The 113086-nt window shown below is 69.8% G+C and carries 104 protein-coding genes; 47 read left to right on the top strand and 57 right to left on the bottom strand.

Annotated features, from left to right (window positions below):
* Positions 1-346 precede the first annotated feature (346 nt).
* The 7 genes from lpdA to MKK88_RS24030 form a co-directional block, all read right to left on the bottom strand.
* The gene (lpdA, locus tag MKK88_RS24060) at positions 347-1786 is read right to left on the bottom strand and encodes a dihydrolipoyl dehydrogenase (protein WP_244004228.1); all 1440 of its coding nucleotides are present in this window, start codon (positions 1784-1786) and stop codon (positions 347-349) included.
* 13 nt (positions 1787-1799) lie between these two features.
* A complete protein-coding gene (locus tag MKK88_RS24055) occupies positions 1800-3242 on the bottom strand; it encodes a pyruvate dehydrogenase complex dihydrolipoamide acetyltransferase (protein WP_244004226.1) in 1443 nt (480 codons plus the stop codon).
* A gap of 4 nt (positions 3243-3246) precedes the next feature.
* Positions 3247-3840, bottom strand: a complete 594-nt coding sequence (locus MKK88_RS24050; RefSeq protein WP_244004224.1) for a Uma2 family endonuclease — start codon at positions 3838-3840, stop codon at positions 3247-3249.
* A gap of 15 nt (positions 3841-3855) precedes the next feature.
* Positions 3856-4143, bottom strand: coding sequence for a DUF5076 domain-containing protein (locus MKK88_RS24045; protein WP_244004222.1), 288 nt, complete (start codon positions 4141-4143; stop codon positions 3856-3858).
* 60 nt (positions 4144-4203) lie between these two features.
* The gene (locus MKK88_RS24040) at positions 4204-5661 is read right to left on the bottom strand and encodes a pyruvate dehydrogenase complex E1 component subunit beta (protein ID WP_244004220.1); all 1458 of its coding nucleotides are present in this window, start codon (positions 5659-5661) and stop codon (positions 4204-4206) included.
* A gap of 54 nt (positions 5662-5715) precedes the next feature.
* Positions 5716-6789 carry a pyruvate dehydrogenase (acetyl-transferring) E1 component subunit alpha gene (gene pdhA, locus MKK88_RS24035; protein ID WP_244004218.1) on the bottom strand — a complete coding sequence of 358 codons (1074 nt, stop codon included), beginning with the start codon at positions 6787-6789 and terminating at the stop codon, positions 5716-5718.
* A gap of 136 nt (positions 6790-6925) precedes the next feature.
* On the bottom strand, positions 6926-7237 hold the full coding sequence (locus tag MKK88_RS24030; RefSeq protein ID WP_244004217.1) for an FtsB family cell division protein: 312 nt from the start codon (positions 7235-7237) through the stop codon (positions 6926-6928).
* A gap of 79 nt (positions 7238-7316) precedes the next feature.
* Here MKK88_RS24030 and MKK88_RS24025 point away from each other — a divergent pair, with 79 nt between their 5' ends.
* Positions 7317-8498, top strand: a complete 1182-nt coding sequence (locus MKK88_RS24025) for an adenylate/guanylate cyclase domain-containing protein (RefSeq protein WP_244004214.1) — start codon at positions 7317-7319, stop codon at positions 8496-8498.
* A 295-nt stretch (positions 8499-8793) separates the two neighbouring features.
* Here MKK88_RS24025 and eno read toward each other — a convergent pair whose 3' ends face one another.
* Positions 8794-10083 carry a phosphopyruvate hydratase gene (gene eno / locus MKK88_RS24020; protein WP_244004212.1) on the bottom strand — a complete coding sequence of 430 codons (1290 nt, stop codon included), beginning with the start codon at positions 10081-10083 and terminating at the stop codon, positions 8794-8796.
* Positions 10084-10267: 184 nt separating this feature from the next.
* Here eno and queF point away from each other — a divergent pair, with 184 nt between their 5' ends.
* Complete coding sequence (queF, locus tag MKK88_RS24015; protein WP_409566701.1) at positions 10268-10720, top strand: preQ(1) synthase; 453 nt, start codon at positions 10268-10270, stop codon at positions 10718-10720.
* Positions 10721-10808: 88 nt separating this feature from the next.
* Here the strand turns inward: queF and MKK88_RS24010 are convergent, their stop codons facing one another.
* Positions 10809-11327, bottom strand: a complete 519-nt coding sequence (locus MKK88_RS24010) for a hypothetical protein (RefSeq protein ID WP_244004210.1) — start codon at positions 11325-11327, stop codon at positions 10809-10811.
* A gap of 173 nt (positions 11328-11500) precedes the next feature.
* On the bottom strand, positions 11501-11839 hold the full coding sequence (locus tag MKK88_RS24005; protein WP_244004208.1) for a hypothetical protein: 339 nt from the start codon (positions 11837-11839) through the stop codon (positions 11501-11503).
* A gap of 286 nt (positions 11840-12125) precedes the next feature.
* Here MKK88_RS24005 and MKK88_RS24000 point away from each other — a divergent pair, with 286 nt between their 5' ends.
* Positions 12126-12794, top strand: a complete 669-nt coding sequence (locus MKK88_RS24000) for a class I SAM-dependent methyltransferase (protein WP_244004206.1) — start codon at positions 12126-12128, stop codon at positions 12792-12794.
* A gap of 143 nt (positions 12795-12937) precedes the next feature.
* Here MKK88_RS24000 and kdsA read toward each other — a convergent pair whose 3' ends face one another.
* Both kdsA and MKK88_RS23990 read right to left on the bottom strand, forming a co-directional pair.
* Positions 12938-13792 carry a 3-deoxy-8-phosphooctulonate synthase gene (gene kdsA, locus MKK88_RS23995; protein WP_244004204.1) on the bottom strand — a complete coding sequence of 285 codons (855 nt, stop codon included), beginning with the start codon at positions 13790-13792 and terminating at the stop codon, positions 12938-12940.
* 9 nt (positions 13793-13801) lie between these two features.
* On the bottom strand, positions 13802-14293 hold the full coding sequence (locus MKK88_RS23990; RefSeq protein ID WP_244004202.1) for a hypothetical protein: 492 nt from the start codon (positions 14291-14293) through the stop codon (positions 13802-13804).
* A 359-nt stretch (positions 14294-14652) separates the two neighbouring features.
* On the opposite strand from MKK88_RS23990, the gene MKK88_RS23985 reads away from it, so the two are divergent.
* Both MKK88_RS23985 and MKK88_RS23980 read left to right on the top strand, forming a co-directional pair.
* A complete protein-coding gene (locus MKK88_RS23985; RefSeq protein WP_244004200.1) occupies positions 14653-15396 on the top strand; it encodes an FkbM family methyltransferase in 744 nt (247 codons plus the stop codon).
* 91 nt (positions 15397-15487) lie between these two features.
* Entirely contained in the window at positions 15488-16501 is a 1014-nt protein-coding gene (locus tag MKK88_RS23980; protein ID WP_244004198.1) for an alpha/beta fold hydrolase, read from the top strand.
* Positions 16502-16793: 292 nt separating this feature from the next.
* Here MKK88_RS23980 and MKK88_RS23975 read toward each other — a convergent pair whose 3' ends face one another.
* Positions 16794-17702, bottom strand: a complete 909-nt coding sequence (locus MKK88_RS23975) for a neutral zinc metallopeptidase (protein ID WP_244004272.1) — start codon at positions 17700-17702, stop codon at positions 16794-16796.
* 145 nt (positions 17703-17847) lie between these two features.
* Positions 17848-18738 carry a uracil-DNA glycosylase family protein gene (locus tag MKK88_RS23970; protein WP_244004195.1) on the bottom strand — a complete coding sequence of 297 codons (891 nt, stop codon included), beginning with the start codon at positions 18736-18738 and terminating at the stop codon, positions 17848-17850.
* A 415-nt stretch (positions 18739-19153) separates the two neighbouring features.
* Here MKK88_RS23970 and MKK88_RS23965 point away from each other — a divergent pair, with 415 nt between their 5' ends.
* The 3 genes from MKK88_RS23965 (at position 19154) to MKK88_RS23955 (ending at position 24934) form a co-directional block, all read left to right on the top strand.
* A complete protein-coding gene (locus tag MKK88_RS23965) occupies positions 19154-20827 on the top strand; it encodes an electron transfer flavoprotein-ubiquinone oxidoreductase (protein WP_244004194.1) in 1674 nt (557 codons plus the stop codon).
* 212 nt (positions 20828-21039) lie between these two features.
* Positions 21040-22908, top strand: coding sequence for a tetratricopeptide repeat protein (locus tag MKK88_RS23960; RefSeq protein WP_244004192.1), 1869 nt, complete (start codon positions 21040-21042; stop codon positions 22906-22908).
* Between the two features lie 352 nt (positions 22909-23260).
* Positions 23261-24934 (top strand): formate--tetrahydrofolate ligase, encoded by a 1674-nt coding sequence (locus MKK88_RS23955; protein ID WP_244004190.1) that lies wholly within the window; start codon positions 23261-23263, stop codon positions 24932-24934.
* Positions 24935-24963: 29 nt separating this feature from the next.
* Here the strand turns inward: MKK88_RS23955 and MKK88_RS23950 are convergent, their stop codons facing one another.
* From MKK88_RS23950 to MKK88_RS23940, 3 genes are all read right to left on the bottom strand, one after another.
* Complete coding sequence (locus MKK88_RS23950; protein WP_244004188.1) at positions 24964-25395, bottom strand: type II toxin-antitoxin system VapC family toxin; 432 nt, start codon at positions 25393-25395, stop codon at positions 24964-24966.
* Positions 25395-25652, bottom strand: coding sequence for a type II toxin-antitoxin system Phd/YefM family antitoxin (locus MKK88_RS23945; RefSeq protein ID WP_244004186.1), 258 nt, complete (start codon positions 25650-25652; stop codon positions 25395-25397). The genes MKK88_RS23950 and MKK88_RS23945 overlap by 1 nt, the downstream gene beginning before the upstream one ends.
* A gap of 132 nt (positions 25653-25784) precedes the next feature.
* Complete coding sequence (locus MKK88_RS23940; protein WP_244004184.1) at positions 25785-27152, bottom strand: 8-oxoguanine deaminase; 1368 nt, start codon at positions 27150-27152, stop codon at positions 25785-25787.
* 158 nt (positions 27153-27310) lie between these two features.
* Between MKK88_RS23940 and MKK88_RS23935 the strand changes: the two genes are divergently transcribed.
* From MKK88_RS23935 to MKK88_RS23920, 4 genes are all read left to right on the top strand, one after another.
* On the top strand, positions 27311-27952 hold the full coding sequence (locus tag MKK88_RS23935; RefSeq protein WP_409566700.1) for a MarR family winged helix-turn-helix transcriptional regulator: 642 nt from the start codon (positions 27311-27313) through the stop codon (positions 27950-27952).
* On the top strand, positions 27949-28656 hold the full coding sequence (locus MKK88_RS23930) for a response regulator (protein WP_244004182.1): 708 nt from the start codon (positions 27949-27951) through the stop codon (positions 28654-28656). The genes MKK88_RS23935 and MKK88_RS23930 overlap by 4 nt, the downstream gene beginning before the upstream one ends.
* Before the next feature lie 280 nt (positions 28657-28936).
* Entirely contained in the window at positions 28937-30301 is a 1365-nt protein-coding gene (locus MKK88_RS23925; protein ID WP_313902344.1) for an MFS transporter, read from the top strand.
* Positions 30302-30329: 28 nt separating this feature from the next.
* Entirely contained in the window at positions 30330-31460 is a 1131-nt protein-coding gene (locus tag MKK88_RS23920) for an L-talarate/galactarate dehydratase (protein WP_244004180.1), read from the top strand.
* Positions 31461-31565: 105 nt separating this feature from the next.
* Here the strand turns inward: MKK88_RS23920 and MKK88_RS23915 are convergent, their stop codons facing one another.
* The 14 genes from MKK88_RS23915 to MKK88_RS23850 all read right to left on the bottom strand — a co-directional run bounded on the left by MKK88_RS23915 (position 31566) and on the right by MKK88_RS23850 (position 43223).
* Positions 31566-31802, bottom strand: coding sequence for a hypothetical protein (locus MKK88_RS23915; protein ID WP_244004178.1), 237 nt, complete (start codon positions 31800-31802; stop codon positions 31566-31568).
* A gap of 100 nt (positions 31803-31902) precedes the next feature.
* Positions 31903-32727 carry a 2-keto-4-pentenoate hydratase gene (locus tag MKK88_RS23910; RefSeq protein WP_244004176.1) on the bottom strand — a complete coding sequence of 275 codons (825 nt, stop codon included), beginning with the start codon at positions 32725-32727 and terminating at the stop codon, positions 31903-31905.
* Positions 32727-33674, bottom strand: coding sequence for a Brp/Blh family beta-carotene 15,15'-dioxygenase (locus MKK88_RS23905; protein ID WP_244004175.1), 948 nt, complete (start codon positions 33672-33674; stop codon positions 32727-32729). Before MKK88_RS23905 ends, MKK88_RS23910 begins: the two co-directional genes overlap by 1 nt.
* A gap of 49 nt (positions 33675-33723) precedes the next feature.
* A complete protein-coding gene (locus MKK88_RS23900; RefSeq protein ID WP_244004173.1) occupies positions 33724-34494 on the bottom strand; it encodes a bacteriorhodopsin in 771 nt (256 codons plus the stop codon).
* A 106-nt stretch (positions 34495-34600) separates the two neighbouring features.
* Entirely contained in the window at positions 34601-35479 is an 879-nt protein-coding gene (locus MKK88_RS23895) for a TIGR01459 family HAD-type hydrolase (RefSeq protein WP_244004171.1), read from the bottom strand.
* A gap of 130 nt (positions 35480-35609) precedes the next feature.
* Entirely contained in the window at positions 35610-36812 is a 1203-nt protein-coding gene (locus MKK88_RS23890; RefSeq protein ID WP_244004169.1) for a PHB depolymerase family esterase, read from the bottom strand.
* A 175-nt stretch (positions 36813-36987) separates the two neighbouring features.
* Complete coding sequence (gene dnaQ, locus MKK88_RS23885) at positions 36988-37710, bottom strand: DNA polymerase III subunit epsilon (protein ID WP_244004167.1); 723 nt, start codon at positions 37708-37710, stop codon at positions 36988-36990.
* Between the two features lie 72 nt (positions 37711-37782).
* On the bottom strand, positions 37783-37992 hold the full coding sequence (locus MKK88_RS23880) for a hypothetical protein (RefSeq protein WP_244004166.1): 210 nt from the start codon (positions 37990-37992) through the stop codon (positions 37783-37785).
* 69 nt (positions 37993-38061) lie between these two features.
* Positions 38062-38700 carry a dephospho-CoA kinase gene (coaE, locus tag MKK88_RS23875; protein ID WP_244004164.1) on the bottom strand — a complete coding sequence of 213 codons (639 nt, stop codon included), beginning with the start codon at positions 38698-38700 and terminating at the stop codon, positions 38062-38064.
* Positions 38697-39545 carry a shikimate dehydrogenase gene (locus MKK88_RS23870; protein WP_244004162.1) on the bottom strand — a complete coding sequence of 283 codons (849 nt, stop codon included), beginning with the start codon at positions 39543-39545 and terminating at the stop codon, positions 38697-38699. The genes coaE and MKK88_RS23870 overlap by 4 nt, the downstream gene beginning before the upstream one ends.
* On the bottom strand, positions 39542-40564 hold the full coding sequence (locus tag MKK88_RS23865; RefSeq protein WP_244004161.1) for a cation diffusion facilitator family transporter: 1023 nt from the start codon (positions 40562-40564) through the stop codon (positions 39542-39544). Before MKK88_RS23865 ends, MKK88_RS23870 begins: the two co-directional genes overlap by 4 nt.
* Before the next feature lie 12 nt (positions 40565-40576).
* Entirely contained in the window at positions 40577-41188 is a 612-nt protein-coding gene (locus MKK88_RS23860; protein WP_244004159.1) for a Maf family protein, read from the bottom strand.
* Between the two features lie 266 nt (positions 41189-41454).
* The gene (locus MKK88_RS23855; protein WP_244004157.1) at positions 41455-42327 is read right to left on the bottom strand and encodes an alpha/beta fold hydrolase; all 873 of its coding nucleotides are present in this window, start codon (positions 42325-42327) and stop codon (positions 41455-41457) included.
* Positions 42306-43223, bottom strand: coding sequence for a YihY/virulence factor BrkB family protein (locus tag MKK88_RS23850; protein ID WP_409566699.1), 918 nt, complete (start codon positions 43221-43223; stop codon positions 42306-42308). Before MKK88_RS23850 ends, MKK88_RS23855 begins: the two co-directional genes overlap by 22 nt.
* 163 nt (positions 43224-43386) lie before the next feature.
* On the opposite strand from MKK88_RS23850, the gene MKK88_RS23845 reads away from it, so the two are divergent.
* From MKK88_RS23845 to MKK88_RS23830, 4 genes are all read left to right on the top strand, one after another.
* Positions 43387-44277: a DMT family transporter gene (locus MKK88_RS23845; RefSeq protein WP_244004155.1), complete on the top strand. Its 891-nt coding sequence runs from the start codon at positions 43387-43389 to the stop codon at positions 44275-44277.
* Positions 44278-44508: 231 nt separating this feature from the next.
* Positions 44509-46059, top strand: coding sequence for an FAD-dependent oxidoreductase (locus MKK88_RS23840; protein ID WP_244004153.1), 1551 nt, complete (start codon positions 44509-44511; stop codon positions 46057-46059).
* 78 nt (positions 46060-46137) lie between these two features.
* Complete coding sequence (locus MKK88_RS23835; RefSeq protein ID WP_244004151.1) at positions 46138-46344, top strand: hypothetical protein; 207 nt, start codon at positions 46138-46140, stop codon at positions 46342-46344.
* Between the two features lie 202 nt (positions 46345-46546).
* A complete protein-coding gene (locus MKK88_RS23830) occupies positions 46547-48229 on the top strand; it encodes an acyl-CoA dehydrogenase family protein (protein ID WP_244004149.1) in 1683 nt (560 codons plus the stop codon).
* Positions 48230-48316: 87 nt separating this feature from the next.
* Here MKK88_RS23830 and MKK88_RS23825 read toward each other — a convergent pair whose 3' ends face one another.
* Positions 48317-48493: a hypothetical protein gene (locus MKK88_RS23825; protein ID WP_244004147.1), complete on the bottom strand. Its 177-nt coding sequence runs from the start codon at positions 48491-48493 to the stop codon at positions 48317-48319.
* Between the two features lie 196 nt (positions 48494-48689).
* Entirely contained in the window at positions 48690-49946 is a 1257-nt protein-coding gene (locus MKK88_RS23820) for a glycosyltransferase family 4 protein (RefSeq protein ID WP_244004145.1), read from the bottom strand.
* Between the two features lie 112 nt (positions 49947-50058).
* Between MKK88_RS23820 and MKK88_RS23815 the strand changes: the two genes are divergently transcribed.
* The 5 genes from MKK88_RS23815 (at position 50059) to MKK88_RS23795 (ending at position 56814) form a co-directional block, all read left to right on the top strand.
* Positions 50059-51306: a glycosyltransferase gene (locus tag MKK88_RS23815; RefSeq protein WP_244004143.1), complete on the top strand. Its 1248-nt coding sequence runs from the start codon at positions 50059-50061 to the stop codon at positions 51304-51306.
* A 339-nt stretch (positions 51307-51645) separates the two neighbouring features.
* Positions 51646-51999, top strand: coding sequence for a phasin (locus tag MKK88_RS23810; protein WP_244004142.1), 354 nt, complete (start codon positions 51646-51648; stop codon positions 51997-51999).
* A 268-nt stretch (positions 52000-52267) separates the two neighbouring features.
* Entirely contained in the window at positions 52268-52831 is a 564-nt protein-coding gene (locus MKK88_RS23805) for a hypothetical protein (RefSeq protein WP_244004140.1), read from the top strand.
* A 118-nt stretch (positions 52832-52949) separates the two neighbouring features.
* Positions 52950-54215, top strand: a complete 1266-nt coding sequence (locus MKK88_RS23800; protein WP_244004138.1) for an N-acetylmuramoyl-L-alanine amidase — start codon at positions 52950-52952, stop codon at positions 54213-54215.
* A gap of 169 nt (positions 54216-54384) precedes the next feature.
* On the top strand, positions 54385-56814 hold the full coding sequence (locus MKK88_RS23795; RefSeq protein ID WP_244004136.1) for a penicillin-binding protein 1A: 2430 nt from the start codon (positions 54385-54387) through the stop codon (positions 56812-56814).
* A gap of 362 nt (positions 56815-57176) precedes the next feature.
* Here the strand turns inward: MKK88_RS23795 and purQ are convergent, their stop codons facing one another.
* The 5 genes from purQ to MKK88_RS23770 all read right to left on the bottom strand — a co-directional run bounded on the left by purQ (position 57177) and on the right by MKK88_RS23770 (position 60586).
* Positions 57177-57857: a phosphoribosylformylglycinamidine synthase subunit PurQ gene (gene purQ, locus MKK88_RS23790; protein ID WP_244004135.1), complete on the bottom strand. Its 681-nt coding sequence runs from the start codon at positions 57855-57857 to the stop codon at positions 57177-57179.
* Positions 57857-58096, bottom strand: coding sequence for a phosphoribosylformylglycinamidine synthase subunit PurS (gene purS, locus MKK88_RS23785; RefSeq protein ID WP_244004133.1), 240 nt, complete (start codon positions 58094-58096; stop codon positions 57857-57859). The genes purQ and purS overlap by 1 nt, the downstream gene beginning before the upstream one ends.
* Positions 58097-58211: 115 nt before the next feature.
* Entirely contained in the window at positions 58212-58451 is a 240-nt protein-coding gene (locus MKK88_RS23780) for a hypothetical protein (RefSeq protein WP_244004131.1), read from the bottom strand.
* 99 nt (positions 58452-58550) lie between these two features.
* The gene (locus MKK88_RS23775) at positions 58551-59150 is read right to left on the bottom strand and encodes an ActR/PrrA/RegA family redox response regulator transcription factor (protein WP_279602498.1); all 600 of its coding nucleotides are present in this window, start codon (positions 59148-59150) and stop codon (positions 58551-58553) included.
* Between the two features lie 44 nt (positions 59151-59194).
* The gene (locus tag MKK88_RS23770) at positions 59195-60586 is read right to left on the bottom strand and encodes an ActS/PrrB/RegB family redox-sensitive histidine kinase (RefSeq protein ID WP_244004129.1); all 1392 of its coding nucleotides are present in this window, start codon (positions 60584-60586) and stop codon (positions 59195-59197) included.
* 274 nt (positions 60587-60860) lie between these two features.
* Between MKK88_RS23770 and MKK88_RS23765 the strand changes: the two genes are divergently transcribed.
* The 10 genes from MKK88_RS23765 to MKK88_RS23720 all read left to right on the top strand — a co-directional run bounded on the left by MKK88_RS23765 (position 60861) and on the right by MKK88_RS23720 (position 72886).
* Entirely contained in the window at positions 60861-62138 is a 1278-nt protein-coding gene (locus MKK88_RS23765) for a polyhydroxyalkanoate depolymerase (protein ID WP_279602497.1), read from the top strand.
* 726 nt (positions 62139-62864) lie between these two features.
* Positions 62865-64451 carry an ABC transporter substrate-binding protein gene (locus MKK88_RS23760; protein ID WP_244004127.1) on the top strand — a complete coding sequence of 529 codons (1587 nt, stop codon included), beginning with the start codon at positions 62865-62867 and terminating at the stop codon, positions 64449-64451.
* A 251-nt stretch (positions 64452-64702) separates the two neighbouring features.
* Positions 64703-65644, top strand: a complete 942-nt coding sequence (locus MKK88_RS23755; RefSeq protein WP_244004125.1) for an ABC transporter permease — start codon at positions 64703-64705, stop codon at positions 65642-65644.
* Positions 65641-66615 carry an ABC transporter permease gene (locus MKK88_RS23750; protein ID WP_409566698.1) on the top strand — a complete coding sequence of 325 codons (975 nt, stop codon included), beginning with the start codon at positions 65641-65643 and terminating at the stop codon, positions 66613-66615. The genes MKK88_RS23755 and MKK88_RS23750 overlap by 4 nt, the downstream gene beginning before the upstream one ends.
* A gap of 13 nt (positions 66616-66628) precedes the next feature.
* A complete protein-coding gene (locus MKK88_RS23745; RefSeq protein WP_244004123.1) occupies positions 66629-67639 on the top strand; it encodes an ABC transporter ATP-binding protein in 1011 nt (336 codons plus the stop codon).
* 163 nt (positions 67640-67802) lie between these two features.
* Positions 67803-68801 (top strand): ABC transporter ATP-binding protein, encoded by a 999-nt coding sequence (locus tag MKK88_RS23740; protein ID WP_244004121.1) that lies wholly within the window; start codon positions 67803-67805, stop codon positions 68799-68801.
* Between the two features lie 133 nt (positions 68802-68934).
* A complete protein-coding gene (locus MKK88_RS23735; RefSeq protein ID WP_244004119.1) occupies positions 68935-70074 on the top strand; it encodes an amidohydrolase/deacetylase family metallohydrolase in 1140 nt (379 codons plus the stop codon).
* Between the two features lie 156 nt (positions 70075-70230).
* The gene (locus MKK88_RS23730; RefSeq protein ID WP_244004117.1) at positions 70231-71001 is read left to right on the top strand and encodes an ABC transporter ATP-binding protein; all 771 of its coding nucleotides are present in this window, start codon (positions 70231-70233) and stop codon (positions 70999-71001) included.
* Positions 70994-71938, top strand: a complete 945-nt coding sequence (locus MKK88_RS23725; RefSeq protein ID WP_244004116.1) for an ABC transporter permease — start codon at positions 70994-70996, stop codon at positions 71936-71938. Before MKK88_RS23730 ends, MKK88_RS23725 begins: the two co-directional genes overlap by 8 nt.
* A gap of 498 nt (positions 71939-72436) precedes the next feature.
* Complete coding sequence (locus MKK88_RS23720) at positions 72437-72886, top strand: MucR family transcriptional regulator (RefSeq protein ID WP_244004114.1); 450 nt, start codon at positions 72437-72439, stop codon at positions 72884-72886.
* Here MKK88_RS23720 and MKK88_RS23715 read toward each other — a convergent pair.
* From MKK88_RS23715 to MKK88_RS23690, 6 genes are all read right to left on the bottom strand, one after another.
* On the bottom strand, positions 72859-73218 hold the full coding sequence (locus MKK88_RS23715; RefSeq protein ID WP_244004112.1) for a hypothetical protein: 360 nt from the start codon (positions 73216-73218) through the stop codon (positions 72859-72861). The two genes, MKK88_RS23720 and MKK88_RS23715, sit on opposite strands and share 28 nt — an antisense overlap.
* Positions 73219-73410: 192 nt before the next feature.
* Complete coding sequence (locus MKK88_RS23710) at positions 73411-75027, bottom strand: ABC transporter ATP-binding protein (protein ID WP_244004110.1); 1617 nt, start codon at positions 75025-75027, stop codon at positions 73411-73413.
* Positions 75028-75030: 3 nt separating this feature from the next.
* Entirely contained in the window at positions 75031-76452 is a 1422-nt protein-coding gene (locus MKK88_RS23705) for a M20 family metallopeptidase (RefSeq protein WP_244004108.1), read from the bottom strand.
* A gap of 46 nt (positions 76453-76498) precedes the next feature.
* Positions 76499-77434 (bottom strand): ABC transporter permease, encoded by a 936-nt coding sequence (locus tag MKK88_RS23700; protein ID WP_244004106.1) that lies wholly within the window; start codon positions 77432-77434, stop codon positions 76499-76501.
* A gap of 14 nt (positions 77435-77448) precedes the next feature.
* The gene (locus tag MKK88_RS23695; RefSeq protein WP_244004104.1) at positions 77449-78366 is read right to left on the bottom strand and encodes an ABC transporter permease; all 918 of its coding nucleotides are present in this window, start codon (positions 78364-78366) and stop codon (positions 77449-77451) included.
* A gap of 191 nt (positions 78367-78557) precedes the next feature.
* Positions 78558-80090, bottom strand: coding sequence for an ABC transporter substrate-binding protein (locus MKK88_RS23690; protein ID WP_244004102.1), 1533 nt, complete (start codon positions 80088-80090; stop codon positions 78558-78560).
* A gap of 170 nt (positions 80091-80260) precedes the next feature.
* Here MKK88_RS23690 and MKK88_RS23685 point away from each other — a divergent pair, with 170 nt between their 5' ends.
* Complete coding sequence (locus MKK88_RS23685) at positions 80261-81163, top strand: LysR family transcriptional regulator (RefSeq protein WP_244004100.1); 903 nt, start codon at positions 80261-80263, stop codon at positions 81161-81163.
* 7 nt (positions 81164-81170) lie between these two features.
* On the opposite strand, the gene MKK88_RS23680 is transcribed toward MKK88_RS23685, so the two are convergent.
* Positions 81171-81923, bottom strand: coding sequence for a CDP-diacylglycerol diphosphatase (locus tag MKK88_RS23680; protein WP_244004098.1), 753 nt, complete (start codon positions 81921-81923; stop codon positions 81171-81173).
* Positions 81924-82061: 138 nt separating this feature from the next.
* Between MKK88_RS23680 and MKK88_RS23675 the strand changes: the two genes are divergently transcribed.
* Positions 82062-83066, top strand: a complete 1005-nt coding sequence (locus MKK88_RS23675; RefSeq protein WP_244004097.1) for a DUF2891 domain-containing protein — start codon at positions 82062-82064, stop codon at positions 83064-83066.
* 464 nt (positions 83067-83530) lie between these two features.
* On the opposite strand, the gene MKK88_RS23670 is transcribed toward MKK88_RS23675, so the two are convergent.
* Positions 83531-86359: a PAS domain-containing protein gene (locus MKK88_RS23670; RefSeq protein WP_244004095.1), complete on the bottom strand. Its 2829-nt coding sequence runs from the start codon at positions 86357-86359 to the stop codon at positions 83531-83533.
* A 445-nt stretch (positions 86360-86804) separates the two neighbouring features.
* On the opposite strand from MKK88_RS23670, the gene MKK88_RS23665 reads away from it, so the two are divergent.
* Together MKK88_RS23665 and MKK88_RS23660 are read left to right on the top strand one after the other, a co-directional pair.
* Positions 86805-90101, top strand: a complete 3297-nt coding sequence (locus MKK88_RS23665; protein ID WP_244004093.1) for a DEAD/DEAH box helicase — start codon at positions 86805-86807, stop codon at positions 90099-90101.
* A 235-nt stretch (positions 90102-90336) separates the two neighbouring features.
* Entirely contained in the window at positions 90337-90771 is a 435-nt protein-coding gene (locus MKK88_RS23660) for a GlcG/HbpS family heme-binding protein (protein ID WP_244004091.1), read from the top strand.
* 7 nt (positions 90772-90778) lie between these two features.
* Here the strand turns inward: MKK88_RS23660 and MKK88_RS23655 are convergent, their stop codons facing one another.
* Positions 90779-91261: a PAS domain-containing protein gene (locus MKK88_RS23655; protein WP_244004089.1), complete on the bottom strand. Its 483-nt coding sequence runs from the start codon at positions 91259-91261 to the stop codon at positions 90779-90781.
* A 453-nt stretch (positions 91262-91714) separates the two neighbouring features.
* Between MKK88_RS23655 and MKK88_RS23650 the strand changes: the two genes are divergently transcribed.
* From MKK88_RS23650 to MKK88_RS23640, 3 genes are read left to right on the top strand one after another with little or no spacing between them, the layout of a single operon-like run.
* Positions 91715-92986, top strand: a complete 1272-nt coding sequence (locus MKK88_RS23650; RefSeq protein WP_244004087.1) for a Zn-dependent hydrolase — start codon at positions 91715-91717, stop codon at positions 92984-92986.
* A gap of 14 nt (positions 92987-93000) precedes the next feature.
* Positions 93001-93306 (top strand): hypothetical protein, encoded by a 306-nt coding sequence (locus MKK88_RS23645; protein WP_244004085.1) that lies wholly within the window; start codon positions 93001-93003, stop codon positions 93304-93306.
* A gap of 54 nt (positions 93307-93360) precedes the next feature.
* Complete coding sequence (locus MKK88_RS23640) at positions 93361-93891, top strand: SRPBCC domain-containing protein (RefSeq protein WP_244004083.1); 531 nt, start codon at positions 93361-93363, stop codon at positions 93889-93891.
* Positions 93892-93904: 13 nt separating this feature from the next.
* Here MKK88_RS23640 and MKK88_RS23635 read toward each other — a convergent pair whose 3' ends face one another.
* Positions 93905-94156 carry a hypothetical protein gene (locus tag MKK88_RS23635; protein ID WP_244004081.1) on the bottom strand — a complete coding sequence of 84 codons (252 nt, stop codon included), beginning with the start codon at positions 94154-94156 and terminating at the stop codon, positions 93905-93907.
* Positions 94157-94269: 113 nt separating this feature from the next.
* On the opposite strand from MKK88_RS23635, the gene MKK88_RS23630 reads away from it, so the two are divergent.
* The 4 genes from MKK88_RS23630 (at position 94270) to MKK88_RS23615 (ending at position 98298) form a co-directional block, all read left to right on the top strand.
* On the top strand, positions 94270-95013 hold the full coding sequence (locus MKK88_RS23630) for a spermidine synthase (protein WP_244004079.1): 744 nt from the start codon (positions 94270-94272) through the stop codon (positions 95011-95013).
* 64 nt (positions 95014-95077) lie between these two features.
* Positions 95078-95284 carry a hypothetical protein gene (locus MKK88_RS23625; RefSeq protein ID WP_244004078.1) on the top strand — a complete coding sequence of 69 codons (207 nt, stop codon included), beginning with the start codon at positions 95078-95080 and terminating at the stop codon, positions 95282-95284.
* A 90-nt stretch (positions 95285-95374) separates the two neighbouring features.
* On the top strand, positions 95375-97720 hold the full coding sequence (locus MKK88_RS23620) for an Orn/Lys/Arg decarboxylase N-terminal domain-containing protein (RefSeq protein WP_244004076.1): 2346 nt from the start codon (positions 95375-95377) through the stop codon (positions 97718-97720).
* Complete coding sequence (locus MKK88_RS23615; RefSeq protein WP_244004074.1) at positions 97720-98298, top strand: GNAT family N-acetyltransferase; 579 nt, start codon at positions 97720-97722, stop codon at positions 98296-98298. Before MKK88_RS23620 ends, MKK88_RS23615 begins: the two co-directional genes overlap by 1 nt.
* A 439-nt stretch (positions 98299-98737) precedes the next feature.
* Here the strand turns inward: MKK88_RS23615 and MKK88_RS23610 are convergent, their stop codons facing one another.
* Positions 98738-99346 carry a YceI family protein gene (locus MKK88_RS23610; RefSeq protein WP_244004072.1) on the bottom strand — a complete coding sequence of 203 codons (609 nt, stop codon included), beginning with the start codon at positions 99344-99346 and terminating at the stop codon, positions 98738-98740.
* A 100-nt stretch (positions 99347-99446) separates the two neighbouring features.
* Between MKK88_RS23610 and MKK88_RS23605 the strand changes: the two genes are divergently transcribed.
* Both MKK88_RS23605 and MKK88_RS23600 read left to right on the top strand, forming a co-directional pair.
* Positions 99447-100385 (top strand): LysR family transcriptional regulator, encoded by a 939-nt coding sequence (locus MKK88_RS23605; RefSeq protein WP_244004070.1) that lies wholly within the window; start codon positions 99447-99449, stop codon positions 100383-100385.
* 138 nt (positions 100386-100523) lie between these two features.
* A complete protein-coding gene (locus MKK88_RS23600; protein ID WP_244004068.1) occupies positions 100524-100937 on the top strand; it encodes a hypothetical protein in 414 nt (137 codons plus the stop codon).
* A 62-nt stretch (positions 100938-100999) separates the two neighbouring features.
* Here the strand turns inward: MKK88_RS23600 and MKK88_RS23595 are convergent, their stop codons facing one another.
* Both MKK88_RS23595 and MKK88_RS23590 read right to left on the bottom strand, forming a co-directional pair.
* Entirely contained in the window at positions 101000-101494 is a 495-nt protein-coding gene (locus MKK88_RS23595) for a hypothetical protein (RefSeq protein WP_244004066.1), read from the bottom strand.
* A gap of 311 nt (positions 101495-101805) precedes the next feature.
* Positions 101806-102786: a hydroxyacid dehydrogenase gene (locus MKK88_RS23590; RefSeq protein ID WP_244004065.1), complete on the bottom strand. Its 981-nt coding sequence runs from the start codon at positions 102784-102786 to the stop codon at positions 101806-101808.
* A 400-nt stretch (positions 102787-103186) separates the two neighbouring features.
* On the opposite strand from MKK88_RS23590, the gene MKK88_RS23585 reads away from it, so the two are divergent.
* Positions 103187-103954 carry a hypothetical protein gene (locus MKK88_RS23585; protein ID WP_244004063.1) on the top strand — a complete coding sequence of 256 codons (768 nt, stop codon included), beginning with the start codon at positions 103187-103189 and terminating at the stop codon, positions 103952-103954.
* Positions 103955-103963: 9 nt separating this feature from the next.
* On the opposite strand, the gene metB is transcribed toward MKK88_RS23585, so the two are convergent.
* Positions 103964-105124, bottom strand: a complete 1161-nt coding sequence (gene metB, locus MKK88_RS23580; RefSeq protein ID WP_244004061.1) for a cystathionine gamma-synthase — start codon at positions 105122-105124, stop codon at positions 103964-103966.
* Between the two features lie 74 nt (positions 105125-105198).
* Positions 105199-106185 carry a GlxA family transcriptional regulator gene (locus tag MKK88_RS23575; RefSeq protein ID WP_244004059.1) on the bottom strand — a complete coding sequence of 329 codons (987 nt, stop codon included), beginning with the start codon at positions 106183-106185 and terminating at the stop codon, positions 105199-105201.
* 132 nt (positions 106186-106317) lie between these two features.
* Between MKK88_RS23575 and MKK88_RS23570 the strand changes: the two genes are divergently transcribed.
* Positions 106318-107226, top strand: a complete 909-nt coding sequence (locus MKK88_RS23570; protein ID WP_244004057.1) for an alpha/beta fold hydrolase — start codon at positions 106318-106320, stop codon at positions 107224-107226.
* Positions 107227-107309: 83 nt separating this feature from the next.
* Positions 107310-107822 carry a DUF302 domain-containing protein gene (locus MKK88_RS23565; protein ID WP_279602496.1) on the top strand — a complete coding sequence of 171 codons (513 nt, stop codon included), beginning with the start codon at positions 107310-107312 and terminating at the stop codon, positions 107820-107822.
* Positions 107823-107859: 37 nt separating this feature from the next.
* On the opposite strand, the gene MKK88_RS23560 is transcribed toward MKK88_RS23565, so the two are convergent.
* From MKK88_RS23560 to MKK88_RS23545, 4 genes are all read right to left on the bottom strand, one after another.
* A complete protein-coding gene (locus MKK88_RS23560; protein ID WP_244004056.1) occupies positions 107860-108393 on the bottom strand; it encodes a cytochrome b in 534 nt (177 codons plus the stop codon).
* The gene (locus tag MKK88_RS23555) at positions 108390-109502 is read right to left on the bottom strand and encodes a catalase family peroxidase (protein WP_244004054.1); all 1113 of its coding nucleotides are present in this window, start codon (positions 109500-109502) and stop codon (positions 108390-108392) included. The genes MKK88_RS23560 and MKK88_RS23555 overlap by 4 nt, the downstream gene beginning before the upstream one ends.
* Before the next feature lie 94 nt (positions 109503-109596).
* Positions 109597-110469 (bottom strand): BLUF domain-containing protein, encoded by an 873-nt coding sequence (locus tag MKK88_RS23550; RefSeq protein WP_244004052.1) that lies wholly within the window; start codon positions 110467-110469, stop codon positions 109597-109599.
* A gap of 26 nt (positions 110470-110495) precedes the next feature.
* Complete coding sequence (locus tag MKK88_RS23545; RefSeq protein ID WP_244004050.1) at positions 110496-112148, bottom strand: putative bifunctional diguanylate cyclase/phosphodiesterase; 1653 nt, start codon at positions 112146-112148, stop codon at positions 110496-110498.
* Positions 112149-113086: the final 938 nt, after the last annotated feature.

Below are 113086 nucleotides of genomic sequence, written 5' to 3'. Positions count from 1 at the left end.
TGAAAATCGCCCACACCAGCCTAAATAGATCAGAATCTTCGGCTATGCTGAGATAGTTTGCAAATCTTCTCTTGTGTAGACCTATCGACGCTTGACCCATCTAGTAGTTGCCTTGATGTGAGGCGTTTTAAGACGTGCACCCAAAGCAGATAAATTCAAGAATTGCCATCAAGATGTGCCCCAAATTAAGGCCGAGAAACATTGGTGGTGTGCTGGCCGCTTCCCACCAGTAAAGCGTAATTTTACGCAATCAAATCAGGGGCAAATTCTTACGCCGAATAAATTTGAAGTTTTGGGATCCCAATCAGCAAAACTTCCACAGTTGAGATCCCAAATTATGTTTTTATCAAGTATGGATCACCTTTCCATACGCATCCAGCACGCTCTCGTGCATCATCTCGCTGAGCGTCGGGTGCGGAAACACCGTGTGCATCAGCTCCTCCTCGGTGCTCTCCAGGTTCATCGCCACCACGTAGCCCTGGATCAGCTCGGTCACCTCGGCGCCGACCATGTGGGCGCCGAGCAGCTGGCCGGTCTTGGCGTCGAACACGGTCTTGATCAGCCCGTCCGGCTCGCCGAGCGCGATCGCCTTGCCGTTGCCCGCGAAGGGGAAGCGGCCGACCTTCACGGCAAAGCCCTGCTCCTTGGCCTTGGCCTCGGTCAGCCCGACGCTGGCGATCTGCGGCTGGCAATAGGTGCAGCCCGGGATCTTGGCCTTGTCCATCGGGTGGGTGTGCAGGCCCTTGATGGTCTCGATGCAGAGGACGCCCTCGTGCTCGGCCTTGTGGGCGAGCATCGGCGGGCCGGCGACGTCGCCGATCGCGTAGAGGCCGGGCACGTTGGTGCGGCCGAGCCCGTCCGTCACCACGATCCCGCGGTCGATCGTCACGCCGAGCTTTTCGAGGCCGATATTCTCGATGTTGCCGACCACGCCCACCGCCGAGATCAGCTTCTCGGCGGTGATCTGCTGGGTCTTGCCGTCGCCGCCCTCGATGGTCGCCGTGACGGAGTTGGCGCCCTTCTCGACCTTGGTCACCTTGGCGCCGGTGAGGATCTTGATCCCCTGCTTCTCGAAGCGCTTGCGGGCGAGGCCGGCGATCTCGGCATCCTCCACGGGCAGGATCTGCGGCAGCAGCTCCACCACGGTCACCTCGGCGCCCATGGTCCGGTAGAACGAGGCGAACTCGATGCCGATGGCGCCCGAGCCCATCACCAGCAGGCTCTTGGGCATCGTCTCGGGCACCATGGCCTCGTAGTAGGTCCAGATCAGCTTCTTGTCGGGCTCGATCCCGGGGATCGCCCGGGGCCGGGCACCGGTCGCCACGATGATGTGCTTGGCCTGGTAGGTGCCGGCGCCCTTGGCGCCCTTCGGCGGCTCGGCGCGCTTGGATTCCTTCACGGTGACCTGGCCGGGCTGGTTACCCTTGGCCACGCTGTCGACCGCGGCCTCGCCCCAGATCACGTCGACCTTGTTCTTCTTGAGCAGCATGCCGACGCCGCCGTTCAGCCGCCCCGAGACGCCGCGGGAGCGCTTCACGATGGCGGCGGTGTCGAACCCGACCTTCTCGGCGGTCAGCCCGTAATCGCCGGCGTGCTGGAAGTAATGGTAGATCTCGGCCGAGCGGAGCAGCGCCTTGGTGGGGATGCAGCCCCAGTTCAAGCAGATGCCGCCGAGATGCTCGCGGTCGACCACGGCGGTCTTGAACCCGAGCTGCGCCGCGCGGATCGCCGTGACGTAGCCGCCGGGCCCGGCGCCGATGATGAGGACGTCGTAGGTGTCGGACATCGTGTGCTCCGCCTCAGACCAGCATGCCCATCGGGTTCTCGATCAGCCCCTTGAAGGCCGAGACCAGCTCCGCGCCGAGCGCCCCGTCGAGCACCCGGTGGTCGCACGACAGGGTGCAGGTCATCACCTGGACCACGGCTGGCGCCCCGTCCTTCACGACCACGCGCTTCTCGCCCGCGCCCACCGCCAGGATGCTCGATTGCGGCGGGTTGATCACCGCGGTGAAGTGCTTGATCCCGAACATGCCGAGATTCGACACCGAGGTGACGCCGCCCTGGTACTCCTCGGGCTTCAGCTTCTTGGCGCGGGCGCGCGCCGCAAAGTCCTTCATCTCGTTGGAGATGGTCGAGAGCGTCTTCTCGTTCGCCCGGCGGATCACCGGGGTGAACAGCCCGCCGTCGATCGCCACCGCGACGCCGACCTCCGCGTTCTTGAAGCGCAGGATCCGGTCCTCGGCCCAGACCGCGTTGGCGGCCGGCACGCGGGTCAGGGCGAGGCCCATCGCCTTGATGACGAAGTCGTTCACCGAGAGCTTGAAGGCGGGCTTGCCGTCCTTGTCCTTGCCGGCGGAGCCGTTCAGCGTCTCGCGCAGCTTCATCAGCGCGTCGAGCTCGCAATCCACCGTCAGGTAGAAGTGCGGGGCGACCTGCATCGCCTCGGTGAGGCGCTTGGCGATGGTCTTGCGCATGCCGTCGAGGGGCACTTCCTCGTAGGCATCCTTGGCGAAGAAGCCCTTGACCTGATCGGTCGTGAGTCCGGCCGGCGCGCCGCCGCCCGCGGGGGCGGCCTTCGGAGCCGGGGCCGCCTTCGGCGCCTCGGCGGCGGCCTGCGGAGCGGCGGCGGGGGCCTTGGTGGCGCCGGAGGCCTTCGCGGCCTGGACGTCGCGGGCGATGATGCGACCATGCGGGCCGCTGCCCTGGACGGCGCCGAGTTCCACGCCCTCCTGCTTGGCGATCCGCCGGGCGAGCGGCGAGGCGAAGACCCGCCCGCCCGAACCGGCCTGGGCGCCGGCCTGCGGGGCACCGCTCGGCTGCGCACCCTCCGGCGCGGCGTTGATCCGCTCGTACGACATGTGGCCGCCGCCGGGCGTGGTGTTCTGGTCGGCCGCCGAGGCGTCAGCCTTGGGCTCGGACTTGGCTTCGGACTTGGGTTCGGCCGCGCCGTTGGAGGCCGCCTTCGGCGCGCCGCCGGCCTGGACGCTCGACGGGTCCTCGCCCTCGGCGGCGATGATGGCGATCAGGTCGTTGACCGGCACGTCCGCGGTGCCCTCGGGCACGAGGATCTTGGCGAGCACGCCCTCGTCGATCGCCTCCACCTCCATGGTGGCCTTGTCGGTCTCGATCTCGGCCAGCACGTCGCCGGACTTGATCGCGTCCCCCTCCTTCTTCAGCCACTTGGCGAGGTTGCCCTTCTCCATGGTGGGCGAGAGCGCGGGCATCAGCACGTTGATCGGCATGGCATCAGGTCTCGGGCTGGGCCGGGGCGGCCGGATCGTCGAAGGGAAAGAGGTCGTCGAAGGGGAACGGAACGGCGTCGAAGGGCGGCAGGGCCACGGTCTCGCCGCGCTGGATCGTGGCGGGGAGCACCCAGCGCCCGTCCGCGAGGGCGAAGCCTTCCAGCACGCCCGCGGCCGGGTCCAGTAGCCAGAGGTGACCGACGCCGGACGTGCCGTAGATGCTGCGTTTGCGGCCTCGGTCGAGGCGGATGGTGGACGGCGAGAGGATCTCGCAGATCCAGTCCGGAGGAGTCTCGATGTACGCGTCCTCGGGTTCGGCCGGCATCCGCTCGCGGCGCCAGCCGGCGAGATCGGGAACGACCACCTGGGATCCCAGATGAAGTTCCGGCTCGATGATAAACACCCATCCACCAGGGCCGCCACGGCCACGCGCGAACGGCCGATCCAGCTCTCCCGAAAGGCGAGCCGCGGCGATGCCGTGCCGGGGCCTCGGCCGCGGATGCGTCTCCAGCACCCCGTCGATGATCTCGGCGACGAGATGCTCGGGGACCGCTTCCAGATCCGCGTAGGTCGCCTGCCGGACAGCCGCCTCAGCCATGGTCGGGTGCCATCGCTAGTTGAGGCCGCCGGGGTCGAGCCCCTCGGCCTCCCAACCGGCGCGGATGCGCTCCAGGGCCTCCTCCTCCGACATATCGGTCTCCAGCGCATAGGCGCGGGCCGCCTGCCGGGCGAGGTCGATCAGGAGCCGGCCCCAGGTTGCCGGGTCGTCGAAGGAGCGGCGCAGCGCGACGCTCACCGCACCGTCGACCACGGCCGCGCGCAGCACCTCGATGCCGCCCTGTTCCAGGGCGTCGGGCGGGATGGCGAGTTCGGCGAAGTCGCTGTTGGAATCCTGGCTCATGGCGCGCCGGCTGTTCCTCGATCCTGGCCGGGGCGGGCGACAGCGTCGCCCGCGCGCCCGTTACTTGTAGCAGACGCTCTTGGCGGCCTCGACGACCTCCGCAACGTTCGGCAGCGCCAGCTTCTCCAGATTGGCCGCGTAGGGCATCGGCACGTCCTTGCCGGTGATCCGCAGGACCGGGGCATCGAGGTAATCGAAGGCGTCGGCCATCAGGCGGGCCACGATCTCAGCGCCGATGCCGGATTGCGGGAAGCCCTCCTCCACGGTGATGCAGCGGCCGGTCTTCTTGACCGACTTGACCACCGTCTCGGAATCCATCGGGCGGATCGTGCGCAGGTCGATGACCTCCGCCTCGATCCCCTGCTCGGCCAGCACCTGTGCGGCCTTCAGCGCGTAGGTCATGCCGATCGAGAAGGACACGATGGTCACGTCCGTGCCGGGGCGGTGGATCCGCGCCTTGCCGATCGGCAGCACGAAATCGTCGAGCTGCGGCACCGGGAAGGACTGGCCGTAGAGGATCTCGTTCTCGAGGAAGATCACCGGGTTCGGATCGCGGATCGCGGCCTTGAGCAGCCCCTTGGCGTCGGACGCCGTGTAGGGCGCGATCACCTTCAGGCCCGGCACGTTGGAGTACCACGCGGAATAGTCGTGGCTGTGCTGGGCGCCCACCCGGGCGGCCGCGCCGTTGGGGCCCCGGAACACGATCGGGCAGCCGAGCTGGCCGCCGGACATGTACAGCGTCTTGGCCGCCGAGTTGATGATGTGGTCGATCGCCTGCATGGCGAAGTTGAAGGTCATGAACTCGATGATCGGCTTCAGGCCGGCGAGCGCCGCGCCGACGCCGATGCCCGCGAAACCATGCTCGGTGATCGGGGTGTCGACCACCCGCTTGGCGCCGAATTCCTGCAGCAGGTTCTGGGTGATCTTGTAGGCGCCCTGGTACTCGGCGACCTCCTCGCCCATGACGAACACGTCGCCGTCGCGGCGCATCTCCTCCGCCATGGCGTCGCGCAGGGCCTCGCGCACCGTGGTGGTGACCATCGGCGTGCCGGTCGGGAACTCTTCCATCACCGGCTCGTCGGCCTTGTTGGTGATGATTGCCGGCGCCGCCGGGGCCTTCGGGGCATCGTCGCCGGTCTTGGCGGCGGGGGCGGCCTTGTCGGCCATGCCCTCGGCCTGCATGTCGGGCGTGGGCGCCGGATGGCCGCCCGCGCCGTTGGGCTTGGAAGCATCGGACTTGGCGCCGCCGCCGGACTGGACACTCGCCGGGTCCTCGCCCTCGGCGGCGATGACGGCGATCGGCGTGTTGACCGCAACACCCTCGGTGCCCTCGGCGATCAGGATCTTGGCGAGGACGCCCTCGTCGATCGCCTCCACCTCCATGGTGGCCTTGTCGGTCTCGATCTCGGCCAGCACGTCGCCGGACTTGATCGGATCGCCCTCCTTCTTCAGCCACTTGGCGAGCTTGCCCTCCTCCATGGTGGGCGAGAGGGCGGGCATCAGGATGTCGGTCGCCATGCTCAGCTCTGCGGTCGTCTTTTCGATAGGGGCGGCCAGGGTTTCAGGATCGCGCTAGGCGTGCGCATCCAACAAGATATCGGTCCAGAGCTCGGACGGATCGGGCTCGGGATCGTTGGTCGCGAACTCGGCCGAGGCGTTGACGATCTCGCGGACCTTGGCATCCGTCGCCTTCAACTCGGTCTCCGGCACGCCGTGCAATTCGAGCAGGCGCTTGCGCACCATCTCGATCGGGTCGTGCTCGTCGCGCATCTTCGAGACCTCGTCCTTGGTCCGGTACTTGGCCGGATCGGACATGGAGTGGCCGCGATAGCGGTAGGTCTGCATCTCCAGGATGTACGGCCCCTGGCCGGTGCGGGCGTGCTCGATCGCCCGGGTGGCGGCCTCGCGCACGGTGCGCACGTCCATGCCGTCGACCTGCTCGCCCGGGATACCGAAGGAGAGGCCGCGCTTCGAGAAGTCGGTCTGCGCCGAGGCCCGGGCCACCGAGGTGCCCATGGCGTAGCGGTTGTTCTCGATCACGTAGACGACCGGCAGCTTCCAGAGGGCCGCCATGTTGAAGCTCTCGTAGACCTGGCCCTGGTTGGCGGCGCCATCGCCCATATAGGTCAGGCTGACCTTGCCGTTCTCCCGGTAATGATCGGCGAAGGCGAGGCCGGTGCCCAGCGAGACCTGCGCGCCGACGATGCCATGGCCGCCGAAGAACTGCTTCTCGCGGCTGAACATGTGCATCGAGCCGCCCTTGCCGCGGCTGTAGCCGCCGCGGCGGCCGGTCAGCTCGGCCATCACGCCCTTCGGGTCCATACCGCAGGCCAGCATGTGGCCGTGGTCGCGGTAGCCGGTGATGACCTGGTCGCCCTCGACCGAGGCCATCTGCATGCCGATCACCACGGCCTCCTGGCCGATATAGAGGTGGCAGAAGCCGCCGATCAGGCCCATGCCGTAGAGCTGGCCGGCCTTCTCCTCGAAGCGCCGGATCAGCAGCATCTCGTGATAGGCGTGGAGGTCTTCGTCCCGCGAGAATTGCGGCATGTTGGGCGCCGGCTTGTGCGCCTCGGCGACCTGGGGGCTTCCGGCCTGCGAAGCCGAGGACGCAGCGTCCTTGGCGGGCTCCTTGGCGGCATCCATCGGCGCACTCCCCATGATTCCACGCGACTTCGGGGGGTGTAGGACAGCGCCAGTTGGAAAGCGAGGGTTGCCGCTCTGACAGGAGGCCGCTGTTGTCAGAAGGCTTTCGGGATTGCGGCGCGGGGCGCCACCGCGATCACGGCGTGATGATGACCACGTCGTTGGCGTGGACGCGCCCGAGCACGATCCGCGCGCGCTCCTCCAGCAGATCGCGGTCGATCTGGTCGCTCTTGAGCAGGGCGACGCGGTGCTCCCAGGTCGCCCGCTCGGCCTTCACGGCGTTCAGCTCCTGGGTGAGCTGATAGGCGCGGATCTTCAGCGCCTTCTTGGCCTCGAGGCCCCGATTGCCGCTCTCGGCCTGCCAGACGAAATAGCCGACGACGAGCGCCGACAGGGTCCAGAGACCGAGCGGCAACACGACCATTCTGACGCGGCGGCGGACAACCATGGGGCGACCGTCGCGCGGAAAGGTTAAGGGTTCTTTGCGATCGTGCGGCGGCCGGGGCAGACAGGGGCGAGCCTGAGGGATGGACCTGACACGACTGAGCCGCTGGATCGCCGGGCACGCCACCGCCACCGACGACCACGACACGCTGCTGACCGGCTTCTGCGAGGCGCTGGCCGGCGCCGGCATCCCCGTCTGGCGGGTCAGCGTCATGGCCCCGGCCCTCGACCCGACGCTGCGCGGCGTCAGCCTGAACTGGCACGCGGGCGAGGGGATTTCCTTCGTCGCCAATGCCCACGGCGCCGACGAGGAGAGCGACTGGCTCCTGAGCCCGGTCTACGCGCTGGTGGAGAAGGGCGAGAGCTTCGGGCGCTGGCGCCTCGACGCGCCCGGGCTGGACGCGGATTTTCCGGTCCTGCGAGCCCTCGGGGCCCAGGGCGGCGTCGACTACGTCCTGCACATCGTCGAGTTCGCCCCCGGTACCGCGCTGCGGGGCATCGCGGTCTCGTTCTGCACCCGGGACGGGGCCGGCTTCACCGCGGCGCACCTGGCCGCCATCGCCGACATCCTCCCGTTCCTGACCCTCGCCCTCGCCAAGATGAGCCTGGCCCACACGTTCCGCGAGGTGTCGGCGACCTATCTGGGCCGCTCCACCGCCGAGCGGATCCTCGACGGTCAGATCCGGCGGGGCGAGGGGCGGGCCGTACCGGCGGCGATCCTGCTGACGGATCTGCGCGGCTTCACGGCCCTGGCCGACCGGGTGGATCCGGCCGACATGGTCACGTGGCTCAACGAGCATTTCGACGCCCTCGGCGATCCGGTGGCGCGGCACGGCGGCGAGATCCTGAAGTTCTTAGGGGACGGGTTCCTGGCGATCTTCCCGGTGCCGGAGGCCGGCCCCCTGCCCTGCCCGGTCTGTGGGGCCGCCCTGGACGCCGCGACCGAAGGGCTCGCCGCCAACGCCGCGCTCAACGACCGCCGCCGCGCGGCCGGGCTGCCGGAACTCGTGGCCGAATGCGTCGTGCATTTCGGGACGGTGATCTACGGCAATGTCGGGACCGAGCGGCGCCTCGACTTTACGATCATCGGCCGGGCGGTCAACGAGGCCAGCCGGATCGAGAGCCAGTGCGCGACGCTGGGCCACGATCTCCTGGTGTCGGACTCGTTTGCGGAGCGCTGCGCGCGTCCGCTGGAGCCGGTCGGGACGATCGAGCTGCGCGGCCTGTCGCGGCCGATGCGGGTCTGGACCGTGCCGAGGGCCTGAAAGCCCGCCTTCCCACCCGGCACCGAGCGGATGGCGGCTGGCACCGCCTTTGTCCCGGGGGCCTGCAGCGTGAGCGGAATGCGTCCCGGAACCCAGCACGGAACAGCGTGAAGCGTCCTTCCGGTCCAACTTGTGCCGCTGGCGCGGCTTGTTCTCGTGCCGGCTCCCGGATCAGGCTCCGCTGCCGCTTCACCTGTTCAGGGACAAGGGCGCGGATCGTCTTCGTTACGCTCGCGGTACCTGCGCCCTTGGAACCATAGGCCCGCCTCGCCCAGGCGAGGCGGGCGGCGCGTCCTCAGCGCCGGGCGAGCTGCTTGAGCGCGGCCGGGCCGGCATAGAGCGCCTGGGGCCCAAGGCCCTCCTCGATGCGGATCAGCTGGTTGTACTTGGCCAGTCTGTCCGAGCGGGCCAGCGAGCCGGTCTTGATCTGCCCGCAATTGGTGGCGACCGCCAGATCCGCGATGGTCGAATCCTCGGTCTCGCCCGAGCGGTGCGACATCACCGCGGTGTAGCCGGCGCGCTGGGCCATATCGACCGCCGCGAGCGTCTCGGTGAGCGAGCCGATCTGGTTGACCTTGATCAGGATCGAGTTGGCCGTGCCCTCGCCGATGCCCCGGGACAGGCGCTCGACATTGGTGACGAACAGGTCGTCGCCCACCAACTGGCAGCGGTCGCCGACCCGCTCGGTCAGCAGCTTCCAGCCGGCCCAATCGTCCTCCGACATGCCGTCCTCGATCGAGACGATCGGGTAGGCATCGACGAGCTGGGCGAGGTAATCGACCTGCGCCTCGATGGTGCGGGTCGTGCCCTCCCCCTCATAGGCGTAGCCGCCGTCCTTGAAGAACTCGGTGGCGGCGCAGTCGAGGGCGAGCGCGATGTCCTGGCCGGGCTTGAAGCCGGCGGCGCTGATCGCGTCCATCACGAAATCGAGGGCCGCCTCGGCCGAGGGCAGGTTCGGGGCGAAGCCGCCCTCGTCGCCGACATTGGTGTTGTGGCCGGCCTTCTTCAGCTTGCCCTTGAGGGTGTGGAACACCTCGGAGCCCATGCGCACGGCCTCGGCGAGCGAATCGGCGCCCACCGGCATGATCATGAATTCCTGGAAGTCGATCGGGTTGTCGGCATGGGCGCCGCCGTTGATGATGTTCATCATCGGCACCGGCAGCACCCGGCCCTGCACGCCGCCGACGTAGCGGTAGAGCGGCAGGCCCGAAGCCTCGGCCGCGGCCTTGGCCACCGCCAGCGACACGCCGAGGATCGCGTTGGCGCCGAGCCGCGCCTTGTTGGGCGTGCCGTCGAGCTCGATCATCGCCTCGTCGACCGCGACCTGATCCTCGGCCTCCATGCCGCCGATCGCGTCGAGGATCTCGGTCTGCGCCGCTTCGACCGCCTTGAGCACGCCCTTGCCGAGGAAGCGGTTCGTGTCGCCGTCGCGCAGCTCCACCGCCTCGTGGGCGCCCGTGGAGGCACCCGAGGGGACCGCGGCGCGGCCGAAGGAGCCGTCCTCCAGGATCACGTCCACCTCGACCGTGGGATTGCCACGGCTGTCGAGGATCTCGCGGGCGCTGATATTGGTGATCGCGGTCATGGAACGTCCTCTCGCGGGGGCCGCGGGTCGGCGACCGCACTCAAATCAGGGGTGCGGCGCATCGCGGCGGCTTATCCGTCAAGCCGCGTCCGGCGGCAAGCGCCGGAGCCACCTTGCGTCCTCCGGAAAAATCGCCGCGGACCGGATGGATGCGCCCGGCGGCGGCGCGCTTTATATGCGGGCTATGACGACCTCCAGCGATCTGCAGCTCGGCCAGCCGACGCCTGTCCCGTCCTCCCCCGAGGAGGCGCGCCTCGACCGGGTGCCGAACCCGCACCCGGATACGGACTACGTAGCCCGGTTCACCGCGCCCGAATTCACCTCGATCTGTCCGGTGACCGGGCAGCCCGACTTCGCCATCCTGGTGATCGACTACGTACCGGGCGACTGGCTCGTGGAGTCGAAGTCGCTGAAGCTCTACCTCGGTTCGTTCCGCAACCACGGCGCGTTCCATGAGGATTGCACGGTGGCGATCGGCAAGCGGCTGCGGGACCTGCTGGCGCCGCGCTATCTGCGCATCGGCGGATACTGGTATCCGCGCGGCGGCATCCCGATCGACGTGTTCTGGCAGACGGGTGAGCTGCCGAAGAACGCGTGGTTGCCCGATCCCGGCGTGCCGCCCTATCGCGGCCGGTGACGATCCGGGCTTCGAGCCGCGGGGTCGCCCGGCGACCGGTTCAGCGCCCGCATGACCTCGTCGATCGCGATGATCCCGGGCCGACGCATCAGTCGGTCTGACGCAGGCTGCGCGTCGTGCGGGCCAGAAGGCTTTCCTGCGCGGGAATCGGCCCCTGATGGATTGCCGCGACAGTGCCGAGCATCCGTTCGAGGTCGGCCCGCTCGGAAGCGGTGAGCTTTTCGCGCAGCAACGGCGCCAGATGGCCGAGGGCCGTGTCGGCATCCGCGACCTGATGGGCGGCGTGGCGGATATAGACCAGTCGCGTCGCCAGATCGTCGCCCGGTGGCACGATCGCGCGCAACTCGGCCTCGATCGCCACCTCCTGCTCGGGGGTCGGTATGCCGCGCGCGAGGGCGACAAGGTACATCAGGACGCCGGCGGCATCGATGGGGTTTCGAATCGAACGCACCGGTGCGGCCCGAAAAGCCGCCTCGTTCCTCGCACGAAGCTTGGCATTGCGCCGATCGGTCAGGGCACGGTCGATCTGTGCCATGCCGTCGCCGTACTTGAACCAGTAGACCAGCCCGGACAGGATCGCGCCGACAATGACAGCGATGATCGGCACCTTCCGCCCCCCGACAGTCGATGGCTCGGGGACAGGATGTCGCACTGCATTGCGGAAGGCAATCGCGAAATAGGAATTCAAGTACAGGTTGCGGGTCCTTAGATCCTCGCAAGAGGCACGAAAAAGGGCGACCGGCCTGCGCCGGTCGCCCCGATCCGTTCGGATCTTAGATATTAGTAGCCGTAGCCGTAGTAGCCGTAGCCCGGGTTGGCATAGCCGTAGCCGCCGTAAACCGGGGCGTAGCCGTAGCCGTAGGACGGGGCGTAGCCGTAGCCGTTGCCGTAGTAGCTATCGCGCGCCGCGCCGGCGGCGATGGCGCCCGCCGCGAGGCCGGCAATGCCGAGGCCGATGGCGGCGCCGGTGCCGATGCCGCGACGACCGCGGTAGTAGCCGTGGCCATAGCCGCCGTAGCCGCCATGGTAGCCGTAGGGACGGGCCTCGGCGCTGGACGTGGCGGCAACGCTGCCGAGGGCCAGGGCGGCGGCGGTGGCGATGATACCGATCTTGCGCATGATGTTCCTTCTCGATCCTCGATCGAACCTGCCCAATAACGTAGTCACCCCGGGACAGTTCCAAGTTCTCACAGGTCTTGGCGTGCGGATCCGCACGCCGTCGGTTTTATGAATCGCGGTTCATCATGCGCGACGCGCCAGGCTGCGTGCGCAGCGTGACCGTTGCCAGCGTCGGCCGATCTGAAACCTTGCGAAGATTTTCCGGATCGGGGCGTCCGTTCCTCGCGCGCTGCGGTCGCCTCCCCGAGGGGCCGCCCCTATGTTCACGGCCGTGGAGGATTGCCGAATGGATGCCCTGACCCTGATCCGCGAGACCTTCGCGCCCCTGTCCGGCAAGCGGATCCTCGATATCGGATGCGGCCCCGGAACCCTTTCCAAGCGGCTGAGCGAGGACGGTGCGGCGGTGACCGGGATCGATCCGGGTGCCGCGGCCCTCGAACAGGCCCGGGCCGCGGTGCCGGGGGCGCGGTTCGAGAATGCCTCGGGCGAGGCCCTGCCCTTCCCCGATGCCAGCTTCGAGGGGGCCGTCCTGCTCAACGCCCTGCATCACGTGCCCGACCCCGCGGCCGCCCTGGTCGAGGCGGCCCGCGTGCTGGTCCCCGGCGGATGCCTCGTCGTGGTGGAGCCCCTCGCGTCGGGCAGCTTCTTCGAGGCCCTGCAACCCATCGAGGACGAGACCGCGGTGCGCGCGGCCGCACAGGATGCGATCGCGGCCGCCCTCGCCCGTGGCACGCTCGCCTGCCGCCGCGATGTCACGGTCGAGCGGCGCGAGAGCTTCGCTGATCTCGCTGCGTTCCTGAAGCGGGTCTGCACCGTGGATCCCGCCCGCGCGGCGGCGATCGAGGCCCGCCGCCCCGTCGTGGAGGCCGCCTTCGAGACGGCGGCGGAGCGCGAGGCCGACGGCCGCTACGGCCTTGTCCAGCCCCTGCGGATCCACGTGCTGGAGCCGGCCTGATCGGGGTTTCGAAAGGGCGAGCCCTTTCGCGGGGCCAGGGCGGAGCCCTGGTGCCGGACGTTGTCCGGTGTCGGGCTACGCCCGAGACCGTCAGGGCTTCGCCCTGACAACCCACCAAAGGGCCTGCCCTCTGGAAACCCCGTTTACGCGGCGCGGGCCTTGGCCAGCCTGTCGAAGGCCATCAGCTCGTCGAGAAGCGCCGGCATGTGCTTCAGCGCCACCATATTGGGACCGTCGGAGGGGGCCCGGTCGGGATCGGGATGGGTCTCGATGAACACGCCCGCCACCCCGACCGCCACGGCGGCCCGGGCCAGCACGGCGACGAATTCCCGCTGCCCGCCGGAGCTTGCGCCCTGGCCGCCCGGCTGCTGCACGGAATGGGTCGCATCGAACACCACCGGCGCGCCACCCGTCACCTGCGCCATGATCGGCAGGCTGCGCATGTCCGAGACGAGCGTGTTGTAGCCGAAGGAGGCGCCCCGCTCGGTGACGATGACGTTGGGGTTGCCGGCCTGCGTCACCTTGGCGGCGACGTGCTTCATGTCCCAGGGCGCCAGGAACTGGCCCTTCTTGATGTTGACCGCCCGCCCCGTCGCGGCGGCGGCCAGGAGCAGGTCGGTCTGGCGGCACAGGAAGGCCGGGATCTGGAGCACGTCCACGGCCTCGGCGGCCCGGGCGCATTGCTCGGCGGCGTGCACGTCGGTCAGCACCGGCAGGCCCAGGGACTCGCGGATCTCCGCGAAGACCGGCAGCGCCTCGTCCAGGCCGACCCCGCGCGCCGCGCTGCCCGAGGTGCGGTTGGCCTTGTCGAACGAGGTCTTGAACACGAGGCCGATCCCGGCGCGCGCCGTCATTTCCTTCAGCGCGGCCGCGATCTCGAGGGCATGGTTGCGCCCCTCCAGCTGGCATGGGCCGGCGATCAGCGCGAGCGGCAGGTGGTTGGCGAAGCGGGCGGCACCGACTTGGACGATCGGACCGGGGATCTCGGGATTCGACATGGGCGCGGTCTAGCCCGCACGGCGGATCCGCGAAAGCCCGGCGCGGGGCGCGACCCGACAGACCGTGAGATCCTCGCTCAGGGCATCGGTCCGCGGTCCGGTCTCGCACAGCATCACGGTACGACCGGTGCCCCCGCGGCGCGGGGCGTTCGCGAGGAGGCTCGCCTGATGCAGGTTGAGCGCCAGCACCTCGGCGGCGGCGGCATCCGCTCCGGCGAGCGCCCGCGCCGCGCGGCCGATCAGGGTGAAATAGGCCCGGGATGGTTCCCGGTCCCGGGAGGCCACAGTGATCCGGGCCGGCTTCCGGCAATCGAGGCTCATCCGCTCCGCGTCCTCCGCGCGGAACACCGCGTAGGGCCCGGCCCGGCCGGCGAGCGACGCGCCGGTGGATCGGATCACCTGGGCGGCGAGCGCGTCGCAGGCATCCGCGGCGTGGGCCGAAGCTGTGCTGAGGCCGGCGAGAAGAGCAAACGTTAAGATCGTTTTCGTGGCCGATGTCATTGACTCGTTCCAAATCGTTTGCAAAGGATCATCGTAGGCTTGGCCGTAAGACGAACGAATTACCGCACAGTTTTCCGAAAATGTACCGATGATTGCTTTCAATTTTGGCCAGAATACCGAGAGAAATTCAGATTTTTGTCGATGAAGTTTGGTTTTTACGAGTTCTGTCGGCGTAAATATTTCTCATCCGCTGCCGTTGATCCGCGGTTCGTCCGGGTCGAGGGCGGGCGGGATGGGCAGAATGCCACGCGGATCGATGAGTGTCGGCCGAAAAGGTTCCGTGCGCGCTGATCGCAAGGACGGGTGTGTAGAGGAGTTGGATCGTGGAAAATGAGCTTGGAATCGTCTTCAGATCGGTCTTGAGCGTCCGGGACACGCTTGAAGGATCGATCGCGGAGATCAAGAGCCTCGTCGGTCCGGGCCAGGAGGCTTACGCCGAATCGATCGACTTCCTCACCTTCGCGGCCCGGCGCGCGGCCCTCTCAACGGCGCCGCTCCTGCAGGACCTCTGGGTTCTGTTCGAGCTCGGGGAGGAGCGGAACGGTTACTTCGTCGAGTTCGGTGCCGCGGATGGCCGGGGCGCCAGCACCACCCAGCTGCTCGAGACGCTCTACGGCTGGCAGGGCGCCATCGCGGAGCCGGCACGCAGCCGGCACGAGGCGCTGCGCGGCAGCCGGACGTGCTATGTCACGAACAAGTTCATCTATACCGACGATGGCCTGAAGATCCTGTTCAACGACACGGCGAGTTCCGAGGATCCGGCGGCGGGGGCTGCCGTGGGCGTGCGCCGGGGCGGAAAGCGGTACGAGGTCGAGACCATCACGCTGCGCAGCTTCCTGCAGGCCGCGCAGGCGCCGCGCACGATCGACTACATGAGCATCAATGCCGAGGACGATACGCTCGACATCCTGGAGCGCTTCGATTTCTCGCAACACGATGTGACGCTGCTCAGCGTCGCCAACGCCGATCCGCAGCAGAGCGCGACCCTTGCCGAGCTCATGGCGCGGACCGGGTACGAGCGCCGGTTCGAACCGTTCTCGCTGTCCGACGTCTGGTACGCCAAGCGCGAGAGGGCCGTGGTGGCGCGGCCGGAAGCGGCCTAAGGCCCGCCCGGAGCGTAGACAGCACGCACCGGATGCCCGATCTGTGCCGGCGGCGCGGCGCCTCACGCCGCTGGCACACAGGCTCCGGCCCATGCTCCGATCCATCCTCGCTGGCGTGCTCCTCAGCGCGGTCACCCTCGCCCCGGCGGTGGCGGCGGACCGGGTCGCCACCCCGGCCTACGGCCCGGAACTGGAGGGGTTCGCCTATCCGTTCCCGGTGCAGCGCTTCACGTTTCCCTCGCAGCGTCAGGCGCTCCAGATGGCCTATCTGGACGTGCCGGCCGAGGCGCCGAACGGCCGCACCGTCGTGCTGCTCCACGGGAAGAACTTCTGCGCCGCCACCTGGGAGAGCCAGATCCGCGCGCTGAATGCGGCCGGTTACCGGGTGATCGCACCCGATCAGATCGGCTTCTGCAAGTCGAGCAAGCCAGCGGCCTACCAGTTCACCTTCCGGCAGCTCGCCGAGAACACGCACGCGCTGCTGGCGCAGCTCGGGGTGGAGCACCCGATCCTGGTCGGCCATTCGACCGGCGGCATGCTGGCCGCGCATTACGCCCTGCTCTACCCGAAGGATGTGGACCAGCTCGTGCTGGTCAATCCGGTCGGCCTCGAGGATTGGAGCGCCAAGGGCCTGCCGCCGATCTCCCTGGCGCAATGGTATCAGCGCGAGCTGAAGGTCTCGGCGGAGTCGATCCGCGCCTACGAGACGGCGACCTACTATGCCGGCCGCTGGGAGGCGCGCTACGAGCCCTGGGTGACGATGCTGGCCGGGCTGAACAACGGCCCCGGCAAGGAGGCGGTCGCCTGGGATTCGGCGCTCGTCTACGACATGATCGTCACCGAGCCGGTGGTCTACCGCTTCCCCCAGATCGCGGTGCCGACGCTGCTGATGATCGGCCAGAAGGACAACACGGCGATCGGCAAGGATCTCGCCCCGCCGGAGGTGCGGGCGAGCCTCGGACACTATCCTGAGCTGGGGAAGGCGGCCGCGCAGGCGATTCCGGGGGCACGGCTCGTGGAGTTCCCCGAGCTCGGCCACGCGCCGCAGATGTCCGATCCGGAGGGGTTCAACAAGGCGCTGATCGAGGGGATCGCGGCTCGCTGATCCTGGATGGCCCCGCCCCCGAGGCGGGTCTGATGTGCACACCGGGGCAGCGCAGCGACGCGGACTGCAGAACTCGACATGCTCCCTCTCCCGTGCGGGAGAGGGTTGGGGTGAGGGTCGAGACGGTTCAGGATCGAGCACACCGCCGGAGCGCCGACAGGCCGCGCCTTATCCGGAGCGTTCTCATCCCTCACCCGGCTTTCTGCGAGAGCAGACCTCTCCCGCACGGGAGAGGGGATCCGCGCTCGATCCTGGACGGGCTGCGCTTGCAAAAACCGCTTTTCAAGCGGCCTCAGTTCCCCGCCGTCCGGAACGTGTCGCACGCCTTGGTCTGGCCGCTCTTGTAGCCGGCCGTGAACCAGCGCTGGCGCTGGGCCGAGGAGCCGTGGGTGAAGGAATCCGGCACCACGTAGCCCTGCGAGCGCCGCTGCAGCGCGTCGTCGCCGATCTGGGCGGCGGCGTTCAGGGCCTCGTCGATGTCGCCCTGATCCAGCTCGGCATACTTGTCGTTGGAGTTCTTGGCCCAGACGCCGGCGAGGCAATCGGCCATCAGCTCGATGCGCACCGACAGGGCGTTCGCTTCGGTCTTGCTCGAGGCCTGCTGCTGGCGGGCCTGGACCTTGCCGAGGATGCCGAGCACGTCCTGGACGTGGTGGCCGACCTCATGGGCGATCACGTAGGCGTAGGCGAAATCACCCTTCACGCCGAACTTCGAGGCCATCTCCTTGAAGAAGCCGGTATCCAGATAAACTTTCTTGTCGAGCGGGCAGTAGAACGGGCCCATCGCGGCCTGGGCCGAGCCGCAGCCCGAGCGGGTCCCGCCGGTATAGAGCACCAGGGTCGTCGGGGTGTACTGCTTGCCGGTCTGCTGCGGCAGGATCTGGCTCCACACGTCCTCGGTGTTGCCCAGGATCTTCGACGCGAACCGGCCGCTGTCGTCGGTGGGCGCTTGGCGGCGCTTCGCCTGCGTCTGCGGATCGGCGGGCTGTTCCTGCTGGCTGTGACCGCCGCCGATCCGCTCGGCGCCGCCGATCAGGATCGCCGGGTTGATCCCCGTGAAGTAGCTGATGATCAGCAGCACCACGATGGTGCCGATGCCGAGCCCGCCGGCGCCGCCGCCGGGAAAGCCCATGCCGCCACCGCCGCCTTCGCCCCGGCGATCCTCGACATTGTCGGAGCTGCGTAGATCTTCCCAGCGCATGGTGGGTCCCGCCATCGATGCTGCTGCGCCGGCCGCCGCGGGCGGGACGCAAGGTGTCGTGCGTCGTCCTGTCCGGACGGCGGCGAACCGCCGGCGGGAACGAAGCTCTAATGGCGGGAGGGGAGAGCCGGTTCCGCTTACGCGGTCAAGCTTTCCCGTCGATGAGGGCGCGCAGGGCGCGGAAATCGCGCCACGCTAGGCGCTTCTGCACCGGCTGGCGCAGCAGGAAGGCCGGGTGCAGCGTCGCGAGCAGCTTCACCTCGCGATTCGGCAGCTTGTACGGAAACAGCCGGCCGCGGGTCCGCAGGATGCCGTCCTTGGAGCCGGTCAGCGTCTGGGTCGCGGGGGCGCCGAGGCAGACGATGATGTCGGGATCGACCAGCTCGATCTGCCGCTCCACGAAGGGCCGGCACACCGCCACCTCCTGGGGGGTCGGGTTGCGGTTGCCGGGCGGCCGCCAGGGCACGATGTTGCCGATATAGGCGCTCGTCCGGTCGAGCCCGATCGCCTTCATCATCTTGTCGAGGAGCTGGCCCGAGCGGCCCATGAACGGCTTGCCAATCCGGTCCTCATCGGCGCCCGGCGCCTCGCCGAGAAACATCACCCGGGCCTCCGGATTGCCGTCGGCGAAGACGAGGTTTTTTGCCGTGAAGCGCAGCGGGCAGGCGTCGAAATCGGCGAGGATGCGCTCCAGCTCATCGAGACTCTTGGCCTGCCGGGCGCGGGCGCGGGCGTCGGAGGCCGCCTCGTCGGGTTGGGCGCTGGCGGCGCGGCCGAAGGTCCGGGGCGCAGCGGAGGACGAGGCTGGGGGCGGAGCCGAGCCTGGGGGGGGCACGAGGGTGTTGGCAACCGGAGTGGCGGACGATTCCGCGATCCGGGGGGGCGCCCGGCGCGGCGCGCGCAGGGTGGGCGCCGGCGTGTCGGCCTCGCTGAAACGGTCGTGGGGGTGCTCGTCGAGGGCCGCGTCGGCACCGGCCTCCACGTGGAAGTCGAGATAGGCGATCAGGTCGGCTTGCGCGTCGGAGGGACTCGGCATGTGATCTGTCATGTGGGATCGCCGGGGCCTGTGGACAACGCGCGGAATCGCTTCGGGTAGCAAGGACTTGCGTGACCGAATAGCGCGGTCTTCACGACCCGGGATACAGCGATCATCGTCCCACCCGCGCCCTCATCCTGAGGTGCCGGAGCACAGCGGAGGCCTCGAAGGAGGACTCCAGGGATCGCAGTGCCTTCCGGAGGGCTCCTTCGAGGCCCGCTGGCGCGGGCACCTCAGGATGAGGGCGCGGGTGGGATCTTCCGAACACCGCGTCACGTGGTTCGCACCCTGCGGCAACGGGAACTTTGCCTTGAGCTTGAGCGTCGGCACCTTGCCTTTCTAGCTTGGAATCGCTTGAGACGGCATCACGAGGGTTGCCGCGACGACCCTGAGACAAGAACACGGAGAGGCGAGGATGGCGCTGCCCGAACGCGAGAGCATGGATTTCGACGTGGTCGTGGTGGGCGCAGGCCCCGCCGGCCTCGCCACCGCGATCCGCCTGAAGCAGCGCGCCGCCGAGATCGGCGAGGACATCTCCGTCGTCGTCGTCGAGAAGGGCTCGGAGGTCGGCGCCCACATCCTGTCGGGGGCGGTGATCGACCCGATCGGCCTGGATCGCCTGCTGCCCGAGTGGCGCCAGGATCCGGAGCGTCCGCTGAAGACCGAGGTTCAGCGCGACGAGTTCATGATGCTCACCAAGAACAGCGGCATCACCCTGCCGAACGTGTTCTTCCCCAAGCTCATGTCGAACCACGGCAATTTCGTCGGCTCGCTGTCCAACACCTGCAAGTATCTCGGCGCCCAGGCCGAGGCGCTCGGCGTCGAGATCTATCCGGGCTTCCCGGCCTCCGAGGTGCTGTTCGACGCGAACGGCGCGGTGGCGGGCATCGCCACGGGCGATCTCGGCATCGGCAAGTCGGGCGAGCCGCGGGACGACTACACCCGCGGCATGGAATTGCGCGGCAAGTACACGGTGTTCGGCGAGGGCGCCCGGGGCAACCTCACCAAGGGGCTGATCCAGCGGTTCGAACTCAACCGGCACAGCGACCACTTCAAGTATGGGCTCGGCGTGAAGGAGCTCTGGCAGCTCGCCCCCGGCAAGTTCGAGCCCGGCCTCGTGCAGCACACGATGGGCTGGCCGCTCCCCAATAAGGCCGGCGGCGGCTCCTGGCTCTACCATTTCGACGACCACCTGCTCTCGGTCGGCTTCGTCACGCACCTGAATTACGAGAACCCGACCCTGTCGCCGTTCGAGGAGTTCCAGCGGTTCAAGACCCACCCGATGATCGCCGAGACCTTCGAGGGGGCCAAGCGCATCGGCTACGGGGCGCGGGCCATCATGGAGGGCGGCTGGCAATCCGTGCCCAAGCTGGTCTTCCCGGGCGGGTGCCTCGTCGGCTGCTCGGCGGGGTTCGTGAACGTGCCGCGGATCAAGGGCTCGCACAACGCGATCCTGTCCGGCATGCAGGCGGCCGACGCCATCGCGGACGCCCTGAAGGCGGGCCGCGCGGGCGACGAACTCACCGCCTACGAGGCCGGCTGGCGCGAGAGCCCGATCGGGCAGGACTTGAAGGCGGTGCGCAACGTCAAGCCGCTCTGGTCCAAGTACGGCACTCTGGTGGGCGTGGGGCTCGGCGGGATCGACATGTGGGCGACGAGCATCCTCGGCGCCTCGCCGTTCGGGACGCTCGGTCACGGCAAGCCGGACCATGCCTGCCTCAAGCCGCTCGCCGAGGTGACGCCGATCGTCTACCCGAAGCCCGACGGCAAGCTGACCTTCGACCGGCTGTCCTCGGTCTACATGTCGAACACCAACCACGAGGAGGACCAGCCGCCCCACCTCAAGGTGCGGGACATGGAGCTGCAGAAACGCTCCGAGCACGACGTCTACGGTGGACCCTCGGGCCGCTACTGCCCGGCCGGCGTCTACGAGTGGGTCGAGGATGCCTCCGCCAGCGACGGGGTCCGCTACCAGATCAACGCGCAGAACTGCGTCCACTGCAAGACGTGTGACATCAAGGATCCGAACCAGAACATCGACTGGGTGACCCCGGAGGGGCCGGGCGGGCCGAACTATCCGAATATGTGAGGGGGCCCTCGGCTGAGGAGCCGAGGCACCCGTCTTCGCTGCGCTCGCGATGACGGGAAGGCAGACGCTGCGCTCCGCCGCCCCCGCGCCATCCTTTCGCCTTGCGGGGCTGGCGGGATGGGTTCAGTGTCCCCGGCGCTTTTCCGGGGATAACCCGCCATTCTCGCGCCCGGCCCCTTGGCTGGCCGGCGCCCAGGAGCCGCGATCGGTTCATGATGACATCCCGCGCCCGCCGGAGCGTCTCGGCGCTCGCCCTGCTGCTCGCCGCCGGTCTGCCGCAGACCGTGCTGGCCGCGCAGCCGAAGGAATCGACCCCGGTGCTCGACTACGAGCCCGCGGATTCGCTGGAGGGCAATTTCCTCTCCGCCTACATCGCGGGTGCGGCCCGGGACACGGCGGCGGCCGCCACCTTCTACCGGGAGGCCGTGAAGGCCGACCCGCGCAACGCCGAACTCGTCGAGCGCGCCTTCATCTCGCTCCTGGCCGACGGCGCCCTGCCGGACGCGTTCCGCACCGCCGAGAAGCTGATCGCCCGCGATCCGACCAACGGGCTCGCCAACCTCTCCCTCGGGGTGCGTCAGATCAAGGCCGGCCAATGGGCTGCCGCCCGCCAGAACTTTTCGCGGAGCGGCCGCGGCGCGGCGACGGATCTGACCGCCACGCTGCTGACCGCCTGGTCGTATGCCGGCGCCGGTGACGGCAAGAAGGCGCTGGAGACCGTCAACAAGCTCCGCGGCGAGCGCTACTACAACACCTTCCGCGACTACCATGCCGGCCTGATCGCCTCGGTGACCGGCGACAACGCCGAGGCGGAGCGGCGCCTCAAGGCGGCCTATGACGCCGACCACAACACCCTGCGCATCGTCGATGCCTACGCGCGCCTGGAGGCCAGCCTCGGCCGCACCGACCTCGCCATCCAGGCCTATTCGGATTTCGACCAGCTCTCGCCCCGCCACCCGCTGGTGCGCGACGCCCTCGACAAGCTGAAGGAGGGCAAGCCCCTCACGCGGCTGATCGCCAACGCCCAGGAGGGTGCCGCCGAGGTGCTGTACGGGCTGGGCTCGGCCGGCTCCACGCAGGGCGACGAGTTGCCCGCCGTGATCTACCTGCGGCTCGCCCTCTACCTCGCCCCCGACCATGCGCTGGCCCGGCTGACGCTGGCCGACACGCTCGACCGGATGAAGCAGCCGGAGCGCGCCAACGAGGCCTACGCGCAGATCCCGGCCAATTCCCCGCTCAAGCTCAACGCCGACATCCAAGTCGGCCTGAACCTGGAGCAGATGGGCAAGGGCGACGAGGCGCTGGAGCACCTCGACGCCACCATGAAGGCGCATCCCGACGACATCGACGTGATCACCGCCCTCGGCAACGTCCAGCGCGCCCGCAAGAAATACGAGGAGGCGGCGGCCACCTACACCCGTGCCATCGACCTGATCGGCAACCGGCCGCAGGCCAATTACTGGACGACCTATTACTTCCGCGGCACCGCCTACGAGCGCGCCAAGCAATGGCCGAAGGCCGAGGCCGACCTGAAGAAGGCGCTGGCCCTGGTGCCGGCCAGCCAGCCGGCCGCCAAGGCGCAGGTGATGAACTACCTCGGCTATTCCTGGGTCGACCAGAACACCAACATCGACGAGGCGTTCAAGCTGCTGCAGCAGGCGGTCGATGCCAGCCCGCGCGACGGCATGATCGTCGACAGCCTCGGCTGGGCCTATTACCGGCTCGGCCGCTGGGACGACGCGGTGCGCGAGCTGGAGAAGGCCGTCGAGCTGAAGCCCGGCGACCCGACCATCAACGACCACCTGGGCGACGCCTACTGGCGCGCGGGCCGGCGTCTGGAGGGCAAGTTCCAGTGGCAGCACGCCAAGGACCTGAACCCCGAGCCGGACGACCTCGCGCAGATCAACGCGAAGCTGAAGGACGGCCTACCCGAGATCGAGAAGCCGACCGCCACCGCCGAGACGGTGCCGGCCCCGGTGGCCGCCCCGCACAACGCCGAGAACCCGGAACTCCCGAAGGGCGCGCCGCAGCCCCACGAGGCGCCGGGCGCCGCCGACAAGGCCAAGAAATCGGGGGGGTGAGCCGAGCTGATCCCATCCAAACCCTCATCCTGAGGTGCCCGCGTCAGCGGGCCTCGAAGGCGCCCTCCAGGGATCACAGTGCCGGCTGGAGGGCTCCTTCGAGGCCTCCAGCCGGCATCTCAGGATGAGGGCGTGGGAAGGAAAGCCATCCCGGTGGCGCTCTCCATGCCCACTCCAGCCTGCGGACCAAAAAACTTGTTTTGTCCGCCACCTCATAAAAATCGACGCGCATTTCCCATTCGTTTGACGCACAGTGCGCAGCCGTTCGCGGGCGGCCGCCCGCACGGGTGGACATCCGCACGGCAACAGCCGGCGGCGGGCTCCGGGCCCGTGATTCAGGGAGGGAACGCCCATGCCGTCAGATATCGAGATCGCCCGCGCCGCGACCCTGAAGCCGATCGCCCAGGTCGCCGAGACGCTCGGCATCCCGGATGACGCGCTCCACCATTACGGCAAGCACATCGCCAAGATCGACCACGGCTACATCGCCGGGCTGGAGAGCCGGACGCCCGGCAAGCTCGTGCTGGTCACCGCGATCTCCCCGACGCCCGCGGGCGAGGGCAAGACCACTACGACGGTGGGCCTCGGCGACGCCCTGAACCGAATCGGTGAGAAGACCATGATCTGCCTGCGCGAGCCCTCGCTCGGGCCGTGCTTCGGCATGAAGGGCGGCGCGGCCGGCGGCGGCAAGGCGCAGGTCGTGCCGATGGAGCAGATCAACCTGCACTTCACCGGCGACTTCCACGCCATCACGGCGGCCCACAGCCTCGCGGCCGCGCTGATCGATAACCACGTCTACTGGGCGAACGAGCTCAACATCGACGTCCGCCGCATCCACTGGCGCCGGGTGGTCGACATGAACGACCGGGCGCTCCGCCAGATCACCCAGTCGCTCGGCGGCGTCGCCAACGGGTTTCCGCGCGAGGACGGGTTCGACATCACGGTGGCCTCCGAGGTGATGGCGGTGTTCTGCCTCGCCAAGGACCTCGCCGACCTGGAGGAGCGCCTCGGCCGGATCGTCATCGCCGAGACCCGCGACCGCAAGCTGGTCACCCTCAAGGACGTGAAGGCGACCGGCGCCATGACGGTGCTGCTCAAGGACGCCCTGCAGCCGAACCTCGTGCAGACGCTCGAGGGCAACCCGGCGCTGATCCATGGCGGCCCCTTCGCCAACATCGCCCATGGCTGCAACTCGGTGATCGCCACCCGGGCCGGCCTGCGGCTCGCCGACTACACGGTGACGGAAGCCGGCTTCGGCGCCGACCTCGGCGCGGAAAAATTCCTGGACATCAAGTGTCGGCAGGCGGGCCTGACACCCTCGGCGGTCGTGGTGGTGGCGACCATCCGCGCCCTCAAGATGCATGGCGGCGTCGACAAGAAGAACCTCGGCAGTGAGAACATCGACGCCCTGGAGAAGGGCTTTGCCAACCTCGCCCGGCACGTCACCAACCTGCGCGGCTTCGGCCTGCCGGTGGTGGTCGGCGTCAACCACTTCTACGCCGACACCGACGCCGAGCACGCCAAGCTCAAGGCGCTGTGCCGCGAGCGCCTCGACGTTGAGGCGATCACCTGCCGCCACTGGGCCGAGGGCGGCGCCGGCGCCGAGGAGCTGGCCCGCGCGGTGGTGAAGCTCAGCCAGGCCGAGCCGGCGCCGATCCGCCACGCCTACGAGACCGAGAGCCGCCTCACCGACAAGATCCGGGCGATCGCCACCAAGCTGTACGGCGCCGCCGACATCCAGATCGAGACCAAGGCCGCCGGCAAGCTCGCCACCTTCGAGAAGGACGGCTACGGCCACCTGCCGATCTGCATGGCCAAGACCCAGTACTCGTTCTCCACCGACCCGACCCTGATGGGCGCGCCAGAGGGGCATATCGTGGGCGTGCGTGATGTCCGGCTCTCGGCCGGCGCAGGCTTCGTGGTGGCGATCTGCGGGGAGATCATGACCATGCCGGGCCTGCCCCGGGTGCCCGCCGCCGACACCATCCGGCTGGACGCCAACGGGCAGATCGACGGGCTGTTCTGAGAGGCGCGCGCGGCCTTGCCAAGGTTGGCTCAAGGCCGCGCGGAACGCTCCCAAGGGTTCAGCAGGGACACACCGGTCGTCGCGAAGTCGGCGACGTTGCGGGTTACCACCGTCATGCCTCGGACGAGCGCCGTAGCGGCCATCAAACCATCGCGGTAGGGTCGGGGATCCGGAACATGCAGGCGTGCGCTGCGACGGGCGACGGCTGCGTCGACGGGCAGGAGGCGATCGGAGAAGGTCGGCAGGACATGATCCTCCAGCCACGCGCGCAGGAGCGCGGCTTGAGCCGTATCCCTCCGTTCGACCTGCAGGATCCCGATCTCCAATTCCTGGATGACGATCACCGAGAGGAAAAGATCGCTCGCCGGTGTCGTGCTCGCCCAGGCCGTGACCCGTGGATCAGCCCTGCCGGTCCGCGCCTTGCGCAGCTCCGAAACGACGTTGGTGTCGAGCAGGAACATCAGGAGAAGTCGGCCGCCCTGGGAAGATCGTCGGAACGCGGAAACTCGATCTCGACATCCTCGATACCGGCCGGCCACCCTAAAGCTTCGATGATACTGGGCTGCTGTCCTGTCAGTCGCTGGTACTCGGCAATGCTGAGTAGGACATGGGCCGGCTTGCCGCGATCGGTGATGAAGACGGGTCCATCGGCCGCTGCTTTCTTGGCGCGACCCGTATCCTGATTGAATTCTCGGCTCGTGAGAGTGGTGACCGCCATGCTCAAGGCTCAGATAAGATCGAACAGCTTTTGTAGAAACGTTACTACAAACTTCCGGTCCGAGCAACCGCGACCGTCCGCAGGGCTCTGCCCTGCACCCGCAAAAGATCGAAGACCTTTTGAAACCAGGACTTAGGCGCCCCCGAACAGCGCCACCGCCAGCCGGGAATGGTCCTCGCGCAGGCGACCGACATCGACCCCCACCGGCTGCCCGTCGATCACCCGCCAGCGCCCCGCCACCATCACCCGGTCGGCCCGGTGGGCGCCGCACAGGACCAGGGCCGCCAGCGGATCGTGGGCGCCGGAGAAGCGTAAGTCGTCCAGGGTGAACAGCGCAAGATCCGCCTCCCGCCCCGGCTCGATCTTCCCAATGTCCGAGCGGCCCAGGCACGCCGCAGACCCCTCGCTCGCCCAGCGGAGCGCGTCGAGATGCGTCACCGCCTCCGCGCCATAGGTGAGCCGGCTCAACATCACCGCGTGGCGCACGCCCTCCATCAGGTTCGAGCTGTCGTTCGAGGCCGAGCCATCGACCCCGAGACCCACGGGGGACCCCGCCACCTCCAGCTCGCAGGTGCGGCAGCGGCCCGACGCCAGGGTCATGTTGGAGGTCGGGCAATGGCACACGCCGACCCCCGCCTTGCCGAGCCGCGCGACCTCGGCATCGTTGAAATGGATGCCGTGAGCGAGCCAGACCCGGTCGTTCAGCCAGCCGACCTCCTCCAGATATTCCACCGGCCGGCACTGGAACATCGACTGGCAGTAATCATCCTCGTCGAGCGTCTCGCCGAGATGGGTGTGCAGGCGGGCTCCGTGCCGGGCGGCCAGATCCGCACTCTCGCGCATCAGGCGCTTGGTCACCGCGAAGGGCGAGCAGGGGGCGAGCCCGATCTGCACCATCGCGCCGGGGGCGGGGTCGTGGAACAGGTTCAGCACCCGCTCGGAATCGGCCAGGATCGTGTCGTCGTCCTGGGTCAGCGCCTGGGGCGGCAGGCCGCCCTCCCGGTCGGACAGGCTCATCGAGCCGCGGGTCACGAAGGCGCGGATGCCGAGCGCCCGGGCCTCGTCCACCTGGACGTCGACCGAATCCTCCAGCCCCTTCGGGAACAGGTAGTGGTGGTCCCCCACCGTGGTGCAGCCGGAGAGCAGCAGCTCGGTATAGGCGACCCGTGTGGCGAGCCGGAACGCCTCCGGGGTGATCCGCCCCCAGACCGTGTAGAGCGCCTTCAGCCAGGGGAAGAGCGGCTTGTTGATCGCGATCGGATGGGCGCGGGTCAGCGTCTGGAAGGCGTGGTGGTGGGTGTTGATCAGCCCCGGGATCACCACGTGGCGCGACGCGTCGAAGGTCTCGTCCACCGGGCCGGTGGGCCGGGCGCCCGCCGCCACGTGCTCGACGATCCGGGTGCCCTCCACCACGATTCCGCCCCCGGCGCCCGCGGCCAGGATGGCGAGCGGGTTGCGGATCCACAGGCGGCTTGGTGCCGGTCCAGCTGCTTGCGCCATGCGTCCGACCGCTCCCGTTGCCCCGACGCCCCTGCGTAGCGGAGCGGACGGAGGGCCGGCAACCGTCCCGTCGGCGAGACCGCCAGGGTTGACGCAGTCGGGCCGCCTTGAGAAACGTCACGGGGACTGACCTATCACCCGTTGGGAGCGGCCGCGCCGTGACACGGACAGCCCCGCGCCAGGACACCTTCGCGGAGACGTTCGCGGCGAACCCCGTCCCGGACGCCGCGACGGCCGCCCTCGGCAGCGACGACCTGATCGAGCTCCTGTTCTTCGCCTATCGCGACTTCGTGGGCGACCCGGACCGGATCCTGGCGGCCTACGGCTTCGGCCGGGCGCATCACCGGGTGCTGCATTTCGTCGACCGCTATCCGGGCCTGACCATCGCCGAACTCCTCGACATCCTGCGGATCACCAAGCAAAGTCTCAACCGGGTGCTCAAGGACCTGATCGGGCAAGGCTACGTGGCGCAGAAGCCGGGCTCGAGCGACCGGCGCCAGCGCCTCCTGTACTGCACGGCCTCGGGCGCGGAGCTGGCATCGGACCTGACCCGCGTCCAGGCGCGCCGCCTCGCCCGCGCGCTGGCCGCGCCGGATTCCCGAGGCTCGCCGGAGGACTTTCTGATGGCGATGATCGAGCCCGAGGACCGGCCGGCAGTCCAGCGCCTGATGGCGCGGCGCGGGGCCCGCGCGCGCTCCGCCGAAGGGGATGCCGGTTCGGCGCAAGAGGGCGCGGCACAACAAGGACTGAGAGCCGTTCGCGATGTGATCGGGAACGGCTCCAGCGGGGGCGGCGCATGAGCCATCCCCCCCGGGCCGACCTGCCCGACGAGGCCCCGCACGTCCTCGTGGTGGACGACGACCGCCGCCTGCGCGAATTGCTCGCCCGCTACCTGACCGACCAGGGATTCCGGGTCACCGCAGCGGCGAGCGCCGCCGAGGCCCGGGCCCGGGCGCAGAGCGTGGTGTTCGACGCCATGGTGCTCGACGTGATGATGCCGGGCGAGAACGGCTTCGATTACGCCCGCAGCGTGCGCGAGACCTCCCGGGTGCCGATCCTGATGCTCACCGCCCGCTCCAACCCGAACGACCGGGTGATGGGCCTGGAGATCGGGGCCGACGACTACCTGCCCAAACCCTTCGAGCCCCGGGAGCTGACGCTCCGGCTCACCAACATCATCAAGCGCGGCGTGCGCCCCCGCGAGGCGGCGCCCGAGACGGTGACCTTCGGGCCCTTCGCGTTCCGGATCGACCGGGGCGAGCTGCGCCGGGATGACGAGCTGATCCGCATCACCGAGCGCGAGCGCGAGATCCTGACCATCCTGGCGCTGGCCGGCGGCGCCAACGTGGAGCGCGAGCAGCTTGCGGGTCCCGGGGGCGCGGCGGCGGAGCGCACGGTCGACGTGCAGATCAACCGCCTGCGCCGCAAGACCGAGGTCGATTCCGCCAACCCGGTCTTCCTGCAGACGGTGCGCGGGGTGGGCTACCGGCTCGCCGTGGATTGAGGCTTCGGAGTCTGAGCCAGATCAGCTTCGCCTTGGTCATGTCCGGGACGGGTGGAAAACGGACTGGCCGCTCTCGGCGTGCATCCGCAAATATCGGCCGTTCGACAGCAACTGGAAACCACGCGTCTGCGGACTGCTCCCAGCATTGATGCCGATGGCGCATCGATCGATCCAGGAATGATCTTGGACACGGAAATGGCTCTGTTCCACGGTCCGCGCTGAACGAAGGCTGCCGTTGCTCCGTGAGCAGCGAGACGGGCCTCGATATCGGAGGATCGCCGTGGCTCAGGCAGGGCAAGTGCTGAAGAAGACCCATGTCAGATACGTCATTCTGGCCCTGATCTTCCTCGCAACGACCTTCAACTACGTCGATCGGGCGACCCTGTCGGTCGCCGCCTCGTCGATGCGGACGGAATTCGGCTTCGACGCGATCACGATGGGCCTCGCCTTCTCGGCCTTCGGCTGGGCCTACACGGCGATGCAGATCCCGGGCGGCTGGGTGCTCGACAAGTACGGCGCCCGCCTCGTCTACGGCATCGGCCTGATCCTGTGGTCGGCCTTCACGATGATGCAGGGCCTCGTCCACGCCGTCTCGTTCACCTTCCTGGCGCTGTTCGCCCTGCGCTTCCTCATGGGCATCGCGGAATCGCCGGCCTTTCCGGCCAACAGCCGCCTGACCGTGATGTGGTTCCCCACCCAGGAACGCGCCTTCGCGACCGCGATCTTCCAGTCGGCTCAGTATTTCGCGCTGGCCGTCTTCACGCCGATCATGACGTGGATCCTGCACGCCCATAGCTGGCAGGCGATCTTCTACGGGGCCGGCGGCGTCGGCATCGTGCTGGGTGTCGTGTGGCTGCTCTACGTCCACGAGCCGCGCCACCATCAGGGCGTGAACCAGGGCGAGCTTGACTACATCGAGGCCGGCGGTGGCCTGCCCAACATGGGCGACACGCGCGACCGCATCCGCTGGTCCGAGGTCAAGGCTCTCGTCAGCAACCGCATGATGATCGGCATCTATATCGGCCAATTCTGCCTCACCACGATCACGTGGTTCTTTCTGACGTGGTTCCCGACCTACCTGCTCGAAGCGCGGGGCATGTCGATCCTCAAGGTCGGCCTTGTGGCGGCGATCCCGGCGATCTGCGGCTTCCTCGGCGGGTTGGCCGGTGGCCTGTGGTCGGACTGGATGCTCCGGCGCGGCTTCAGCCTGACGGCGGCGCGCAAGCTGCCGATCATCGTGGGGCTGCTGTTCTCCTCGACGATCGTGCTCGCCAACTACGTCCCGTCCGACGTGTTCGTGATCGTGGTGATGAGCGTCGCCTTCTTCGCCAAGGGCATCGGCAACCTCGGCTGGTGCATCGTCGGTGACGTGTCGCCTAAGCAGATCATGGGCGTCAGCGGCGGCATCTTCAATCTGTGCGGCAACCTCGCCAGCATCGTCACGCCGCTCGCCATCGGCATCATCGTCAAGGAGATGGGCTCCTTCGACCTCGCCCTCGTCTACATCGGCGTGGTCGCGCTGATCGGCGCCCTCTCCTACCTCGTCATCGTGGGGCCGCTGAACCGCCTGGACATCCGCAGCGATGAGGGCGCTCCGGATGCCGGGACCGCCCTGCCGCGCGGCATCGGCACTGCCCGGGCCTGAACGCCCCATCCCGCTTTTGGAGGACATCATGGCTCAGGACACCGTCACCGGCATCCGCCTGCGCTCGGTCTATCTGCCGCTCAAGACGCCGATCAGCGACGCCAAGGTGCTGACCGGCCGCCAGAAGCCGATGACCGAGATCGCGATCCTGTTCTGCGAGGTCGAGACCGGGGACGGCCATCGGGGACTGGGGATCAGCTATTCCAAGCGGGCCGGCGGGCCGGGGCAGTTCGCCCATGCCCGGGAGATCGCCCCGGCGCTTCTGGGCGAGGATCCGAGCGACATCGCCAAGGCCTGGGACAAGCTCGCCTGGGCGGGCGCCTCGGTCGGGCGCAGCGGCCTTGCCGTCCAGGCGATCGGCGCCTTCGATGTGGCCCTGTGGGACCTGAAGGCGCGGCGGGCGGGTCTCTCGCTCGCCAAGCTTCTCGGGGCGCAGCGCGACAGCGTGCGCTGCTACAACACCTCCGGCGGCTTCCTGCACACCCCCCTGGAGGAGCTCCTGGTCAACACCGACCGCTCCCGCGAAAGAGGCATCGGTGGCATCAAGCTGAAGGTGGGGCAGCCGGATTGGGCGCTCGACATCGAGCGGGTCTCCCGCGTCCGGGAGCACCTGGGCGAGGCCTTCCCCCTGATGGTCGATGCCAACCAGCAATGGGATCGTCCGACCGCCATGCGGATGGGCCGGATCTTCGAGCGGTTCAACCTGATCTGGATCGAGGAGCCGCTGGATTGCTACGACGCCGCCGGCCATGCGGCCCTGGCCGCTGCCCTCGACACGCCGATCGCCACCGGCGAGATGCTGACGAGCGTGTCAGAGCATTGGGACTTCATCCGACAGAACGGCGCGGACTTCCTGATGCCGGATGCCCCGCGCGTGGGTGGCATCACGCCGTTCCTGAAGGTGGCGACGCTCGCCGAGTTCGCTGGCATGACGATCGCCCCGCACTTCTCGATGGAACTGCACATCCACCTCGCCGCCGCCATGCAGCGGGAGCCCTGGGTGGAGCATTTCGAGTGGCTGGAGCCTCTGTTCAACGAGCGCCTGGAGTTGACGGACGGGCGGATGCGCGTGCCGACCCGCCCCGGCCTCGGCATCAGCCTCAGCGAGCAGGCCCTCGCCTGGACGCGCGACACAGCCGGCTTCGGCAGCCTCGGCTGATCGCTCGGAAGGACCGATGTCCTTGAACGACCGAGTTGGGCCCGACGCTGCCGCCGCATGCTCAACCCGATTGGGTTCGGCCTGAGGGGATAGGGGCGGGACGAATCACACCGCGCGCGGCTCGTCGGGTTTCAGCTTGAGCGTCTTGGCGATCCGGGTGGACAGGCCGCCCACCAGGGCGACGGCGTCCCGCGGCTCCGCCAAGCCGCGCACCGCGTCCAGGGCCTCCTCGGCACTGGGTTTCATCACCGCATAGACCACGGGGCGCGCTGCCTTGCGGCCGCGCTCCGGCGTCACGGCGACGAGGAAGGCCGTGTAGCGTCTCCGTGGGCGACCAGGCATGCGCTTGGATGTGGCATGTCGGCTAAGCATCGCCAAGGCCTGAATCCCGGAGCCGTCGCAAGGTGGTTGCGAGACCCGACGATAAGCCCCGTCGCGCACCTCAGATCAAGGCGAGATCGAGATCGGGGAGCGGCAATCCGTGGATCCGGGTCTGCCAGCGCTGACCGGGGGCCACCGGCAGCGCGTCGGTCAGGGTGCCGGTGGTGATGATCTCGCCGGCGGCCATGGACGGCGACAGCGGATCGTTAGCCAGCACATCAACAAGATGGACGAGGGCGGCGAGGGGCCCCCCACCCAGGACGTTCCGGCCGCCGCCCCGGTCTGCGGGCGTTCCATCCCGCAGGAGATCGATCGAGAAGGTTTCGAGCCGCTCGATCCAGCTCCGCCGCTCCGCCACGGTGATCGGCACCCGCTGGCCGACCACCAGCAGCCCGTGCAGCCCGAAGGCCGCGACCGTGTCGGGGGCGGCGAAGCGCCAGCCGGGATAGAGGGATTGGACGATCTCGAAGCCCAAGGCCGCCCAGGCGACGCATCCGATCAGGTCCGCTTCATCCATGCCGGGTTCCGGGGCACGGGCCAGCCCGAACACGATCTCCGGCTCGATGCGCGGCTCGACGAAGGCGGCGAGCGCCACGGGCCCGGCCAGGGCGGCGCGGTCGCGCAGGGTCGTGTCGTAGACGTGGCCCCAGATCGGCGCCCGGACGCCGTACCGGTCCCAGAGGGTCGTGTTGGTGAAGCCGATCTTGCGGCCGACCACCCGCTCGCCCCGGGCGGCGCGCAGGCGCCGGACCTCCTCGGCCACCCGGTAGGCGGCCGGCAGGTCGAGGGCCGGATCCCAGCCGGTCAGCGGCGCGATCGGGCGGCGATGCTCGTGGGCGGCGAGGATCGTCCGGGCATGGGCGGCGGCCGGGACGGGGTCGGTCATTAAGGTGCGCCTCCCGAAACCGGCCTTGCCTGCGGGGTGATCGTGCGTTTGTCCAGCCCGGATGGCCAGCGGGCCGCGACGTGATCCAGCAGGATGTGAGGCACGGTCAGGGCGGACAGCATGCGGAGTGTCACGGTCAGGAGGTTCGCCGCCGTATCCGGTGCGCCGGAGGCATAGAGCGGCCACAGCCCGGCGCCGAGCCCGAGGGTCAGCCCGAAGATCGGCAGCGAGGCGCGGACCGCCCGCGGTACCGTGTCGATCCCAGGTGCCCGTACGGAATCGCGCACCAGCGCCAGCATGTGGCGGGGGGCATGAAGGCCGACGAAGTACAGCGTGAAGGCCGTGAGCGGCGGCAGTGCCAGGAAGGCCGCCGCCAGGACGGCCATCTCGGCCATCACCGCCGGACGCGGCCGGCCGATCAGGAGCCAAGCCGCCGCCAGGGCAAGCCACAGCCAAGCGGCGGCCGACCACCAGCCGGGGAGTTCCGGCATCGGCACGCGGGCAACGACCGCGAAGAGCCCCGCCGTCTGCTCCGGGTGCAGCAGCGCCGGCAGGGCGACCGGAAGGCCCCCGCGCACGAGCGCCTCGAACGGCCTGCCGGGTCCGGCATCCTCCGTGCCGAAATGCAGGACCGAGATGGCCAGGAACGCCGCCAGGGTGGCCATCGGTACGACCTGCCAAGCCAGCAGCACCGAACCCGCCAGCCCGAGATACGGGAGGGCGAAAACCGGGAACCACACCCGCCCGAAGCGGGGCCGCAGCAGGGGCGCCGCCACCGCGCCGTCCAGGGCCCCATGGGGGACCCCGAGAACGATCACCGCCACCAGAGCCACCAACCAGGAGGCGTCACGGGGCAGCATCGCGGAGGCGGCCAGACCGAGCACGACCAGCGTGCCGGCGCCCTGCAGCAGGCGGGTCCCCGATAAGGGGATCCGGTGGCGGCGCACGCCCGCCGCGTTCCCGGGGAGGGAGACGGAGGACGGGCCCGCCATCCGGTCAGGCTGCCCGGCGCAGCGGCGGGGCGGCGACAGGCCCCTCCTTCAGGTCGCGATCGACGGCGCGCGTCGTCTCCAGGGTCGCCATGATGCCGTAGACGACCTTGGCGGTCAGATCGAGGAGCGCGATCACCGCCAGGGCGACGGTCGGCGACAGGAAGCCGAGGCCGTCCTGACCCAGGAGCAGCACGATGGGGTAACCGCACCAGACGCCTGAGAGGAACACGGCATTGCGCAGGAAGGCCTTGCGCACGTCCGCCCGCTCGCTGGCGTTCTCCTCGCGCAGCTGCACGAAGATCCCGTAGAACACCGCCAGGAAGGCGCCGCACGAGATGGCAAACCACGTCCACTTCACCGCGGCGACGTCGGACAGGCCGAAGGCGAAGGCGGTCACGATCATGATCAGGTCGGAGCCGATCAGCCCCCAGACCACGGCCGGCCGGCGCAGGCCGGAATGCATCGCGGTGCGGGCCAGGCCGACGAGCAGCAGGGGCGTGGTGAACGTCCAGTCGATGTAGCGGGCGAAGTAGAACTGGCGCGCGGCCTCGGCCGCATCGGGGCCGGCGGGCAGGACGAGGCTTCCCTGCCCGGTCGCCATGGCGAAGTACGAGCAGGCCGCGATGATCGGCACGATCCCGTGGATGATGCCGTCGGCCTCTTCGGCTTGTGTCCGCCGCTTCGCCAGGACCAGGATCGCGGCGGCTCCCGCCGCCATGCCTGCAAAGCCCAGCCACAACCAGAATTGGGGCGTCATCGAAATCCCGTTGTCCATGGATGAAATGTCTGCCCGCGAACGTTGCAGCACCTCTCCAATGGGACGGGGACGGGATTGTTTCGGAGGATCGGTGTCGCAGCAGGCTGCCGCGCGACGTACCGTCCTACCAGCGCAGCCGCTCGATCACCGCATCGGGATGCACCGCCTGCTGGCCGAGCCAGTCCGCGATGTCGCCCAGCCGGTGGTGCTCGGCCGTGACGCCGAGTTCCTCCGTGTGGATGCCCCGGGCGACCAGCAGGCTCGCGATGCCGAACCCCCGCGCCCCCGCGATGTCGGTGCGGATCGCGTCGCCGATCGCCAGGACCCGGGCCGGATCCACGGGGGCACCGGTCAGGTCGCCGCCTTTGGTGAGCGCCGCCTCGTAGACCGGCCGGTGCGGCTTGCCGGCATAGACGACATCGCCGCCGAGCTCGGCATAGGCCGCCGCCAGCAGGCCCGCGCAGGGGATCAGCCGGTTGCCGCTCTCCACCACGAGGTCGGGATTGGCGCAGATCATGGTCAGCCCGCGGGCGGCGAGCCGCGTCAGCTCCGGCCGGTAATCCTCCGCAGTCTCGCTGCGATCATCGAACAGGCCGGTGCAGACCACGAGATCGGCCTCATCCTCCGGCACGAGGCTGAGATCGAGACCCTGGAAGATGCCGAGGTCCCGCTCCGGCCCGATATGGCGGATCCGGGCGCCGGGCCGCGCCGCGATCAAGCCGCGGGTGAGGTCACCCGAGGTGAGGATCGCGTCGTAGGCCTCCCGCGGCACCCCGAACCGGTCGAGGATCCGCCCCACGCCGTCCCCGGGCCGGGGGGCGTTCGAGACCAGGACAACACGGCGCGGCCGGTCCCCGGCCAAGCCACGGAAGCGGATCAGCGCCTCGCCGGCCGGCCCATGGGCCTTCTGGCCGTCGTGCAGCACGCCCCAGACATCGCAGAGGATCAGGTCGTACCGGTCGGCGATGGCGCCGAGGCCGTTCAGGGTCGGAATGGTGGTCATCGCAAGTCCTGGTTTCAAAAGGTCCGGGACCTTTTGCGGGTGCAGGGCAGGGCCCTGCGTTCGGCGACCGGGCTACACATCAGGGCTCCGCCCCGATACCCCGCCAAAGGGCTCGCCCTTTGGAAACCCGTTACCGGCGCTTCGGCCCCAGGCGGTGCTCGGCGAAGAAGTCGAGCATGGCCCGGGAGGCGTCGGGGCCGTCGCGGTCCGTGTAGCTGCCCTCGGGGTGGCCGCCCGACCACGCATGGCCGGCGCCGCGCACCCGCCAATCCTCCACCACCACCCGGTCGGACGAATCCCGGTAGCGGGTGCGGGTGAAGGGATGGCCGCGGCCCTCCAGGGTCTCGGACCGGGCGGTCAGCCCCGCCACGTTGGCCTGCGCCAGCACCTGATCGGCGTTGCGCACGCTCACCGTCCCGTCATCCTCGCCGTGGAAGATGATGGTGGGTACGCGGGTGGCCGTGGCGGGCGCGCCGAACGGCGTCGGTGCGGCGAGGCCCGGCGCCCCGACCTGCATGGCCATCAGGGCCGAGCCGAGGTCGCGGGCGCAGCCGGCCGCGAGGCCCGAATGCACGCCCACGGCGGCGTAGAGGTCCGGATAGGCCCGGGCGATGGTGAGGGCGGCCGCGCCCCCTGCCGACAGGCCCGCGATATAGATCCGGGCCGGGTCGATCGGGTGTTCGGCCACGATCGCGCGGGTGAGGCCCGTGATGATCGCCGGCTCGCCCGAGCCGCGGGCCTGGTCGCGGGGATCGTACCAGTTCCAGCAGCGCTGGGCATGGGCCTGCCGGCTCTGCGCCGGGTAGGCCACGAACACGCCCGCGCGCTCCGCCAGGGTGTTCATGCCGGTGCCGGCGGCGAAATCGTCCGGGTTCTGCGTGCAGCCGTGCAGCATCACGACGAGCGGTGCCCGGGCGTCCGGACGGCTCGGGATGAACAGCTTGTAGTCGCGGCCGCCGGCGGCCTCCGTGTGGCTCAGGGCCACGAAGCGGCCGCCTGGAGGAACGGAAGAGTCGGCGGGCGGCGCGGGCTGGCGCAGGGGTTTACCCAGGCCCTTCAGCACCGGCGCGAGGCCGCGTACGACCTGACCGACCACCTCGCGCACCCGCGGAGCGGACTCGGCCGTGTCTCGCACCGTCCCGGACTGCGCTTCAGGGGCGGCCGCGTCGCTCTGGGCCTGCGGGGCATTGCCGAAGCTCCGCTGGATCAGCGCCGTGGCCTCGTTGAGGCGGCCGAGGCCGGTCAGGCGCGTCGCCTCGATCATGTCGGCCCAGGGCGAGGTGTTGGACCCGTGGGTCGGTTCCCCGTCACGGCTGCCGAGAGTGTCGGTCATGCGTGCGCGCCTCGCTGTCTCAGCATTCCTGTCACGGCTGGGACCTACGCGCCGAAGCCACCGCATGGACCATCCTCACCATCCGACCGATGGTACGCCGAGCTTGGATTGTGCGTTGCAATAAACCTCGCTGTGCCGCGTCGCAACATCCGGCGACGCGGGTCTGCCGGGCGCCTCAGGCGGGCTCGTCGGTGCCGATATAATCGGACCAGATCGCAGCAGCGCCGAGGCTGGCCCGGAAGGCGTCGTGGCGGGCCCGTTCGTCCTCGGTCAGGCGGCTGCGGTACGGGTGCGGCGCTGCGGCGGCCACTGGACGGGCGCCCGATCCCGCGGCGGGGGCGGCGACCGCCACGTCCATGAGTCCGAGGCTGGTCTGCTTGCCGCCGAGCAGCTCGACATAGACCTCGGCCAGGATCTGGGCGTCGAGCAGCGCCCCGTGCTTGGTGCGCTTCGTGTTGTCGATGCCGTAGCGGGAACAGAGGGCGTCGAGGTTGTTGGCCGCCCCCGGGTGCTTGCGCCGGGCCATCGGCAGGGTGTCGACCACGTCCTCCAGCCGGATCGGCGGCGGGGCGCGGTCGCCGAGCCGGGCATATTCCATGTTGAGGAAGCCGACGTCGAAGGGCGCGTTGTGGATGACGAGGCGTCCGTCACCCAGGAAGTCCAGCAGCTCGCCGACGATCTCGGCGAAGAGCGGCTTGTCGGCCAGGAACGCGTCCGACAGGCCGTGGACGTTGAACGCCCCCTCGGAGACCGCCCGCTGCGGGTTGCAGTAGCGGTGGAAGGTCTGGCCGGTGGGGATGTGGTTGAGGAGTTCGACGGCGCCGATCTCGATCAGCCGGTCGCCGCCCTTGGCCTCCGTGCCGGTGGTCTCGGTGTCGAGGACGATCTCGCGCAGCATGGGTCTCGCGGCTCGCAGACAAGGGGCAGAGCCTTAGTCTGATAGGCACTCACAGTTAAGCTCCGGTGCCCCTTACCGTGAAGTGTTGCGGTAGACGCAGACGCGGCCCTGATCCTCGTAGCCGGCCGGGCAGGCGATGACGCAGGCGCCGGCCGCGAATTTTTTTGGCGGCGGGCAGGAGGCGGCGTACTGGGCCCGAGCCGGTACAACTGCGAAAAAGGTCGTCACCGCCAGGGCACAGGTGAAGCCGGTTCGACGGATCCCATTGAGACGCCACGTCATCGAATCCACCCTGCGATTGGTCCGCTCTCCCGAAAATCACAACCGCAGATATTCAACCGCGTGGGTGCGTCATCCGTTCGCCGGGTGTGGCGGCGCACGACCTTGCGTCAGCCGGGCGACAATCCGCGTCACCTCGGCCTCGGCCGCGGGAAACCCCCGGCTCGTATCGATGATGAAATCCGCCCGCGCCCGCTTCTCGGCATCGGGCATCTGCTTGGCCAGGATCGCCGCGAAGGCGGCCTCATCCATGCCGGGGCGGGCCAACACCCGGGCGCGCTGGACCTCCGGCGGGGCGCTCACCACCGCGACCGCGTCGCAGCGGGCCTCGCCACCGGTCTCGTAGAGGAGGGGAATGTCCAGGACGACGAGCGGCGCTGTCCGGTGCCGGGCCAGGAAATACGTGCTGGCTGCCCGGACCAGGGGATGCACGATCGCCTCCAGGGCGGCCATCCGGTCGGGCGCATCGAGTACCGCCGCGCGCAGGCGCGTCCGGTCGACGCCGCCTTCCGCGTCGAGCACGCCCGGAAAGGCTTTTCCGATCGCCGCCGCGGCCGCACCGCCGGGCCCATACAGGGCATGGACGGCGGCATCCGCGTCGTGGACCGGGATGCCGCTTTTGGCGAACATCGCGGCCGTGGCCGATTTGCCCATGCCGATCGAGCCGGTGAGCCCGAGCACGATCGGTCCGGACCCGGCCTTCGGCCTCATCGCGCGAGATCCGCCACGATCCGGTCGCGCAACGCGGGGGTGACGGTCGGGCGGGGCCCGAACCAGGCCTCGAAGCCCGGTACCGCCTGATGCAGGAGCATGCCGAGCCCGTCCACGGCGTCGAGCCGCCGGCGGCGCGCCGCCGCGAGAAGATCGGTTTCGAGGGGCGCGTACACGATGTCGGCGACCGCGGCCCCCGACGGCAGGGGCGCGAGGTCGAGGGCGAGGGGCGGCTGGCCCTTCATGCCGAGCGCGGTGGTGTTGACGACGAGCCCGGCCTCGGCGAGCGCCGCCGGCAGGTCGCCCCAGGCGAGGGCGTCGGCGATGCCGGGGGCCAGCGCCGCCACCGCCTCGGCCCGGGCCAGGGTGCGGTTGGCGACCCGGATGCGCCGCATGCCCCGCTCGGCCAGCCCGACCACGATCGCCCGCGCCGCGCCGCCCGCGCCCAGCACCACGGCCGTGCCGTTGCCGCGCGCCGGCCAGTCCGCCCCCAGGCTGTGATCGAGATGGGCGCAGAAGCCCGGCGCGTCGGTGTTGTCGCCGCGGATCCGCCCGTCGGGCCCGACCACCAGGGTGTTCACCGCGCCGATCTTTTGCGCCCGCGGCGTCAGGGTATCGGCGAGCGCGCAGGCCGCCTCCTTGTGAGGAATCGTGACGTTGCCGCCCCGGAAGCCCGAATCCGGCAGCGCCCGGATGAAGTCCGGAAACGCCTCCGGGGTCACGTCGAGGCGCTCATAGGAGCCGTCAATCCCGTGCTCGGCCAGCCAGTGGCCATGGATCAGCGGCGAGCGCGAATGGGCGATCGGGTGGCCGACCACGAAGGCGCGGGGGGCTCCGGTGGTCACGCCGCGCAATCCTCCGCCAGCCGGCAGGCCGGGCCGCCGGCCTCCTCGATCTGCATCGTCGCGTGGACGATGCCGAAGCGCGCGCGCAGGCCCTCGGCGGTCTCGGCCAGGAAGCCGTTGCCGGTCACGCGATGGGCCTGATGGCCCTCCGCCATCACGAGATGGACCGTCAGGGCGACGCTGGTGGTGCTCATCGGCCAGATGTGCAGATCGTGGATGTCGGCGACCCCGGGCCGCTCGCGCAGGAAGCCGGTCACCGCCTCGGGGGAGATCTCCGACGGCACGGCGTCGAGCGACATCGCCACGCTGTCGCGCAGCAGCCCCCAGGTCGCCCAGACCACGAGGCCTGCGACGACCAAGCTGACGGCCGGGTCGAGCCAGACGAGGCCGGTGAGCTGGATCACGAGGCCGGCGATCACGACCCCGGCCGAGACCGCGGCATCGGCCGCCATGTGCAGGAAGGCGCCGCGGATGTTGATGTCGCCCTTGGCGCCGCTGGCGAACAGCCACGCGGTGACGCCGTTCACCAGGATCCCGATGGCGGCCACCACCATCACGGTGATCCCCGCCACGGGCTCGGGATGGACCAGCCGGACCAAAGCCTCCCAGATCACCGCCCCCATGGCGATCAGCAGGAACACGGCGTTGAACAGGGCGGCCAGGATCGAGGAGCCGCGATAGCCGTAGGTGAAGCGCGCCGTGGCCTGTCGGCGCACGAGGATCGCGGCGACCCAGGCCGCCACGAGCCCCAGAACATCCGACAGGTTGTGACCGGCATCGGCCACAAGCGACATCGAGTTGCCGAGATAGCCGTAGATCGCCTCCACCACCACGAAGACGGTGTTGAGCGCGATGCCGATCGCGAAGGCGGGCCCGAAATTCTTGGGCGCATGGACGTGGCCGCCATGCGAATGGCCCCCATGCGAATGGCCACCGTGGGAATGCCCGCCGTGGGAATGCCCGCCGTGGGAATGGGCCGCGTGATCGTGGCCGCCGTGTGAATGGTCGTGTCCCGCCACGGCGGTACTCCCTCAAAAAGCCAGAAGCCCTGCGACCCGCAGCCGCGCGAGGAGCGGCAGAAGCGGCAGGCCCAGCACGGTGCTGTGATCGCCCGCGACCGATTCGAACAGGTGGATGCCCGGCCCTTCGAGCTGGTAGCCGCCGACGCTCGCCCGCACACGATCCTCGCCGGCGCAGTCCACATAGGCCGCGATCGCCCGGTCATCGAGGGGGCGCAGGGTTAGCCGGGCGGTCTCCACGAAGGCGTCCTCGACCGCACCGGCCAGGACGACGGCGGAATGGAGGGCGTGGCTGCGGCCGGAGAGGCGTGCGAGCTGCGCCCGGGCCGCCGCGGCATCGGCGGGCTTGTGAAACACCGTGCCGTCGCAGGCGAGCACCTGATCGGCGCCGATGACGAGGCGTCCGGGGAAACGGGCCGCCACGGATTCGGCCTTGGCGCGGGCGAGCGTCAGGGCGAGATCGGGCGGCGACAGGCCGGCGCTCTGCGCCTCCAGGGCGCGCTCGTCGACATCGGGCGAAGCGGTCTCGACCGGCAGGGCCGCGCTCTCAAGCAGGAGGCGCCGGGTCGGGCTGGTCGAGGCGAGGAGGAGCGGGTGCGGACCGGTCCAGGGGGTGCGCGTCATCGCGCCAGTGTCACGGAACCGGTGACGGGCGCAAGCCGGCCAGCGCTGCGACAGCCCCGCCGCCGGGATGGACCGGCCGGCGGGGCTGTCGCGGCGCCGATACGCAACGTGGCGCCTGACAATGACTTTGGCAGGCGCCGGTTAGGGGAAGGTCAACGGCCTCATCGTGCGGCCGCCTCGTTTCGTGCCGTGACGGGACAGGACTCCGCAGTTCCCCCGCCCCGCGGGGCTGTCCGGGTTCCGCGGAGCGGGGAGGGAATACCGCCTCACACCCACCCGATCCCCTTGAAAAACCCCGCGATCGTCTCGGCGGCGCGGTCCGGATCCTCCCGATGCGGGAAGTGCCCCACCCCTGGGAACGGCGCGAGGTCGAGATCCGAAAAGGTCTCGCCCAGGCGGTCGGTCCAGGCATAGGGGAAGATCGGGTCGTGCTCGGCCCAGCGCACGCAGGTCGGAACCGTAATCGGCGGCAAAGGCGGGGCCTCGCCCTTCATCATCGCCACCCGCCCGGCATGGGCGGCCCGGTAATGTGCGAAGCCGCCCGCGAGGTTGCCGGGCTTCCTGTAGGCGTCCACGAAGGCGTCGAGCACGTCGTCGAACGCATCCTTGCGGTGCGACCAGTGCCGCAGGAAATGGCCGATATAGGCGGCGCAGCTCTCGCGGCTCGCGCCCACGAGCTGCACCGCCAGGTCCATCTGGTTGAAGGACTGGTACCAGATCTCGGTGAGCCGGTCCGGCGCCCCGAGGCGGGGGCCGATCCCCGGATAGACGAAATCGAACAGGACCAGGCCGGCGCAAAGCTCCGGATGCGCCCGGGCGAGGGCCTGGATCACCGCCCCGCCGACATCGTGGCCGACGATGCCGGCCCGCGCGATCCCGAGCGCATCGAGGAGTGCCGCCATGTCGGCGGCATGATCGGCGGCCCCGAAGGGACCGGATGGCTTGTTGCTGTCGCCGAAACCGCGCAGGTCCGGGGCGATCAGGGTGTGACGGTCCGCGAGCCGGGTCATCACGGGTTCCCAGGTCAGCCAGAATTCCGGCCAGCCGTGGAGCAGCAGCAGCGGCGCCCCGGTGCCGCAGCGCGCGACGTGCAGATCCGCGCCGTTCGCGCGGATCCTCAGGTGCTCGACTCCGTCCATTTGCCCTCCATCTCGGCCCGGCGCGCCAGCATCTTGGCCTGCAGGCGGCTGCGGCGGGCGGCGATCACCGTACCGTTGATCTCGCCGCCGAACAGGAACATGGCGGCGAGCCAGTAGAGGAACACCAGGAACACCATCGCGGTGGCCAAGCCCCCGTAGGTCGACGCGTAGGCGTTCGAGAACCGGTCGAGATAGAAGCCGAAGCCGAGGCCCGCGAAGAACCAGAGCACCAGCGTCACCCCGATCCCCGGCAGCACCGACAGGATCGAGCGCCGCCCGGCCGCGACGAACTTGTGGGCGATGACCAGGATCACGGCGAGCAGCAGCGCGGTGACGGCGATCCGCCCGATCGCCACGGTGAGGCTCAGGGGCTCCAGCCCCGGCGCCACCAGGACGAGGGCGCGCCAGATCAGCGGCCCCAGCACCACGAGCAGCGCGAAGGCCAGCATCGCGAAGGCGCCGCAGATCACGTAGCCGATCGATTCGAGCCGGGTCAGCCACCAGGGCCGGCTCTCGCGCAGGCCATAGGCCCGGTTCAGCCCCACCCGCAGGCTCTCGACCCCCGAGGACGAGAAGTAGAGGGCGAAGAGGGCGCCCAGCGTCAGCACGCCGCTGCGCTGCTCGGTGAGCACCCGGTGGACCTCGCCGACGATCGGCTTGGCGATCTCCCGCGGCCACGCGTCGAAGATCAGCACCCCCGCCTCGTCGGCGAGCGACTGGGTGCCGAACAGGCCGGCCAAGGCCGCCAGCAAGATCAGGAACGGGAACAGCGACGTCAGGGTCGAGAGCGCGATGTGGCTCGCGATCGCCCAGCCGTCATGGGAGACGAAGCGCTGCGCCGCCACACCCATGACCTGCAATCCGTTGCGGAGCGGTTTCACGATCCTCTGTCTCATCATCCCGTGGCGGCCGGCCGATGAACGGCGCTTGGGCCGGCCCGTCAACGCGGGTGACGCGATCCGGTCCCGAACACGAGCCGGTGACGCACGGGCGCCACGCCCCTGGCATGCGCCGCATCGCCGTTGCGACTCGCGCGCCGGATGCGCCTTAGATACGGCCATGCTGACACCCTCACGACCCCCGACGCGCGCGGCTAGCGCCCTCCCGGCCCTGTTCGTGCCGATCTGGGCGACGGGCTTCATCTCCGCGCGCGCGGTGGTGCCGCACGCGGACCCGCTGGGCTTCACGGCCATCCGCTTCACGGCGGTTACCCTGGTGCTGGCGGGGATCGCCCTGGTGTCCCGCGTGCGCTGGCCGGCCGACCGGGCGGGCTGGCGCGATCCCGTCATCGCGGGCTTCCTGATGCAGGGCGTCTACCTGTCGAGCACCTTCTGGGCGGTGAGCCACGGGCTGCCGGCCGGGATCGCGGCCCTCGTGGGCAGCCTCCAGCCGCTGCTGACCGCGCTGCTGGCACAGCCCCTCCTCGGCGAGCGCGTCAGCCTCCGGCGGGCGCTCGGCATCCTGATGGGCTTCGTCGGTGCGGGGCTCGTGCTGGCCCCGAAGCTCGGCGCCGCCGATCCGTCCGGGATCCCGCCGCTCGCGCTGGCGGTGAGCTTCCTGGCGGTCCTGTCGCTGACGCTCGGCACCCTCTGGCAGAAGCGCACCGGCGGCCGGGTCGATCTGCTCGCCGGGGCGACGCTCCAGTTCGTGGGCGGCATGGCCTGCGCGATCCCCCTGGCGCTCGCCTTCGGCAGCGCGCGGTTCGAGCCGGTGGCGCCGGTCTGGCTCGGGCTCGCCTGGGCGGTCCTGATCAACTCGGTGGCCGGCATCCTGCTGCTGCTGGCGCTGATCCGGCGCGGCGCGGTGGCGGGGGTGGCGGCCCTGTTCTTCCTCGTCCCGCCGGTGGCGGCCGTGCTCGGCTACCTGCTGTTCGGCGAGGTGCTGACGCCGCTCCAGGGCGCCGGGATGGGGCTGGCCGCCCTCGGGGTCGCGGTGGCGAGCCGGGGCTGAAAGGCCTGGGCCCGGATTCCCCGAGGGCGAGCCCTTGGGCGGGGTCTCGAGGGGGAGCCCTGAGATGATCTCCAGGGCTCCGCCCTGGACCCGCGCCTGGACCCGCGAAAGGGCTCGCCCTTTCGAAACCCTGACCTGGGCCTGCGACCGCAGGGCCCGGAAACCCTTCGCCGCCTCGCGGTTTGATGCGCACGGGCCGGGTGGCCCGGGCCGGCACCGAGCGCGACACGCATGGATCAGGACAAGCCCCGCGAGATCCGCTTCGCCCTCGACGCGATTCCCCTGGGCGGCAAAGCCGAGGGCAAGGCGGGCGACGCCGCGGTCCTGTTCGTGCGCGATGCGGACGGCGTGCGCGCCTTCCAGGCCAAGTGCCCGCATCTCGGGGCACCCCTCGCCAAGGGTGAGATCTGCGGCGGCCGGCTCTACTGCCCATGGCACAAGGCGGCCTTCGCCCTGTCCGACGGCAGCCTGGAGGAGCCCCCGGCGCTGGAGGCGCTGACCCGCTATCCCGTCCGGATCGAGGGCGGCGAGGCGGTCGCGACGCTCACCCCCGAACCGGCCCCGGCCAAGCGCGCCGAAGCGCCGGTCGACCATGTCCTGATCGTCGGCACCGGCGCGGCCGCCGTCGCCTGCGTGACCACCCTGCGCCGCGAGGGCTTCTCCCGCCGGATCACGATGGTCGGCCGCGAGGCGTATCCGCCCTATGACCGGACCAAGCTGTCCAAGCAGTTCCTGGCGAAGCCCACGCCCGCGGAAAAGACCTTGCTGGAGCCGGATTTTGCCGCCGTCCACCAGGTCGAGCGGATCGAGGCCGAGGCGACCCGGGTCGATCCGGCCGCCCGCAGCGTCACCCTGGCGGACGGGCGCACGCTCACCGGCGATGCCCTGCTGATCGCCACCGGCAGCCGCGCCGTGGTGCCGGACTTCGAAGGTAAAGACCTCGACGGCGTGATGTCGCTCCGCAGCCTCGACGACGCCGTACGGCTCAGCGAGGCCGCCGAGCACGCCAAGCGGGTGGTGGTGATCGGGGCCGGCTTCATCGGCCTGGAGGCGGCGGCCTTCCTGACCAAGCGCGGCCTGTCGGTGACGGTGCTGTCCCGGGAGGAGATCCCCCTCGCCAAGCGGTTCGGCGAGGCCGTGGGAAAGGCGTTGAAGCAGTACCATTCCGGCAACGGCGTCACCTTCGTGACGGGCAACGTCGCCCGGATCGTCGGCGACGGCCATGTTGCCGCGGTCGAGACCGAGGGTGGCGAAAACCTGCCGGCCGATCTCGTCCTGATCGGCGCCGGGGCTGCACCGGAGACGGGGATCGTCGATGGAGTCGAGCCCGACGACAACGGCGGGATCCCGGTCGGCGCGGACCTCACGCTCGCCGATCGGGTCTGGATCGCGGGCGACATTGCGGCCTTCCCGGAGCATGGCAGCGGGGTCACCGCCCGGATCGAGCATTGGCGCCTCGCCCAGCAGCACGGCACCCACGCGGCCCGGGCGATCCTGGGCGGGCAGGGCGCCTTCTCCGGCGCGCCGTTCTTCTGGAGCAACCAGGGCGACAGGCGCCTCGACTACGGCGGCTACGCGCCGGATTTCGAGCGGATCATCCTGCAGGGCGATCCGGCGGCCCTCGATTTCATCGCCTACTACGTCCGGGAGGGCCGGGCGGTCGCGGCCTGCAGCATCGGCCGCAACACGCCCTTCACGGCGTTCCTGCACCTGCTGGGTGAAGGCCGGGTGCCGGACCCGGCGGCGATCGAAGGCGGTGCCGATTTGGCCGCGCTGGTGTGATGGAACCTGCGCTCACACCCGCGCCTTTCGCTTGACGCCGCCCGCCGTCCGAGAAGCCGGGCCGAGCCGGGAGGCCCCATGAATCAGATCCTCGTCGTCGCCCTCATCTGCGCTGCCTCGGTCCAGGCCCCGGACTGCTCGCGCGACACCGCCATGGATGTGGTCACGGGCCCGGCCCACACGCTTCAGGAATGCCTGATCCAGGGCCCGGTGCTCGCGGCCAATTCCGGCTTCCGGGGCGAGGATGGCGCCTACGTCAAGACGCGCTGCGAGCAGAAGCGCTGAGTCGCCGCGCACAGGCAGGCACTCGAAGCACCCCGCACGGCGATCGCAAGTCGAACGGCTTCCCGCAGGCCCGATCAAACTTTCGCCAATTCGCCCGGTCTTCAACTTCAGTTCAAGACCGGCCAAACGAAATCTGCTTCGGCTTGCGACCCGAACAGGTTAAAAGGCATGATCCAATAAGACGCCACGCGAGCTAAAAACCATGTCCGCATCCCCCGCCATCCAGACCGAGCCGCAGGACCTCGTGTCCCTGACCAAGAGCGCCGGCGAGAGCGCCAAGGCGCTGGCCGCCGAGGCCACCCGCCGGGTCCGCACGCGGATCCTCGGGACGGATGGGCGGATCGATGCCGCCAAGCTCGAAAGCCAGCAGCATGCCGCCCACGGTCTCGCGTGGCTCGCCACCTACGCGGAGGCGGTTCGCGAACTCGGCGGCTATGCCGAGCGCCTCCAGGCCGAGGGCCGGTTCGGGGAGACCGAGTCGCTCCTCGTACGGATCGGCGCGGGCGAGTACCTGGATCAGCTCTTCTCCGGCATCCCGATGAGCCAGGGCGAGATGGTCCGCCCCATCGGGTCACTGGGCCTCTCCGCCAAGGAAGTGGCACAATACCGCACCGACGCGGTCGAGACCCTGATCGCCGAGGGCAACACGTCGGAGAACCGCGCCGCCCTGGTCGCCCAGATGCGCGACGGCAGCGGCGCGGCGACCGTCGGCGCCTCGGGCCTCGACGAGGATATGGAGGCGATCCGCTCCGAGATGCGCCGCTTCGGCAAGGCCGAGGTGGTCGATCAGGCCCATGAGTGGCACCTGAAGAACGCCTACATCCCAATGGAGATCGTCACCAAGATGGCCGAGCTCGGCGTCTTCGGGCTGACGATCCCCGAGGAATACGGCGGCATGGGCCTGCCCAAGACCGCCATGTGCGTGGTCTCGGAGGAATTGTCCCGGGCCTATATCGGCGTCGGCTCCCTCGGCACCCGCTCGGAGATCGCCGCGGAGCTGATCCTGTGCGGCGGCACCGAGGAGCAGAAGCAGCGCTTCCTGCCGAAGATCGCCTCGGGCGACATTCTGCCGACCGCCGTCTTCACCGAGCCGAATACGGGCTCGGATCTGGCCAGCCTGCGCACCAAGGCCGTCAAGGACGGCGACACCTGGAAGATCAGCGGCAACAAGACCTGGATCACCCATCCGGTCCGCGCCGACATCATGACGGTGCTGGTCCGGACCAAGCCCGAGGAGAAGGGCTACAAGGGCCTCTCCATGCTGATCGCCGAGAAGCCGCGCGGGACGGATGAGGAGCCGTTCCCGGTCCAGGGCCTGTCGGGCGGCGAGATCGAGGTGCTCGGCTACCGGGGCATGAAGGAATACGAGCTGGCCTTCGAGGGTTTCGAGGTCCCGGCTGCGAACCTGCTCGGCGAGGTCGAGGGCAAGGGCTTCGCCCAGCTCATGCAGACCTTCGAATCGGCCCGCATCCAGACGGCCGCACGCGCCATCGGCGTCGCCCAGTCGGCCCTCGATGTCGGCCTGCGCTACGCCGAGGAGCGGGTGCAGTTCGGCAAGCCGCTGATCAGCTTCCCGCGGGTCGCCGACAAGCTCGCCATGATGGCGGTGGAGATCAACATCGCCCGCCAGCTCACCTACTTCTCGGCCCGCGAGAAGGACGAGGGCAAGCGCTGCGACCTCGAGGCCGGGATGGCCAAGCTCCTCGGCGCCCGCGTCGCCTGGGCGGCGGCCGACAACGCCCTGCAGATCCACGGCGGCAACGGCTTCGCGCTGGAATACAAGGTCAGCCGGATCCTGTGCGATGCCCGCATCCTGTCGATCTTCGAAGGCGCGGCCGAGATCCAGGCCCAGGTGATCGCCCGCCGGCTGCTCGAAGCCGCGTGAGGGACCGGGCGGCTCGGCCGCCCGGTATCGTCGGGGCTCCGCCCCGACACCCTGCCAAAGGGCCACAGGCCCTTTGGAAACCCGAACCTACTTGGTGATCTTCACCGAGACCGGGTCGCTGGACGGAAAAGTCTCCTCCAGGGCGTCGTCCAGGCGCTCGTCCAGCTTCTCCTGCTTGTTGTCGGGATGCGTGTTGTCGCCCGGCTTGGCGCTGCCCTGCTGGAAGCCCGGCTTGGTCTCGTTCTGCTTCGGGTCGTCGGCCATGTCGTTCGCTCGTCGGTGACGGAGGCACGCAAGGTGCTGGTGCGCATCAACGCGGCCGGCGGCGGGTGTTTCCGATTTTTCCGGTGTGCGATCGATCCGCCCGACGGTCAGAGTGTCTGATTGAAGCGGCCACACCGTCATCACGCCGCTGCGCTCGCAGAGACGGCGGCGCCATACCCCCCAACCACGCGTGGCGTCAGGCCGTCGCGACCGCCGGGGCGGTGACCGGCCCGCGGGCATCGGCGCCGCGCATCACGGTCTCGTAGACGCGTGCCAGACGATCGAGATGGGCGTCGAGGGTGAGCGGCGCCGCCCAGTAGCGTTCATAGGCGGCCCGGCTCATCCGGGTGGCGAGACCGTCATCGGCCAAGCTGCGCAGGTGCGCGGCCAGCGCCTCCGGATCGCCCGAGCGGAACCAGAACCCGGTCTCGCCGTCGACCACCGCCTCCCGGCCCGCGCAGACATCGCTGACGATCACCGGCGCGCCGCAGGCCAGCGCCTCGTAGACGGTGAGCGGCTGGCCCTCGTACCAGACGCTCGGGAAGACCAGCGCCCGGGCCTGCCGCATCAGGGCCTGCACGCCCGCGGCATCGCGCCAGCCCAGCATGACGGCCTCCGGATAGCGCGCAGCGAGCTCGGCCCGCTGGGGGCCATCGCCGACGAACACGGCCCGCGCGCCTGCGAGCCGCGCCGCCTCGGCGAAGATCGGCGCGCCCTTCTCGGTCGAGATTCGCCCGACGAACAGGAAATCGCCCGGGGGCCCGTCGCGCAGTGGCGCCTGCGCCACCGCGATCGGGTTGTCGACCCGGTGGAACACGGTGCCCGCGGGCAGCAGCGGCCGCACGACCCCCTCCTGGAGGTTGCTGATCGTGATGACGTGGGAAAACAGCTCCGGCAGCCGGGCCACCTGCGCGAGGCCGACGTGGCGGACCATCCGGGCGACCTTGCGCGGATAGCTGCGCGCGTCGCAATTGGCCACGATGCAGGAGGCCGACATCGGCGTGCGGTGGCAGATCTGATGCTCCGGGTAGGCGTAGAAGCCGCCGGTCGGGCAGACCAGGAAAAACTCGTGCATCGTGTAGAGGCAGGGGAGTCCTGAAGCCCGCAACGCCGTGCCGATCGAGGGCGACAGTGCCTTGGCGAAGGCGTGGACATGGACCACGGTGTCGCGCGGGTTGCAGGCGGCGAGTTCCCGGGCGAGCGCGCGGCTCGCCGCGCCGTTCCAGATCGCCTGCGCGGCAAACGCCAGCTTGCTGCGCGCCGTGGCGATATCGTCCTGCTCCAGGCACACGACGCGGATGCCGGCCGGTTCGAGCCGCGGATCCACCGGACCGACGGCGGCGAACAGGCTGACCCGGACCCCGCGGGCGGCGAGCCCCAGGGCGGATTCGATCGCCACCTTGGCCTGACCGCCGTTGATCGAGGCGTGGTCTGCAACGAGGACGACGTGCACGGGCGTGTTTCCGAGGCTCTGGACCGGAACAAAGATCTGTAAACGCCTGCGGTTGATCCCCCGTAAACCGGTCTTCGGCATCATCCCGGCAGCAGAGACCGGGGCCTTTTCCATGCACGTCGTGATCCTGGCCGAGTTCGCGTCCGCCAGTGGCGGCGCCGAGAAGGTCGCGCTGGAATCGGCCCGGGGGCTCGCGGAGGCGGGTGTCTCGGTCACCTACCTCCAGGCGATCCCGGGCGAGGCCGATCCGCTGCTCGCCCACGACAACATCCGGCGGGTCGTGCTCGGCCTGCCCGACATCTGGTCGCTCGGCGGCGTGAAGGCGGCGGCGGCCGGGATCTGGCACAGCGCGGCGGCGCGCAGCCTCGCGTCGGCGCTTGCCGCGCTGCCGGCGCGGCCCCACTGCATCCACCTGCATCAATGGACCCGCGCCCTGTCGCCGGCCATCTTCCCGGTCCTGTCCGGCGCGGGCGTGCCCCTCGTGGTCACCCTGCACGACTACGCCCTGGCCTGCCCGAACGGGGTCTATTACCGCTTCGACCGGGCGGAGCCCTGCGGGCTGACACCCCTGTCGGCCGCCTGCATCACGGCGCCCTGCGACGCGCGCAGCCGCGCCCACAAGCTGGTGCGCGTCGCCCGCACCGTGGCCCTGCGGCAGGCGATGCGGGGGCAGCCGCTCCACGTGGTCCATGTCTGCGACGCCAGCCGGCGGCGGTTCAGGGCCCACCTCGGCGACGCCGTCACCCACCACCGGATCGACAATCCGATCCGGATCGCCGAGGGGCCGGCGGCCGTCCCCGAGCGCGGCGACGCCATCGCCTATGTCGGGCGCCTGACCCGGGAGAAGGGGGCCGACCTCGTGGCCGAGTCCGCCCGGGCGGCCGGCCTGCCCGCCCTGTTCATCGGCGCCGGTCCCCTGGAGGCGGAGCTGCGCGCCCGGGACGGCGTCGAGGTGATCGGCTGGCAGAGCCCCGCTGCGGTCTGGGAGATCTTGCGCAGCCGCGCCCGGGCGCTCGCCGCACCGTCGCGCTGGTACGAGACCGGGCCGCTCACCGTCTACGAGGCGCTGGCGGCCGGGATTCCAGTGGTCGCCTCAGACCGGTCCGGGGCCGCCGAGAAGGTTCGGGACGGCCGGACCGGCTTCGTGGTCGCCCCGGAGCCCAAAGCCCTGGCGGCGGCGTTCTCGGCCCTGCGGGACGATGCCTGCGCCCGGACCCTCGGTGCGCAGGCCCGCATCGCCGCCCGCGCCGCCCCGATGACGCTGTCGACCCATGCGGCTGCGCTCCGGACCCTCTATGGCGGGCTCATGGCGGATCGCTCTGGTGCGCTGCAACATTTAGGCGAATCCGTCACGCCGTGAAGCCTTCGATGCGGTTGCAGCCAGGCGCTCGGATCAAGACTTCATAATTCGTTAGCGCGCGACTGGACACGGGGATGATTTCTTGTCAATCGGTCCACCGCCCGAATCATCCATCGCTATTGGCTTTGCGTACGGCAAAGCTCGGCGGCGGTCTGGTATCGAGATACGGCCCCGGTCCGATAACTTGCCGAGATCCTGGATCCGGCATTTTATTGATCCTCCGCGGTGTCGCGGCGGCCCCCGAATATGCACTTGACTTCTTGTTGCAGTGCAATATCTAGGGCGCGTCACGGCGGACGCAGCCGGCGTCCCGCTCCAAGGATCATTCTGGAGACACAGATGCAGACTCCGAATTTCGAGATGCCGACCGAGATGCGCGATTTCGCCGAGAAGAGCGTCGATCAGGCCCGCAACGCCGTCGGCACCCTGATGGCCAACGCCGTCAAGGCCACCGAGCAGGCTCAGTCTTCGGGCCAGACCTTCCAGTCGACCTTCAGCGCGGTGATCGCGAAGGGGTTCGACCACGCCCAGGCCAACGCCAACGCGACCTTCGACTTCGCGCAGAAGCTCGTGCGCACCAAGGACCTGCGCGAGGCCTTCGAGCTGCAGTCCGAGTTCGTCCGCAGCCAGTTCGCCGCCTTCCAGGCCCAGGCCAAGGATTACGGCGCCCTCGCGCAGAACGCCGCCCGCTGAGGGCCGGCTGCCCCCGGTCCGCAAGGATCGGGGTGTCCCAATGATTCGGGCGGCCCCTCGGACCGGCCGGATCCCACGATTCGACGCCCGAGCGTCGCAGGTCCGAGGCCGGCAGGCCGGGGGCGGGCCGACCAACGCTCAAGCGGGTCGGCTGAAGCGGACAGGAGGAGATCGCGCGATGGGAAAGCCGCGTCGGCCGAGAACGGGCCGTCCCGACTGGCAGCCGAAGCCGCCGCTGGACACAAAGACCCCCGCTCCCCCCGAATCCTTGTCCGAGATCCTGGCCGACGAATCGGATGTGTCGGTCGCAGCCCTGTCGCGCGCCGCGTTCGCGGAGGCCGACGAGCCGGTTCTGGCATCAGCCCCGGATGCAGATTCCATCGTCCCGGCCGAGCCTGAAGCCGATATCGCTGACCGCATTGCCCACGCCGTGAGCCCCCCCGCGGCGGATCGCGACGCAGAGGCCCCTCAGGACATCCATGACGAACCGCCTGTGGCCGACCCCGCGGATCCGGAGACGGAACTCCGTGCGGTCTCCACGCCGGACCTCGTCCCCGCCGGGGTGCTGAGCGCCGCCGAGCCCTCGGCGCCGAACCGGATCATGTTCGCGCCCGACCGCGTCGACATGATCGAGATCGGCTCGACCATCGCCCGTTACATGCAGGACGAGGGTGCGGCTGCCCTGGCGCATTTCCGGGCCCTGTCCGATGTCCGCACGCCGGCCGATCTGATCCGCCTGAACGTCAACGAGGCCCGGCGTGCCGCCGACGCCTCCCTGACCTGCTGGGTCACGGTGATGGGCAAGGCGAGCCGCGCCGTCGCGTTCCGCTGAGGCCGGTTTCCGGCCCCGCCGCAGCGTCGACTTTCGGACCGGGGCGGTTGCGGCAACCGCCCGTTAACCCTATCGGTCCCATGCCGTGACGGAGGGCACGGGAAACCCAACCGCACCGATGCCGAGCTGCGCGCGCCTGATCCGTTCCGTCTGCCTCTGCCTCTGCCTCGCCCTGGCGCTCCTGCCGGCGCTGGCGGGTCCGACCGCTTCTGCGCAGACCGGCGACAAGCCCGCCATCGCCATCGGGGCCGACCTCGCGAGCCAGGGCGGCACGACGCGCCTCACCCTGACGCTGTCCCGGGCGGTCGAGGCCCGCGGCTTCGTGATGGAGCGGCCCGACCGGGCGGTGATCGACCTGCCGGAGGTCAACTTTCAGCTCGAATCGGGCACCGGCAGCCGTCGGGACGGCCTCGTGCAATCCTTCCGCTACGGCCTGTTCGCCCCCGGCCGCTCCCGCATCGTGATCGACCTCGCAAACCCCGCCACGGTGGGCAGGATCGAGACGACGACCGGGGCCAAGGACGGCGCCGTGCTGCTCACGATCCCGCTCCAGCGCGCTGACCGCGAGGCGTTCCGCAGGGCCGCCGCCGCGGCCGATCCCGCCCCCGCTCAGGCGCGGCCCGCCGCGCCCGAGCCCGCCGACCAGCGCCCGCTGATCATGGTCGATGCCGGCCATGGCGGCACCGATCCGGGCGCCATCGCGGTGGGCGGGGTGTTCGAGAAGGACATCGTGTTCGGCTTCGCCCAGGCGCTGGTCGAGAAGCTGGAGGCGGGGGGCCGCTACCGGGTCCGGATGACCCGCGATCGGGACGTGTTCGTGCCCTTGGCCGAGCGTGTCCACCTCGCCCGGGAGGCCAAGGCCGACCTGTTCGTGTCGATCCACGCGGATTCGATCTCGGCCGCCCCGCAGGTGCGCGGCGCCACGATCTACACCAATTCCGAGAAGGCGACCGACCTCGAATCCGCCAAGCTTGCCGAGCGCGAGAACCGGGCCGATGCCGCCGCGGGCCTCGACGCCGCCGAGGCGCCGCCGGACATCGCCGACATCCTGCAGGAACTGACCCTGCGGGAGACCCGGGGCTTCTCCTCGGGCTTCGCCCGGACCCTGATGGGCCAGCTCAGCCCCGTGATGGAGATGAGCACCAAGCCCCACCGCGAGGCCCGCTTCGTGGTGCTGCGCTCCCCCGACGTGCCGAGCGTGCTGGTGGAACTCGGCTACCTGTCGAGCAAGCGCGACCTGGAGATGCTGCAATCGCCGGAGTGGCGGGCGGGCGTCACCGGCTCCATGGCCAAGGCGATCGATCTGTTCTTCACCAATCGCGCCAGCCTGGGACGACCCACGATGACGCGTCGCTCGGCCGCCGTCGCCCCAGTTTTACCATAGAGTAAGTGTGGATACGGGCCGTCCGAACGCCCGCTCGCAGCCGTCACAACCGGCATTCCGAGGGGGCCTCACGGGATCATCCGGGGGCCGGCCGCATCGTGCGCGGCGGCCATGCACCGGGTGAGCCGATTCCGGCATGCGGCCGGGCCAGCGACGAGCGGAACACCGGATGCGTCTGATCCTTCGTTTCTTCGGGATCCTGTTCAGCGCCGGCGCGGTGGTCTTCGTGCTCGCCGCCGGGGCCGGTGCTTACTTCTACTGGAAGTACAGCCAGGACCTGCCCGACCACGCGGCGCTCGCCAATTACGAGCCGCCGGTGATGACCCGCATCCATGCGGCCGACGGTTCGATGCTCGCGGAATATGCCCGCGAGCGCCGGCTCTACCTGCCGATCCAGGCGATGCCGAAGATCGTGGTCGCCGCCTTCCTGTCGGCGGAGGACAAGAATTTCTACAAGCACGGCGGCATCGACCCTGAGGGGATCGTCCGCGCTATCTTGACGAACGCCAAGAGCGGCAAGAAGCAGGGCGCCTCGACCATCACCCAGCAGGTCGCCAAGAACTTCCTGCTGTCCTCCGAGCAGACCTATGACCGCAAGATCAAGGAGGCGCTGCTGGCGCTCCGGATCGAGGCGGCCTACTCGAAGGACAAGATCCTCGAACTATACCTCAACGAGATTTTTTTGGGGACGATCGTCCCTGGGCGCAACCTGCATGGCGTTGCAGCTGCGGCGCTCGATTACTTCGGAAAATCGGTCCACGAGCTGACCATCAACGAGGCAGCCTACCTCGCCGCCCTGCCGAAGGGGCCGAACAACTACCACCCCTACCGCAAGACCCAGGCGGCCCTCGACCGCCGCAACGAGATCATCCGCCTGATGGCGGAGAACGGCTACATCACCAAGGACGAGGCCGACGCCGCCAAGAAGATGCCGCTCGGCGTCAACCCGCGCGTCGCCTTCCCGAACGCCGCCAACGCCAATTACTTCACCGAGGAGGTCCGCCGCGAGATCTCCGAGCGCTACGGCGAGAAGAAGCTCTACGAGGGCGGCCTCTCGGTGCGCGCCACCCTCGACCCGAAGATGCAGGCCTGGGCCCGCAAGGCGCTGGTCGACGGCCTCGTGCGCTACGACCAGGCCCATGGCTGGCGCGGGCCGGTCAGCAAGGTCGACCTGACCGGCCGCGACTGGGGCATGGCGGCGGCCGAGGTTCCGGCGCTCGGCGACGTGGCGCCCTGGCGACTCGCCGTGGTGCTGGGCAATGGCGGCGGCGGCGTGCAGGTCGGCCTCCAGCCCAAGCGCGAGGCCTCCGGCCAAGTGGGCAAGGACCGCGAGACCGGCGTGATCACCCCCGAGGGGATGCGCTGGGCCGGCCGTGCGAACCTCCAGCCCGGCGACATGGTGTATGTCGAGGCGATCGAGGGCGGGAAGGGCCAGTTCCGCCTGCGCCAGAAGCCCGAGGTCTCCGGCGCCATCGTGGCCATGGACCCGAATACCGGCCGCGTCCACGCGATGGTCGGCGGCTTCTCGTACGACGAATCCGAGTTCAACCGCGCCACCCAGGCGATGCGCCAGCCCGGCTCCTCGTTCAAGCCGATCGTCTACTCGGCGGCCCTCGACAACGGCTACACCCCCGCCTCGATCGTGCAGGATTCGCCGATCACCATCGAGGCCGGCCCCGGCCAGGAGGCTTGGTCGCCGTCGAACTACGACGGCAAGTCGGGCGGCCCGCACACCCTGCGCTACGGGATCGAGCACTCGAAGAACCTGATGACGGTCCGGCTTGCCAAGGATGTCGGCATGCCGCTCATCGCCGAGTATGCCCGCCGCTTCGGCGTCTACGACGACATGCTGCCGGTGCTGCCGATGTCGCTCGGCGCGGGCGAGACCACGGTGATGCGCATGGTCACCGCCTACTCGATGCTGGCCAATGGCGGCCGGCGCATCCGGCCGACCCTGATCGACCGGATCCAGGACCGCACCGGCGAGACGATCTACCGGCACGACAACCGCAAATGCATCGGCTGCGATGCCGAGAAGTGGTCGGGCCAGGACGAGCCGAAGCTGGTGGACGATTCCGAGCAGGTGCTCGACCCGCTGACCGCCTACCAGATGGTCTCGATCATGGAGGGCGTGGTCCAGCGCGGCACCGCAACCCTGCTGAAGCAGATCGGCAAGCCGCTCGCCGGCAAGACCGGCACCACCAACGACGCCAAGGACGCGTGGTTCGTGGGCTTCTCGCCGGATCTGGCGGTCGGCATCTACATGGGCTTCGACAAGCCGCGTTCCCTCGGCGACCGGGCCACCGGCGGCGGACTGGCGGCGCCGATCGCGCTCGAGTTCCTGAAGACCGCCCTCAAGGACAAGCCGCCGACCCCGTTCCGCGTGCCCCCGGGGATCAAGCTGATCCGCATCAACCTCGCCAGCGGCACCCGCGCCGGTTCGAGCGAGGGGGCGGGGACGATCCTGGAGGCGTTCAAGCCCGGCACCGCGCCGCCGGATTCCTACGTCGCCCCGTCCGGCGGCAGCCAAGCACCGGCCCCCGCGGCGGCTGTGGCGCCGGATCCGGACCGGGCCGCTCAGGCGGGTGGGTTGTACTGAAGGCGGGGCCGGAAGCCGCCGCGTTTCACGCCCGCCCCTGCGGGCTTGTTGGTCCACACGTTTCCTCCAAGAACGGACACGAAGGTCGCCGCGTCTCTCCCCCCCTGCGGGGAGGCAGGGATGCGGCGATCCTGTTCTGTGAACACCGTCGCCCTTAGAGGGGACGGGAAATCAGCGCGGGCGCCGCGCATCCCCGATGTCCGAACAGAAAAAAGCCGCCCCGGATGGAGCGGCTTCGAGGAGTCTTCAGGGAGGCATCAAACAGAGCGGACGAGAAGGTCCAACTCCACATCCAGATCTCTGGATGCCTCTTTATGAATCAGGAACCTTAACGGACGGTAAATACCAGTCTTCGCGATAGTTCAGGCCGCCAGACTGTCGAACAGCCCGCGCCCGTCGGTCCCACCGACCAGGTCCTCGACGAAGTTTTCCGGGTGCGGCATCATGCCGAGCACGTTCCGCTTTTCGGAGAAGACGCCGGCGATCGCGTTGAGCGAGCCGTTGCGGTTGGCCTCCACGGTGATGGACCCGTCCGCGTCGCAGTAGCGGAAGGCGACCCGGCCCTCGCCTTCGATCCGCGCCAGGGTCTCGGGATCGGCGAAGTAATTGCCTTCGCCATGGGCCACGCAGACGTCGATGACCTGACCCGCCCGGTAGGCGCTGGTGAAGCGGGTATCGGTGCGCTCGACCCGGAGCGTCTGCCGGTGGCAGATGAAGCGCCGGTTCACGTTGCGCATCAGCACGCCCGGCAGGAGCCCCGATTCGCACAGGATCTGGAAGCCGTTGCAGATGCCGAGGACGAGGCCGCCCCGGGCTGCATGGGCGCGCACCGCATCCATGGCGGCGGCGCGTCCGGCGATCGCCCCGCAGCGCAGGTAGTCGCCGTACGAGAAGCCACCCGGCAGGACGGCCAGGTCGGTGCCGGTCGGCAGGTCGTGGTCCGCATGCCAGACGAGGCTCACCTGCGCGCCGGACCGGCGCAGGGCCCGGACGACATCGCTCTCGCGGTTCGAACCGGGGAAGATGATGACCGCGGCGTGCATCAGAGGATTTCGATCGCGTAGTTCTCGACCACCGTGTTGGCCAGGAGCTTCTCGCAGGCCGTGCGCAGCGTCGCCTCGGCGGCGGCGGCATCCGGGGCCGCGACTTCGATGTCGAACACCTTCCCCTGTCGCACGCCCTCGACGTCCCGAATTGCCAGCGACTTGAGCGCGGCCTCGATCGCCTTGCCCTGCGGGTCCAGCACGCCGTTTTTCAGGGTGACGATGATACGGGCTTTCATGGATCTTCGGATCTCGCACGTCGCCGGGCCGAGGGCATAACCTGCGGCAACGTTTCACAGGATGCCGCGGATCTCTAGTAGCAGGAAGGCTGCCGGCCTGTCGAACGTTGGCCGCCTACCGGCGGGACGGGACGGCACCCACGCGCAGCGGCTCGATGCTGGTCGCCCGGCGCCAGAGCTGCAGCATGATCCAGGCAGCGAACAGGCTGAACACGCCCATCAGGACATGCCCGACCCGATCCCCGAGATCGAACAGGCCGGCCAGCGCCCAGCCGGCCGCAATGGCCACGGCGAACACCTCGGTGCCGACGAGGACCATCATGCTCACGATGGTGATGGCGTTGCGCCCGTTCACGCGATCGACCCCTGAAAACGAATTCGGGTCCCGGACGAAACCGTCCGGGACCCGCGCAGCTAGCCCGGCAGGGCCGCGGATGCAACCGAGGCGCGCCTGTTACCGCGGTGCGCGCTTGGCCAGGATCCGCTGCAGCGTCCGCCGGTGCATGTTGAGGCGCCGGGCCGTCTCGCTGACATTGCGGCCGCACAGCTCGTAGACGCGTTGGATGTGCTCCCAACGCACCCGGTCCGCGGACATCGGGTTCTCGGGCGGATCAGCCCGCTCACCGGGCTGCGCCATCAGGGTGCCGTGGATCTCATCGGCATCGGCGGGCTTGGCGAGGTAGTCGAAGGCGCCGAGCTTCACCGCGGTCACCGCGGTCGCGATGTTGCCGTAACCGGTCAGGATCACGCCGCGCGCCTCGGGCCGGCGCTCCTTCAGGCGGGCGATCACGTCGAGGCCGTTGCCGTCGCCGAGGCGCATGTCGATCACCGCGAAGGCCGGAGCCCGCGCCTCGACGGCCGAGACGCCGTCCGCCACACTGTCGGCCACCTGCACGTGGTAGCCGCGGCTTTCCATGGCGCGGGCGAGCCGGGTCTGGAAGGGCTTGTCGTCATCCACGATCAGCAGGCTGCGGTCGGAGAAGGCCGCCAGCGGATCGGCGTCGCTGATCACAGCAGCGTCGGTCGCCGCCGCGGTCCCGGGCTGCGTGAGCATCGGGCATTCCTTTCAGGTTTTCGTCGTGGGTTCTTGGTCTGTCCTTATATAGGAACGACATCGCGCGGTGGCAGGGGGGGCTGGATATTGAGTTCCGGCGAATGGCGCGGGACTGCCCCGCGCTCGAAGATGTGGCGGGCCCAGGACACCCGCACCACCGCCCCGTGGGCCTCCGGACTGGGCATGTTCATCAGGACGAGCTGAGCGCCGGAGCGCTCGATCAGGGTTTTCGCGATGAACAGGCCGAGGCCGAGCCCGGCCCCCACGGTCCCGCCCGATTGTGGCCGGTCCTGGCTGCGGGTGGTTACGTAGGGCTCACCGGCGCGCAGCAGAACCTCGCTGGAGAAGCCCGGACCATCGTCGCGGATCTCGATCCAGACCCGCTCCTGGCTCCAGCGCCCCTCCACGGAGACCCGCGCCTCCGCGAAGTCCGCCGCGTTGTCGAGGATGTTGGCAAGTCCGAACATCACCCCCGGGTTGCGGCGGCAGGCCGGCTCCGGCCCGTCGCCGAGGCTCGTGACGTCGAGGGCGGTGCCGAGCGCCCGCTGCGGGGCCACCAACTCCTCGATGAGGTGGCTGAACGTCACCGTCTCCAGGAAGCCGGCGCCGGCGCCATCGCCGTCGAGGGAGGTGAGCTTGCCCAGGATGCCGCGGCAGCGGTCGACCTGCTCGCGCAGGAGGTTGAGGTCCTCTGCTACGGCAGGGGAGGCCGTGGGCCCGAGCTGGCGGATCAGCTCCTTGGTGACCACCATGATGGTGCCGAGGGGCGTGCCCAATTCGTGGGCCGCCGCCGCCGCAAGCCCATCGAGCTGCGACAGGTGCTGCTCCCGGGCGAGCACGAGTTCGGTCGCCGCGAGAGCCTGGGCGAGGAGCCGGGTCTCCTCGGCGACCCGCCACGCATAGACCCCCGTGAAGGCGGTGCCGAGCAGGATCGCGGTCCAGACCCCCGAGACGTACAGGAACGGCAATTCGATCCGCCCATCGGCGAACCAGGGCAGCGGCCGGTGGACGAGGGCCAGCAGGGTCGCGAGCCCCACCGCCAGGAGGCCGAGCGCCAGCGTCCGCTCCGGCGGCAGCGCTGTCGCGGAGATCAGCACGGGGGCGAGGAACAGCAGCGAGAACGGATTCTGCAGCCCGCCCGTCAGGAACAGGAGGGCGGCGAGCTGCACGATGTCGAAGGCCAGCAGCAGGGCCGCGGAATCGTCGCTCAGCCGGTAGCTCGCCGGGAAGCGGATGCGCAGCGCCAGGTTCAGCCAGGACGAGGTGGCGATCACCAGGAAGCACCAGCCGAAGGGCAGCGGCAGGCCGAGGCCGAACTGTGCCCCCACCACGGCGGCGCTCTGGCCCGTGATGGCGAGCCAGCGGAGGCGGACGAAGGTGTCGAGCCGCAGGTGCCGCGCGTCGCGGACGAGGCCGTTGAGTTCGGTATCGGGCATGCGCTGCTTCGGTGGGGCGTCGGACGGACTGGGCCGGTACGAAAGTTTCGCCACGGCCGGCGGCGTTCAAGTCCGGCGATGTCGCGGATGCGGAAAGCCGACAAGCCATCCGGGCCGAATCGTCACAGGCGCCAGCGTCACAGGGAAAGCCTGCCCATTTGGGGATGTTCCAATATCGTTCAGGGTGGAACATTATCCTGCCGATTCCGGTCGGGGGCGTTTGGTGCCGGTTGGCATGAGACGCCGGTGGCCGGCGGAAGACCGTGAGGTAACGATGCTGCTGGCCTATTCGCTATACGAGGGCGCCCGTGCCCTGATGACGCCGGCCCGGGTTGCCGCCGACCTCACGCGCTACGGACTCCAGATCCCCGGCAATCCCCTGGCCTATGGGCCCTACGCGCGGGCTGTCAGCGCCGGCTGCGAGATGTTCGAGCGGGTCACCCGGCAATACGGCAAGCCGGCCTTCGGCTTCACCGAGACGCTGGTCGACGGCCAAGCGGTGCCGGTCAGCGAGCGGGTGGTGTGGGAGCGGCCGTTCTGCCGCCTGATCGCCTTCGACCGCGCCTTCGCGACGCCCCCCGCCGAGGCCCAGCCGAAGCTGCTGATCGTGGCGCCGATGTCGGGCCATTACGCGACGCTGCTGCGCGGCACCGTGGAGGCGATGCTGCCGAACCACCGGGTGTTCATCACCGACTGGACCGACGCCCGGATGGTGCCGCTGCTTGCCGGGCGCTTCGACCTCGACGACTATATCGACTATCTGCAGGAGATCTTCGCCTTCCTCGGGCCGGACCTGCACGTCATGGCGGTGTGCCAGCCGGCGGTGCCGGTGATCGCCGCGGTGGCGCTGATGGAGGCTGCCGACGAGCCGGCCGTGCCGAGCTCCATGACGCTGATGGGCGGCCCGATTGACACGCGCCGCTCGCCCACCGCGGTGAACTGCCTTGCGCAGGAGCGCGGCCAGACATGGTTCGAGCAGAACACGATCAGCCTCGTGCCGCCGATCTATCCGGGGGCGTGGCGCCGGGTCTATCCGGGCTTCCTGCAGCTCTCGGGCTTCATGGCGATGAACCTCGACCGGCACGTCACGGCTCATACCGACATGTTCGAGCATCTGGTGAAGGGCGACGGCGAACCGGCCGAGAAGCACCGGGAATTCTACGACGAGTACCTCGCGGTGATGGATCTCACCGCCGAGTACTACCTGCAGACGGTGCAAACCGTGTTCGTGAACCATGCCCTGCCGAAGGGGGAGATGCAGCACCGGGGCGTTCTGGTCGATCTCGGGGCGATCCGCCGGTGCGCGATCCTCGCGGTCGAAGGCGAGAACGACGACATCTCGGGCGTCGGCCAGACCAAGGCGGCGCTCGACCTGACGCCGAACTTGGCCGACGCGCGCAAGGCCTATCACCTTCAGGCGAGCGTCGGGCATTACGGGGTGTTCAACGGCTCACGCTACCGCACGGTGATCGCGCCGCGCATCGCCGCCTTCATCCGCGCCCTGCAGGCGGTCCCGGCCGCACGGGGCGGGCATCTGCGGCAGGTGGGCTGAGGCGGGCGGGTCCACGGACCGTCGAGGGATCTGACCGCGGCCGCGCATCCACTTCCCAGCAAAGCCACCGGATTCAGGCATCGTGTGCGGTGCCAGGGTTGTAGAACGGAACGCGGGCCCCCTCTCCCGATCGGGAGAGGGGGCCCGTTGCGCTCTGCCGCGAGCCGCGGTGTTCGACCCGGAGGTGTGACTATCCGAGCTCCGCTGGGGGCAGGGAGGGCGCATGCCCCAGGTCTGAAGCTTTCCGATTCCGTCCCGCACGGGCGTGCGGACCGTCCCCGCTCCCCGAGACGGGCGTGCGCGGGGAAAGGTACCCAGACCCTCCGAGGTGTTTGGTGCCCGCTCCGGCATCGCGAGCGCAGCGAAGCGACCCAGGGCAGCGCCCTTGGTCGACGTGGCGTGTCCCGGGAGTGCTTCGCGACGCTCGCAACGACGGCCTTGCGCTGATCCGGCCGCACCGCCGTCCCCTCGGTCGCCTTGAATACATAACGCAATGACAGGGCAGCTGGCGCGGGGTTTGCGAGACCGCCCCCGTGACCGCGATGACCGCAACGCCTGCCTGCGCCCAGACCCGATCCGCCCCTGATCCGGCGGCCGCACGGTTGTGCGTCCCATCCCGGTTGTCACGGCGGGCCATTGCGCCCCTGCCTAAGAATTGTTCAAACTCGCCCGCAAGGTGTGGGCCGGCGACGCGTGCCTGAGATCCGCACCGTCAGGGAGATCACGATGGACCGCAGGACCTTCCTCAAGGGCTCGGCCGCGCTCGGGCTGGCCGCGCCGCAGGTCGCGATGCCCGCGGTCGCTCAGGGGGCAAAAGTCCTCCGCTTCGTCCCCCAGGCGAACCTCGCCAATTTCGATCCGATCTGGGGGACCCAGTATGTGGTGCGCAACGCCGGCACCCTCGTGTGGGACATGCTGTACGGCGTCGACGCGCAGCTGAAGCCGCAGCGCCAGATGGTCGAGTCCGAGGAGGTCTCGGGCGACAAGCTGACCTGGACCTTCCGGCTGCGCCCCGGCCTCACGTGGCATGACGGCGAGCCGGTCCTGTCGAAGGACGTGGTGGCGAGCCTGACCCGCTGGATGGCCCGGGACCCGATCGGCCTCATGATCCGCGGCGTCCAGGACGAGCTGTCGGCGACCGACGACCGGACCTTCCGCTGGCGCCTCAAGAAGCCGTTCCCGAAGCTGCTCTACGCCCTCGGCAAGACCAACGCCCCGATGGCGCTGATCATGCCGGAGCGGATCGCCAAGACCGACCCGTACACGCAGATCACCGAATATGTCGGCTCCGGGCCGATGAAGTTCGTCCCCAACGAGTGGGTGCCGGGCGCCCGGGCGGTGTTCGAGAAATTCGCCGGCTACAAGCCCCGCGAGGAGCCGAATTCCTGGCTGGCCGGGGGCAAGCGCATCCTCGTCGACCGGGTCGAGTGGGTGATCATGCCGGACGCCGCGACCGCCTCGGCGGCCCTGCAGAACGGTGAGGTCGACTGGTGGGAGAACCCGATCTCCGACCTCGTGCCGCTCCTGCGCAAGAACAGCAACCTCAACGTCGATATCGCCGACCCGCTGGGCAATGTCGGGTCGTTCCGGATGAACCACCTGTACCCGCCCTTCGACAACCCGAAGATCCGCCAGGCCGTCCTGACCGCGATGAGCCAGGAGGATTACATGCGGGCGATCGTCGGCGACGACGACAGCCTCTGGAAGACGCTGCCGGGCTTCTTCACCCCGGGCACGGCCCTCTACAGCGAGGCCGGCGGGGGCCAGGTCGGCAAGGGCGACATCAAGCTCGGTCAGAAGCTTCTCAAGGAGGCCGGCTACAAGGGCGAGCCCGTCATCTGCGTCGTGGCCCAGGACCAGTCGATCACCAAGGCGCAGGGGGACATCACCGCCGACCTCCTGAAGCAGATGGGCTTCAACGTCGATTTCGTCGCCACCGACTGGGGCACCACCGGCACCCGCCGGGCCTCCAAGGCGCCCCCCGCCCAGGGCGGCTGGAACATGTTCCACACGTGGCACGCGGGCGCCGATTGCATCAACCCGGCGGGCTACCCGGCGGTGCGTGCCAACGGCGACAAGGCGTGGTTCGGCTGGCCCAACATCCCGCCCGTTGAAGCGGCGATCTCGGAGTGGTTCGACGCCGCCGACCCGACCTCCGAGAAGGCCGCCATAGACAAGGTCAACGCGGCCGCCTGCGAGGGCGTGGTCTACGTCCCGACCGGATTCTTCCTCGGCTACCAGGCGTGGCGGAAGAACGTCTCGGGCATCGTGAAGGGGCCGATCCCCTTCACCTGGGGCGTGTCGAAGGCGTGATGGAGCGGGTGGCGATCATGCCGGTGACAGCCGCGCGCCTTCCCTCCCCCCTCTGCGGGGGAGGGTACCCTGCGCAGCAGGGGGGGAGAGGGGAACCCGGGTTCAGGAAAAGGCGGAGCAGCGGTGAGCGGCGCGCATCATTCTGCCCCGTCGCGCTGCCCCTCTCCCGACCCCCTTCGGGGGCCACCCTCCCCCGCAGAGGGGGGAGGGAGAACCGCCGCGCCCTTCTTCCCACCCGATAGCGAGGACCCATGCTCGGCTATATCGGCAGGCGCATCCTCGCCACCATCCCCGTCATGGCGGTGGTCGGGCTGTTCGTCTTCAGCCTCCTCTACTTCGCCCCCGGTGATCCGGCCGCCATCATCGCGGGCGATCAGGCGACCCCCGACGACGTCGCCCGCATCCGCGCCACGCTGGGCCTCGACCGGCCCTTCCTGGTGCGGTTCGGGGAATGGTCCTGGCACATCCTGCACGGGGACCTCGGCACCTCGATCTTCACCAACCTGCCGGTCACCACCATGATCGGCCAGCGGGTGCAGCCCACCGTCTCCCTGATGCTCGTCACCCTGGTCTTCGCCATCGCGGTGGCGGTGCCGCTCGGCGTCGTCGCCGCCTGGAAGGCCGGAAGCCTGATCGACCGTCTCGTCATGGGGGTCGCCGTGACCGGCTTCTCGGTGCCGGTCTTCGTGGTCGGCTACGTGCTGGCCTACGTCTTCGCCCTCCAGCTCGGCTGGCTGCCCGTGCAGGGCTACACGCCGATCGAGCAGGGGCTCTGGCCCTGGCTGTCCAACCTGATCCTGCCGGCGGTGACGCTCGGCCTCGTCTACATCGCGCTGATCGCCCGGGTGACCCGGGCCACCATGCTCGACGTGCTGAGCCAGGATTACGTGCGCACCGCCCGGGCCAAGGGGCTGGCGCAGGGCCCGGTCCTGTTCGTCCACGCCCTCAAGAACGCCGCGGTGCCGATCGTCACGGTGATCGGCATCGGCATTGCGTTGCTGATCGGCGGCGCGGTGGTGACCGAGACGGTCTTCGCCATCCCCGGCCTCGGGCGCCTCACGGTCGATGCGATCCTGCGGCGCGATTACCCGGTCATCCAGGGCGTCGTGCTGCTGTTCAGCTTCGTCTACGTGCTCGTGAACCTCGCCATCGACCTCTTCTACACCGTGCTCGACCCGAGGATCCGCTATTGACCGCGACCGTCGCGCCCTTCCCCGATCGCGCCCCGCAGGCGGGCGCCCCGCCCGGGGGCGCCGCCCTCAAGGCACCGCCGCCCCCCGGCATCGCCGTCGCGGCGCCGCTGCCCGACGTGATCCCGGTGCGCAAGCGCCGGGGCCGGGTCTGGTCTTACGTGCGCCGCAACCCGACCATCGTGGTCGGCGGCCTGTTGCTGCTCATCGTGTTCCTGATGGCTTTGCTGGCGCCGTGGCTCGGCACCGTCGATCCGACCGCCCTGGCGCCGGCCAAGCGCACCCGGCTGCCCTCCGCGCAGTACTGGTTCGGCACCGACATGCTCGGCCGCGACGTCTATTCGCGGGTGGTCTACGGCGCCCGGGTCTCGCTGCTGGTCGGCTTCTCGGTGGCGTTCTTCGCCTCGATCGCGGGGCTCGCGGTCGGGCTCGTCTCCGGCATGGTGCGCTGGCTCGACGGGATCGTCATGCGGATCGTCGACGGCATGATGTCGATCCCGCCGATCCTGCTCGCCATCGCGCTGATGGCGCTGACCCGCGGCTCGGTCCAGAACGTGATCATCGCCATCACCATCGCGGAGATCCCCCGCGTCGCCCGCCTCGTGCGCGGCGTGGTGCTGTCCCTGCGCGAGCAGCCCTATGTCGAGGCGGCGGTGACCACGGGCACCCGGATGCCGACGATCATCTGGCGCCACATCCTGCCCAACACCCTGGCGCCCATGACCGTGCAGGCGACCTATATCTGCGCCTCCGCGATGATCACCGAGGCGATCCTGTCGTTCATCGGCGCGGGCGTGCCGCCGGCCACCCCCTCCTGGGGCAACATCATGGCCGAGGGCCGGGCGCTCTGGCAGGTGAAGTTCTACATTATCCTGTTTCCGGCGATCTTCCTGTCCACCACCGTCCTGGCGGTGAACCTCGTCGGCGACGGCCTGCGCGACGCCCTCGATCCCCGCATGGCCAAAGATGTCTGAGATGGGACGCGCGATGAGTTCAGGCGTCAGCGGCGCACCCCTCCTGTCGATCGAGAACCTGCAGGTCCATTTCCGCACCCCCGACGGGGTGAACCGGGCGGTGGACGGGGTCTCGTTCGCGATCGGCTCGGGCGAGACCCTGGCGATCGTGGGCGAATCCGGCTGCGGCAAGTCGGTGACCTCGATGTCGATCCTGCGGCTCCTGCCCGAGCCGCCGGCCCGCATCGCCGGCGCGATCAAGTTCGAAGGAAAAAACCTCCTCGATCTGCCCAACAGCGCCATGCGCAAGATCCGCGGCAACGACATCAGCGTGATCTTTCAGGAGCCGATGACCTCGCTGAACCCGGTCCTGACGGTGGGCCGCCAGATCGGCGAGACGCTGCGCCTGCACCAGGGCCTGAGCCGGCGCGCCGCCGAGGAGCGGGCCGTGGAGATGCTGACGCTGGTCGGCATCCCCGAGCCGCGACGCCGGGTGCGGGAATATCCGCACCAGCTCTCCGGCGGCATGCGCCAGCGGGTGATGATCGCCATCGCGCTCGCCTGCTCGCCGAAGCTGCTCATCGCCGACGAGCCCACCACGGCCCTCGACGTGACCATCCAGGCCCAGATCCTCGACCTGATGCGCGACCTGAAGGCCCGGGTCGGGGCCGCCATCATGCTGATCACCCACGATCTCGGCGTGGTGGCCGAGGTCGCCGACCGGGTGGTGGTGATGTATGCCGGCCGCAAGGTCGAGGAGGCGTCGGTCCGCGACCTGTTCCGGGCGCCACGCCATCCCTACACGCGGGGCCTGATGGGAGCGGTGCCCAAGCTCGGCGCCGTGGAGCACGGCGGCGACGAACGGCTCGCCGAGATCCCCGGCATGGTGCCGAGCCTCAAGGGTCGGATCGAGGGCTGCGTCTTCGCCGGCCGCTGCCCGGACGTGACCGACCTGTGCCATGCCTACGCCCCGGCCCTGGAGCCGAAGGCGCCGGGCCACCTCGCCGCCTGCCACTACGCGCCGAAGGACGCGCTGGCGGCATGACCCTTTCGGGACGGACCAACAAGGGGTTTCGCCCGCTCGACCTGTCCACATGGATCGTGGGGCCCCTCTCCCGAACGGGAGAGGGGGCCTGTTGCGCCCTTCATCGGCCGATGCCTGACCATCATGCCTCGCAGGCGGCTGCGTGCGATCGGGAGATCCGCTCATGAACCCGGCTTCTCGCACCCTGCTGGAGGTCAACGACCTCAAGAAGCATTTCGCCCTCAGCGGCGGCCTGTTCGGCCAGTCCAAGCGCGTGCTCAAGGCGGTGGACGGCCTGTCCTTCACGGTGGCCCGGGGCGAGACCCTGTCGCTCGTCGGCGAATCCGGCTGCGGCAAGTCCACGGTCGCCAAGGCGCTGATGCGCCTCTACGCGCCCACCGCCGGCCAGGTGGTGCTCGACGGGCGCCGGATCGACGACCTCTCACCCGGGACGCTGCGGCCCCTGCGCCGCCACATCCAGATGGTGTTCCAGGATCCGTTCTCGTCCCTCAACCCGCGGATGCGGGTGCGGGCGATCCTGGCCGAGCCGATCCGCAATTTCGGGCTCGCCCGGAACAGCGCCGACCTCGAGAGCCGGCTCGCCAGCCTGATGGAGCGGGTCGGCCTGCCGCGGGAGGCCCTGGGGCGCTTTCCCCACGAGTTCTCGGGCGGCCAGCGCCAGCGCATCGGCATCGCCCGGGCGCTCGCCGCCGAGCCGGACCTGATCATCTGCGACGAGGCGGTCTCGGCGCTGGACGTCTCGGTGAAGGCGCAGATCGTCAACCTGCTGCGCGATCTGCAGCGGGAGCTCGACCTCGCGATGCTGTTCATCTCGCACGACCTCGCGATCGTCGAGCACATGACCCACCGGGTGGCGGTGATGTATCTCGGCAAGATCGTCGAGATCGGCCCGCGCCGGGACATCTTCCTGGCGCCCAAGCACCCCTACACCCAGGCCCTGCTCTCGGCGGTGCCGATCCCCGAGCCTGGGGCGGGGCGCACCCGGATCGTGCTCAAGGGCGACGTGCCGAGCCCGATCAATCCGCCCTCCGGCTGCCGCTTCCACACCCGCTGCCCGCACGCCTTCGACCGCTGCCGCACCGAGGTGCCGGGGCTCGACGCGGTGGGCACCGGCCACTTCGCCGCCTGCCACCTGAACGACGTGGCGGCCCAGGCAGCCTGACAGTGCCGTCCTTGCGAGCGCAGCGAAGCAACCCAGCGTCGCGCCCGATCCCCGATCGGAGCGCTGCCCCGGCTCGCTTCGCTGCGTTCGCGATGACGGTTGAGTTTCACGTGAAACACATCCGGGGCCAGACATGCAGCACGACCTCATCCTGAAGGGCGCGCGGGTCATCGACCCGTCGCAGAACCATGACGGGATCTGCGATGTCGCCTTCGCGGACGGCCGGGTCTCGGGCTTCGGCCGCGACCTGCCGATGGGCCCCGACACGCAGGTGCGCGACATGGCCGGCGCGATCGTCACGCCGGGCCTGATCGACCTGCACACCCACGTCTACTGGGGTGGCACCTCGATCGGCATCGACGCCGACGAATTCTGCCGCACCTCCGGGGTGACCACGTCGGTCGATACCGGCAGCGCCGGGCCCGGCAACTTCGCCGGGTTCCGCAAGCACGTCATCGACCGTTCCGAGGCGCGGATCCTCGCCTACCTGCACGTCTCCTTCGCGGGCATCTACGCCTTCTCGAAGACCATCATGGTCGGCGAGAGCCAGGATCCACGGCTCATGGCGCCCCGGGAGGCGGTCGAGGTCGCCGAGGCCAACCGGGACGTGATCATCGGCATCAAGGTCCGGGTCGGGCGCAACTCCTCCGGGGACCAGGGCACCGCGCCGCTCAATATCGCCCTGCAGGTGGCGGAGGAGACCGGCCTGCCGCTGATGGCCCATATCGACGAGCCGCCGCCGAGCTACGAGGAGGTGCTGGCGATGCTCCGCCCCGGCGACGTGCTGACCCACGCGTTCCGGCCCTTCCCGAATTCCCCCGTGACCGCGCAAGGCGCGGTGAAGCCTGCCGTGCGCGAGGCCCGGGCGCGGGGCGTGCTGTTCGACATCGGCCACGGCAAGGGCTCGTTCGCCTTCAAGACCGCCCGGGCCATGATGGCGGGCGGCTTCCTGCCCGACACGATCTCGTCGGACGTGCATCAGCTCTGCATCGACGGGCCGGCCTTCGATCAGGTCACCACCATGTCCAAGATGCTCTGCCTCGGCATGAGCCTCACCGACGTCATCGCGGCCTCCACGGTGAACGCCGCCGTGGCGGTGAAGCGGATGGAGTACGGCACCCTGAAGGTCGGCGCGCTGGGCGACGCCACCGTGCTGGCGGTCCGGGACGGGGCATTCGACTATGTCGATACCCGCGGCGAGCACATGACGGGCGCCCAGCGGATCACCGCGGAGGGCGTGGTGCTGAAGGGCCGGTGGTGGCACCCGGCGTGACGGACCGAACACGGTCTTTAGGACGTTGATCCTGTCACATATGAAATAACGGCCTTTACAGCCTCTTCGGCGCACCGATACACTTTCCCGTGAGGGTCGGTCCATCGCCGGGCCCTCAGCGAAACGCGCATCAAGCCGCGGCGCCCGGGAGGATGGATGGATACGGATCAACCTCTCCTTGAGGTGGACGGGGTCACGCTTCGGTATAAGACGCGGGACCATCTTGTGACGGCCACCTACCGGGTGAGCTTCCGGGTCTTTCCCGGGGACCGGTTCGTGCTCCTGGGGCCGTCGGGCTGCGGGAAGTCGACCTTGCTCAAGGCGGTGGGCGGCTACATGGCGCCGACCGAGGGCGAGATCCGCCTCAAGGGCCGGCCGGTCACCCAGCCCGGGCCCGACCGCATGATGGTGTTCCAGGAGTTCGACCAGCTCCTCCCCTGGAAGACGGTCCGCCAGAACGTCGTGTTCGCCCTCGAAGCCTCCGGCCGCCTGAAGGGCCGGGAAGCGCGCGAGCGGGCGGACCTGTATATCGACAAGGTCCACCTGACGCGCTTCGCCGACAGCTACCCGCACACGCTCTCGGGGGGCATGAAGCAGCGCGTGGCCATCGCCCGCGGTATGGCCATGGAGCCCGACATCCTGCTGATGGACGAGCCCTTCGCGGCGCTGGACGCCCTCACGCGCCGGCGCATGCAGGACGAACTCCTGGCCCTGTGGGAGGGCACGCGCTTCACCGTGCTGTTCGTCACCCACTCGATCCCCGAGGCGATCAAGGTCGGCGCACGCATCCTGCTGCTCTCGCCGCACCCGGGCGAGGTCAAGGCCGAGCTCAACAGCGCGGCCACGCCCGAGGCCGCGCTGGCCCTGGAGAGCCGCATCCAGCAGATGCTGTTTGCCGAGGAAATCCCGGAGGCCGAGAATGTCTAGCGCCCCAGTCCTCGATCAGGTCCGCGCCGTACCGCCGGCCGTGTCCCCGGTCCTTTCATCCCGCCCGGCGCCCGCGGCGCGCCCCGAGATCGAGCACGTGCTGGGCCCGGCCCGGGGCGGGGCGGGCGCGCCCGTGGTGGAGAAGCCGCTGTCGGTCGCTGAGCGGCTGTTCAACCAGGGCTGGCTGCGCAAGCTGGTGATCCTCGCCGTGCTGGCCGGGATCTGGGAGGCCTACGGGCGCTATCTCGACAACGACCTCCTGTTCCCGACCTTCTCGGCGACGGTCGAGGCGTTTGTCCGGGGCATCATGGACGGCACCTTGCCGGCGCGCGCGTGGTCGTCGCTCAAGGTCCTGCTGATGGGCTACGCGGCCGGCGTCGGGCTGGCGAGCCTGCTCACCGGCATCGCCATCGCCTCGCGGGTGGGCACGGACGTGCTGGAGACGCTCACCGCCATGTTCAATCCGCTGCCGGCGATCGCGCTCCTGCCGCTGGCGCTGATCTGGTTCGGCCTGGGCAATGGCAGCCTCGTGTTCGTGCTGGTCCATTCGGTGACCTGGGCGATCGCCCTCAACACGCATTCCGGCTTCCTGTCGGTGAGCCGGACGCTGACCATGGTGGGGCGCAATTACGGGCTGTCGGGCCCGCGGCTGATCGGCAAGATCCTGATTCCGGCGGCCTTCCCGGCGATCCTGACCGGCCTGAAGGTCGGCTGGGCCTTCGCGTGGCGCACGCTGATCGCGGCCGAGCTGGTGTTCGGGGTATCGTCGGGCTCGGGGGGCCTCGGCTGGTTCATCTTCGAGAACAAGAACATGCTCGATATCCCCAACGTGTTCGCCGGGCTTCTGACCGTCATCCTGATCGGCCTCGTGGTCGAGAACCTGATCTTCCAGACCATCGAGCGCCGCACCATCCAGCGGTGGGGCATGCAGGCGTAAAACGATCCGGCGCATGCTCCGGCGCGATGGATCCCGGTCCGACACCGGGACACGCGACTGCAACATCCCGGAGCCGCGCAATCGCGCCGCCCGTATCACGCCACACGGGGTGGGTCGCCACGCCGTCGAGCGCGGCGACCCACATCTGATCCGGGATCCGCACGCAATCCCATCGGCGCAGGCCGTGCGCGTGCCCTGACGCGCCGATCCACAGGTTTGCGGTTCACCGACGTCGCAAACGGTCTCGAACCGTACAAACCGATCACCGGATCGTCCGACCCAGTATTACCCGCCAGTCATGGACCGTCACGCTGGAAATATCTGCGTCCTGGCGTCGAGCAGTAGTGAAAAGCTCTTTCCGAAGCTTGCATCGCGTCGGCTCGCGTCGACACGCGTTCCCCGTGGCGTGCGGTTGATCAAAAGCATCTTGACACATGTGTAGATTTTGCTTTTGAAACCTGCGACGCCACCCTCGAAAGCTTTGATTGGACTCCCCCTGTGCCCGAAAGAAAATCAGAGACCCCGCTTGAGCGCGTCAAGCTCGCCGCCGAAATCGTCGCGGCCTACGTCGCCAACAATTCCGTCCCGCCCACCGCGCTGCCTGACCTGATGGTGGGCGTCCATACGGCGCTGAACAACCTTGGCGGGCAGCCGGTGGTCGAGGCCGCGCCGCCGGTCGAGCAGCCCACGCCTGCGCAGATCCGCAAGTCAGTCCAGCAGGATGGCATCACCAGCTTCATCGACGGGCGGTCCTACAAGACCCTGAAGCGCCATCTCACCGCCCACGGCCTGACGCCCGAGCAATACCGGGAGCGCTACGGCCTGCCGGAGGATTACCCGATGACCGCGCCCGGCTACGCCGCGCAACGCTCGGCGCTCGCGAAGGCGATCGGCCTCGGCGTCCCCGGCGGCCGGATCGATCAGCGCAGGACCGGCACGAACGGTTGATCGCCATCCTGGGGCGGCGCGGCCTGTCGCGCCTCCCGGCTCCGGAACGGCAGTACCTGCGCGGTCGCCGGATCGGACCGGAACAGCGGTCCGAAATCGGGGCGTGCGGGCCGGCCGAACGTGTCGGCCCAGCTCAGCTTGATGACCTGCCCCGGCATCGTCCGGACCACCGGATCCGCGGCCTCGGCAGAGGGCAGCCCCGCCTTGCGATGACCCGCGCCGATCCAGCGGGTGACCCGCTTGTCGGCCCCGCGGCCTATCGGGGGCGGCGCCGCCGGCACGGAGCGCTTGGCGGGTCGGCGGATATCGTTGGGCTGGTCTGAGATCGACACGCTGATAAAATCCCGTCGGCGTTCGCGGGGCGAGCGGAGACGGATTGCGGGTCAGCCGTGGATCCGCCGGGGGCGCTCGACCCTCGACACGGCCCATCCTACCGAATGGTCCGATTCCCGACAGGGCAACTCTGTCCAAAAAACTTGTCCCAGCGTCCCAGATGAGGCCGATCCCGGCCCCCGGGGGGACCTTCAGAACCCGGCTGCGCCTGCCTGCGCACCCGGGACCGCCGCCAGGAGACTGCGCGTGTAGGCGTGCTCCGGCGCCGCGAACAGGTCGGCGGTGCCCCGCATCTCCACGATGGCGCCCCGATGCATCACGGCGATCCGGTCGCAGATCGTGGCGGCCACCCGCAGGTCGTGGGTGATGAACAGCATCGCCAACGACAGGCGCTGCTTCAGATCCTCCAGCAGATCCAGAACCTGCCGCTGGACCGAGACGTCGAGCGCCGAGACCGCCTCGTCGGCGACCAGCACGTCGGGCTCCATGGCGAGCGCCCGGGCGATGCCGATGCGCTGGCGCTGCCCGCCCGAGAAGGCGTTGGGGTAGCGGGCGGCGGCCTTCGGATCGAGTCCGACGAGGTCGAGGAGGCTGCGCGCCCGTTCCCGCGCCTCGGCGGCCGGGACCCCGTGGGCGATCGGGCCGGCCGTGATGATCTGCTCCACGGTGCGCCGCGGGTTCAGCGACGCGAACGGATCCTGGAAGATCATCTGGATCCGGCTGCGCTTGTCGCGCAGGGCTGTCTTGCCGAGGGCCGTGTAGTCGAGATCCCCCAGCCGGACCGTGCCGCCGTCGGGCTCGATCAGGCGGATCGCCAGCCGCGCCGTGGTGGACTTGCCGGAGCCGGACTCGCCGACGATGCCCAATGTCTCGCCGCGGCGGACATCGAAGGACACCTCCTTCACCGCCGCCACGATCCGCGGCTTGCCGAACAGGCCGGAGCGCCCGGAATAGGTCTTGGACAGCCCGGTCACCGACAGGGCGACCGGGGCCGCCGCCACGGGTGGGCGCGGCGGTGGCGTCAGGCTCGGGACGGCGGCGAGCAAAGCCTTGGTGTAGGGCGCCTGCGGGTTGCGCAGGACGGCCACGGCGGTACCGGATTCCACGAGCCGGCCGCGCTGGAGCACCGCCACATGGTCGGCGATCTCCGCCACCACGCCGAAATCGTGGGTGATGAACAGGACACTCATCCCGCGCTTCTGCTGCAGGTCTCGGATCAGCCGGAGGATCTGGGCCTGGGTGGTGACGTCGAGGGCCGTGGTCGGCTCGTCGGCGACCAGGACGGACGGCTCCAGCGCCAGCGCCATGGCGATCATCGCCCGCTGCCGCTGGCCGCCGGAGAGCTGGTGCGGATAGGCCCGCACCGCCTCCTCGGGGTTCGGCAGGCCGACTTCGGTGGCGAGTGCCACCGCCCGGGCCCGGCGCTCGCTCCGGGGGAGCAGGTTGTGGGCCTCGAACATCTCGGCGATCTGGTCGCCGATCCGCATCACCGGGTTCAGCGCCGTCATCGGCTCCTGGAACACCATGGCGATGCGCCGACCCCGCAACCCGCGCCACGCGGGCTCGTCGAGGGTCAGGAGGTCCCGGCCCTCGAACAGGATCGTGCCGGCGGTGGGTTTGAGCGCCCGGGGCAGGAGCCCGGTCAGCGCGTAAGCGCTCATCGACTTGCCCGAGCCCGATTCCCCAACGACGCAGAGGATCTTTCCGGCCTCGAGGTCGAGGTTCAGGCCCTCGACCGCGTGCGGCCGGTCGGCGCCCTTGGGGAGCGCGATCGTCAGATCGCGGATGCGGACGACCGGCTCGCCCATGGTTCAGGCCCTCGCGGTGCGGCGGCGGAGGATGTCGGGCCCGGCCTCGGCCAGATCCCAGAACAGGCCGGCCATGATCGCCAGGCCCTCGCGGGTGCCGGAGGCGAGCATGTGCTCGTCGGGCCCGTGCTGGCGGCAGGCCGGATAGGAATGCGGCACCCAGAGGGTCGGCAGGCCCAGGATCTCCGAGAAGGCGTCGTTCGGCAGGGAGCCGCCGAGATTCGGCAGCAGCGCCGGTTTCTTGCCGGAGCTCGCCTCGATCGACCGGAGCGCCCACTCCACCCAGGGGTCTTCCACCGGCAGCCGCGTCGCCTGGAAGACTTCCGCCGCGCGGGCCGGCCGGACCTCGATCATCGGGAAGCCGTGCGCGTCGAGATGGGCGCGCACGTTCTGGATGAGGTTCTGCCAGTCGGTGCCGACCACGAAGCGCAGCTGCAGGGTCGCCTTGGCGTGGGGTGGCACGGCGTTGAGCGGACCGTCCGGATCGCCGGTCTTGAAGGCCAGCACCTCCAGGGTGTTCCAGGCGAAGACACGCTCGGCCGGGGTGAGGCCCGGCTCGCCCCAGTCGGTGTCGATCGTCGGCGCGGTCGGATCCTCGCCGACGCGGATGTCGGCGAGCGCCGCGCGCACGCCCTCGGGGATCGGCGGCGGCCGCAGGGCATCCACCAGGATGCTGCCGCGGGCATCGACCATCGCGGCGATCGCTGAGGCCAGCACGGTGCCGGGGTTGCGCAGCAGGCCGCCCCAGTTGCCGGAATGGTGCGGGCCTTCCCGCAGGTTGAGGCTCAGCTCGAAATTATAGGCGCCGCGGGAACCCAGGAAGAGGGTCGGGCGCTCGCCGTTGAGGCGCGGCCCGTCCGAGGCGATCAGCACGTCGGACCGCAGGGCCTCGGCCTGCGCCCGGCAGAACGGCCGCAGGCCCGGGGAGCCGGATTCCTCGCCCATCTCGATCAGCAGCTTCACGTTGAAGCCGAGATGACCCTCGCGGGCCGCGATCACCTGCTCCAGGGCGGCGAGGTTGAGGACGTGCTGGCCCTTGTTGTCGGCGGTGCCGCGCCCGTACCAGCGGTCGCCCTCGACCACGATCTCCCAGGGGCCGAGGCCTTCCCGCCATTGCTCGGGATAGCCCCGCACCGTGTCGCCGTGGCCGTAGATCAGCACGGTCGGCAGGTCGGCGCCCTCGTGGCGCTCGGCGATCAGGAACGGGCCATGCACCCCGTCGGGGTTCGGGAAGATTTTTGGGGTCGCGAAGCCGAGCCGGGTCACCAAAGGCACGATGAAGGTATCGAGGTAGGCGCGCAGGGCCTTCTCCTGGCCGGGGGCCTGGCTCTCGGTGGGCATCGCCACCGCCTCCCGCAGGAGCGCGAGGAATGTGCCCGAATCGAAGGCCTCTGTGGCGCGCGCGATGGCGGCGTCTCGCGTCATGGTGTGTTTCCCGTGAAACATTCTGGTGCCGGGCCGGCCGGCATCGTCAGTGGCGCGCCTCGGGCGCCGTGATGTCGCGCAGGCCGTCGCCCAGGAGGTTGATCGCCAGCACGAGGAGGAGGAGCGCCACGCCCGGGATGGTGATCACCCAGGGCTGGAAGAACATGTACTGCTTGCCCTCGGCGATCATCAGGCCCCACGAGGGCAGGGGCGGCTGGACGCCGAGGCCGAGGAACGACAGGGCGGCCTCCAGCAGGATCGCGTGGGCCATCTCCAGGGTCGCCACGACGATCAGCGCGTTCATGATGTTGGGCAGGATCTCCTGGCCGATGATGCGCAGGTCGGTCAGCCCCGCGGCGCGGGCGGCCGAGACGAAGTCCTGGTTGCGGATCTGCTGGGTGGCGGCGCGCGTCACCACGGCGAAGCGGTCCCAGAGCAGGAAGCCCAGCACCAGCACCACCACCTTGAGCGAGCCGCCGACCAGCGCCGCCATGGCGAGCGCCACCAGCACCACCGGCATGGCGAGCCGCGTGGTGACGATGTAGCTGACCACCGAATCGACCCAGCCGCCGAAATAGCCGGCGCAGAGCCCCAGCGTGGTGCCGATCAGCCCGGAGATCAAAGCCGCCGAGATCCCGATCAGGAGGGAAATCTGGCCGCCGTAGAGCAGGCGGCTGAGGTAGTCGCGGCCGAGCTTGTCGGTGCCCAGCACGTGGTCCCAGGTGCCCTTGGCCTGCCAGATCGGCGGGATCAGCCGGCGGGACACGTCCTGCGCGTAGGGATCGTGCGGCGCGATGAGCGGGGCGGCGAGGGCCGCCAGCACGATCAGCCCAAGGATCCCGGCCCCGATCAGGAAGCCGGTGTGGCGCAGACCCCGCCGCAGGATCAGGCGGGTGGGGGAGGGGACCGGCGCGAGGGCGATCGGCGCGTCCGGGGGCCGGGCGGGGGCGGCGAGCGCCGCCGTGTCGGGGGGGAGGCTCATGGCGGTCTCCATCCTCAGGCCTGGCGCAGGCGCGGATCGAGGAAGGCGTTCAGGAGGTCGGCCGCAAGGGTCAGGCCGATGTAGATCATGGCCAGCACCAGCACGATCGCCTGGACGACCGGGAAGTCGTTGCGGGCGATCGACTCCCAGGCGAGCTGGCCGAGGCCCTGGAGCGAGAACACCGCCTCGATCACGATCGAGCCGCCGAGCATGAAGCCGAACTGCACCGCAGCCAGCGCAATCACCGGGATCACCGCGTTGCGCAGCGCATGCCGCACCAGGATTTTTCTGGGCGGCAGCCCCTTGGCGCGGGCGGTGCGGACATAGTCGGACGCCAGCACCTCCAGCATGCCGTTGCGGGTGAGGCGCATCACGGCCGGCATGGCGTAGTAGCCGAGCGCCACCGCGGGCAGGACGAAGTTCTTCCACGTGGCGTTGCCCGAGACCGGCAGCCAGCGGAGGTTGACGGAGAAGATCAGGATCAGCGTCAGGCCGAACCAGAAGCTCGGCATCGCCTGTCCGAGCACCGAGACGGCGAGCGCCGTGCGGTCGATCCAGGTGTCCCGCTTCACGGCGGCGATGACGCCGAGGGGAATGGCCACGAACAGCGCGACGGCCAGCGCGATGAACCCGAGATAGAGGGTGATCGGCAGGCGGGCGGCGAGCAGATCGATCACCCGCTCGCGAAAGTAAAAAGAATTGCCGAAATCGAGGTGCAGGGCCCGCCAGCCCCAGGTGAGGAACTGGGTCAGCAGCGGCTGGTCGAGGCCGTAATCCTGGCGGATCTGCGCGATCTGCGGCCCGGTGGCCTCCGGGCCGGCGATCGCGGTCGCGAGGTCGCCCGAGAGGTGGAGGAGCAGGAAGCTCGCCACCGAGACGGTGACGGCCACCGCCAGGGCGACCAGCACGCGCCGAACCGTGAAGGCCAGCATGGCTCAGGCTCCCTTTTGGCGATACGGACCGGATCGGCTTCGGCCATCGGAACCCAGCTGGATCGCGGGTCCCCTCTCCCGGGCGGGAGAGGGACAGGGTGAGGGATGCAACCTATCCGGAAAGACCGGGCCCCTCACCCCAACCCCCTCCCGCACGGGAGAGGGGGCCGGTCGCGCCACGGCCCCCACCCTCACTTCCACGACGCAGCGTAGAAGCGTGCCACCTCGTCGGGCTGGGCGGTGAAGTTCAGGTCCGACGTGAAGGCGTAATTCGTCGAGTAGGAGAACATCGGCAGGGCGTAGGCCTGCGCGGCGATCCGCTGGAGCGCCTTGGCGTAGGCGGCCTTGCGGGTTTCCGGATCGGTGGAGCCGTCGCCCTTCTGGAGGTCGGCGATCACCTGCGGATCCTTGGTCAGATCCTCCTCGCCGCCGCGGAAATACACCCCGTCGAAGGCCGAGACATCGAGCACCGAGAACGAGCCCCAGGTCTGGTAGCCGATCGAGACCTTGCCGGCGCGCAGCGAATCCCGGAACGCCGCGTAGCGCAGGTAGTTGAGCCGCGCCTTGATGCCGACGGCGCCGAGATAGCCGATCACCGCCTCGGCGTAGTCGCGCTCCCGGTAGGCGCCGAGATCGATCTCGAACCCGTTTCCGTAGCCGGCTTCCTTGAGCAGCGCCTTGGCCTTGGCGGGGTCGTAGGGGTAGCGCATCACGCCCTGGTCGGTGCAGCCGAACTGATCGACGAAGCAGAGCGCGTTCATCACCCGCGAGGCGCCGCGCACGAGGTTGTCGACCATCGCCTTGCGGTCGATGGCGTAGGCAATCGCCTGCCGGATGCGCATGTCCTTGAGCGGCGAGTTCTCCTTGGCGCGGCCCAACGTGTCGAACTGCAGGAAGCCGACCCGCATCGTCTCGGAATTGAGCACCGTGATGTTCGGGGCAGCGCGCAGCTGCTCGGCCTGATCGCTCGGTACCCGCCAGATCCAGTCGACGCCGCCGGTCATGAGCTCGGCCATCCGGCTCTCGCCGTCCGGGATGACGCGGAACTGCAGCTTGCCGATTTTCGGTTTTCCGAGCGGGCTGCCGGACCAGTACTTGTCGAAGCGCTCCATGCTGACGCCGCGGCCGCTATCGACCTTGGTGATCTTGTAGGGGCCGCTGCCGACGGGGGCCTTGGCGAAGCCGTCGAGGCCGACCTTCTTGAAGTAGGCGGCCGGGAAGATCGGGGTCGGCCCGGCGAGGTATTCGAGCGCCGCCGGGAACGGCGCCTTGAGGTGGATGCGGACCGTATGCAGTCCGGTCACCTCCACCGACTTCATCCAGTCGACGTTCTGGCGGGTGACCGTGCGGGCCTCCGGGGTCAGCACGTAGTTGAACGTGAAGGCCACGTCCTCCGGCCCGAGCGGGTCGCCGTTGTGGAAGACCACGCCGTCGCGGATCGTAAGATCGAGGGTCATGTCGTCCGCCCAGGTCCAGGCGGTCGCCAGAAACGGCTTGTAGGTGCCGTCCTTGGGATCCCGGTACAGCAGCGTGTCCCAGCAGTTCCGGGCCAGGATCACGCCCTCGCGGGCGCTGTTGTGATACGGGCTGACGTTCTCGGGCTCGCTGTCGGAGGCGTAGACCAGGGTGTCATCGGCCTTGCCGGCGAGCGCCGGATGCGCGGCGATCAGGGTCGCGAGCGAGGCGGCCAGGGTGGCGCCCAGGGTGAGAGTCCGTAGCGGCATGCAGGCTCCGACGGCGCGGCGGACAGGTCACGCGGAGCAATCCGCGTCTGCCGCCTTTTTCACCCTGCGATGATGTTGTGCATCTGGGATCGCAACAAGTAGAATTTGGCGAGTGCTGCCTTGCCAGATCGGCAACGGATATGGCGTTATAGTCGTATCGGGGTACGATAGTGCAAACGACGGGCCTTCGCTATTTCCTGGCCGTAGCCCGCACTGGCTCGATTGCTGCGGCCTCGTCCCAGCTCAACGTCGCGGCCTCGGCGATCAGCCGGCAGATCGCCAACCTCGAGGCCGAACTCGACTGCGTCCTGTTCGAGCGGCGGCCACGCGGCATGGTGCCGAGCCCAGCGGGCGAGCTGCTGGCCCAGCACGCCCATCAGGTGCTGATTCGCGCCGAGCAGGTGGTCACGGAGATCCGCGAACTCGAAGGGCTCGCCCGGGGGCTGATCCGAGTGGCAAGCGCAGAGGGCTTCGCCCTCGATATCGTACCGAACGCCATCGCGGCCTTCCACGCCGCCCATCCGGGCATCCGGTTCGAGGTGACGGTCCTGCCGCCCGCACAGGTGACCCAGATTGTGGCCATGGGGGAGGCCGATCTCGGGATCACCTTCGCGCTCGCGCCCACCGCGCAGGTCGAGGTGCTGTATGACGCGCAGGTGGAGATGCGTGTGCTCGCCGCCGCCGACCATCCCCTGGCGGGCGCCTCGGCCCTGCGGCTGGCCGATCTGGTGGCCTATCCGGTCGCGCTGACCACCCGGGACACGACCCTGCGGCAGGCCTTCGACGCCGCCTGCGCGCAGGAGGGCATCGCGGTCGAGCCGGTTCTGACCGCCAACAATCTCTCGACGCTGCTGCCCTTCGTGCGGCGTTCGCGGGGGCTGGCGCTGATGTCGGCGCTGTCGGTGCAGACGCCCGTGCAGCTCAAGGAACTGGTCAGCCTGCCGATCCGCGCCCGGGCGGGCCTCGCGCGGGGCATCCAGGTCCAGGCCCTGCGCGACCGGCGCCTGCCCCGGGCGGTGCGGGCGTTCCTGCGCCAGTTGGTGGAGGCGCTGCCGCCGCCGCGAACCGGTTGAGGATCGCTCAGGCGCCCCGATCCGCGGCGGCGCAGCTGTGGTCCATCACGTCCTCGGCACTGGCCTGCGGCGCCCGGTAGGCCAGCAGGATGTAGCCCGGCTCGGGATCGCCCGGCGGCGTCGCCACGGCCGCAAAACTCGTCCGGTGCAGGTCGGGCCGGGCGCCCGGCAGGCCGTGCAGGGCCGCGAACGGATTGAAATGTTCAGCCTCCGCCTCCGGCACCCGCAGGGCGAAGTAGCGGTCGCCCGCGAGCGGCACCGGGAAGCGGCTCCAGCTCCGGTGGACCTGGCGGCCATGGGCCTTCAGGGCCGCCAGCACGCTCGGCCGCAGGCAGTCGAGGTGGATGTGGAGCTGGTCCTGGCTGCGGCCCTGGGCCGAGTTGACGGCGAGCCCCACGGCGTCGGGCGACAGCTTTCCCTTGAACACGTCCGACACGAAGGGCCGCGCCGCGAGCGCCGCCCGCCAATAGGCGACCCCGCGCGGGCCCCGCAGCACCGCCGCCTCCAGGCCCGCCACCGTATCGGTGGGCATGACGACGCTGTGGGTCGGCTCCCCGGGCGCACGCAGCACCGCCGTGCCCGGACGTGCCCCGTCGCCCAGGTCGACCGAGAGGCACGGGAAGGTCCGGTTGGCGAGCCGCTTGGCCAGCACGCAGGTCTTCAGCGCCGCCCACAGGACGTCCCGGCTCGGATCGGGCGCGGCCGCGAGCGGTGCGGGGACCACGAGGACGGCGAGGACGGCGAGCAGCGCGCGGCGCATGGAGGCTTCCGGTGTGGCCAGCGGGGCGGCCCGAATCCTCGATAGCCGAACTGCCCATGTGCCGGCAAAGCGTCCCGATGTCCTGACGGCGGGCTTCGGAACGGGTATGCCAGCCCGTCCCGAACCCGGAGCTCCGCGATGGTGCCCGTCCTGACCCCGGAGATCGCCGCCTCCTTCGCGGCCCTCGCCCTCGGCCACGTCACCCGGGAATATCCGAACAAGCCGGGCCATGTCCTGGCGGGTCCGGAGGATGCCCGCACCCCTGTCGCGCTGCACCCGGTCTTCCACGGCAGCTACGATTGGCATTCCTGCGTTCACGCCCATTGGCTGCTCGCCCGGGTGCTGCGCCTGTTCCCGGAGGGCGTGCAGGCGGGCGCGATCCGCACCCATTTCGATGCGCAGCTGACCCCCGAGAAGGTTGCCGGGGAATGCGCCTATTTCGGCCAGCCGACCGCCCGGGGCTTCGAGCGGCCCTACGGCTGGGCCTGGCTCCTGAAGCTCGCCGACGAACTCGCCCATCTTCCGGAACCCCGCTGGGCCGAGGCGTTGGCGCCGCTCGCCGGGATCGTGGTCCAGCGGTTCCGGGACTTCCTGCCGCTGGCCCCCTACCCGGTGCGGGTCGGGACCCATTTCAACACCGCCTTCGCGCTGCGCTTGGCCACCGATTACGCCGAGGGGGCGGCGGATGCGGCGCTCCGGGCCCTGCTGCTGCAGAAAGCGGAGCGCTGGTACGGGGCGGATGTGGATTGCCCCGCCTGGGGCGAGCCGGGCGGCGACGACTTCCTGTCCTCCGCGCTGATCGAGGCCGAGTGCATGCGCCGTCTGCTGCCGCCGGAGCGGTTCGGGCCCTGGTTCGACCGGTTCCTGCCCGATCTCGCTTCGGGCCGCCCCGCCACCCTGTTCCGCCCGGCCGCGGTCACCGACCGCAGCGACGGCAAGATCGCCCATCTCGACGGGCTGAACCTCAGCCGGGCGTGGTGCTTCCGGGCGCTCGCCGGCGCCCTGACCGCGGAGGATGCCGGCCGGCCGTTGCTGATCGCGGCGGCCGAGGTGCATCTGGCGGCCGGGCTTCCGCATGTCGCGGGTGACTACATGGGCGAGCACTGGCTGGCGACCTTCGCGCTGCTCGCCCTCGAGGCCTAAGCCCCATCCCCGCAACAGCCGGCACAAAATAAGACTTGCCTGAGAACTTTTCGTCGCAGGCTGCGTTGATCCCGGTTCGGCAAAAAAAAGGACCGCCCACAGGGACGGTCCGAAGTCTAGGGAGGAAACGCCCACGAGGGGCAGCAGCGCGACGACGCCATCGTCGTGCTGCACTGCATCAACCCGGAACAGGCGGGGTTGTTCCAGGTCGAGCGTCCCGGGGCTCGGGGCTTGGTTGATGCGAGCTCACCGACCCGTGGCACGAGCCTTTCCCGGGCGGATGCGGCGTCAGCGGAATGCGACCCGGGAGCGAGCACACGGCGACGCAAAGCGTCCCTGTGAAGGAACCTGTGCCGCTTGCGCGACGCTTCGCGTGCTGGGTCCCGGATTGCCTTCCCCTGCGTTCCGGACATCCGGGAGAGCGCGCCCCCAGAGTCCTGCTACTCCCGATCGGGGCCCATCGCTCAGTCCAGCGCTGCGCTGTCCGCCGCGACGCGTTGCACCCTCGGCTTTCCGCGCCCCTTGGCCGCCTCGTAGAGAACCTGGGCGAGCTGCGCGGCCGAATAGGGCTTGCGCACCAGGGCGAAGCCGTGGGTATCGTCCTTGGCCAGGACGTGGCTGTAGCCCGAGGTCAGGACCACCGGCAGGTCGGGCCGCGTGGTCTGCAACTGCCGGGCGAGCGCGAAGCCGCCCATGCCGGGCATCACCACGTCCGAGAACACCACGTCGAAGCGGTCCGGCGTGCTGTCGAGTTCGGCGAGCGCCTCCTCGGCGGATTTCGTCCAGATCGGGGCGTGGCCCAGATCCTCCAGGATCTGCGTGCAGAACCGGCCGACCCCGAGATTGTCCTCGACGACGAGGATGCACAGGCCCCGCTGCGGCTCCGCCTCCACCTGAGCGTCGCGGCCGGTCTCCACCGCCGCCGCCGGGGCGGCGACCTGCGGCAGGTAGAGGGTGAAGGTGGTCCCGCCGCCCAGCGCGCTCGCCACGTCGATGTCGCCGCCCGATTGCTTGGCGAAGCCGATCACCTGGGACAGGCCGAGCCCGGTCCCCTTGCCGACCTCCTTGGTGGTGAAGAACGGCTCGAAGATCCGCCCGAGATCCGGAGCCGGGATGCCGGCGCCCGTGTCGGAGACCCGCACGGCCACGAACGGCCCCTTGGCGCCGGCATGTCCGCGGATCGGCGGCATCGGGCAATCGCCGTCGAGGCGCAGGGTCAGCCCGCCTTCCCCGTCCATGGCGTCCCGGGCGTTGACCGCCATGTTGATCAGGGCCGTCTCGAACTGGCTCTCGTCGGCGCGCACGTAGCGGGGCGCATCCGGCAGGTCGATGGTGACGTGGATCCGCGCGCCGGTCACCGAATCGAGCATGTCGGCGATGCTGCGCAGCCGGGCGCAGATGTCGAAGACCTGGGGCTTCAGCGCCTGCCGCCGGGCGAAGGCGAGGAGCTGGCCGGTGAGCTTGGCGGCCCGGTCGACCGTGTCGGAGACCGCGTCAAGGTAGCGGCGGCGCCGCTCCTCCGCGAGGTCGGGCCGGCGCAGGAACTCCATGGAGGAGCGGATGATCGTCAGCAGGTTGTTGAAGTCGTGCGCCACGCCGCCGGTGAGCTGGCCGATCGCCTCCAGCTTCTGCGACTGGCGGAGGGCCTCCTCGGCCTGACGCTGCTCGGTGATGTCGCGGCCGAACCCGTAGAACAGCCCGTCCTCCGGGACGACGGTCCAGAGCACGCGCCGCCGGTCCCCGGAATGGGTCACGCAGGCGAGTTCCACGTCCTCGACCCGCCGGCCCTCGCAGAGCGGCCGCAGGGCGGCCCCCGCGGCCTCACGCTCCGGCTCCGCGATGAAATCGAGCGCGGCCCGGCCCAGGGTCTCGGCCTCCGACCAGCCGAGCGCCCGGCTCCACGAGGGGTTCACCGACTGGACCCGCCCGTCGCGGTCCGAGACGAGCTTCAGCACCGGCGAGAGTGTCCAGACCCGGTCGCGGTCCCGGCTCTGCGCGGCGACCTGCGCCTCCAGGCGCTCCGCCCGGGATTGGAGCAGTTCCTCGACCCGCTTCCGCTCGGAGATGTCGTGCGCGAAGACGTAGAACCCGTCGACCTGCCCATCCGGCCCGCGTCGCGGGAGGTAGCGCGTGTCGGCCGTGCGGCTCCCGCCGTCCGGGAAGGTCCAGGCCCATTCGTGCCGGATCTCCTCCCCGGCGAGCGCCCGCGCGATGGCGGGCCGCCGGGCCTCGAAGGCCTCGGGGCCGAGGAGGTCGACCACGGTTCGTCCGACGACGTCGGCGGGGGACTGGCCCGTCCAGGTCTCGTAGGCGGCGTTGGCGAACTGGTAGACGAGGCTGCGATCGATGAAGGCGATCAGCACCGGCATCGCGTCCGCGACGAGGCGCAACTCCGCCTCCCGCGCCTGCAGCACCATCTCGCTCCGGCGGCGCTCGGTGATATCGTTGAACAGGATCGCAATGCGGTTCCGCATCGGCCCGTCGACCCGATAGGCGTGCACGTCGTACCAGCGGCCGAGGCCCGCGGCCTGCTGCTCGAACCGGACCGGCTCCCCGGTCCGGGCGACCTGCCCGTAGAGGTCGAACCAATGCTGCTCGTGGCCGGGCACGAGCTCCCGCATCGTGCGGCCGACCACGTCGGCCAGGCCGGTCTGCCGCTCGAAGGCGGCATTGACCTCCAGGAAGCAGTAATCGACCGCCCGGTCATCGGCCCCGAAGATCATCTCCACGATGCAGAAGCCGGCATTGAGGAAGGCGAACAGCGAGCGGTCGCGCTCCTCGTTGCGGCGCAGGGCGGCCTCGGCGCAGCGGGATTCCAGCTGTGTCATCACCGCCCGGGCGAGCGCCTTCAGGACGAAGGCCTGCTGGTCGGTCAGGTGGCGCGGCTCCCGGTCGAGCACGCAGAGGGTTCCGATGGCCCAGCCGTCGGGCGTCACCAGGGCGACGCCGGCGTAGAAGCGCAGGTGCGGCTCCCCGGTGACGAGGACGTTGCCGGCGGAATCCGGCGCCGCCGTCAGGTCCGGCAGGATCAGGATGCCGTCCGTGCGCATCGCCTCGGTGCAGAAGCCGGATTCGAGCGGCATCGCCTGCGGCGCGTGGCCCACCGCGGCCTTGATCCATTGCCGGTCGGCGTCGATGAAGTTGATATGGGCCATCGGCGTGCCGCAGGCCTGCGCGGCCATCTCGGCGATCTCGTCGAACGCCCGCTCCGGAGGCGTGTCGAGAATGGCGTAGGCCCGCAGGGCGGCGAGGCGCTGGGGGTTCTGGAGCTCGAAACCCGACGGGCGGGGCATTGTCTGGGTCCGCGACACGGGGGCGTCATAACCTACGCCTTCGACCCTCCCAAGTGGGTCCATGCAACGCAGCTCCGGTGATACGGCCAACGAATGGTTTGCGCGAGGGTAAGCTCTTGAACGATCGGACCGGATCCCGGCCGGCTTTCATCAGCGCATTCGTCCGACCCACGCGCGCGCCTGCATGTGTCGAATAATTCTGCAATCTTGAATTGTAATAATGTTTCTGACGTGACTGGTCATCGCGACGGGCCGGACCGATCCCCGGCGGCTCCAGACGCAGTATCACGACTTCGTGTTCCGGGCCGTTCTCCGGTCCTGCCGGACGCGCTGAACCCACGAATCGGACCGGCGATCCGCGCCGCTGTGGATGGGATTGCCGCGCCCGGGAGCCCCGGCGGCCCGTGCCGCGTTGGCGGGGCTGGGGATACGGATTCGGACAGGCATGGCCAATCGCAGGTTGAAGTCGGGCGCGCAGCAGGGCGTCGAGGACGCGCCGCTGATGCCCACGGGGGCCCTGGCGGTGGCGCTCCTGCGCTACGAGGCGGGGAGCGCTCCCCTGGTCCACGTCGCCCGGGATGGCCGCCGCCTTGAGGAACTGGCCGCGACCCTCCGGGCGCTCGACCCGGAGGCCCGGGTCGCGATCTTCCCCGAATGGGATTGCCTGCCCTACGATCACGCCTCGCCGTCCCGGGCCACCATGGGCGCCCGGGCCGCCGTGATGCGCTGGCTGACCGACCCGGACGCGCTGCCTGGTTTCGTGCTGACCACCGCCCCCGCCCTGATCCAGCGCGTGCCCCCGCCGGAGACCTGGGCGTCGGCCCGCGTGACGCTCCGAGTCGGCGACCGCCTCGACGTCGCGGCCACGACCGCGGATCTCAAGCGCCTCGGCTACATCCTCGACGAGCGGGTCGATGAGCCCGGCGAGATCGCCGTGCGCGGGCGGACCGTGGAGGTGTTTCCCGCCGCGGCCCTGCGTCCCTGCCGGATCGAGCACGCGGAGGGTCGCGTCACGGCAATCCGCTCCTACGATGCGATCTCGCAGCGTTCGGTCGCCGAGGCGGACACGCTCGTCATCGATCCCGCCACCGAGATCATCCTCGAGCCCGGCTCCGGGCAGAGCTTCGAACCCTTCACCGGCCAGGAGCACCGGCTGGAGCGCTACTATCCGCGCCTTGTCACCCTGCTCGACTACGTCCCGACCGCGCGCCTCGTCGTCGAGGACGGCACCCAGGCCCGGATCGATGCCGTGTTCGAGCAGATGGCGGAGGCGCGGGGCCGGCTCGGCGGGCGCGGGCAGGCCGGGGCCGGCCTCTATCTCACCCCGCAGGCGTGGCGCGATATCGTGGCAGCCCATGACCGAATCGCCGCCACCGAGGAGGCCGGGGAATCGCTGACGCTGCCGTCCTTCGCCCGGGATCGCCGGCCGGGTACCGCCTTCGCCAAGCTGTTGCGCGAGCGGCTGAAGGCCGGCGACGTGATCGTCTTGGCGGGCAGCCGCCAGCCGCTGCGGCGCCTGGTGCGCCAGACCGGCCGGATCGCGGAGCGCACGATCCGCCTGATCGACGCCTGGGCCGACGTCGCCAGGGCGAGCCCGGGGGACGTCCTTGCCCTGGAGGCGCCCCTCGGAGCGGGATTCCGCGATCCCGACCAGGGCGCCACGGTCATCGCTGCCGCGGACCTGTTCGGGCCGGACGCCGCGGTGGCGGGTGGCGCCCGGGCGATCCTGCCGATGGGCGAGGTCGATCTGCGCCCGGGCGACGTCGCGGTCGACCGCGACCGCGGCCTGTGCGTGTTCGAGGGGCTGGAATCGGTGGCCACCTCTGGCGCCACGCAGGGTGAGGAGCCCTCCGAGGCCCTGCGCTTGCGCTTTGCCGGCGATGCGATCCTGATGGTGCCGGTCTCCCAGGCGGACCGGATCTGGCGCTACGGTCCGGAGCCCGACGCCGTCACCCTCGACAAGCTCGACGGCGGCACATGGCCCCGCCGTCGCCTGGAGGCCGAGGCCACCATGGCGCGCACGGCCCGGATCATGCTGGAGGCCGCCCGCGCCCGCCGGGAGACGGACGCCCCCGTCCTGGCGCCCCCCGCCAACGACATGGAGCGCTTCGCCGCCGGCTTCGGCTTCGCGCCGACCCCGGATCAGGCCGCGGCGATCGACGAACTGATGGCCGATCTCGCCTCTGGCCGGCCCATGGACCGACTGGTCTGCGGCGATGTCGGCTTCGGCAAGACCGAGGTGGCGTTGCGGGCGCTCGCGGCCGCGATCTTCTCGGGCAAGCAGGCCGCGCTCATCGCCCCCACCACCGTGCTGGCGCGCCAGCACGCCGAGATCCTGCGCCGCCGCTTCGGCCGGTTCGGCATCGAGGTCGCACAGCTCTCCCGCCTCGTGGCGCCGGCGGAGGCCAAGCGCGTCAAGGCGGGGCTCGCCGACGGGTCGATCCGGCTGGTGGTCGGCACCCACGCGCTCGCCGGCAAGGGTGTCGCCTTCTCCGACCTCGCCCTGACGGTGATCGACGAGGAGCAGCGTTTCGGCGCCAAGATGAAGGCGGACCTGCGCCGCTTGGCCGAGGGCGGGCACGTGCTGACGCTCACCGCGACGCCGATCCCACGCACGCTCCAGGCGGCTCTGGTCGGCCTCCAGAGCCTCAGCGTCCTGGCGACGCCGCCGGCCCTGCGCCAGCCGGTCCGCACCGTGGTGGCGCCCTACGATTCCGAGGCCGTGCGCGAGGCGCTGATCCGCGAACACCGGCGCGGCGGCCAGAGCTTCGTGGTCTGTCCGCGGATCGAGGACATCGCCCCGATGGCCGAGCGCCTGCGCGCCCTCGTGCCGGATCTGTCGATCCTGGTGGCGCACGGGGAGCTGAAGCCGTCCGCCATGGACGAGGTGATGGTCCGCTTCGCCGAAGGCGACGGCGACGTGCTGCTCGCCACAGCCATCGTGGAAAGCGGGCTCGACGTGCCCCGGGCCAACACCATGCTGGTCTGGGAGGCGGCGAAATTCGGGCTGGCCCAGCTCCATCAGCTCCGGGGCCGTGTCGGCCGTGGCCAGCGGCGCGGCACCGTCCACCTGCTGAGCGATCCGGCCGCGCCCCCGCCGCCGGCGGCGCTCCAGCGCCTGCGCGCCCTGGAGGCCCTGGACCGGCTCGGCGCCGGCTTCGCGGTCAGCGCCCGGGACCTCGACCTGCGCGGCGCGGGCGATCTCGTCGGCGAGGATCAGGCGGGCCACGCCAAGCTGGTCGGGCTCGGGCTCTACCAGCACCTGCTGCAACTGGCGCTGACCGCCGCCAAGGGCGGGCGGGCCGAGGATTGGAGCCCGGAGATCGAGCTCGGCCTCCCGAGCCGGATCCCCGAGGATTACGTGCCGGAGCCGGAGATCCGCCTGAGCCTCTACACACGGCTCCTGCGCCTGCGCGAGGCCGAGGCGATCGACGCCCTGGCCGGGGAGGTGGAGGACCGGTTCGGTGCAGCCCCGGCCCCGATGCTCGCGTTGTTCGATCTGGCGCGGCTGCGCGCGGCCTGCTGCGAGCTGGGCGTCGCCCGGCTCCGGGGCGGCCCGCAGGGCGTGGCGGCCGATCTCAGGCCCGACCGGCCGTTGCCCGCCCTGCCGGTCACGGACGCGATCATCCTGCGCGAGGGCCGCGTGGTCTGGAAGCGGCCCTGTCCCGATGCGGCCTCCTGCGCGGCGCTGGCGGGCGAGCTTCTGGAGCGCATCCGCACCGCCCGGGAACGCGCCGGCTGAGCGCAGGACTCACCGCCCGAGCGGGCTTTGATGGTCCGATAGGGCGGTTTGAGGCTGCGAACGGTATCAGGATGATCCGAGCCCGAAGCCGTCGCGCCCTCTCTCCCCCGCAGACGGGGGAGGGGGATACGCGGATCCGGCCCGTGCCTTCAGGGGCGGCCGACCGGCCGACCTTGCGCCCGGCGCTTCAAACCGTCACAGCCTGTCGCCCAGAAACCGCGAACGGGAGTGTCCCATGCACGTCACGATTGAGCAGGCCGAGAAGGCCATTGCCGCCGCCCGGGCGAAGGCGATCGCGCTCGGCACCCAGATGTGCATCGCGGTGGTGGATTCCGGCGGCAACCTCAAGGCGTTCCACCGCATGGATGACGCCTGGGTCGGCTCCATCGACATCGCCCACAAGAAGGCCAAGACGTCGGTGTTCTTCGGCATGATGACCGGCCAGATCGGCCAGCTGTCGCAGCCCGGCGGCTCGCTCTACGGGATCGAGCACTCGAACGACGGGCTGATCACCTTCCCGGGCGGGATCCCGATCGTCGATGCCGACGGCGTGATGTCGGGCGCCATCGGGGTCAGCGGCTCCACGGTGGAGAACGATCACACCGTCGCGGAGGCCGGCGCCAAGGCCATCGGCCAGACCGAACTGCCGGCCCATCCCTGGCGGACGTAACCGGGGGTCAGGACGCGCGCTGCGCGAGCGCGCGTCCGATCCCGAGCAGCAGCATGCCCGAGAGCAGGCGCAGGGCCGTGTCACCATGGCGCTCCAGCGCCGTGTGCGCCTGGATGCAATGATCGGCCGCGGCGTCCAAGTGCTCCGCCTGCTGCTCGGACGGCTCGGGGGGGCCGTCCGGCCGTGACGGCCGGCGGCGATACAATTCCGTGATGTCGATATAGACCCCGCACCCGTGCAGGCGCCCGGTCTCGTTGGCGGACAGGAGACCCTGGTTGAGGATCCACCGGATCTCACCCGTCCCGGTCAGGATGCGGAACTCCAGCGCGACCGGTCCGCCGGTCTGCCGAAGGCCTTGGATCCTGTCGAAGATGCGGTCGCGGTCGACCGGATGGACCCGCCCGAGGGCGACGTCGAGGGGCACGGGCTTGCCGACCAAGCCGGGATTGCCTGCGAGCACCGAGGTCGAGCACGGAGCGGCCTGCGGCAACGTCCGTATCCCAGGTTCCGATGAATCCCGCGGCCTGTAACGTTGAGGCTGCCGTGGAAGCCAGTAGCATGAGGACCCCTACCCAGCCTTTAGCCGGCGATGATTCCGCAATCGGATAAACCCTGTGACCGGCATCTGCGGCATCGCTGACCCAGCGGAGCAGGCGCACCCGGATTTCACAAGTTGATGTGAGACTGCCACAGAACATTACATAGGTCAAATTAATCTGGAATCTGTATTGACGCTGGTATACATATGACTTTACACCTAGGGCATATCGTTCAATTCTGCCGGCCGCGATGACCGTGCCGATCGATATTGTCGCGCCGGATGACCGGACGGTTCCCGAAGGCGCCGGGCGCCATCTCCCGTCCCGGTCCCTCCCTGGTGCCGATCCGGATCGCGGCCTAACCTTCGCATCTGGCACGCCTTCGGCAGAGAGGCATCGCACCCATGGATCGCATCAACCTCCCGCTTTCCCGGGATCGGCTCTGGGATAGCCTCATGGAACTCGCCCGGATCGGGGCGCTGCCGAACGGCGGCAACGACCGCCAGACCCTGACCGACCAGGACGCGGAGGGGCGCGCCCTGTTCCAGCGCTGGGGCGAGGCGGTAGGGCTGACCCTCACCGTCGACCGGGTCGGCACCATGATCTTCCGCCGCCCGGGACGGAATCCGGACCTGAAGCCGGTGGCGATCGGCAGCCATCTCGACACACAGCCCACGGGCGGCAAGTTCGACGGGCCGCTCGGCGTGCTGGCCGGGCTCGAGATCATGCGCGCCCTTCACGAGGCCGGGATCGAGACCGAGGCGCCGCTCCTGCTGATCAACTGGACCAACGAGGAGGGGTCGCGCTTCCCGCCGCCGATGAGCGGCAGCGGCGTCGCCATGGGGATCGTCCCGGAGGCCGAGGTCCTGGCGACCCGGGACCTCGCGGGCCTCGCCTTCGGCGACGAGTTGCGGCGCATCGGCTGGCAGGGCGCGGCGGACCCGGCGGCGTTGCGCGGGATCGGCGCCTATTTCGAGCTTCACATCGAGCAGGGCAAGCGCCTGGAGGATGCGGGCCTGACCATCGGGGTGGTCGACCGGGCGCTGGCGCAGATCTGGTACGAGATCACCGTGCAGGGCGAGGAGGCCCATGCCGGCAGCCCCATGGACGGGCGGCGCGACGCCATGATGGCCGCGGCGGCGCTGATCGCGTCTCTCGAAGGCATCGCCCACGGGGCGGTGGGCGCCAGCGGCGAGCGCGGGCGGGCCACCGTGGGTGTCCTGAAGGCCGAGCCGGAAAGCCGCAACGTCACGCCGGGCCGGGTCTGGTTCAGCCTCGACACGCGCCACGGCGATACCGCGCAGCTGGAGGCGATGCGGGCGCGGATCCAGGCCCGGGCCGACGCCCTGGCGGCGGAGCGCGGCGTCTCGATCCGCGTCGACGAGTTCTGGCGCGCGCCGCCAACCCCGTTCGATCCGGTGCTGGTCGACCGGGTCCAGGCCGCCGCCGAGGCGCGGGGCCACGCCTGGACGCGGATGCCGACGGCGATCTACCACGATGCCGTCTACTGCGCCCGCGCGGTCCCGGCGGCCCTGGTGTTCTGCCCTTGCCACGGCGGAATCAGCCACAACGAGGCCGAGAGCATCACGCCGGACTGGGCTGGAGCGGGGATGGAGGTTTTGGCCGATGCGGTCCTGGCGACGGCCGGCTTGGCCGGCCGGGCCGGGGGCGCTTGAGGGAGGGTTCCGCCATGCCCGACGACAACGTCATCCGCCCGGCCTTCGGCGCGCCCCGCCGGCCGGCCTCTCCCGGCCCTGCGGCGGCCGATCAGCCGCCCCTGCGCGTCATCGGCACGGCGGCAGGCCATCGGGTCGGCCTTATCTGGGATCCGGCCGCGCAGGAGGGCGAGGTCTTCCGGATCGTGGTCGGGCCGGAGGACGACGAGGAGGTCGAGACCGTGGCGCTGCTGCCGGCCACCGGGGACGCGGAGGCCGAAGCCGAGCGGATCGGCTTCGCGGTCCTGCGGGCCCTGGAGGTGGTCGAAGGTCCGATCTGAACCGCACCGTTTTCGGTCCACGGGTGTTCTTCACGGCAGGCGCGGGAGGGACGCATGACGGTCGGCAAGGGGAAGGTCGACAACAGGACAGCCGACAAGGGGTCCGCCGACAAGGGGGCCGCCGACAAGGAGACGGCCGGCAGGATCAGCAGCGCGGCGATCGCGATCCCCGCCCGGGCCGGGATGGTCTGGTCGGTGCTGACGGATCTCGAGTCCTATCCGGATTGGAACCCGTTCATCCGGAAGGCCGAGGGGCAGCGGCGCGCGGGGGCACGTTGGCGCCTGGAGCTGACCCGGAACGGCCGCAGCTACCGGACCCTGCGCGTGCAGGTGACCTGCTGGGAGCCCGGCCGGCGCCTGACCTGGCGCAGCGGCATCGCGACACCGCACCTGATTACCGGCACGCACGACGTCCGGATCACCGAGACCCGGCAGGGCGTCGATCTCGTCCAGGCGCAGACCTTCGCGGGCTGGCTCGCCCCCGTGCTGTTCCCCTGGCTGCGGGCCCGCGCGCAGGCCCGGTTCGCCGAGATGAACGCGGCTTTGCGGGACGAGGTCGCCCGCCGGACGGCCGAGATGGCCTGACCGGTGATAGGGATCAGTCGACCGGCTTCGGCTTGACGATGGGCGAGCGGGTCAGGCTCTGGATCTCGCGGCCGGGCCGCCCCGCCTTGAGGGCGATCTCCGCCTCCTGCTCGAGGATCAGGTCGCGGGCCGGCTCGTCGCCGTCCAGGCCGCCCAGGATCTCCATCGGCACCCGCCGGTTCGAGGCCCGGGAGCCGTCGGTATAGACGACATCGAACATCACAAAGCCCCGCTCTTGCGGTCTCGACTTGATACGCTTGGCCATAGGTGCTGATACGCCGCCGGAATTGGTCGCGGCAAGCCGCTGCGACGCGTGGGGGGACGTGCGGCGCGCATAGGCCGCGCCCCCGACACCCTGCACCGACGAGGACGCTGCCCGTGATACCCTGGGTTCATCTCGATACCGGATCCGTGCCCGGCGGCGGCACCCCCTTGCGCCTGATGCGGCGCGGCGACGAGTTCGCGATCCTGGCCGATACGATCGAGCTGATGAACAACCGCCGCAGCGGCTCCGAGGTGGCGCTGGCCGCGATGACCTGCGCGCGGCTCACCGACCGGCCCCGGGCCCGGATCCTGATCGGCGGCCTCGGCATGGGCTTCACCCTGCGGGCGGCTTTGGCGAATCTCGGGCCCGAGGCGCAGGTGGTGGTGGCCGAGCTGGTGCCGGCGGTGATCGCCTGGGCGCGGGGGCCCCTGGCGCATGTCTTCGCCGGCTGCCTGGACGATCCGCGGGTCGATCTGCAGGAAGCGGACGTGAACCGCCTGATCCAGGCGGGGCCGGAGCGCTACGACGCGATCCTCCTCGACGTCGACAACGGTCCGGAGGGCCTGATGCGCCGGTCGAACGACCGGCTCTACGACGAGTGGGGCCTCAAGCGCGCCCGCTGGGCCCTGCGGCCGGGCGGGATCCTGGGCGTCTGGTCCGGCGCGCCGGACCGGAAGTTCAAGAGCCGGATGCAGCGCTCCGGCTTCGATGTGGACGAGCAGCGCGTCCATGCGAGCGGCCGGGGCAGCGGGCCCAAGCACGTGGTCTGGTTCGGGACGAAGGTCGCGGGATCCCCGGAGCCGGCGCACGATGTGCCTGCGCGGGCCGCGCCCGGCCGGGCGCGGCAGGCCCGATAGCCCATGCTGCCGCTCACGGTCGCACCCCCTGTGCCGGCGGCGCGATCTCCCGCACATTCAATCGATGGGTGCGAATTGCGGGCATCTCTACACGGTTGAAGTGAAGCCGAGCCGGCATGATCCGGGTCGCTTCACCTGGGCGATCCGTGACCGCGGCAAGCTGGTCCGGGGATCGTACCGCCCGCACGCCTCCGAGCATGCCGCGCGCGCCGTGGCCCTGGCCGAAGTCGAGCGGCTGATTGGGCATGACGGCCGGGCAGGCGAGGCCTGATCCGACGATTCATCGCCCCGCCCCAGCGCTGTCATCCAATCGTCACAGACCGGCCAGAAAGCCTCCTGCATCTCCCGCAGAGAGGGCTCCATGGACTTCCACCGTCGCTTCACGGTCCTGATGTGCACGCCGGCCTTCGATCCGGACGACTTGGAAGGCGCGCGCGTCAATCAGATCGTGGCGGCGGTCGAAAGCCGCGGCTTCGAGGTGGTGCGTGCCCGACGGGTCGAGGACGCGGCGATCGCGGTCCAGACCGACGCCGCGGTCGGCTGCCTCGTGGTCGATTGGGGCAAGCGCGGCCTCGACGGCAAGGCCGCTGCCCTCATCGACATGATGCGCAAGCGCGGCCTGGAGATGCCGATCGTCATCATGGTCCGCCGCAAGCGGCTGGAGGACATCCCGGTCGAACTCTTGGACTTCATCGACGGCTACATCTTCCTGGCGGAAGAAACGCCGGAATTCATCGCCCGCGGCCTCGTCAGCCGGGTCACGCAATATGCCGGATCCCTCAAGACGCCGTTCTTCGGCGCGCTGGTCGACTACGCCGAGAAGGGCAACCAGCTCTGGACCTGCCCCGGCCACAACGGCGGCATTTTTTATAACCGCTCGCCGATCGGGCGGATCTTCGTGGAGCACCTGGGCGAAGCCATCTTCCGCGACGACCTCGACAACTCGGTCCTCGACCTCGGCGATTTGCTGACCCACGAGGGCCCCGCATTGAAGGCCCAGAAGGAGGCGGCCAAGATCTTCGGGGCGGAAAAGACCTATTTCGTCCTCAACGGCACCTCGGCCTCCAACAAGATCGTCCTGTCCTCCCTGGTGGCCGAGGACGACCTCGTCCTGTTCGACCGCAACAACCACAAGGCGGCCCACCACGGCGCCCTGTTCCTGGGCGGTGGCATCCCGATCTTCCTGGAGACGGACCGCAACGCCTACGGGCTGATCGGGCCGATCTTCCACGAGGCCCTGGACGAGACCCGGATCCGGGAAAAAATCCGCCGGAACCCGCTGGTGACCGATCCGGAGGCGTGGCGCCGGGAGCGGCCGTTCCGGGTCGCGGTGATCGAGCAATGCACCTATGACGGCACGATCTACGACGCGCAGACGATCCTGGAGAAGATCGGCCACCTCTGCGACTACATCCTGTTCGACGAGGCCTGGGCGGGCTTCATGAAGTTCCACCCGCTCTACGCCCGCCGCTTCGCCATGGGGCTGACCGGTCTCGACGAGACCTCGCCGGGCATCGTCGCCACGCAATCGACCCACAAGCAGCTCGCGAGCTTCTCCCAGGCCTCGCAGATCCACACCCGCGACGGGCACATCCGCGGCCAGACCCGGCGGGTCGAGCACAAGCGGCTCAACGAGAGCTTTTTGGTCCACGCCTCCACGTCGCCCTTCTATCCCCTGTTCGCCTCCCTCGATGTCGGCGCCCAGATGATGAAGGGGCGCTCGGGCATGATCCTGTGGGACGACACGATCCGGCTCGGGATCGAGTGGCGCAAGAAGGTCCGGGCGATCCGGCGGGAATTCGAGGAGAACGAGCGCGATCCGGCCCGGCGCTGGTTCTTCGACCCCTTCGTGCCGGACGTGACCAAGGGCGCCGACGGCGAGGAGGTGCCCTGGGAGAGCGTGCCGACCGACGAGCTCGCCGCCACCCCGCGCCACTGGGAGCTGAAGCCCGGCGCGCGCTGGCACGGCTTCACCCATGTGGCGCCGGGCTACGCCATCACGGATCCGAACAAGCTGACCGTGCTCACCCCGGGCTTCGACCGGAAGACCGGCGCCTATGCCGAGCACGGCGTGCCGGCGCCGATCGTGGCGCAATACCTGCGTGAGAACCGGATCGTCGCCGAGAAGAACGACCTGAACTCGCTGCTCTTCCTGCTGACCCCGGGGGTCGAGTCCTCCAAGGCCGGCACACTGATCTCGGGCCTCGTCGCCTTCAAGCGGCTCCACGACGACAACGTCCCGCTGGAGGAGGCCATGCCGGAATTCGTCGCGCGCCGGCCGAACCGCTATCGGGGCGTGCGCCTGCGCGACCTGTGCAGCGAGTTCCACGCCTTCCACCGGGAGGCCGGCACCTCCACGCTGCAGCGGCGGCAATTCGCCCCCGAGCACCTGCCCGAGATGGTGATGCCGCCCAAGAAGGCGGCTCAGATGCTGACCCGCAACAAGGTCGATTACGTGCCGATCGCCGAGGCCGAGGGGCGGATCGCCACCACGCTGATGCTGGTCTATCCCCCGGGCATCGGCACGGTGCTGCCGGGCGAGCGGCTCGACGAGCGGGCCAAGCCCATGCTCGACTATTTCAAGATGTTCGAGGCCTCGGCCAACCTGTTCCCGGGCTTCGAGGCCGAGATCCAGGGCGTCTACCGCGAGGTCGAGCCGGACGGGCGGATCCGCTTCCACACCTACGTCGTGCGCGAGGGGGCCTGATGGAGATCGAGGTCGAGCCCCCCGGCCCGGTCGTCGCACGGCCTTCCCCGGACATCGTCATCCGCCCCTCGTCGGACGCGGATCTCGAGGCGATGGTGGCGATCTACGAGCACCATATCGGCAAGGGCGTGGGCGATGTCGGGGCCTTCGAGGAGGCGCGGATGCTACCCGACGACCTGAAGCGGCGCCGCAAGTCGATGCGCAAGAAGCGCCTGCCGCACCTCGTGGCCGATCGCGGCGGCGTGGTGGCGGGCTATGCCTACGCGGTGCCGTTCCGGAAGCGCCCGGCCTATCGCTACACGCTCAAGCACTCGATCTACGTGCATCCCGACCACCTGCATGCGGGGATCGGCCGGCGGCTGCTGCCGGCGCTGATCGAAGCCTGCGCGGCCGGCGGCTACCGGCAGATCATCGGTTACATCGACGCCGAGAACGAGGCGTCGCTGCGCCTCCACGAGGCCTGCGGCTTCGATCGGGTCGGCTACCTGCGGGCGGTGGCGTTCAAGTATGGCCACTGGGCCGACAGCGTGATGGTCCAGCGGGCGCTGGGGACCGGGTCGGAGGACCGGCCGGGGTAGGGGGCTGTCGCGCCGCTGGCGCCTGTCTCGGCTGGGGCCGATTTCATTCGGAAACGTCGGACTGCACCGCGCGTCTCCCTCCCCCCGCAGCTACCGGATGCACACATCTGGGTCGGGCCTCGCCGTTCGTGGCAGAGCGCGACCGACCCCCTCTCCCATGCGGGAGAGGGGTGGGGTGAGGGACGAGAAGATTCAGGACGGGGCACAACCTTGCGGCGTGTACTGGTCGCGCCTCATTCTGAGAGTTCTCAACCCTCACCCTGTCCCTGTCCCGCACGGGAGAGGGGACCCCCGCTCGATCCGGAACCGGCGTGTCTGGACCTGATGAGTGAATCCGCAAGCCCCCGCAGAGGGAGCGGGGAGAGACGCGGGGGCCTTCGTGGTGGTTCTCGGAAGGAGAGAACGCGCCGCGAAGCGGCTCCAGCCTATGAGCCCGCCCTCAATCCTGCTTCTCGAACGCCCCCGCGATGGTGAGGTGCAACTCGTCGCCGATCAGCGGCACGTAGGTCTTCACCCCGAACTCCGAACGCTTGAGCGTGCCGGTGGCCTCGAAGCCGACCGTGTATTTCTTGCTCAGCGGATTCACGCCGGCGCCCACCAGGGTGACGTCGAGGGTCACCGGTTTGGTCACGCCGTGGAGCGTCAGGTCGCCCGTCACCTTCGCGTGGTCCTTGCCGGCGGGCGCGACCTTGGTGGACACGAAGGTCATGTCGGGGAACTTCGCGGCGTCGAGCCACTGGTCGCCCTTCAGCTCGTCGGTGAGCTTGGCGCTGGTCGTCGTCACTGAGGCGACCGGGATCTTCACCGACAGCTTCGCCGCCGCCGGGTTCTTCGGCTGCAGCTCCAGCGTGCCCGACACGTCCGAGAAGCCGCCCGTGTAGTTCGAGAAGCCCATATGGGACACGCGCCAGCCGACCTGGGTGTGGCCGGGATCGACCGCGTAGGTGCCGGCCTGGATCTGCGCCGGATCGCGGGTCGGGGGCGTCTGGGCGAGGGCCGGGGTGGCAACCAGCAGGGCCAGCAGGCCGGAGGCGAGAATCGACTTCAAGGGTATCTCCACGTGCGCAACGGTCGGGCGCGATTCGGCGCGCCATCCGGGTCGTCTAGCGCCGTTCACGGCCGCGGTTGAGCCTGCTATCCGGAACCCCATGGTTGCCAGAACGGAAACATTCCGCGGCGGGCTCGACGACGTGCGGGCCTTCTGCACCGTCGTCGATCTCGGCACCGTGACGGCGGCCGCCGCGAGCCTGCGGGAGACCAAGGGCAGCGTCAGCCGGCGGGTCTCCCGGCTGGAGCGGGCGCTCGGTGTCCGGCTGATGGCGCGGACCTCCCGGGCGGTCTCGCCCACCGCCGAGGGGCTCGCCTTCTACGCCAAGGCCCAGGAGAGCCTGACGCTCCTCGACGAGGCCGCCGAGACCGCCCGCGATGCCCGCACGGTGCCGGCGGGGCACCTGCGGATCACGACCTCGATCGATTTCGGCATCGAGGTGATGCCCGAGATCGTCGCGCGTTTTCGCGAAGCCTATCCGCAGATCACCGTGGAGATGCTGAACACCGATGCGCGCCTCGACCTGGCGGCCAACCGGATCGACCTCGCCCTGCGCCTCGGCAGCGCCGAGGAAACCGGCTACCGCGCCGTCGTCCTGGCGACGCTGGCGGCGGCCCTCTACGCCGCCCCGGCCTACCTGCTGCGCCGGCCGGCCCCGGTGGACCTCGCCGCCCTGCACGACCACGACCTGATCCTGGCCCGCGAGCGGTTCGGCACGGGGGCGCTGGCGCTGAGCGATGGACAGGGCCGCACCGAGCCGCTCACCGTCAACCCGGCGATCCGCGTCAGCGACTTCGCCACCGCCCATCGTCTGACCCTGGCGGGCGCGGGAATCGGCCATCTCCCCACGCTGGTGGCCGCCCGGGCCGTGGCGGCGGGGCAGCTCCAGCGCGTGCTGGCCCCCTGGGCGAGCCGCGGCGCGGCCCTGCGCGCCGTGACCTTGGCCGGGCGCGAATTGCCGGCGCGGGTCCGGGTGTTCCGCGACCATGTCAGCCACGCCCTGGCGGCCTACGACTGCGCACGGGAGCCCCGGATTTAGGCGTCAATACTGTACAAGATTGAGCACACTCAGTAGAGAGATGGCCGATTCCGAAAATTCGATAAAATCGTAACGATGGTCGTATCGTTTCGTTGGGGGGCATCCGTCACCATGCGATGCAACACGCCCGACACCCCCGTGAGCGATCCGGGTTGGCCGGGACCGTTCAAGACCACCGCGGACGCCATCATGCCTCCTCGCAGCAGGTGCCTGCGCTCTCTCCTTATTGTCGGTACGCTGACCCTGGCGGGCTCCAGTGTGGCACCGGACGTGGCGCGGGCGACCCTGTCGAGCGCAGTCCGGATCGTGCTGCAGAAGGGGCGGCAGTATGCGCCGACCGACCTGTATCTGCGCCAGGGCGACACCATCACCCTGCGCAATGGCGATGACGGCCTGACCCACCACGCCTTCATCGAGGCGGACAGGTTCTCGTTCGATGCCGGCGACCAGGAGCCCGGCGCCGAAACGCGGCTGACCTTGTCCGAGCCGGGGGATTTCGTGATCCAGTGCGGCATCCACCCGAAGATGAAGCTCACCATCCACGTCGAGTAGAGCCTTATAGTGCAGGGAAGCCGTCGGCTTGCGGAAGGCCTGATGCTCCCCGCGCCCCGGGGTCAGCTGTCGCGGCCGAATCCGAGACCGCGCAGGATGTCGCCGATCGGGTCGATTCGCTGGCTGGCCTGTGACGCGGGCTGCGGCGCAGCTTGCGGGATCATGGCCGGATCGACCGCCGCGGTGCGGGCGCGGGCGGGGCGATGCAGACGGGCGAGCCGGGCTCGATTCCGCTCCGCACCCTTCCCATGATGAAGCGCGGTGCTCCTGCGGGGCGTGTTGGGGAGCGCCGCCGAAGCGGGGGCCGATAGAGTCGCCGCGGGCAGGGCGGCCGGCGACGGCACAGCGAGTGTCCCGGTCGTCTCGGGGGCACGGCGTGCCGGCGGATCGGTCCAGGCCACCGGGGTGACCCGGGGGGCGGCCGCGGCGGGCCGCGCCCGGTCGTCGCGATCGTGCGAATGCAGGTTCTGAGCAGCCATGCCCAGCCCGAATACGGCAAGGACCGTGGTCGCGAGGGTGGAGCGGGCGTATTTCATGCCGGGAAAACGTACGGTCAAGCTCCCGGTTCCGCTTGACTGCTTCGTCGGGATCTGAATTTGCGGCGGCCCGCCGGCTTGGCAGCGGATCACAGGCCGAAAACAAAAAAGGCCACTCCCGAAGGAGCGGCCCGAAGTCTAGGGAGGAAACGCCCAAGAAGGGCAGCGGGAGGGCGACGCCATCGCCATCCCGCAATGCACACATAGGATATCGCAGTGCGGCGAGCAATGGCATCGGGCCGTTTAAGGCATGCATAGATGACGGTATCGCTGACCTTCTTCATGCGCTTGAGTCATGGCGCTGTGCCGCGGCCGATCGCGAACCGATGGCGTCACGCCCGGCGCCGCTGATCCCACACCTCGGGATTGACCAGACCGCCCGGATGTCGGCCGGCGAGCACATCGATCACCCGGGCCGCGGCGGTCTCGGCGGTACGGATCAGCGCCGCCTCAGTCGAGCCGCCGACATGGGGGGTCAGGATCACCCGGTCCTGACGGGCGAGGGGATGGCCGGGGGGCAACGGCTCCTGCGCGGTGACGTCGAGCCCGGCGCCCGCGATCGTGCCGGCTTCCAACGCCTCTACCAGGGCGGCCTCGTCGATCAGGCCGCCGCGGCTGGTGTTGATCAGGAAGGCCCCCGGCTTCATCCGGGCGAGCTGCGCCCGCCCGATCAGCTGGCGGGTGCTGGCGGTGAGCGGCAGGTGCAGCGAGACGATGTCGGCCTCCGCCAGCACGGCCTCGACCGAGGTGGCGCGCAGAGCCCCGGCCGTGGCGAAATCCGTCTCCGGGCGGCTCGGCCCGTAGGCCAGCACCCGCAGGCCCAGGGCGGAGCCGAGCCGGGCGGTGGTCTGTCCGATCGCACCAAAGCCGACGAGGCCCAGGGTGAGGCCCGCGAGTTCGACCAAGCGGGTGGTGAACTTGAAGGTGTCGTCGCCCTGCCGGACCGACCGGTCGGCCCCGGGCAGGGCCTTCGCCAGGGCGAAGATCAGCGCCAGGGTCTGTTCGGCCACCGAGACGGCGTTGGCGCCGGGCGTGTTGACCACCACGATCCCCGCCTCGGTCGCCGCCGCCTTGGCGACGTGGTCCGTGCCCGTGCCGTGGACGCCGATCACCCGCAGATCCGATGCCGCCGCGATGGCCTCGGCCGGGAAACCGGTGTTGCGGGTGATGACCGCGACGCAGCCTTCGACGTCGCGAGCCAAGGTCTCGGCATCGGTGCCGCGGGCCGGACGCGGCTCCAGCCCGGCCGCGCGGAGCCGGTCGAGGCCCGCCGCGTGGATCGGCTGAACGATGAGGCACGGACCGGTGATCACAGGGCTATCCTTCGCCGACCTGAGAGACGGGTTCGCGCGCCAAGCCTGATCCTGCCAGGGCGCATCACCCAAGAGCGTGGTTTCAAAAGGTCCGTGACCTTTTGCGGGTGCGGGGCGGAGCCATGCTGGGGATGGGCGAAGCTCGATTGTCGGTCGTCGACCGATATCTGGGCTCTACCCCGGTACCCCGCCAAAGGGCTCGCCCTCTCGAATCCCATATCCGACGTCTGCACCACGCACCGATACCCGAAACCTCTCCTTCGCCCTTAGAATCCGCCTTGCATCCTGGCAACGCGGGCGCCGTTGTTTCACGTGAAACGTTTCATTCACCAAGGGCCGCCGCCCCTGTGGCGGTGGCGTCATCGCCGTGAGGGCCGCCATCTGCTAGCCCCACCGTGGCATGACAACCTCGCAGTGGCGCGATCTTCGCAATCAGAAGTCTCAGGCGCGGCTGGAGCGGGCACTGCCGCCGATCTTTCCTGCCCCGGTCCTCCGGCACGCGCTCACGCGGCCGCTGATCCCGCCGACGCCGCGGCTCGCCGTCGAGAGCTATTGGCGCAACCACGTCCTCCGGGCCGACCGGCTCGCCCGTGCCCTGGCGGCCCGCTCCGGGACGCCGGAGGGCTGGATGTGGCAGCTCGACCGTGACGGATCGGGGGAGGGGCGCGCCGGCAGCTTCCGGACGCCGCCCGCTCCCTATCGCGATCCCGCCTTCGCCCGGGGCCGCGGCGCTTGCTGCATCTGCGGCCAGCCGGTCTACCGGTTCGGCTGGCACCGGGACCTCTGGGGCAGCGGTGTGCCCAACGCCCGGGCCGCTTGGCACGCGGCCTGTGTCACGGCCTGGAAATTCTGGCTCGCCCCGCACGCCCAGGTCCGGGCGCTGAAACTCCGCCAGCGGCACCGCTGCGCGACCTCCGGCAAGCGGCTGCTGCGCACCGCCGAAGTCGACCATGCCCTGCCGCTCTACCAAGTCTGGCGGGAGCACCGCACCCGCCCCTGGCCGGACCTCCTCGCCTATTGGGGGGCGCCGAACCTGCAGGTGGTCAACCGGGCGGTCCACGTCCTCAAGTGCCGGGACGAAGCCGCGGAGCGCTCCCAGACCCTGCGGCTCTCCCGGTTCCGGGTGGTCGAGGACGAAGCCGGGTTCAGCGTGATCGAGGAGGGCTGAGCGGGGGGCTCAGCCGCCCACCGCGTCGAGGCCGCGCGCGAGGTCGGCCAGGAGATCCTCCTCGGCCTCCAGCCCCACGGAGAGGCGCAGCAGCCCGTCGGTGATGCCGGCGATCGCCCGCGCCTCCGGGTCCATCGCGGCATGCGTCATGGTCGGCGGATGGGCGACGAGGCTCTCGACCCCGCCGAGCGACTCGGCGAGCGTGAAGACCCGCACGGCACTCACGAAGGCCCGCACCGCGTCGAGCCCGCCCGCGAGCTCGAAGCTCAGCATCGCACCGAACCCCGCCTGCTGCGCCCTGGCGAGGGCGTGGCCGGGATGGGACGGGAGGCCGGGATAGTGGACGCGACTCACCGCCGGATGCGCGTCGAGGAAGGCGGCGATCCGGCCCGCGTTCCGCTGCTGCTGTTCCACCCGTACGAACAGGGTGCGCAGGCCCCGGAGCGTCAGGTAGGCATCGAGCGGCGAGCCCGTGACGCCGATCGTGTTCGCCCAGGCGGCCAGCTCCTCGCCCGTCGCCTTGTCGGCCGCAATGACGGCCCCGCCGATCACGTCCGAATGGCCGTTGAGGAATTTCGTGGTGGAATGGACCACGAGATCCGCCCCCAGGGCGATCGGCTGCTGCAGGGCCGGCGACAGGAAGGTGTTGTCGACCACCGCCAGGGCGCCGACCGCCTTCGCGGCGGCGGTGACGCGCCGGACATCCACCACCCGCATCAGCGGGTTGCTCGGCGTCTCGACGAGCACCACCTTCGGCCGCTTGGCCAGCGCCGCGGTCAACGCGTCCGGGTCGGTCTGGTCGACGAAGTCGACACGGTAATGGCCCCGGGCGGCGCGGAAGCTCAGCAGGCGGTGGGTGCCGCCGTACAGATCGTGCGGCGCGACCAGCAGGTCGCCGGGCCGCAGGCTCGACATGGCGAGGTCGAGCGCTGCCATGCCGCTCGCCACCATCACGGCCCGGGCCCCGCCTTCCAGCTTGGCGATCGTGTCGGCGAGTGCGTCCCGCGTCGGGTTGCCGAGGCGCGAATAGTCGTAGGGGCCGGGCTGTTCGAAGGCCGGGAACTTGAAGGTGGTCGACAGGTGGATCGGCGCGATGACCGCCCCGAAGGCTGCGTCCTGGGCTACGCCGTTGGCCGCCGCGACGGTACGGGCCGCGAATCCGTCTGACATCGACTCGTCTCCACACCAGGGCCGGCCCCTTCGGCCGAATCCCGTGCGTTCTTTATGGAGAACAGTTCAGACTTTCAAGAGAACGATGTCCGATCCCGCGCTTCCGCCAGTTCTTGCACGTCAGGGGCGAGATGACGCGCTTGGCGCTTGATCACCTGCGGAGGCTGACCGAACGCCCGAAGGAAGGCGCGACGCATCCGTTCCCGGTCGGCGAAGCCGGTCTCCTGGGCCACCGTATCCAGCGAATGCCGGCCGTCCTCCAGCATCGTCCGGGCTGCATCCAGGCGCAAATTCTCGACGGCCTTCGCGGGTGATTGGCCGGTCTCGTCCCGGAAGATGCGGCTGAATTGGCGCGGGCTCAGACGCGCGGCCTCCGCCAGTTCCTCGACCGAGAGGTCATTCCTCAGGTTGCTCCGGGCGTAGGCCAGGACCTTCTGGACCCGGTCCGACCGCGGCTGAAGCTCCAGCAGGGCGGAGAATTGCGACTGGCCGCCTGTCCGGCGGTGATAGACGACGAGTTTCCTGGCGATCCCCTTCGACATCTCCGGCCCGAGGTCGTCTTCGACCAGCGCCAGCGTGAGGTCGATCCCCGCGGTCATGCCGGCCGAGGTCCAGACGTTGCCGTCCGAGACGAAAATGCGATCGTCGTCGACCTTGATCGACGGGTAGAGCCGGCGCAGGTCGTGGGCATGGGCCCAATGGGTCGCCGCCTTCCGGCCGTCGAGCAGCCCGGCTTCGGCGAGGAGGAACGCGCCCGTACAGGTCGCGGCAACCCGGCGTGCGGTGGAGGCGGTCTCGCGCAACCGCGCGATCAGGCCGGGGGCCGCCGGGCCGACCGTGATCGCCCCCACGACGAGGAGCGTGTCGAAGCGCTGCTCCGCGAAGGGCTCGGTCTCGACGACCATCCCGATGGAGGTCCTGATCGGTCCGCCAGCCTCGGACAGGAACGTGACGTCGTAGAAGTCCCGACCGAGTTCCAGGTTCGCGAACTCGAACGCCGTCAGGGGGGCGAGGTTCATGACCTGGAAGCCGGGGAACAGGACGACACCGATAGACGGCATGAGCCCTTCGGGGGAATGTCCGAAAAAGGTGGATCTTCGACATATGGGATATAGCGGCGGGCGTCTAGATTCCCCCGCAACAGGCGTCGGCCTCACGCCGCGCCGAACCCGTCGCCAGGGATCCAGACCGCCATGACCGCGCAAGCCCCGAACCTCGGCACGGCGGCCGAGGACTACACCCGCCGCTGGCTCAAGGCCGGCGAGATCGCCACCACGACCCTGCGCGACGGGACCCGCATCCGGTACGTCCGGGTGGGACGCGGGCCGAACCTCATCCTGGCCCATACGGTGCGCACGCAGCTCGACCTGTTCCAGCGCGTGATCCCGCTGCTGTCGCCGCATTTCACGGTCTACGCCCTCGATCTGCCGGGCTTCGGCTGGTCGGACCTGAGGCCCGACGCCCCGAAGGACGAGCCCACCCTGCGGGCAGCCTTCCGGGACTTCGTCGCCACCCTCGGCATCAAGCGTCCGATCCTCGCGGGCGAGTCGATCGGGGCGACCCTGTCGCTTTCGCTGGCCGCGGAACTCGGCGACGCGATCGAGCGGGTCTTCGCCTTCAACACCTACGACTACCTGCCGGGGCTGGAGCGGTCGAACCTCCTGGCCTCGATCATCATCAAGAGCGTGCGGGCGCCGATCGTCGGCCCGGTCTTCGCGGCGTTGGAGAACCGGGCGATCACCGGCGGGATCATGAGCGGCGGCTTCCACGATCCGCGCAGCCTGCCCGCAGACCTGCTGGACGAGTACGCACGGGTCGGTGGCCGTGTCGGCTACAGCAAAGCCGCAAGGTCGCTGCTCAAGGCGCTGCCGAGCTTCGTCGCCGCCCGCGCCCGCTATCGCGCGATCACCGCACCGGTCACGCTCGTCTGGGGCGACACGGACTGGGCGACGCTCCGCGACCGCGCCGGCGTCGAGGCCGCCGTTCCGGCGCCCGAGGTCATCACCCTCGACCGGACGGGGCATTTCAGCGCCCTGGAGCGCCCGCAGGCCTGGGCCGACATCATCCGCGCAGCGACAACGACGACCGCTGCGATCCGCTGACGCGCGACGGTCTTCCCCGGTCACCCACGCGACGGCCGGCCATGACCTGCATCGCCCTCACAGACAGACCCGGAGGCGAACCCATGACCGAGCCCGTGACCGAGCCCGTGACCGAGCAGATCACCGCGACCCGGATCACGATCGAGCACGTGACGCTCCGCTCGCCCAAGTCCTTCGCGGCGGTGCGGTCCGCCCTGGAGGCCGCGGTGCCGTCCCTGGACCACGCCTATGCCGAACTCCTCCGGGATGGACAGGTGGATGCGGCCCGTGACCTGCTCGAACGGCAGGCGCCCCTGTCGATCTTCGGTGCCCGGGACCACGGCGGCCTGCTCCTCACCGCCGGCCTGACCCGCAAGGCCATCCAGTACGACATCGGCAATCCGCTGACGGCCGCGCGGATGACTCGGCACGTCCTATCGGCCGCCCTGTACGCGCCGATCCGGGTCCTCCTGCGCGAGGATGCCGAAGGTGGCGTCGCGTTCGAGTACGACCGCCCGGCCTCTACCTTCGGTCAGTTCGGGAACCGGGAGATCGACAGCGTCGCCCACGACCTCGACGACCAGCTCCGGATCGTTCTTGCGCAGGCCGCGCGCTGAGCGGATTTGGCTGCGGCTCCCGGGGGGCGTCCAGATCTTACCGGCGGGACCGCCAGGGGGCCATGCTGGCGAAGACGCCGTCCTGGCGGATCAGCGCGTGCATCAGCGCCGCCCCGAGATGCGCCAGGAATACGGCGACCAGCGCGTAGGCCAGCCCGGTATGGACGTGCCGTAGGCTCGCGGCGAGCATCGGGCTTTGCGGCAGGATCGGCGGTAGAACCACCGGGCCGGCCAGCACGATCGGATAGCGCGCCGCCGACAGCATGCCCCAGCCGACCAGCGGCAGGGCCAGCATCAGCCCGTAGAGGGCGACATGGGAGCCGTGCGCGGCGATCCGCTGCCAAGCGGGCAGGTCCGCCGGCAGGGGCGGGGGCGGGTGGCGCCAGCGGTTGGCGAGCCGCAGCACGGCGAGGAGCAGGATCAGGGCACCGAGGGGCCGGTGCAGGGCGACCAGGGCGTGATAATCGGCCAGCGACGTCACCATGGCGGCGCCGATCAGCAGCATCGCCAGGATCATCGTCGCCATGGTCCAGTGGAGCAGGCGCGCGGGAAGGTTGAAGCGGTCCGTCACAGGGCCGCTCCGGGGTTCGGCGCGCCGGTCACGGCGCTCGGCGCCTTCGCTTCGCCGGCCCGGCGGGTGAAGGATTGCGCGTAGGCCGCCGAGCGGGCGCTGAGCAGCGGATCATCGCTCGGCGCGATGCCGTCCGGCAGCACGAGCGGGTCGAAATTGATGTCCCGGCAGGTGTGGGGCGCCTCCGGCGTGACCTCGGTGAGGCTCAGGGTGCCGACATCCACACCCTCGCGGTCGGGGGGCCAGGGCTGCGTCGCGTCGGCGGTGGGGTCCTCCACCCGGCCGAGCGTTACGACGAGGTGCCAGCGCTGCGGATTCTGCCGCACCTGCGCGGCGAAGGTGTCGAACAGCGCGTTCCTGTCGGCCTGCCCGGCGCGAGCCGGTGTCTCGGCTGTGGCCATCCGCTCCGGGACGAAGGCCCAGCGCACCGGCCGCACGCTCCCGTTGGCGGCCACGAACCGGAAAGCGTTCAGGCTCCAGAAGGTGCTGTCGGCGAAGCCCCCGGTCACGATCCGCGCCTTGATCAGGGCGGCGGCCCGCGCACTCTCGGGATGGTCGGCGAAGAACGCCGCCATGCGGGCGGGGTCGGGTTTGCCGGTGGCGGGATCGGGCTTGGCGGCGAGGAGCTGCGCGGCGAAGGCCTCCGGCGTGCGCACGGGGAAGACCGGGATGTTGTTCATGCCGGTCCGCCATTCCTCGCCGTCCGACTGCCGGAACAGCAGGGCGAGGCTGCGCACGGTGGTCTCGGCATCGGCCGCGTAGGGCTGACCGCCGGCCAGCGCGACCCGGCCCAGGACGGGCGTCACCTGTCCGGGGGCGAACAGCGCGGCCTTCGAGAGGCGCGCCCCCGCGCCGTTGGCGGCGAAGCGCCCGGCCACGCACAGGCCCTTGGCGTGGTTGCGCCGGAAACCGGGATGGGGCCCGTTCACCGCCTCGAAGCGATCGACGATCCGCGCCGGGGTGAGGAGCCCGGGCGACAGCCAGCCGCCCGCATAGGCGAAGCCGCCGGCGGTACCGGCCACCACCGCGCCGAGGGTGGAGAGTCGCAGGAGCAGGCTGCGCCCGGTCATGCCGGGCGGCGCCCCCGTGAGGTCGTTCAGCAGCGTCATCGGGTCCCATCCGGGATTGATCGCGATGCTGCCTCTTCGACGGGCCGACGCGGTGGTTTCACCCGTCGGTTGCCGGATCCGTGCGAATTCGCACTCAGGCGGCGACGGACTCGAGCGTCGCCGGCTGGTCCGCCTCCAGCTCCCATATCGGCGCGGCGTCGAGGCCGTCGGCCTCCTGCACCATGGCCTGTGCGAGGAGCCGCGCCCGTCCGGCCCAGAGGTCGCGGGCCTCGTGCACGGCGCCGATCCGGTCCTCGGCGGAGGCCAGGGCGATCCGAAGGGCGTCGATCTCGGCCCGCAACTCGGTGGTGCGCGCCCGCTCGCTCGCCAGCGCCGCCTTGAGCACGTGGAGGGCGGCCTCGGTCGCATCCCGCGGCGCGGCGGCGCGGCTCGGGATCGCGGCAGCCGGAGCCGGCGCAGGGGCCGGGGCCGCCGTATCCGGCCGCAGCTGGGCGATCTCCGCGCGCACCTGCACAACGTCGAGCGCCGCAACCGTGCGCGTCACCTCCACGGGCGGGGCGATCTCGGCGGCCGGGATGCCTTCCTCCTCGACCACCAGACCATGCAGCATGGAGAAGACCCGGTCGCCGTCGAGGCGCGACAGATCGAACCCGCTCTCGGCCGCGAGGCCGCTGAAGCGGGTCTGTCCCAGGGCCGACTGGCCGACGAACGCCATCGACCAGTTCGCGAAGCCGCGGCTCTCGGCCAGTCCGCATTGCAGGACCGTCACGTCGCTGTGGCGCAGGTCGCGCTGGATCCGCTCGAAGGTGGCCTCGACGCCGGCCCGGGGGCCTTCGAGCACCTGCGCGAAGGCCCCCGCATTGAACATCAGCGCGCCGGTCACGCCGACCGCTTGGTTGTTGCGCTGAGAGGCGTCCAGGATCTGCCGGACCTCGGCGGTCATCTCGGCCTCCGTCCCCCGGAGCAGGTTCTTGCTGGCATAGACGAGGCGGTAGAGGTCGGTCATGGCAGTGCGTCCGAGAGAGGGGTGGGTCAGGCCTTCGGATAGGCGGCGAGGACCTGGAGCAGGTCCTCGGTCGGGACGGGCCGGCTGATGAGATAGCCCTGGACGTCGGTGCAGCCCTCCAGGCGGATGCGCTGCATCTGCTCGGGGGTCTCGACGCCCTCGGCGACCGTGGTCATGCCGAGGCTCTTGCCCAGCCCCGCGATGGCCCGGATGATCGCTTCGCCGTCGGGCTTGGTGGCGAGGTCCTTCACGAACGAGCGGTCGATCTTGATCTTGTCGAAGGGGAAGCTGCGCAGGTAGCTGAGCGACGAGTAGCCGGTGCCGAAATCGTCCATCGAGACGCGCACGCCGAGTTCCCGCAGCCGGTGCAGGGTCTGGAGCGTCTTCTCGTTCTCCTGCAGCAGCACGCCCTCGGTGATCTCCACCTCCAGCCGCTGGGCCGGTAGACCCGAACTCGCGAGGGCCGAGATGATCGTCTCCACGAGCCGGTCGCTCTTGAACTGCGCGGGCGAGACGTTCACCGCCACCGACATGTGGGCCGGCCAGGTCATCGCGTCGCGGCAGGCCTGGCGGATCACCCATTCGCCGATCGGGACGATCAGCCCGATCTCCTCGGCGAGCGGGATGAAGTCGAGGGGGGAGACCAGCCCCCGGTCGGGGTGACGCCAGCGGATCAGGGCCTCGCAGCCGATCAGCCTCCCGCTCTCGAGTTGCAGCTGCGGCTGGTAGTGCAGCTGGAACTCCCGGCGGGCGAGCGCTTGGCGCATGTCGAGTTCGAGCTTCCGGCGCGCCTGCATGCGCGCATCCATCTCGGGCTCGAAGAAGCGGTAGGTGCCGCGCCCGTCGAGCTTGGCCCGGTACAGGGCAAGATCGGCGTTCTTCAGGAGCCTGTCGGCATCCGCGCCGTCCTCGGGGGCGAGCGCGACGCCGACGCTCGCTCCGATGGTCAGAAGATGGCCCTCGACCATGTAGGTCCGGCCGATCAGGTCGACGATCCGGCGGGCCAGCGCCTGCGTGCCGGCAGCGTCGCGCACGCCCGCCTGCAGGATGACGAACTCGTCGCCGCCGATCCGCGCCACCGTATCGGTCGGCCGCACCGTCGAGCGCAGGCGGTCGGCGACCTTCTCCAAGAGCGCGTCGCCGATCGGGTGGCCGAGCGTGTCGTTGACCGGCTTGAACCGATCGAGGTCGATGAGCAACAGGGCGCAGGCCTCGCCGGTCCGGGCGAGGCGCGCCAGGGCTTCGGCGAGGCGCTCACGCAGGAGCAGCCGGTTCGGCAGGCCGGTGAGCGGGTCGAGGCGGGCCATCTCGTCGGCCCGGGCCTCGCTCGCCTTGCGGGTGCTGACATCCTCTAGCGTCACCACCCAGCTTCCGCCCGCCACGGGTTGAAGCTCCGCCTGCACGGTGTGGTCGGCGCCGCGGACCTCCAGCGTGCGCGGCTGCCGCTGGCTGAGGGTGTGGCGCAGGGTCTCCAGGATCGCGCGGCGGGTCTGCGGGGTCTCGCCGCGCAGGAGGCGCAGGAGCGGCAGGGCGCGGGCATTCTCCCGCAGGGGCACGTTGAGGCTGGACAGGATCTGCCGCGCGGAGGCGCTCGCCACGACGACCGCGCCGGTGTGGTCGATCATCAGCAGGCCCTGCCGGACCGCGTCGAGATAGCGGACGAGGGTATCGCGGCTCACCGCCGGATCCGGCCGTTTCGGAAGCGCCCCGATCCGGCTCACAGCGGCAAAGGGCTGGGGATCTGCGCTCATGCACGAGGCCTTGGGTCGAACGGGCGAGGCCCGAGATCGGAAAACCCTGAGGTTCTATCACCGGAGATCCTAACTTCCGGTTTAACCACCAGCGAGAAGCAACCTGACATAGGTTAGCGCGGACAAAGAACTGTCCGGTTTCGCGTATTGCCAATCCCGAGTCGTCGGGGCTGGGCGTTCACGGACATGGCGTGAGGTCTGTGGCCGGGGCGTTCGGTGGATGGTGATCACTAGGCCCCCGCTGGTGCCCCGGAGCCAGCCGCAGCTCGCATGGAACAGCCCCGCGACATCCCGAGCCTTGCAGAATCGGGAGGACTGCGCCATATCGGGTCCATCGGCAGCGACGGAACGCCGTTCGCCGAAAACCTCCAATCTCTCAGTCGACCACATCCGCTCCGGCGGGGCGTCGACGTGTCGGAGCCTGATCAGGTTCTGCGGAGCGTTGGAAGCCTTTTCCTAGAACGTCTGCGGCTGGCCTTAGGGGCGTGCCGTTGCGTTTGGCAGAAGGTGATCTTGTCCCGACGGCCCGCCGGGAGCGGTTCTTTCGCCGGAGAAAAGGTCGGTTGACAGGGGGGTCGGGGTCAGCCTATACGGCGCCTCCCGACGCGGTGCCGAAGCAAAACGGCCCGGGTCGGACGGACTTCCAGAGAGTTAGAAAAGTAGATCTGGCGAAAGCCAAGGTGCTTGACTTCCTCTCGAAAGGTAATTACGAAAGTGATTACTGATCTTTGACAAGTTGGAATTGAGGAAGGGAGACGCGGGCGGCGTTTGTCCTTGCGGCCAGGCCTTAGGGTCTGGCGTGAGTAGACTTGTGCCGATCTTGTGTTCTTCTTTCTGAGCTCACCGACGGGTGTTTGGCGCTGTGA

This window comes from Methylobacterium sp. E-005, assembly GCF_022829725.1.
Taxonomy (GTDB): Bacteria; Pseudomonadota; Alphaproteobacteria; order Rhizobiales; family Beijerinckiaceae; genus Methylobacterium.
Note: the sequence above shows the minus strand (reverse complement) of the source record. Positions and strands in the feature narration are given on the sequence as shown.

What these genes read in the sequence shown, in the direction of transcription:
- MKK88_RS23845 (WP_244004155.1), top strand. Translation starts at nt 43,387, where the DNA reads ATGCTGACACCCTCACGACCCCCGACGCGCGCGGCTAGCGCCCTCCCG.
- MKK88_RS23585 (WP_244004063.1), top strand. Translation starts at nt 103,187, where the DNA reads ATGACAACCTCGCAGTGGCGCGATCTTCGCAATCAGAAGTCTCAGGCG.
- MKK88_RS23860 (WP_244004159.1), bottom strand. Translation starts at nt 41,188, where the DNA reads ATGACGCGCACCCCCTGGACCGGTCCGCACCCGCTCCTCCTCGCCTCG.
- MKK88_RS23650 (WP_244004087.1), top strand. Translation starts at nt 91,715, where the DNA reads ATGGATCGCATCAACCTCCCGCTTTCCCGGGATCGGCTCTGGGATAGC.
- MKK88_RS24055 (WP_244004226.1), bottom strand. Translation starts at nt 3,242, where the DNA reads ATGCCGATCAACGTGCTGATGCCCGCGCTCTCGCCCACCATGGAGAAG.
- MKK88_RS23960 (WP_244004192.1), top strand. Translation starts at nt 21,040, where the DNA reads ATGATGACATCCCGCGCCCGCCGGAGCGTCTCGGCGCTCGCCCTGCTG.
- MKK88_RS24045 (WP_244004222.1), bottom strand. Translation starts at nt 4,143, where the DNA reads ATGAGCCAGGATTCCAACAGCGACTTCGCCGAACTCGCCATCCCGCCC.
- MKK88_RS23670 (WP_244004095.1), bottom strand. Translation starts at nt 86,359, where the DNA reads ATGCCCCGCCCGTCGGGTTTCGAGCTCCAGAACCCCCAGCGCCTCGCC.
- MKK88_RS23620 (WP_244004076.1), top strand. Translation starts at nt 95,375, where the DNA reads ATGGACTTCCACCGTCGCTTCACGGTCCTGATGTGCACGCCGGCCTTC.
- coaE (WP_244004164.1), bottom strand. Translation starts at nt 38,700, where the DNA reads ATGAGGCCGAAGGCCGGGTCCGGACCGATCGTGCTCGGGCTCACCGGC.
- eno (WP_244004212.1), bottom strand. Translation starts at nt 10,083, where the DNA reads ATGACCGCGATCACCAATATCAGCGCCCGCGAGATCCTCGACAGCCGT.
- MKK88_RS23760 (WP_244004127.1), top strand. Translation starts at nt 62,865, where the DNA reads ATGGACCGCAGGACCTTCCTCAAGGGCTCGGCCGCGCTCGGGCTGGCC.
- MKK88_RS23570 (WP_244004057.1), top strand. Translation starts at nt 106,318, where the DNA reads ATGACCGCGCAAGCCCCGAACCTCGGCACGGCGGCCGAGGACTACACC.
- MKK88_RS23700 (WP_244004106.1), bottom strand. Translation starts at nt 77,434, where the DNA reads ATGAGCCTCCCCCCCGACACGGCGGCGCTCGCCGCCCCCGCCCGGCCC.
- MKK88_RS23855 (WP_244004157.1), bottom strand. Translation starts at nt 42,327, where the DNA reads ATGGACGGAGTCGAGCACCTGAGGATCCGCGCGAACGGCGCGGATCTG.
- MKK88_RS23695 (WP_244004104.1), bottom strand. Translation starts at nt 78,366, where the DNA reads ATGCTGGCCTTCACGGTTCGGCGCGTGCTGGTCGCCCTGGCGGTGGCC.
- MKK88_RS23840 (WP_244004153.1), top strand. Translation starts at nt 44,509, where the DNA reads ATGGATCAGGACAAGCCCCGCGAGATCCGCTTCGCCCTCGACGCGATT.
- MKK88_RS23900 (WP_244004173.1), bottom strand. Translation starts at nt 34,494, where the DNA reads ATGGACAACGGGATTTCGATGACGCCCCAATTCTGGTTGTGGCTGGGC.
- MKK88_RS23645 (WP_244004085.1), top strand. Translation starts at nt 93,001, where the DNA reads ATGCCCGACGACAACGTCATCCGCCCGGCCTTCGGCGCGCCCCGCCGG.
- pdhA (WP_244004218.1), bottom strand. Translation starts at nt 6,789, where the DNA reads ATGGATGCCGCCAAGGAGCCCGCCAAGGACGCTGCGTCCTCGGCTTCG.
- MKK88_RS23800 (WP_244004138.1), top strand. Translation starts at nt 52,950, where the DNA reads ATGCCGAGCTGCGCGCGCCTGATCCGTTCCGTCTGCCTCTGCCTCTGC.
- purQ (WP_244004135.1), bottom strand. Translation starts at nt 57,857, where the DNA reads ATGCACGCCGCGGTCATCATCTTCCCCGGTTCGAACCGCGAGAGCGAT.
- MKK88_RS23950 (WP_244004188.1), bottom strand. Translation starts at nt 25,395, where the DNA reads ATGTTCCTGCTCGACACCAACGTCGTTTCGGAGCTGCGCAAGGCGCGG.
- MKK88_RS23745 (WP_244004123.1), top strand. Translation starts at nt 66,629, where the DNA reads ATGAGTTCAGGCGTCAGCGGCGCACCCCTCCTGTCGATCGAGAACCTG.
- MKK88_RS24025 (WP_244004214.1), top strand. Translation starts at nt 7,317, where the DNA reads ATGGACCTGACACGACTGAGCCGCTGGATCGCCGGGCACGCCACCGCC.
- MKK88_RS23795 (WP_244004136.1), top strand. Translation starts at nt 54,385, where the DNA reads ATGCGTCTGATCCTTCGTTTCTTCGGGATCCTGTTCAGCGCCGGCGCG.
- MKK88_RS24030 (WP_244004217.1), bottom strand. Translation starts at nt 7,237, where the DNA reads ATGGTTGTCCGCCGCCGCGTCAGAATGGTCGTGTTGCCGCTCGGTCTC.
- MKK88_RS23810 (WP_244004142.1), top strand. Translation starts at nt 51,646, where the DNA reads ATGCAGACTCCGAATTTCGAGATGCCGACCGAGATGCGCGATTTCGCC.
- MKK88_RS23880 (WP_244004166.1), bottom strand. Translation starts at nt 37,992, where the DNA reads ATGACGTGGCGTCTCAATGGGATCCGTCGAACCGGCTTCACCTGTGCC.
- lpdA (WP_244004228.1), bottom strand. Translation starts at nt 1,786, where the DNA reads ATGTCCGACACCTACGACGTCCTCATCATCGGCGCCGGGCCCGGCGGC.
- MKK88_RS23765 (WP_279602497.1), top strand. Translation starts at nt 60,861, where the DNA reads ATGCTGCTGGCCTATTCGCTATACGAGGGCGCCCGTGCCCTGATGACG.
- MKK88_RS23615 (WP_244004074.1), top strand. Translation starts at nt 97,720, where the DNA reads ATGGAGATCGAGGTCGAGCCCCCCGGCCCGGTCGTCGCACGGCCTTCC.
- dnaQ (WP_244004167.1), bottom strand. Translation starts at nt 37,710, where the DNA reads ATGCTGCGCGAGATCGTCCTCGACACCGAGACCACCGGCACGGAGGCC.
- MKK88_RS24050 (WP_244004224.1), bottom strand. Translation starts at nt 3,840, where the DNA reads ATGGCTGAGGCGGCTGTCCGGCAGGCGACCTACGCGGATCTGGAAGCG.
- MKK88_RS23980 (WP_244004198.1), top strand. Translation starts at nt 15,488, where the DNA reads ATGCTCCGATCCATCCTCGCTGGCGTGCTCCTCAGCGCGGTCACCCTC.
- MKK88_RS23835 (WP_244004151.1), top strand. Translation starts at nt 46,138, where the DNA reads ATGAATCAGATCCTCGTCGTCGCCCTCATCTGCGCTGCCTCGGTCCAG.
- MKK88_RS23990 (WP_244004202.1), bottom strand. Translation starts at nt 14,293, where the DNA reads ATGACATCGGCCACGAAAACGATCTTAACGTTTGCTCTTCTCGCCGGC.
- MKK88_RS23920 (WP_244004180.1), top strand. Translation starts at nt 30,330, where the DNA reads ATGGCTCAGGACACCGTCACCGGCATCCGCCTGCGCTCGGTCTATCTG.
- MKK88_RS23815 (WP_244004143.1), top strand. Translation starts at nt 50,059, where the DNA reads ATGCACGTCGTGATCCTGGCCGAGTTCGCGTCCGCCAGTGGCGGCGCC.
- MKK88_RS23575 (WP_244004059.1), bottom strand. Translation starts at nt 106,185, where the DNA reads ATGCCGTCTATCGGTGTCGTCCTGTTCCCCGGCTTCCAGGTCATGAAC.
- MKK88_RS23665 (WP_244004093.1), top strand. Translation starts at nt 86,805, where the DNA reads ATGGCCAATCGCAGGTTGAAGTCGGGCGCGCAGCAGGGCGTCGAGGAC.
- MKK88_RS23940 (WP_244004184.1), bottom strand. Translation starts at nt 27,152, where the DNA reads ATGGCGCAAGCAGCTGGACCGGCACCAAGCCGCCTGTGGATCCGCAAC.
- kdsA (WP_244004204.1), bottom strand. Translation starts at nt 13,792, where the DNA reads ATGTCGAATCCCGAGATCCCCGGTCCGATCGTCCAAGTCGGTGCCGCC.
- MKK88_RS23830 (WP_244004149.1), top strand. Translation starts at nt 46,547, where the DNA reads ATGTCCGCATCCCCCGCCATCCAGACCGAGCCGCAGGACCTCGTGTCC.
- MKK88_RS23975 (WP_244004272.1), bottom strand. Translation starts at nt 17,702, where the DNA reads ATGCGCTGGGAAGATCTACGCAGCTCCGACAATGTCGAGGATCGCCGG.
- MKK88_RS23955 (WP_244004190.1), top strand. Translation starts at nt 23,261, where the DNA reads ATGCCGTCAGATATCGAGATCGCCCGCGCCGCGACCCTGAAGCCGATC.
- MKK88_RS23945 (WP_244004186.1), bottom strand. Translation starts at nt 25,652, where the DNA reads ATGGCGGTCACCACTCTCACGAGCCGAGAATTCAATCAGGATACGGGT.
- MKK88_RS24005 (WP_244004208.1), bottom strand. Translation starts at nt 11,839, where the DNA reads ATGCGCAAGATCGGTATCATCGCCACCGCCGCCGCCCTGGCCCTCGGC.
- MKK88_RS24040 (WP_244004220.1), bottom strand. Translation starts at nt 5,661, where the DNA reads ATGGCGACCGACATCCTGATGCCCGCCCTCTCGCCCACCATGGAGGAG.
- MKK88_RS23555 (WP_244004054.1), bottom strand. Translation starts at nt 109,502, where the DNA reads ATGACGCTGCTGAACGACCTCACGGGGGCGCCGCCCGGCATGACCGGG.
- MKK88_RS23895 (WP_244004171.1), bottom strand. Translation starts at nt 35,479, where the DNA reads ATGACCACCATTCCGACCCTGAACGGCCTCGGCGCCATCGCCGACCGG.
- MKK88_RS23755 (WP_244004125.1), top strand. Translation starts at nt 64,703, where the DNA reads ATGCTCGGCTATATCGGCAGGCGCATCCTCGCCACCATCCCCGTCATG.
- MKK88_RS23730 (WP_244004117.1), top strand. Translation starts at nt 70,231, where the DNA reads ATGGATACGGATCAACCTCTCCTTGAGGTGGACGGGGTCACGCTTCGG.
- MKK88_RS24000 (WP_244004206.1), top strand. Translation starts at nt 12,126, where the DNA reads ATGGATGCCCTGACCCTGATCCGCGAGACCTTCGCGCCCCTGTCCGGC.
- MKK88_RS23825 (WP_244004147.1), bottom strand. Translation starts at nt 48,493, where the DNA reads ATGGCCGACGACCCGAAGCAGAACGAGACCAAGCCGGGCTTCCAGCAG.
- purS (WP_244004133.1), bottom strand. Translation starts at nt 58,096, where the DNA reads ATGAAAGCCCGTATCATCGTCACCCTGAAAAACGGCGTGCTGGACCCG.
- MKK88_RS23965 (WP_244004194.1), top strand. Translation starts at nt 19,154, where the DNA reads ATGGCGCTGCCCGAACGCGAGAGCATGGATTTCGACGTGGTCGTGGTG.
- MKK88_RS23770 (WP_244004129.1), bottom strand. Translation starts at nt 60,586, where the DNA reads ATGCCCGATACCGAACTCAACGGCCTCGTCCGCGACGCGCGGCACCTG.
- MKK88_RS23705 (WP_244004108.1), bottom strand. Translation starts at nt 76,452, where the DNA reads ATGACGCGAGACGCCGCCATCGCGCGCGCCACAGAGGCCTTCGATTCG.
- MKK88_RS23725 (WP_244004116.1), top strand. Translation starts at nt 70,994, where the DNA reads ATGTCTAGCGCCCCAGTCCTCGATCAGGTCCGCGCCGTACCGCCGGCC.
- MKK88_RS23640 (WP_244004083.1), top strand. Translation starts at nt 93,361, where the DNA reads ATGACGGTCGGCAAGGGGAAGGTCGACAACAGGACAGCCGACAAGGGG.
- MKK88_RS23740 (WP_244004121.1), top strand. Translation starts at nt 67,803, where the DNA reads ATGAACCCGGCTTCTCGCACCCTGCTGGAGGTCAACGACCTCAAGAAG.
- MKK88_RS23915 (WP_244004178.1), bottom strand. Translation starts at nt 31,802, where the DNA reads ATGCCTGGTCGCCCACGGAGACGCTACACGGCCTTCCTCGTCGCCGTG.
- MKK88_RS23680 (WP_244004098.1), bottom strand. Translation starts at nt 81,923, where the DNA reads ATGCGCCGCGCGCTGCTCGCCGTCCTCGCCGTCCTCGTGGTCCCCGCA.
- MKK88_RS23735 (WP_244004119.1), top strand. Translation starts at nt 68,935, where the DNA reads ATGCAGCACGACCTCATCCTGAAGGGCGCGCGGGTCATCGACCCGTCG.
- MKK88_RS23605 (WP_244004070.1), top strand. Translation starts at nt 99,447, where the DNA reads ATGGTTGCCAGAACGGAAACATTCCGCGGCGGGCTCGACGACGTGCGG.
- MKK88_RS23775 (WP_279602498.1), bottom strand. Translation starts at nt 59,150, where the DNA reads ATGCTCACGCAGCCCGGGACCGCGGCGGCGACCGACGCTGCTGTGATC.
- MKK88_RS23910 (WP_244004176.1), bottom strand. Translation starts at nt 32,727, where the DNA reads ATGACCGACCCCGTCCCGGCCGCCGCCCATGCCCGGACGATCCTCGCC.
- MKK88_RS23625 (WP_244004078.1), top strand. Translation starts at nt 95,078, where the DNA reads ATGGGTGCGAATTGCGGGCATCTCTACACGGTTGAAGTGAAGCCGAGC.
- MKK88_RS23635 (WP_244004081.1), bottom strand. Translation starts at nt 94,156, where the DNA reads ATGGCCAAGCGTATCAAGTCGAGACCGCAAGAGCGGGGCTTTGTGATG.
- MKK88_RS23550 (WP_244004052.1), bottom strand. Translation starts at nt 110,469, where the DNA reads ATGACCGACCTCTACCGCCTCGTCTATGCCAGCAAGAACCTGCTCCGG.
- metB (WP_244004061.1), bottom strand. Translation starts at nt 105,124, where the DNA reads ATGTCAGACGGATTCGCGGCCCGTACCGTCGCGGCGGCCAACGGCGTA.
- MKK88_RS23565 (WP_279602496.1), top strand. Translation starts at nt 107,310, where the DNA reads ATGACCGAGCCCGTGACCGAGCCCGTGACCGAGCAGATCACCGCGACC.
- MKK88_RS23690 (WP_244004102.1), bottom strand. Translation starts at nt 80,090, where the DNA reads ATGCCGCTACGGACTCTCACCCTGGGCGCCACCCTGGCCGCCTCGCTC.
- MKK88_RS23660 (WP_244004091.1), top strand. Translation starts at nt 90,337, where the DNA reads ATGCACGTCACGATTGAGCAGGCCGAGAAGGCCATTGCCGCCGCCCGG.
- MKK88_RS23710 (WP_244004110.1), bottom strand. Translation starts at nt 75,027, where the DNA reads ATGGGCGAGCCGGTCGTCCGCATCCGCGATCTGACGATCGCGCTCCCC.
- queF (WP_409566701.1), top strand. Translation starts at nt 10,268, where the DNA reads ATGACGACCTCCAGCGATCTGCAGCTCGGCCAGCCGACGCCTGTCCCG.
- MKK88_RS23970 (WP_244004195.1), bottom strand. Translation starts at nt 18,738, where the DNA reads ATGCCGAGTCCCTCCGACGCGCAAGCCGACCTGATCGCCTATCTCGAC.
- MKK88_RS23890 (WP_244004169.1), bottom strand. Translation starts at nt 36,812, where the DNA reads ATGACCGACACTCTCGGCAGCCGTGACGGGGAACCGACCCACGGGTCC.
- MKK88_RS23675 (WP_244004097.1), top strand. Translation starts at nt 82,062, where the DNA reads ATGGTGCCCGTCCTGACCCCGGAGATCGCCGCCTCCTTCGCGGCCCTC.
- MKK88_RS23850 (WP_409566699.1), bottom strand. Translation starts at nt 43,223, where the DNA reads ATGAGACAGAGGATCGTGAAACCGCTCCGCAACGGATTGCAGGTCATG.
- MKK88_RS23930 (WP_244004182.1), top strand. Translation starts at nt 27,949, where the DNA reads ATGAGCCATCCCCCCCGGGCCGACCTGCCCGACGAGGCCCCGCACGTC.